A 113,985-nucleotide genomic window follows, 5' to 3' on the forward strand; every position below is an offset into this window, starting at 1 on the left:
CGATGCTCAGGGCCGGGTTGCCAACGACGATGGTTTTCAGGCCAGCCGCCTCAAAAAACGGCGGGTCCATCGGATGCAGGGCCAGCAGCAGATCGACCGATTGTGCCAGGGTCTTGGCCCGGCCCGGCCGCGCCGCCCAGACCTGGGGCCCGACATATTTGATCAGTTTGACGTGCGGCATGACCTTGCGGATCGCATTGGCTACCCGCAGGGTGAAGCCCCAGGAATCGACCAGCAGGACCACATCCGGACGCTCAGCCTGCGCATAGGCCACCGTTTCGCGGACGCGCTTCATTACCCGGCCATAGGCTTTCACGGCTTCCAGCAGGCCCAGAATGGACAGTTCGGAGATATCGAACGGGCTGGTGACGCCCTGCTCAGCCATGCGCGCGCCGCCGACACCGAAGAAGGTCAGGCCTGCATTCGGCGCCTGCCGCCGCAATTCAGCGATCAGGCCCGCACCCAGAGCGTCCCCGGAGGCCTCGGCGGCCACGACCATGATGCGTTTAGTGCTCATCGTGGCCATAAATGAAGACTCCCAGTTCGCCGGCGCGGGCGAAGACCGCCGGTTTATCGACGATCAGCAAGGCCTGGCTGCGCGCCACGATCCCGCAAAGGCCAGCGTTAGCGGCATCCTCGATGGTTTGCAGGCCGATGGTCGGCATGTCCAGACGCAGGTCCTGTATGGGCTTGGCGAGCTTGGCGAGAACCCCCTTGCGATTGGCAAGCGTTCCGCGCAGCGCGGGGTTCAGTGAGGCGATACGGCCCAACATGGCCTGTGTGCCTTCCTGCGCCTCGACCGCCAGGGTGATCCGGCCAGCCACCACGACCGCCTGACCGATATCGAGCGCGCCGATGGCCGCGGCCACCCGCATGGCTTCCTGTGCGTCTTCCATGACTTCCGGCGAGGGGTCAGGCCCGGCTTGCAGACCGGAACCGATCAGCAGGTCGGGATTGGCCTCGTGGGCGCCTTCGATGTGGTAGCCCTGGCTGGCGATCACCTTGGCCACCTGGCGCAGGAGCGAGTCATCCCCCCCCCTGCCCGCCGACTGGATGCTTTGCAGATGTCCGTCTTTCTGCATGGCATCAAAATCCGGTCGCTGAACATAGCCGCACATGGTCACGGCTTTCACCTGCTCTGTGGCCAGGATTTCGAACAGACGGGCAAAATCGCCCAGGCCGAGCGTATGGCCGGGATGGTCGTTCAGCTCGGCATCGGACAGGCCATCGATACGGATGACTGTATAGGGCCGCTGCGTGAGCTTCAGATAGCGTGCGATCTCGACCGGCAGAGCGCCGCCGCCGGAGATCAGGGCAAGTTTGGTGTTGGACATGGGCACCCTTTGTTTCGGGGTATGGGGCCTATGGCCCCATGTCTTTATTCCTTTATCTTATCCGCCAAATTGGCAGGTAAGATAAAGGAAGGAAAGGAATGTGGGGTCCCAAGAAACGATCTTTGGCCCCACACCCCATAACGAATGGCGTCAATGATCCGACGGCAGACAAATCGGCCGCGCCGCATCCTCACGAATAAAGCGAACGATCTCAACCACCTGATCGATATCGGAGAAATTCTCCAGCACATCGTCGAGGCGTTCCTGGAACGTGCCTTCCTCGGCGAACATCATGCGATAGGCCGTCCGCAGCGCCAGGATCAGCTCGCGCGAAAAGCCACGACGCTTCAGTCCGACCAGGTTCAGGCCCTCAAGACGCGCATGGTTACCCCACACCGAGCCATAGGGAATAACGTCCTTGGTCACGATGGCGCCGCCGCCGATAAAGCAATAACGCCCCAACCGGGCAAACTGATGCACCGCGCAGGACCCGCCGAGAAACACGAAATCCCCGACATGCACATGACCGCCGATCGACGCCTGATTGGCCATGATGACATTATTGCCGAGGATACAGTCGTGCGCGATACCCGATCCCGCCATGAACATGCAGTCATTGCCGGCCACCGTCACGCCGCCGCCCTTTTCGGTGCCGGTGTGCATGATGACATTCTCACGCACCAGCACCCGCTCACCGACAATCAGCTTCGTCGGCTCACCCTTGTGCGCCAGATGCTGCGGCGGACCGCCCAGGCAGGCAAACGGGTGGATGACGCCATCGGCGCCGATTTCGGTCACGCCATCGATGACGACATGCGATTTCAATACCGTCCGGTCCTTGAGCGTCACCTGCGGCCCGACAATGCAATAGGGGCCGATCTGGACGCCCTCGCCAAGCTGCGCGCCGTCATGTACGATCGCGGTCGGATGTATCGTTACAGTCATTTAGGACTCTCAACCACCATAGCGGCGAATTCGGCTTCGCAGACAATCTTGTCGTTCACGTAGGCCTCGCCGCGGAATTTGAAGATATCGCCGCGATGGCGCACGACTTCCACCGGCATACGCACCACGTCGCCCGGACGGACCGGACTGCGGAACTTTACACCATCCACCGACATAAAGAAGATGGTCTTGCCTTCAACATCTGCGTCCAAAGATTTCGACATCAGAACGGCGCCGGTCTGGCCCATCGCCTCGATCAGCAACACGCCGGGCATGACCGGATTTTCCGGGAAATGGCCGTTGAAGAACGGCTCGTTGAAGGTGACATTCTTGATGCCGACCATCGACTTGTTCTTGACCCAGTTCTCACCACGATCAATCAGCAAAAAAGGATAGCGATGCGGAATACGCTTGAGAATCTCGGCGTAGTCCACCGAAGTCTGCATATCGTTCGCATCCGGCGCATCATCAGCGGTCGTGCTCATCTAAATTCTTACCCCTTGTCCTTTGTCATCGCGTTTTTTTCCAGCCAGAGCATTTCGCGCAGGAATTGCCGCGAGGGCCTGGCCGGAAATCCGGACACCATAGTAGCGGCCGGTACATCCTTGAATACACAGGCGCCGGCGGCTATTTTAGCCCCCGCGCCAATATCAATATGATCGATTACGCCGGCGCGGCCGCCAAACATGGCGCCATCCCCGACCGTCACCGAACCCGATATGCCGCTATGGGCCGCCAGGATGCAGTTGCGTCCGATCCGGCAGTTGTGGCCGACCTGGACCATGTTGTCGATCTTCGTCGCCTCACCGATAATCGTGTCATCAAATGCGCCGCGATCGATACAGGCGCCGGAACCAATACTGACATCATCCTGAAGGATGACGCGGCCCAGTTGCGGCACATCGACCAGTCCCTTGGCGTCCCCGCTGACGCCAAATCCGGCCTCACCGATATGCGCCCCCGAAAGCACCTGAACCCGGTCGCCAATCAAAGCGCAATAGATCGTGCTGTGCGCGCCAATCCGGCAGTCACGCCCGATCCGGCAGCCAGGCCCGATCACCGCATAGGCCTCGATCCGCGTGCCCGCGCCGATTTCGGCATCCTGGCCAATGACCACGCCGATGCCGAGCGTGACACCCGCTTCCATTTTCACACTTGGATGGACGGCCTGCGCGCCCTCATGCCGGCGCAAACGATAAAGCTGCGTCGCCACGCGCGCCCACGCCGCCTGCGGACTGGCCGTTACCAGGGCGACACTCGCCGCCGGCACATGCTCGACATAATCAGCCGGCACAAAGACGAATTCCGCCTCGGTGCGGTGCAGATTGCTCAGGTAACGCCGGTCGCTGAAGAAGGCCGCTTTACCGGCCCCGCCAAATGACAAAGGGGCGCAGGCCATTATAAACCCGCTCCCCTTCTTTTCCGGCGCAACGAACCGGCTGGAGGTCAAAACCGCCACCTGATCCAGGTCTATTTTTGAACCGATATCAAAAAAACGCGGATCAGGCATAAACGGTGTATCTCTTAATTACTTCGTGGGGGCTGCTCCCGCCGCCGGCTGGTCAAGCTTGACGCGATCGAAAGACGGCAGGGTCTCGCCCGTGGCGTTCATCTTGTTCACAACGTCCGTGGTGATGTTCATCGCGGGGTTGGCGTAGAGGAAGCTCGTTTGAGTCGGCTGACCATTCGTATTCGCTGTCATGTCATAATGCAACAGGGAGTCGGCCGAGAGGACGGTGGCGCAGCCCTTGGCGGTGACGACCGCGTTGATCTGCGGGATCATCTTCTGGAAGATGGCCTGCATGACTTCCTGCTGGGTATACTGCATTTCCTGATTACGCTGCTGCACCTTGGCCTGGAACTTTTGACGCTTGCCTTCCCAGTCTTGCGCCTTGGCTTCCCAGGCGGTCTTACCGGCGGCGGTGGCGCTGCTGGTCTTTTGCGAGGCCGTCAGGGCCTTGTATTCGTCTTCGATGGCCTTGCCTTCAGCGCCGAGTTCGCTGTCGACGACGCCCTTCAGTTGCACGAGGCGGTCCGAAGCGGCCTTGCCCATGCTGGAATTCGACATGGCGGTCTGTTCGTCGAGCACGCACTGGCCGGGAACGGCGGCGCCAAAAGTCGGCGGGGCCGGCGGCGTAGCGGCAGCGGCGGCCGGCGCCGCAGCTTGCGCCATGACTTGACCTGCACCGGCCATGAGGACAACGGCGGAGGTGATGAGGAAGAGTGATGCTTTTTTCATAGTTTTGTTCATCTCTGGGTATTGGTTTAGAATTGCGTGGATTGCGAGAAGCGGAAAGATTCAACCTTGTCGTAGGATTCTTTCGACAGAACCTGACTTAGGTCGAACTGTACAGGCCCCATCGGGGATTTCCAGCGGATTGTAATACCCGCCGAAGCCCGAAGAGACATATCATCGACGATATTGGTCAGCGGCGCACCCGTCGTTGTATTGACCTTGAGGCGATCATCAACCCCACCGAGCGTACCTAAATCAACAAATAGAGCGGTTTTAAGGCCGTACTGGTCAGGCAGACCGTTCGGAATGCCCAGTTCGGTCGATAGGATGCCGTAGGTCTGGCCACCAAGCGCGTAACCCGTAGAGGTGTCGCGCGGCCCCATGCCGGCATATTCGAAGCCGCGCATCGTATCGCCGCCCTTGAAGAAGCGGTCGTTGATGCGGATGGCGTCGCCGCGCCATGGGATAATCGAACCGGCGGTGCCGGACACATGCAGGATCATGTCCTTGCGGAAGCCATGATACCAATGGCCTTCAACTTCGGAGCTGACGTATTTCACGTCGCCGCCAAGCCCGGCGAAATCCTGGCGCAGGGTGAACATCCAGCCGCGCGTCGGCTGAACATAGTCGTTACGCAGATCGAAGGCCAGCGAGTAACCGACGCTGGAGGTCACGCCGTTGCCGCAGCTATAAAGCAGGCCGTTACAGGCATCCGACGAGGTGTAGGTGATGTCGTCGCTGCGATAGTTGTAGCGCAGACGTAAGGACGAGAAGCCGTTCAGGCTGTAGCCCAGGCGCAGGCCGGCGCCGTAGGAGTCGGTCGAGTAATCGACCCCGTTATAGTGATAGGAACTCTGGAACAAGTCGAAACCGGCCGAAACGTCGCGGCCCATGAAGTGCGGTTCGGTGAACGAGAAGTCGATCGTCTTCTGGATCGACCCGGTCTGCACCCGCGCGCGCACCTGCTGACCGGTGCCGCGGAAATTCTGCTGGGCGATCGAGATATCGAGAATGAACTTCTGGATCGACGAGAAACCGGCGCCAAACGACAGTTCGCCGGTCGGTTGCTCCAGAACGGCCACTTCGATATTGGTCTTGCCCGGCACGGCCGACGGCTTTTCGGTGATCGCCACGCCGGTGTCGTCCTGCTTGAAGAAGCCGAGCCCCCGGACATACATCTTGGAGCGTTCGAGCAGCGCCTTGTTGTAGGCGTCGCCTTCGGACACCAGCATCTGACGGCGGATCACCTTGTCAAGCGTCTGGGTATTGCCGACGATATTGATCTTGTCGATATAGACGCGCGCGCCTTCATGGACGTTGAAGACCAGATTGACATTGTGCGTATTCGGATCGGCTTCTTCCGACGGACGGATATCGACGAAGGCGTAACCGGCGGCGCCCGCGGCGAAAGTCAGGGCGTCGACCGCCTTTTCCACACGGTCGCTTTCATAAAGCTGGCCCGGACGGATCGAAATGGCGTGCTGGAGGTTTTCAGCCTTCAACTTATCATTGTCGGTCTTGATGGTGATGCGGCCGAAATTGTACTTCTGCCCCTCATCCAGCGTGTAGGAGATGGCGAAGTCCTTGCGGTCCGGCGTCAGTTCGGCGACGGCCGAAATGACGCGGAAATCGTAATAACCGCGGTTGGTATAATACTTGCGCAACTGCTCACGGTCGTAATCCATCCGGTCGGGATCGTAGTTGTCGTTCGACGAGAAGAACTTCCACCACAGCGACTTCTGCGTGACGACAACCGATTTCAGGTCGTTGTCCGAAAAGGCGTGATTGCCGATGAAATTGACCGTGGAAACGCCGGTCTTGACGCCTTCAGTGATTTCAAAGATCAGGTCGACGCGCTTTTGCGGCAGTTCGACGATCTTCGGCGTGACGGTGGCCGAGATACGGCCGCCCTTGCGATAAAGCTCGATGATGCGCTGGACATCTTCCTGCACCTTGGCCTTGGTGAAGACGCCGCGCGGACGAATCTGCACTTCGTCGCGCAGCTTGTCCTTGGTCATGGCGTGGTTGCCCTCGAAAACCACCTGGTTGATGATCGGGCTTTCCACGACCGTCACGACCATTTCATTGCCATTCATGGCAATCTGGACATCGGAGAACAGGTCGGTGCGATACAGCGTCTTGACGGCGGCGTCGATCAGTTGCGCATCGACGGTGACACCCGGCTGGAACGGCAGGTAGGAAATGATCGTCTGCGAATCGATCCGCTCATTGCCCGAAATGACGATATGATCGACATAAGCGGTCTGTTCCGCCGCGGCCGGCGCCTCCTGCGGGGGCGCTTGCGTTGCCGCTTCCGGGGCCGCCGTGGCGCCTGCCGGTGCTGTCGCGGGCGCATCCTGAACAGGCGCCGGAGTCGCTTCCTGGGCGGACGCCCCCGTCGCCATAAGGCCCAGATGGGTCAGGGCCAGTACACTGACGCCGAGAGTGAGGGAGCGTGTAAGGGTCATATGGCCTCTTGTAACCGTGGTCTTTGCGGCGCGAACGGCCGGCGAGAAAGCGAAGGGGTTTGTCAGTCGTATCACGAGAACAGCCCCCCGATGAACTTGGTCAGTCCGATATTGTTAATGTCATTCCAGAAAGCGAATAGCATTAAGCCTAATACCAGCACTATAGCAATCCGGAAGGCCGCATTCTGGAATCCGGCCGAGATGGGTTTTTTGGTCACACCCTGCCACAGGATGAAGGCGAGATGCCCGCCATCCAGCGCCGGGATGGGCAGAAGATTTAGAAAACCGACCGCAATAGAGATGTAAGCCATATATTGCACGAAGGTGAAGAACAGATTGTAGGCGATCTGCCAGAGCGGAGCCTTCACCTGGGAATAGGCTACCGTCATATCGCCGGTGGCCTTGGTCATCCCGACGATTCCGCCGATCTGGTTGCCGTTTTCTTTTCCGGTGAAAATACGGCTTATATAGGTCAGGTTTGTATCAAGCGCTTTCCAGGTCTGGGCGTTGCCCGCAACCAGCGCCTGCCACGGATTCAGCGGCACGACGACCTCCGGACCATGCAGGTCCACGCCCAGTTGGCCGCGGGTCAGTTTGGGGTTCGGACCATCCGGGTCAAGCGATATCCGCCGCGGCGTCGCCGTCAAAGCCATGCGCTGGCCACCGCGCTCGATCTCGAAGCGGGTGGGCGTATCGGCGCGTAATGAAATCACCAGTATGGCGTCGTTTTCACTGCGGATGTCCCTGCCGTCAATTGAAAGCAGCAAATCGCCGGGCATAAAACCGGCTGACGCTGCCGGGCTGTCCGGCGCAACCGTCATGACCCTGGCGGGAACATAGCTGTCGCCCATCACCCAAAAAACAATCGTCAAAAGCCCAATCGCCAACACGAAATTGGCGGCAGGCCCGGCCAGGATGATCAGGAATTTCTGCCACAACGGCTTGAAGTGATAATAATCCTTCACCGCAGCAGCGCCTTCGCGCTCGGTGATGGCGATGCGCGAGGCCTCCAGGTCTTCCGCCGACGGCATCATCGAGGTGATGTTCTCATCGCCGGCGAACTTGACATAGCCGCCCAGCGGCAAGGCGCTCAGGCACCATTCAACGCCATGCTTGTCTTTTTTACGCAGGAGGATTTTACCGAAACCGACCGAAAAACGCTCTACCCGCGTTTTAAACAGGCGCGCCACGCTGAAATGTCCCAGTTCGTGAAAGGTCACGATCAGGGAGATTATGATCAGGAACGGCACGATGCCTGCGATAAAACCGAGCAAAACTGTTTCCCCTAACGCGCTGCGACCATGACCTTACGCCGACAATCTGGCGGAAGCGAAGAGTTCGCCCACCAGACGCCGGATATCTGAATCGATTTCCAGCGCGCGCATCATGGTCTCGTCGTTCGTATCACGACTTGCGTGATCTTTGGAAGGGATAGACGGCAATTGAGCCCGCATCATGGCAGATTCAACAAATTCGGCGATCTGCAAAAAGGCGATCCGCCGCTCAAGGAAAGCCTGTACGCAAACCTCGTTGGCGGCATTGAAGACCGTCGGCATCCCCTCCCCCGCTTCCAGCGCCTCACGGGCCAGCCGGAGCATCGGAAAGGCCGCCAGATCGGGGGTACTGAAGGTCAGGGCGCCGCGTGTGGCCAGGTCAAGCTTCGGCGCCTGCCAGTCCAGGCGCTCAGGCCAGTTCAGGCAGTAGGAAATCGGCACCCGCATATCTGGCGGACCAAGCTGCGCCAGGGTGGAGCCGTCCTTATATTCGACCATCGAATGGATGATCGACTGCGGATGAACCAGCACGTCAATCTGGCTGGCCGGCATGTCGAACAGATAGGCCGCCTCGATGAATTCCAGCCCCTTGTTGGCCAGGGTAGCCGAATCGATGGTGATCTTCGCGCCCATGCTCCAGTTCGGATGCTTGAGAGCCTGCTCGACCGTCACCGCCTTCAGATCCTCACGCGAGCGGCCCAAAAATGGCCCGCCGGAAGCGGTCAGGATCAGTTTGCTGACGCGCGCTTTGTCGCCCAGCACCTGGAAGATGGCGTTATGCTCGGAATCGACCGGCAGCACGGCGCCGCCATGCGCCTCGACGCGCTCGATCAGCGCCCGGCCGCAACAGACCAGCGCCTCCTTGTTGGCCAGCGCCAGAATGGCGCCCGTGCCCGCCGCCGCCCAGGTCGGCTTCAGGCCGGCGATACCGACGATAGCCGCCATGATCCAATCGGCCTTACGTCCCGCCGCTTCACAGACAGCGGCCTCCCCACAGGCAATTTCCAGACCGGCCCCGCCGATCAGCGCCTTGAAGGCCAGCCACTGCGTTTGATCGGCCAGAACCGTGATTGCCGGGCGGTATTTCAGCGCCTGTTCGGCCAGCAGCTCGACATTGCGCCCACCGACCAGCGTCTCGATAACATAATCTTCCCCGACCACCCCCGTTTCATCGAGCAGCCGCAGGGTGGACACGCCGATCGATCCGGTCGAACCGAGAATGGATATGCGTCTGGGACGAATAGAGGTCATATTTCAGTGCCTAGCATTACCAGCAAACGTATACCCCCGATGGCGACAATGGCAAACATCAGACCGTCGACACGATCAAGCAAACCACCATGACCGGGGATAAGCGTCCCGGCATCCTTGACGCCGAAGCGCCGCTTGAGCGCCGATTCCCACAGATCCCCCGCCATCGTCGCCAGCGCCACCAGCAGGCCGACGACCGAGGCCGCCGTATCATGCTTGAACAGGCCGGTGATATCCGACAGCGCGCCCGCCGTCAGCATCCCTGCGATCAGACCGCCGGCGAAGCCCGCCCAGGTCTTATTCGGTGAATAGCGCGGCCACAGCTTCGGACCGCCAAAAAACTTGCCGGCGGCAAAAGCGGCGCTATCCGCCCCCCAGGCGATCAGGAAAGCGAAAAATACCCATTCGACGCCGCGATAACTTTGATGCAGCCACATGATGACGATGGCCGGCCAGCCGATATAAAGCACGCCGTAAGCCGCATCCACCCAGCCGACATGCAGCCGGTAGGCGTAAACCCCGGCGCACAGTGAGCCGAAGCACAGCATCAGGATCGACAACAGCGGATGGCCGAGATAGCCAACGAAAAGCGCTGCGATCGCCGCCGTGGCCACCGCCACGGAAATGCGTCCGGAAATATTGGGCGCCATCATCAGCCCCCATTCGATGCACAACAGCGCGACACCAATACTGATCATGACCAGAAAAGGCCGATGATCCTTGAGCACGGTTATGCCCAGCACGACCGCTATCAGCACGAATGCCGACACGATGCGAACGGCCAGTTCGCGTCCCTTGCTCTTAGGTTTTACCGGAGGCTCGACGGCGTTATCATCAGAGGGCTGGCTTGACATGTCCCGCTTCCACAGCGCCGAACCGGCGATCACGGCCTTTGAAAATATCCAGCGCCGCCTTCAGGGGTTCGTAGCCGTAATCGGGCCACAGGATGTCCTGGAATACAAATTCGGCATAGGCCGCTTCCCACAGCAGGAAATTCGACAGGCGATGCTCACCACTGGTCCGGATCAACAGATCAAGCGGCGGCAGACCATGCGTTGACAGATAGCCGCCGAAACTTTCCGGCGTAATATCCGCAGGGTCCAGCGCGCCCGATTTGACCTGCGTGGCGATCCGCTTCACCGCTTCGATGATATCGGCCTGAGCGCCGTAATTCAGCGCCACCTGCAAGTAAAAACGCGAATTATGCCGGGTTGTTTCATGAGCCTCATTGACCATGCCGACGATATCCGCCGGCAGGCCGGCCTCTTGCCCCACGATCCGCACGCACACGCCTTTGCGGCGCAGACGCTCCAGGTCCGACTTGATGAAGGCCCGCAACAGCCCCATCAGGTCGTTGATCTCGGCCTCCGGACGCCGCCAGTTTTCGGTCGAGAAGGCAAAGACCGTCATGTGGGTGACCCCCAGATCGACCGCCGCCTTGATGGTGCGTTTCAGGGCATCCACACCGGCCTTGTGGCCCATCGTCCGGATCTGATTCTTCGCCTTCGCCCAGCGCCCGTTACCATCCATGATGACGGCGACGTGCAGCGGTTTCACGTCATGACTCTTCGCGCCCGCGTGCGGGGTCACGATGAGAGCATCCGTGGGGCCTAAAGGCATAAAGGCAACTTTCGTTTGGCACAGGCCGGGCTATAACGCGTCACAAGGCAAAGCAGGGGAACCGCTCAGAGACTGTTTTTGAAAATGCGTCAGGCTGAGTCGAAATGAAATTCGGCGTAGCCAAACGGGCTGATTACGAGAACCGGAGCGCAGCGTACTTAAGTACATGAGCACCGGAAGCGCAGAAAGTAGCTCGTTGCAGGCCAGCATCACGCATTTGCAAACAGTCTCTTAAACCTGCATGATCTCGGCTTCCTTGACCTTCAACAGGTCATCGATACGCTTGATCGCCGCGTCGGTAAAGCCCTGCACCTCGGTGCCCCCCTTCTTCTCTTCGTCCTCGCTGATCTCCGAGGCTTTTTCGGCCTTCTTGAGATCATCCATAGCTTCACGACGGACGTTACGCACGGCGATTTTCTGGGTTTCAGCATATTTACCGGCGATCTTGACCAGTTCCTTGCGGCGCTCCTCGGTCAGGGCCGGAATCGGCACGCGCAAAATGTTGCCGTCGGTGATCGGATTGAGGCCCAATCCGGAATTGCGAATGGCCTTTTCGACCGCCGTCACCAGCCCCTTGTCCCACACATTGACGCTGATCATGCGCGGCTCCGGTACACTGATAGCGGCGCATGAGGTGATGCCCATGGTCGAACCGTAGGCGTCCACGACCACCTGATCGAGCAGCGAGGCCGAGGCCCGGCCGGTGCGCAGGCCGGAGAAATCCGCCTTCAGCGCGTCGACCGACTTTTCCATGCGGTCCTTGTAATGGTTGAGTTCAGGCTTTGCCATGACAGTATCTCGCTCTGTTATTGTGTGATGACGGTGTAGATGCCCTTGCCGTGAATAACCTCATTCAGGGCGCCGGGCGTGCGGATCGAGAAGACCACGATCGGAATTTCATTTTCGCGCATCAGGCTGACTGCCGACGCATCCATTACCTTAAGATCGCGCGACAAGACCTCAAGATAGCTCAGGTTTTTGTAACGCTCGGCCGTTTTGTCCTTCTTCGGGTCGGCGGTATAGACGCCATCGACCGACGTGCCTTTGAACAGGGCGTCGCAGTTCATTTCGGCCGCGCGCAGGGCCGCTGCCGTATCGGTGGTAAAATAGGGCGCACCGGTGCCGGCGGCGAAAATGACTACCCGGCCCTTTTCGAGGTGGCGAATGGCGCGGCGGCGCACGAACGGCTCGCAAACGGCGTTCATCTGAATGGCGGATTGCACACGCGTATCGATGCCCTGTTTTTCCAGGGCATTTTGCATGGCCAGCGCATTCATGACCGTGGCCAGCATCCCCATGTAATCCGCGCTGGAGCGCTCCATATCGCCAGCCGCTTTGGACAGACCACGGAAGATATTGCCCCCGCCAATCACGAGGCACAACTCAACGCCCAAACGCGCGACGGCGGCGACTTCGGCAGCCACCGCCTTAACGGTATTCATATCGATGCCGAAGCCCTGGTCGCCCATCAGCACCTCGCCGGAAACCTTCAGCAAAATGCGCTTGTAGGCCAGGGGCGCTGTAGAGTCAGGCGCCAGCGTCTCTCGCGGTTCGATCATCATGGCAGGCTCCGGTGAATCAGTTGGGCGTCAGATATATGACGGCTTAGCGCTTTCAAGGCGCTTTGAATAGGCTTGGCGCATGTGGCAGAGCCGAACGTCCACGCCTTACTGTCATAAAAAAGAGGCGCCGGCATGTCAAATGCCAGCGCCCCGAAAAGCCCTGAAAAGCAGTACTTTTAAGTGTTTATCAGACGCCGCCCGTCATCGAGGCGACTTCGGCCGCGAAATCGTCGACCTTCTTCTCCACGCCTTCGCCGAGGGCGAGACGGGTGAAGGCCGTGATCTTCACCGGCGTACCGAGCGTCTTGGCGGTTTCTTCAACCAGTTGCTCGACGGTCTGATCCGGGTTCATGACGAAGGCTTGCTTGTGCAGCACGACTTCTTCGTAGAACTTGCGGATACGGCCTTCGATCATCTTTTCGATGACCTGCAACGGCTTGCCGGATTCCTTGGCCTGCTCGGTCAGGACGGCCTTTTCGCGTTCGACGTGTTCCTGGTTCAGGTCCTCGACGTTCAGCGACAGCGGCTGGGTGGCGGCGATGTGCATGGCGATCTTGCGGCCCATGTCTTTCAGCGCTTCCGGATCACCGGCCGATTCAATGGCGACGAGCACGGCGATGCGGCCGAGATCCTGCGCGATCGCGTTGTGGATGTACGAGGCGACGACGCCTTCGGACACGGTGTGCTTGGCGAAGCGGCGCACGACCATGTTTTCACCGATCGTGGCGATCAGGTTGGTGATGTCGTCGGAAACAGCGGCGGCGACGTCTTCGACCGTATTGGCTTCGAGACCCGCCTGACCGGCCTTGCGAGCCAGGGCCTGGAACAGATCGTTGCGGGCGACGAAATCGGTTTCGGCGTTCACTTCGACGGCAGTGGCGGTCATGCCCTTGCCTTCAACCTTCGTGGCGATGACAACCAGGCCTTCCGCGGCGACGCGATCAGCCTTTTTGGCGGCCTTGGAGAGGCCCTTGGCGCGCAGCCAGTCCAGGGATGCTTCGATGTCGCCGTCGTTTTCAGTCAGCGCCTTCTTGCAGTCCATCATGCCTACGCCCGACTTTTCGCGCAGTTCCTTAACCAGGGCAGCAGTGATTTCAGCCATGAAATCCTCCTAAGTTTAGTGTTTAAGATTTCGCAGCCTCATAGCCGCGATACATGTCAATTGAGTAACAGCCTAAAGCCGACCAAAGCGTAATATGGCGGGCTTTAAGCTGTCACAGGTCTCGTAAGGCCAACCAGACATTGGCCCCTATATAGGAAGCCTTAGGCCTCAGTGGAAGCAGCGGCAGCGATTGCATCGTCAGCAACCAGGGCCGGCTCGATCGGATCAACCGAAGCGCCGAGGTCGCGGCCCGAAGCCACCTGACCAGCGGCCAGACCGTCCAGAACCGAATCAGCGATCAGGTCGCAGTACAGTTGCAGGGCGCGGGCGGCGTCGTCGTTACCCGGAACCGGATAGGTGATGCCGTCGGGATCAGAATTGGAGTCGAGGATGGCGATCACAGGAATGTTCAGCTTGCGGGCTTCCTGGATGGCGATGCCTTCCTTGTTGGTGTCGATCACGAACATCAGGTCGGGGATGCCGCCCATGTCCTTGATGCCGCCCAGCGACAGCTCAAGCTTTTCGCGTTCACGGGTCAGGGTCAACAGTTCCTTCTTGGAACGGCCAGCCGGATTGTTGTCGAGCACGCCTTCCAGTTCACGCAGACGCGCGATCGAACCGGAAATGGTGCGCCAGTTGGTCAGGGTGCCGCCGAGCCAGCGGTGGTTGACATAATACTGGGCCGAACGCTTGGCGGCGGCAGCGACCGGGCCTTGCGCCTGGCGCTTGGTGCCGACGAACAGAACGCGGCCACCGGCGGCGGCGACTTCGCGAACCTTCAGCAGGGCCTGATGGAACAGCGGCAGGGATTGCGACAGGTCGATGATATGGATGTTGGAGCGCGAACCGAACAGGTAGCGTTCCATCTTGGGGTTCCAGCGGTGAGTCTGGTGACCGAAGTGGGCGCCGGCTTCGAGCAGGAGGCGCATGGAGATTTCTGGCATAGCCATAATGTAGTATCCTTCTTCCGATAATCCGCCGCAGATAGAAAAGCTTGGACGGGCCCGTGCCCGTTTCCGCCTCGGAACGCTACCGACCCGATTTAGGGAAGATGGCGTGCATCTGCGTGTGAGATGGCCTGCACCTATTCACAATTTCAAAAAAAATCAAGCCTTACAGACAAGAAAAGTACGAATTGTAACTAGGCTTCCTCTAATTCGAGGATGCCCGTCATATGTTTGAGCGCCCCGCGTAAGTGCGCATCAAGGTTATAGCGTTGCGGCAGCTTGAATTCGATCACCCCTTCACCGCCCAGATCGGTCAGCAGACTGATCTCCCCCCCCTTGGGTGATTTGGATGTTTCCAGCTTTTCGCTCAGTTCGGCCAGATTGATGACATTGGCCAAAACATGCACCCTCAGACCCATGTCACCGGTTTTAAGCGTTTCGGACATGGGCGCGGCGTCATCGCCGAAGAAACGTACCTCTCCGTCCTTGCCTTTACTACGCACCTTGAGCACGATCGAAGCCCCGACCTCCAGGTGATCGCGGTTTTTACGCAGAGATTCCGGCGGGAACAGCACTTCATATTCGCCGCTGGGATCGGACAGGGTGACGAAGGCAAACTTTTCACCAGAGCCTTGCGCCGCCCGTTCCTGCTTGCGGCGAATGATCCCCGCCATGCGGAAGGCCTCACGCCCTTCCGCGGCCAGAGACACCGCATCGGCATACAGGGTGACGTTGCGGCGTTTGAAGACATCCAGCATGTCCTGCAATGGGTGACCCGACAGATAGAAGCCGATCGCCGCCAGTTCCTCGTCAAGCCTGGCAGGCCCCGACACCGTAGCCACACTTGGCAGGCGCGGGCGCGAGGATTCATTCGATCCAAACAGGCTAACCTGAGACGCCGCCCGATCCGCCGCCATGCTCTGGGCGTAGGCAATAAGGATATCGGCGCCGGCCACGATCTGCGCGCGGTTAGGATGGATCGAATCGAAGGCGCCCGCCCTGGCGAGATTTTCCAGGGCGCGCTTGTTGACCGCCTTCGGATCGATCCGTTCCAGAAAGTCGAACAGGTCGGTGAACTTGCCGCCCTCCTCACGCGCCTGAACCACACTTAACATGGCTTCAAAGCCGACATTGCGAATGGCGCCCAATGCGTAAAGCACTTCACCATTTTCGACATCGAAATCGGCCATCGAACTATTAATGTCGGGCGGGCGGATGGTGACGTTGAAGCGTCGCGCATCTTGATAGAAGACCGCCAGCTTGTCGGTATTGGTGATATCGAGGCTGAACGTTGCAGCGAAGAATTCGACCGGGTGATTGGCCTTAAGATAGCCAGTCTGATACGAGATAAAGGCATAGGCGGCGGCGTGCGATTTGTTGAAACCGTAGCCGGCGAACTTATTGACCAGTTCAAAGATAAAGTCGGATTGCTTTTCGGGCACGCCCTTTTCGGCCGCGCCGGAAATAAAGCGAACCTTTTGCAGGTCCATTTCTTCCTTTTTCTTCTTACCCATAGCCCGGCGCAGCAGGTCGGCTTCACCCAGGCTGTAGCCCGACAGGACCTGGGCGATCTGCATCACCTGTTCCTGATAGATGATAACGCCGTAGGTCTCCTTCAGCACCGGCTCAAGGCTGGGGTGCAACATATCGATTTCCGCCCGGCCGAACTTCCGGTCGACATAGGTATCGATATTGTCCATAGGCCCCGGACGATAGAGCGAAATAAGCGCGGTAATTTCTTCCAGAGATCCACAGCGCAGCTTGCGCAGCGTATCGCGCATCCCCTGACTTTCAAGCTGGAACACACCAATCGCCTGCCCCGATGCCAGAAGTTCATAGGTAGGGCCGTCATCGAGCGGCAGGGTAGAATAGTTGATGTCTATACCGCGCTTTTTGAGGTAGTTTTGCGCGCGCTTGAGCGTTGTCAGCGTTTTCAGGCCGAGGAAGTCGAACTTGACCAGACCGGCGCTTTCCACCCATTTCATATTGAACTGGGTCGCCGGAATGTCCGATCGCGGGTCTCGGTACAGTGGCACCAACTCGGTCAAGGGCCGATCGCCGATAACGATACCAGCGGCGTGGGTCGACGCGTTACGATAAAGGCCCTCCAGCTTCAACGCAGTGTCCAGCAACCGTTTTACGGCATCGTCATCGTCACGCGCTTCTTTCAGTCGTGGTTCGATTTCAATGGCCTGCGCCAGGGTGGTCGGACTGGCCGGGTTGTTCGGCACCATCTTACACAGGCGATCCACCTGCCCGAGTGGCAGTTGCATCACCCGGCCCGTATCGCGCAGCACGGCCCGTGCCTGCAACGTACCAAAGGTGATAATCTGCGCCACCCGGTCGCGGCCGTACTTGCCCTGCACGTAGGAAATCACTTCTTCACGGCGTTCCTGGCAGAAGTCGATATCGAAGTCGGGCATGGATACCCGTTCAGGATTCAGGAAGCGTTCAAACAGCAGACCGAAGCGCAAGGGATCGAGATCGGTAATCAGCAACGCCCATGCCACCAGCGAACCGGCGCCAGACCCTCGCCCAGGTCCGACAGGGATGTCCTGTACCTTGGCCCATTTGATGAAGTCCGAAACGATCAGGAAGTAACCCGGAAATCCCATTTGCTGGATGATACCGATTTCCCGGTTCAGCCGTGCCCAGTAGTCTTCTTCCGGCACCGCCAGCTTGACCTGCTTAAGCCGCAGCTTCAGGCCTTCCGCCGCCTGCCACGCCAGTTCTTCGGCTTCGTTGCGGCCCGCGCCTGTATCGAAACGCGGCAAGATCGGATCGCGCTTGCTGACCAGAAAGGCGCATCGTCTGGCGATTTCCAGCGTATTGTCACAGGCCTCCGGCAGATCGGAGAACAGTTCCCGCATCAACGCCGCCGGCTTGAACCAGTGCTCTTTGGTGACCTTGCGACGATCCACCTGCCCCATATAGGCGCCATCGGAAATGCACAACAGCGCTTCGTGTGCTGAATAAAGGTCACGAGACGCAAATTGCACATCATTGGTCGCTACGAGCGCAACATCATTGGCGTAGGCGAATTCGACCAGACCGGCCTCCGCCGCCCCCCCCTTGATGCCGCCTTGCGGTGTGCCGTCGTGGCGCTGCAATTCAATATAAAAGCGGTCACCGAAAACATCCTGCATCGCGCGCAAGGCAGCCGTTGCTTCGTCTGGCTTGTTCTGACGAAACAGCACATCCACCGGGCCATCAAACCCGCCCGAAAGCAAAATCAGGCCTTCGCTGTGCGCCGCCACCTGATCCCAACGGACATGCGGCTCTTCCGTCGCATCGGCATCAACATAGGCGATGGAAGACAGCTTGGTGAGATTGAGGTAGCCCGCTTCATTCTGGACAAACAGGGCGACAGTCGGAATCTTCCCCCAACGCTCGGAGGGCACACCGCCTATACCCCGAACCGGCAGCGAACAGCCGATGATGGGCTGAACGCCGGTATCCTTGCACGCCTGGGAGAATTCGAGCGCGCCATATAAATTACATCGATCGGCAATCGCCACGGCCGGCATATTCAGTTTATGCGCCATCTTGCCCATGTCATAGGCCTTGATAGCCCCCTCCAGGAGCGAATAGGCCGACTTGACGCGCAGGTGGATAAAATCTTCGCTCACGACGCGCTCCTATGGGTAAACCCATGCCCTGCCGGTGCGACTCACGCCGCCAGCGACATCACATGGCACATGAGGAAAACAAAGCCCGTTACGGCGACAAATGACAACATATTATGCAGGGCGCTGACCATTTTTCCACATTCCTTTTGTTCTTTAGATGTTCTTCAATTCATGCTTTGTTCTATATTCTTGTTTTGTTCCACGCGCAATAGGAATTCTGTTCCGCAGGTGGAACAAAATTATAAGCTGTTGATTGATAAGTGGATTAAATGCCGGCGTGAACGTCAAAAGGCACAAGTTGGCCATCGACCAGCTTGACCACGCGGTCCATATGCTTCGCCAGTTCCAGATTGTGAGTGGCGATGATCGCCCCAACGCCCTGCGCCTTGACGATCGTTTTCAGCGCTTCAAAGACCTGCCCTGACGTTGCCGGATCGAGATTGCCCGTCGGCTCGTCAGCCAGCAATAATCGCGGCTTGTTCGCCAGCGCCCGTGCCACAGCCACACGCTGCTGTTCGCCGCCGGAAAGCTGCGCCGGCAGGTGATCCAGACGCTCACCCAGGCCCAGCGCGGTCAACAGTTCGCGTGCGCGCGCCTCGGATTCCTTTACCGGCCGGCCAAGAATACGCTGCGGCACGGCGACATTGCCCACCGCCGTATACTCAGGCAGCAGGTGATGGAACTGATAGACAAAACCGATCTTTTCCAGCCTGGCCGCCGTTCGCTTGCGCTCATCGGCAGAGTGGAAATCCTCGCCATCAATGGTCAGGCGCGCATTGGGCGCCGCCTCAAGCAGACCCACGGCGTGTAGCAGGGACGACTTGCCCGAACCCGACGGTCCAACGAGACCGACCAGTTCACCGGGCATGACATCGAGATCGACGCCTTTCAAAACGGCCAGTTTGCGACCGTCGCCCAGCGCGTAATCGCGGTGCAGACCCTTGAGCGATAAGACCGGACTACTCATAACGTAAAGCCTCGACGGGTTCGAGCTTGGAGGCCCACAGGGCCGGGAAGAAGGTGGAGATACAGGCGGCCAGCAGCGAGGCAATCACCACGAACGCCACCTCGGAGGGTTCCATCTTGGCCGGTACGGCGTCGAGATAATAGACATCGGCGGGGAATAGCTTGGTATGGAGCAGCCACTCCAGGAAGTGCTGGATCGGCCCGATAAAGGTGCAGAACATGACCCCCAGAAACAAGCCCGCAGCGGTGCCGGTGGCGCCGATGATGGTACCCGTCATGAAGAATATCCGCGAAATCGACGCCCGATCCGCGCCCATAGTCCGCAGGATGGCGACGTCACGTGTCTTGTTCTTCACCAGCATAACGATGCCGGAAATGATGTTGAGCGTAGCGATAATGACGATGAAGAAGAGGATGAATCGCATGGCTGTGCGTTCGACCTTGAGCGCGCCCCACAACGAGGCATTCTGTTCTTTCCAGTCGGAGACAAAGGCGCCCTCGCCCGCCGCCTTCGTCAGGGCTGGACGATACAGATCGATATCATAAGGTTTATCGACCTTGATCTCGACCGTATCCCATTCGTCTTCGCGGTCAAAGAACAGTTGCGCCTGAGTGATCGGCATATAGATGAAGGCCTTGTCGATATCGCTGACGCCGCTCTTGAAAATGCCGCCGACGGTATATTGCTTGCGGCGCGGCGTGGCGCCGAAAGCCGTCGAACCGCCAGGGGACACAAGCGTGACCTCATCCCCCGGATTGACGCCCAGCGCATCGGCCACACCGCTGCCGATCAGGATCACGTCGCCACCATAATCTCCCACACCGAACTGGTCCATCGAGCCGCCGGGCAGAATATTTTTATTGATGATCGGCGTGTGTTTCAGCGCGTCGGGCACCACGCCGCGTATATAGGCGAGGCCGGTCGCGCCGTGGTCATTCTGGATCAGGCCCGGTGAATCGAGATAGGGCGTCGCTTCGGTCACACCTGGTATCGTCTGGAGACGCTTGAGCATCTCATCGCGGTGAGCGAAGTCATTGAGCGGCTGGCCGGAAACATAGGCATGGCCGCTGAAGGCCAGCACGCGCGACATCAGTTCGTCGCGGAAGCCGTTCATGATCGACAGCACGCTGATCAGCGCCGTCACCGCCAGCATGATGCCGGTGAAGCTGATGATGGCGATAACGGCGATACCGCCATCCTTGCGCTTGGTGCGAAGATATTTCAGGGCGAGATCGAATTCCCATCCCTTGAAATTGAACAGCGACAGCAACGACCCCATGCGGCTAGGCTTTCGTCAGCTGGGCGAGACCGGCCTCAAACGGCACGGTCTGGCGTTCGCCAGTGGCGCGGTTCTTGATCTCGACCTGCCCTTCCGCCAGTCCCTTGGGGCCAATAATCAGTTGCCACGGCACGCCGATCAGGTCCATGGCGGCGAACTTGGCGCCGGCGCGCTCGTCTGTGTCGTGGTAAAGCACATCTCGGCCGGCCGATTGCAGCGTCTTATAGGCCTTTTCGCAAGCCGCGTCGCAGGCCTCATCGCCCTGACGCAGATTGATGATCGCCACATCGAACGGCGCAACGCTTTCCGGCCAGATGATGCCGGCTTCATCGTGCGAGGCCTCGATGATGGCGCCCAGCAGACGCGACACGCCAACGCCATACGACCCCATATGGACGGTGATTTCGCCATCCGGGCCATTGACCACGGCCTTCATCGGCTTCGAGTATTTCTCACCGAAATAGAAGATATGGCCCACCTCGATACCGCGCGCCGAAACCTGCTTGTCTTCCGGCACCTCGGCCTTGAAGCGGGCGTCGTCGTGCATTTCCTCGGTCGCGGCATAAAGCGCGGTGCGGCCCTCAAAGATGTGTTCGAGATTGTCCCAGTCGACATCATTGCCGGGCGCCGGCATGTCGATCAGGTCCTTGTGGCAGAAGACGGCGCTTTCGCCGGTATCGGCCAGGATGATGAATTCGTGCGACAGGTCGCCGCCGATCGGACCGGTATCGGCACGCATCGGCACAGCCTTGAGTCCCAGGCGCGAGAAGATGTTCAGGTAGGATGTGAACATGCGGTTATAGGATTTCCGCGCGCTAGCCTCATCCACATCGAACGAATAGGCGTCCTTCATCAGGAATTCGCGGCCGCGCATCACGCCGAAACGCGGGCGCTGCTCATCGCGGAATTTCCACTGGATATGGAAGAGATTAAGCGGCAAGTCCTTGTAGGACCGCACCGTGCCGCGGAAGATTTCCGTGATCATTTCCTCATTTGTCGGACCGTAGAGCATCTCGCGCTCATGGCGGTCCTTGATGCGCAGCATTTCCTGGCCATAGTCTTCATAGCGGCCGGATTCACGCCACAGATCAGCCAGTTGAAGGGTTGGCATCAATAGTTGAATCGAGCCGGCGCGCGCCATTTCCTCTTCAACAATCTTTTCGATTTTCTTCAGCACCTTGAAGCCCAGCGGCAACCAGGCATAGATGCCGGCGGCTTCCTGGCGGATCATGCCTGTGCGCAGCATCAGGCGGTGCGAGACGATCTGCGCCTCGGCGGGATTTTCTTTGAGCAGGGGCAGGAAAAAGCGCGACAGGCGCATATTGAGAATCCGTATGTAACTTGAGTTGCGCGCACCCTAGAGTGTCCACGTGCGGGAGTGAAGAGGTTTTGCGCGCAATTATGGCGGATTCGCGTTACGCGCCGGGAATTGTTGGCAGGGGAATATGGATTAAGAACATGAAAACGATCACGATCAGCCAGACGACCAGCGCCACCAGGCTGTTGATCTTGACCTTCTTCCACAGGTTATGGGTAATCGGCGCGCCCGGATCATTGCCCTTGATGACCTCGGTGCCCTCTTCCACCGGCGTGCGATTCCATAGCGGCAATATGGCGAAAAACGTTATCCACCAGATCATGATATAGATGGCCGCCCAGCTAATCGGGTTCATCAGCGTTTCCTGTCAGATGGCCTGGATAAGTCCCAGGCTCTCATCCACACCTAATACCAGATTGAGGTTTTGTACAGCAGCGCCGGAAGCGCCCTTGCCAAGGTTATCGAACACGGCCACCAGGTTCGCCGTCTGCTGATCCTCATTGCCGAACACATGGATAAGAAGCTGATTGGTATTGGCCAGCATGGCGCCATGCACCGCGCCGGTCTCGGCACTTTCTTCCGCCGTTGCCACGCGTACAAACTGTTCGCCGAGATAATGCGCCGTCAGCAGATTGCGCACCGCGTCGATATCCGGCTCATCCGGCAGCGCCCACAGCGGCAGCGGCACCTGGACGATCAACCCTTGCGAAAAATTGGCGACAATGGGTGTGAAGATCGGCGGCGATTCCAGACCGGAATAGAGGGTCATTTCCGGCAGATGCTTATGCGCCAGGCCTGTGGCATAGAGCCGTTCATGGCCCTTGCCGTGATCAGGGCCGCCTTCGAATTCGGCAATCATTGATTTGCCGCCGCCGCTATAGCCGGTGAGCGAGGTGGCGCTGATCGGAAAATAGGACGGGATAATGCCAGCCTCGACCAGCGGATGCGTCAGGGCAATGAAGCCCGTGGCATGGCAGCCGGGATTGCTGATGCGTTTCGAGGCAGCGATGGCAGCGCGCTGGCCGTCGTTCAGTTCCGGAAACCCGTAGGTCCAGGCAGGATCGGTGCGGAACGCCGTCGAGGCATCGATGACGCGCACGTCCGGACTTTCAATCATTGACACAGCCTCGATGGCTGCTTCATCGGGCAGGCACAGGATCACCGCGTCGGCGCTATTGAGCGCATCCTTGCGGGCGGCCGCGTCCTTGCGTTTGTCCTCGGATAGGCGGATCAGTTCGATATCGATGCGCTTTTCCAGCCGTTCGCGGATTTGCAGGCCCGTGGTGCCGGCCTCGCCGTCGATGAAAACCTTGTGGGACATCATGAACTCCTAGAAGGACGAAGGAAACAAGAACCCCACCACCACATCTCACCATCTTCGCTTCGCTCGATGGTGGTGGGGTTTCTTACTTTAAAACAGGCAAAGAAAAAAGCGCTCCGGTTGCCCGAAGCGCCAATTTCCAAACACACGAGTGTGTCGATTAACGCTTCGAGAACTGGAAGCTCTTACGGGCCTTGGCACGGCCGTACTTCTTACGCTCGACGACGCGCGAGTCGCGGGTCAGGAAGCCGGCAGCCTTCAGGGCCGGGCGCAGGCCGGGCTCATAATAGGTCAAGGCCTTCGACAGAGCGTGACGAATGGCGCCGGCCTGGCCGGAAAGGCCCGAACCGACAACCGTAACCATGACGTCGAACTGCGAGGCGCGTTCGGTCAGGTTCAGCGGCTGGGCGATCATCATGCGCAGAACGGGACGTGCGAAATACACTTCCTGCTCGCGGTCATTGATGACCCACTTGCCGGAACCCGGTTTGATCCAGACGCGGGCGATGGCGTTCTTGCGCTTGCCGGTGGCATAGGCGCGGCCGTATTTGTCGAGAATCTGGACGCGGACAGGTGCGGCTTCAGGGTTCGACGACAGGGAAGCCAGGGCTTCCATACCTTGGGCGGGAGCTTGGATATCGGACATATTTATGCGCTCCGGACGTTCTTGCGGTTCAGCGACTTGAAGTCGACGACTTCCGGCTGTTGCGCTTCATGAGGATGGGCAGCGCCCGAATACAGACGCAGGTTGGTCATCTGACCGCGGGCCAGCGGGCTTTCCTTCGGCATCATGCGCTCGACAGCCTTCATGAGCACGCGCTCAGGATACTTGCCGGCCAGCAGTTGACCGAGGGTGCGCTGCTTGACGCCGCCGGGGTGACCGGTGTGCCAGTAGAAGATTTCGTTTTCTTTCTTGCCGGTCAGGTGGACCTTGTCGGCATTGATCACGATGATATAGTCACCGGAATCGGTATGCGGCGTGTAGGTAGGCAGGTGCTTGCCGCGAAGACGCATGGCGATGTACGATGCCAGACGGCCGAGCACGGCGTCCTCAGCGTCGATCACGATCCACTTCTTCTCGACATCTGCGGGCTTCAGCGCCGCGGTCGTGGAGGTCAACATGATAAAATCCTTAGGTTTCCATCCGAAAAGGATATCCGGGTGGAGAAGAGCGCGGGGTATACGGGAGCAACCTTGCGCTGTCAACGCATAATATTTTCAAATATACCACACAACCGTTTGTTTTTATAAAGAAAAATGACAAAGGTATTAAATTACCGCAATATTTTTCACTGTCATGAAACGGTAATACGGACGTGGCAAGCCCAGAACACAGCTTTATCTGCGAGGTTCAGATGCAAATTTCCCGACGTCTTATGCTTGGTGGCGCGTTAGCCACCTCTTCCGCCTTTGCCGGCCTTGGCCGACGCGCCCAGGCGGCAATCCGTGTCGAACCCTCCGTCGATCCCGGCTATGTCAGCGAGATCGAGGCCTATGGCGCGCTCCAGCCCGATCCGAAGGGCTTTATCGAACTGCCGGCCGGCTTTTCCTACACTACCTTCTCGACCATCGGCGAAACCATGGATGACGGTTTCAAGGTGCCAGGCCTGCATGACGGCATGGCCGCCTTCCCCGGTCTCAATCCGGACCAGGTGGTGCTGGTGCGCAATCACGAGATCAAGCACAATATCACCGACATCGGCCCGCTCGGCGACCGCCACCAGTTGATCGGCAAGCTCGATCGTTCGCGCGTTTATGACCATGATGCCAACGGCGCCCCTTTAAGCGGCGGCACCACCACCCTCGTCTACAATATCAAGACCCAGCAGTTGGAAAGCCATTTCCTCTCCCTCACCGGCACATCGACCAACTGCGCCGGCGGCGCGACCCCCTGGGGATCGTGGTTGAGCTGCGAAGAAACCACGCAAGTGGCCGGCGACGGCGTGAAAAAGGATCACGGCTACGTCTTCGAAGTGCCATCCGGCTACAAAGGCCTCGCCGCGCCTGTGCCGATCAAGGCCCTGGGCCGCTTCAACCATGAAGCCGTCGCCATCGATCCGCGCACCGGTATCGTCTACATGACCGAAGATATGTCCGACGGCGCCTTCTACCGCTATCTGCCGAACGACACACGCTATCTCCACAAGGGCGGCCGCCTCCAGGCCCTCGCTTTCCGCGATGTGCCGCGCGCCGCCACCAGCAACAAATATGCCCACCTGTGGAATGTCGGCGACCGCCATGCCGTCACCTGGATCGACCTGAAGGACGTCGAAAGCCCGGACGACAGTCTGCGCACCCAGGCTTACCTGGCCGGTGCAGCTCGCTTTTCACGCGGCGAAGGCATCCATTACGGCCATAACGAGCTGTTTTTCGCCTGCACTTCCGGCGGCGCCAAGGCCTATGGCCAGCTCATGCGTTATATCCCCAGTCCCTATGAAGGCACGGATCGTGAAAAGGACCAGCCCGGCCAGATCGAACTGTTCGTCGAATCCGGCGACCTGCGTGTCATCGACTACGCCGACAACCTGACCGTGGCGCCGTGGGGGCATCTCTATGTCTGCGAGGACCGCTATTCCGACGTGCTGAACAACCATCTGCGCATCGTCACACCCGATGGCAAGATCGGCACCTTCGCGCGCAATGTCGACGCAGGCCATTCGGAATGGGCGGGCGTCACCTTCTCCCCGAACGGCTCGACCCTGTTCGCCAATATCCAGGGCAATGGCGTCACCGTGGCGATCACCGGCCCGTGGGAGAAATTCAGCGCCAGACCTATCTAGCGAAACACCCGGTCGGCGCGCGCCATCATCCAGGCCAGCACCACGGCCATGACCAGCAGGCAGACCGCCACGAACTGGTGCGTCAGGGCAAAGCCCAGCGCCACAACGGTGATCAGGGTGGTGACGCCCAGGGCCGCCTGTATCCATACAGACGTCGCCAAAACGGCCGCCAGGGTTTTCAGGTTGTCGTCATTGGCTTTGCGCGCCACCACTAGGGCAAAACCCGTGGCGAAGATGATCAGCAGATAGGCGGTCATGCGGTGCATGAACTGGACCAGCCCCTGATCGTGCAGAAAGCTGTAGCCAATCCCTTTGGCCCATTCGACCGGCGGAAAGATATGCCCGTTCATCATCGGCCAGTCATTATAGACAAGTCCGGCCCGGTTGCCGGCCACCAGCGCGCCCAGCATACATTGCGCAAACACCAGCGCCAGCAAGATGCCCGTCGCCCAGCGCCAGCCATTCGGCGCGCCACGGCCGCGTTTCTCGCCTTCCAGCGCTTCCAGTCCGGTCCATATTGAGGCGGACATCAGGAACAGGGCCAACGACAGGTGGGTCATCAGGCGCTCCGGCGCCACCTCGACTCGCCCGGCCAGCCCGCTCGAGACCATCCACCAGCCAACCGCCCCCTGCACGGCGATCAGCCCAACCAGCCCGGCACAGCGCCAGATCAGCCGCCCCGGAATCTGACGCATCACCAGAAGGCCGATGAATCCCAGCAGGTAGACCGCCCCAACCAGGCGCGCCAGCAGGCGATGCGTCCACTCCCACCAGTAGATGCCCTTGAACGCGGCCAGATCCATGTGCGGGTTGACTTGGCTGAACTGCGGTATTTTCTTGTAATTGTCGAATTCGGCGGTCCACGCTTGTTCGCTGACGGGGGGGATCACACCGGCGATCGGTTTCCATTCGGTGATGGAAAGCCCCGATTCGGTCAGCCGCGTCGCGCCGCCGACGCAGACCAGCGCCAGAACCAGAAAGGCCGCCACAAACAGCCAGACCGCCACCAGCGGTGACTTAAGGGGAAGTCGCACTATACGCGTCATTCTATATCCAACTTTTTAGTCCCGGATTTTACTGTCTGGGCGCCTGCGCAAATCCTTGCCGTTACCGTCGATTGACTGTAACTAAAGCTCTGCCGGCGCTTTTAAGTTCCGGTTTGATTTTGCCCATACCGGGGTCAGCAATTCAAGCGCTTCGCGCAGGAAAAAGGCCGAAACAAGGCCAAAGAAAGGACGCCCTCCGCCATGACGGCAGAGAACTATATCCTGGCGACGCTGGCCGGTTTCGTGGTCGGCTGGATCGCCAACGCCATGAGCAAAAGCCGTTTCAGCTTTCCAATCAATGTCTTCATCGCCATTTTCGGCGCCATTCTGCTCAATTTTTTCATCCGGAGCAGCGAAATGCTCGGCGATCACTTTTTCTCGATCTTGATGGTTTCCTTCGCCGGCAGTTCGGTATTGCTTGGCCTGTTCCACCTGACCCGCATGATTGAGCGCCGCTGATATGAACCATCTCCTGAAAAGCCTGACCCTGCCGCAGCGCCGGGCCATCACCTGCCTCGGCATTCTCGTCTGGCTGATATTTTATGTGCTGGCTGTCGTGGCACTGGGCGAATTCCTGCACGGCGGACGCCTCACCTCTTTCATATTCTATGCGCTTGCCGGCACACTCTGGGGTGTACCGATCATTCCGCTGATTTCCTGGTCGGAAAACTACAAGGGGAAACCTAAAAGATGAGTGAAGCCGCTGAAAAGCCCATCCTTCCGGCCATTGGCAAAGGCCGCCTCGAAGCCTTCAGCGATGGCGTTATCGCCATTATCATCACCATCATGGTGCTGGAACTGCATACGCCCGAAGGCGTTGATCTCCACGCCCTTCTCGATGTCGGTCATGTGTTTTTGCTTTATGCCCTGAGTTTCATCTATGTTGGCATCTACTGGAATAATCATCACCATCTGCTCCATGCCTGCCACAAGATAAACGGCGCTGCCCTGTGGGCCAATCTGCACCTGCTGTTCTGGCTGTCACTCGTGCCCTTCACCACGCGCTGGATGGGCGAAAGCGATTTCGCCACCATCCCCACCGCCGCTTATGGCGCCTCCCTGATCATGCCGTCGATCGCCTATGCCATACTGGTCAAGGTCCTGATCGCCGTTAACGGCAAGGACAGCGCCGTCGGCCGGGCCATCGGCAATGATGTGAAGGGTTATATTTCGACGGCCATCTATGTGCTGGGGATCGCCCTCACCTTCTGGAACAGCTTCGCCGGCATCACCTGCTATGCGATTGTGGCGCTGATCTGGCTGGTGCCGGACCGACGGATCGAGCATTAATCCCCGCTCGGTCAGGACGTTCTATGCTTTCGTCATGGAACAGACTGACCTGACACAGCGCCTGCGCGCCCTCGCCACCCGCCTCCTCGATGCCTATGAGGCGATTGAATTACCGACAAGCTTTGTCGAAGCGGATCGTGCCGCCAAGGCGCTGATCTCGATTGGCAAGGCGATTGCCCTGGCAGGGGATGAGCCGTCGGCGTCGAAGCCTCCCGCGCCGCCAGCAGCCGCGCCACGAAGGCCCGCCGGCGTGTCGCCGTATCTGGAGGTCGAACGTCAGGCCAGGGCGCTTATGCAGGCCGACAGGGTGCTGAGGGGCGGCGAGTTGAGCGATGAGCAAATAGACGCCCTGTTGGGGCCGCCGTAACAGACCCTCAGGCAGTTTTAGCAAAAGGCAAAGCGGTGTCGTTGCGCGACCCTTTTTGCTAGTCGGAGCGACAGGATAGACTTCGCTTCGCTCCATCGCGTCTTCATGACATGCAAGTATGTCACTCGTCGTCGAACCTTTTACGGTTCGACATCCTGGCGTTCAGAGCGTTTAAAAATTAAGGGCGCCCCCAAAGGGGACGCCCTTAATTTTTAAATGGTCGGAGCGACAGGATTCGAACCTGCGACCCCTTGACCCCCAGTCAAGTGCGCTACCAGGCTGCGCCACGCTCCGCCAAAACATAAGGAAAACAGCAAGTGTCGCCCCTAAGAGAGGCGGCTTATAGAGACGATCATCGCCCCCGGCAATCCCCAAAAGTCAGATTTCCCGGAAATTCCACCGGAATATTAATCGCGCTTCGACTTGCCGATATGCTGCGCCAGCTTGGCCTGCGCCTCTTCCAAAGTCCGGGCGATATTCAGGAAACTATCCCGCATTTCGGCCGACATGCCGGCGGACGGAATATTCTGCGCATTGCCGTAATCAAACACCGGCTGCGCCACGCCCACCGCGTTCTCGACGGCGATTTCATCCCGCGAAACCAGCCCCTGCTCCGTCGCCACGGCGTCATCGGCTGGACCGGCAAAGCGTTCGCCCGTCGGGTTCAGGATCGCCTTCTGGCCCTCGTCCTTGAAGAGCTTCTGCACGCCGCGAATGGTGAATCCGCGATCATAGAGCAGCGTCTTGACGCCCAGCAGCAGATCAACATCCTGCGGCCGGTAAAAACGGCGGCCACCGGCGCGTTTGGTCGGACGGATAAAGGTGAACTTGGTTTCCCAGAAGCGCAGGACATGCTGCGGCACGCCCAAAGCATCGGCGGTCTCGGAAATGGTCCGTAAGGCTAAGGGCCCTTTGTTCACCGGCAGGCTACCCCCTACTCGTGTGTGCCGGCATCGACGCGCGCCTTGACGATCTGCGACGCACGGAACGAAATCACCTTGCGCGGATCGATGGCGGCGGGCTTGCCGGTTTTGGGATTGCGGCCGACGCGGGCGTTTTTCTCACGCACCTGGAAGACGCCGAAGCCGGACAGTTTCACCGTATCACCGCGTTCCAGCGCTTCAACGACCAGATCGAGCGTGCGCTCGACAATGGCAGCACATTCCTGCCGCGGCAAACCGAGTTCATTATGAACGTCTTCGAAAAGTTCTGCCCGCGTCAAGGTCTGCGATTTCATGGATATCTCCGCCCGTTCTTGAATGGTTTTAACCAGTGCAAGCGGGCATGATGCCGCAATTATCACTATCCGTCAAAGGCTTATACGCTTCTTCGAAGCATTTTCTTCAGCTCAGACGCCGCATGGCTCGCCGCACGAGCGGCGGCGGGCGCTTGCCCTTGCCGAAAGCGCAACGCGCTTTCGGAGCTTCCCGACCTACAACCGGATGGCCGCAGCGCCCCAGGTCAGGCCACCGCCCAGCGCTTCGATCAGCACCAGATCACCCGGCTTCACCCGGCCGTCCTGAACACCGACATACCAGGCTAGTGGAATACTCGCCGCCGAGGTGTTGGCGTGTTGCGCCACGGTCGAGATGACCTTGCTCTCGTCAAGGCCCAGCCGTTCGGCCACGCCATTGAGGATGCGCTGATTGGCCTGATGCGGAATGAACCAGTCGATATCGGCAATTTCCAGATCGGCCTTTTCCACTGCCGCTTCAACAGCTTGCGATATCTTGTGAACCGCGTGTCTGAAGACCTGGTTGCCCTGCATCCGGATCTTGCCGATGCGATTTTCTGCTTCGAACGTGCCGCCATCGACATAGAGCAGATCGACCTTGGAGCCGTCGCAACGCAGGTCGAAACCGAGGATGCCGCGATCGGCCTTGGTGCCCTCGCCTTCGACCGGCTCGACCACAACCGCGCCGGCGCCATCGCCGAACAGGATGCAGGTGCCGCGGTCGGAATAATCGAGAAGCTGACTCATCGCCTCGGCGCCGATCACCAGCACGCATTTCGACAAGCCGCGCGCCACGAAGCCATCCGCCACGCTCAGAGCGTAGACGAAGCCCGAACAGACCGCCTGAACGTCAAACGCCGGACAGGTCGGCGCGCCAAGCTTGTTCTGCACAATCGACGCCGTGGACGGAAAAGGCATATCCGGCGTGGTGGTGGCGACAATGATAAGATCGACATCCTCCGCCGTCTTGCCTGCGGCCGCCAAAGCTACCTTGGCCGCTTCCACCGCCATGTCGGAAGTCTTCATGCCGTCATCGATCCGGTGACGCTGACGAATACCGGTGCGTTCCGCAATCCAGGCGTCGGACGTATCGACCACCTTGGCCAAATCATCGTTGGTGATCACTTGCTGGGGCAGGAATCCCCCGACCCCCGTGACCGCCGATCTTAACACACGCATGTTCTAGTTTACCTTATCGTCCGCTGTCGCCAGGATTTCCTCGGCTGACGATTCTTTTATATGTGTATTGGAGGCCATACCGGCCGCCGCATCCGCCGCCGCAATGCTTTGCGAGAACTGCGCCAGCGACTCGATGATATCACGCTCATAATCGCTGGCCGCCAGCGAGAGACCCACACCAATAGCGTTAGAGAAGGCGCGCGCATCGGCGCCGCCATGGCTCTTGATGACGATGCCTTTAAGCCCAAGGAGCGGACCGCCATTGGCCGCGCCCGGATCGATACGCCTGGACATGGCCTTCAGCGCCGAACTGGCCAGAAGGGCGCCCAGCATGGCCAGAGGACCGGACCTGAAGGCCTCTTTCAGCAAGTCCCTGATAAAGCGAGCTGTGCCTTCGGCAGTTTTCAGCGCCACATTGCCGGTAAAGCCGTCAGTGACGGTGACATCGACCGTACCGGCGCACAGATCGGTGCCTTCGACAAAGCCATGATAGTTGAGGCCGAGCGTATTTTCCCTGAGCAGCTTGTGCGCTTCGCGCACCTCCTCGTGGCCCTTGGCGTCTTCCGAACCGACATTGAGCAGGCCGATCGACGGCTTTTCGACCCCATGCACGGCGCGGTGAAAGGCCGTGCCCATCAGGGCGAATTCGATCAACTGGCGGGCGTCGGAGGTCACATTGGCGCCGACATCGAGCACCGTGCCGAAACCTTTTTTATTGGGCCACGAACAGCCGATCGCCGGACGCTCCAGGTCGTCGGTGCGCATCTTGAGGATCATTTTCGACAGCGCCATCAGCGCACCGGTATTGCCGGCCGAGATGATCGCCCGCGCCTCACCCGATTTCACCGCATGAATGGCGTTGGACAGGCTGGTATTGCGGCGGCGGATCGCCTGGGCCGGTTTTTCATCCATAGCGACACACTGATCGGTATGGATGACGATCGAACGCGCCTTCAATTTCGGTAGACGCGCCAGTTCGGCGTTGATTCGGGCCTCGTCGCCGTGAAGCTGGAAAAAGACGTCCGGGCGCTCATCGAGCAGCAGCGCCGCGCCGCACACCGTCACCGCCGGGCCGTGATCACCACCCATAGCGTCGATAGCTATAACAATTGCATCCTTGGGAGCGTCTTTTGGAGCAATATTCGACTGAGGTTCTGTTGTTGCCGACACGGACCTATCTGACCTCACCTAAGCTTTTCTCACTCAAAGCACACACATATACGCCCTGAATTGAGAGCGCGGAAATAAGTCGCGGACGATAGCGGCACTTTGCAACTATGCAAGCCCAATCATGAATTTGGCCGTTTGCCACGAGGCTATTCATCGCGTTTCAACTGCGCCAGAACGGCGAAGGGCGACGGTTCCTTCAGCGCTTCCGGCTCCTCGAAAACCGCGCCCGGCTTGCGGGCGAACGGATCATAGGCCTCGCCCAGCGCCTCGATGACATACTGGCCGAGATCGATCTGGCCGTTCTCGATCACATCCGGTTCGTCGAGATCGTCGAGCGTGAATTCGCGTGCGCCGATCTCGGCGACCTCGTTGGTGACGCGCTGCTTTTCGATGCAGTCGATCTCCAGTTCGCCCGAAATCGCGTGGGTAAAAGGCTCCAGGGTCACGCCGCATTCCTGCGTCACCTCGCCCTTTAGCGTCAGGCTGACGCGCACGATCGGCTTGTCACCGGTTGCGGAACGGGTTTCGACGTGGGCCGTCAGGCTGTTCAGCGCGATCATGCCAAACGCCTGGGCGATGGCGTTGCGGTGCGAATCATCAGCGGTCAGATCGATCTTCAGGCCCTTGCCGGCCTGATCAAAACGCACGCGATGTTCCCAAAGGCCTGCATCCGGTTGATCACTCATAGTTCTTCTCCACTGGTCACAAGGTTCGCTGAGTCTGGTTCATTTTCAAGCGCCGGAAACATCAGGCGGCCGTGCAGGGCCTCATCGATCCTGAAGCTGGCCTGTGCCGCCTGTGCATAGATGGCGAAGGCCTGGGCATGTTCAAGAACCGCCGCCGAAATCGCCTGATTCGTGGTTTCGCCGTCCGCTTCATCGTCAGCATAATCCGACCCGGCCAGAATAGTGCGCGCGGCATAGTCGGCCTGAGCGGTCAGGCTGACGTTGTCGCGCCACAGGTCGTCCCAGTGTTTCAGGCGGGTATAGATGACCTGGCCGAGCTTTTTCATCTTTTTCGGCACGCTGAGATCGCCGACGCCCTGCTCTCGCAAGGTCGAATCAAGCGCCAGCAGGAAGGAATCAAACAGCGCCTGTGCGGTTTCCTGCGCCTGGTCATGGCGCGGATCGGTGGCGGGCAAAGATTTCAGCCGCGTCACAACCAACCCGACATGGAAGGTCAGAAGCTCGAAACGCGCACCGATGGCGTCGTCCACGCCATAGTCGAGATAGAAGGCCGGCAGCCGCGATTGCGTCACGCAGGCCACATAGAGCCGGTCGCCGATCAGCTTGACAGGGCGCGGTTTGAAGACGGATTTAAGCTTGTCCAGAAGGGGGTGCATAACGTATCTTTGCTTGGGCGGGCCAGGTGAATATCCCTGATAATACAGGGATGATGTGTCGCCATTCAGGCGCTGTATCCGGCGAAAAATTTGCTGTTCATGGCCATGTTTAGGCCTTAAGCTTGCCGTAAGCCTAATTTCCCTATAGGTCAAATGCGTTCGTTTACTCAACAGGATATTCATGCGCCCCCCTTTGCCGAAAAAATGGCTCACTATTAAGACAAGCCTTGCTCTGGTCGCCGCGTCCGCCCTGGCCCTGATGGGATCGGCCTGCGCCCCTACCATGACGCATCATGGCTACCTCGCGCACGAAGCCAAGCCCTCGGTCGATATCAAGGTCGGTGACACGCAAGCCACCGTGCTCGACAAGCTGGGCGCCCCGTCGCAGACCTCGATCTACAAGCCATCGGAATGGTACTATATCGACCAGGTATCGATGAAGATGACCTACAAGCAGCCGCGCGTCACGGCGCGCTCGGTGACCGTGGTCAATTTCGACACCACCACCCAGACCGTCGCCGCCGTAAAAACCCTGTCGCTGACCGATGGCCGTGTACTCACGCCAAACCCCAACAAGACCCCGACGCGCGGCCGTTCGCTGACCGCCCTGGAACAGGTGCTTGGCACCGTCGGCCATCAACGCCTCGACAACAGTCAGGACACCAATCCCGGCAACAACCGCCGCCGCGATTAATCGCTTCGGATATTTCATTCAAAAAAGCCCGCCAGATATATGTCTGGCGGGCTTTTTTATGCAGAAAGGATATGAATCCACAGATTGCATCAGTATAGCCCCCGCCGTTTCCGGCGAGGACTGTTTACTTTAAGCGCCGTGAGCGAGTACGGCCAGCATGAGCAAGGCCACGATATTGGTGATCTTGATCATCGGATTGACCGCCGGACCCGCCGTATCCTTGTAAGGATCGCCGACCGTATCGCCGGTCACCGAGGCCTTGTGCGCTTCGGAGCCTTTGAGGTGTTTCACGCCGTCCTTGTCGACAAAGCCATCTTCAAAGGACTTCTTGGCGTTATCCCAGGCGCCGCCGCCGGAGGTCATCGACACGGCCACGAAGAAGCCGTTGACGATGACGCCGAGCAGCATGGCGCCCAACGCTTCAAACGCCGGCACCGCGCCACCGATAAAGTAGACGATGACGAACAGCGCGATCGGCGACAGTACCGGCAGCAAGGACGGGATGATCATTTCGCGGATCGCCGCCTTGGTCAGCATATCGACCGCCCGGCCATAGTTCGGCCTAGAGGTGCCCGCCATGATGCCGGGATCTTCGCGGAACTGCTTGCGCACTTCTTCCACAACGGCCTGGGCCGCGCGGCCAACCGCCGTCATGCCCATGCCGCCGAAGAGATACGGCAGCAGGCCACCGATCAGCAGGCCGATAACGACCCACGGCGACGACAGCGAGAAGGTCAGGTTGCCCAGTCCCTGGAAGATGGCCGGGGCATCCGGCAGACCAGCAAAGTACTTCAGGTCCGAGGTATAGGCGGCGAACAGCACCAAAGCGCCAAGACCAGCGGAGCCAATGGCATAGCCCTTGGTGACGGCCTTGGTGGTGTTGCCGACCGCATCGAGCGCATCCGTGGTGTGGCGCACTTCCGGCGGCAGACCAGCCATTTCGGCGATACCGCCGGCGTTGTCCGTCACCGGACCGAAGGCGTCGAGCGCCACGATCATACCGGCCAGGGCCAGCATGGTGGTGGTGGCGATGGCGATGCCGAAGAGACCCGCCAGCAGGTAACAGCCGATGATGCCAGCCACGATGATCAGCGCCGGCACCGCCGTCGCTTCCATCGAGACCGCGAGGCCCTGGATGACGTTGGTGCCGTGGCCGGTGACCGAGGCCTGTGCAATGGAGACGACCGGACGCTTGCCGGTGGCCGTGTAGTACTCGGTCACGACGATAAAGCCCGCCGTCACCGCCAGCCCGACAAGGCCGCAATAGAACAGCGTCATGCCGGTGAAGTGGAAGGTGGTGCCGGCCGAAACGTATTCGAACGGTGTATCGAAGCCGAGGCCCGGCAGATACTTGATGACCGCCGCCAGCGCGACAATCGACAGCAGTCCGGTAGCGATCAGGCCCTTGTAGAGGGCGTTCATGATGTTGTTGTCCTTGCCCAGACGGACAAAGAAGGTGCCGATGATCGAGGTGAAGATACAGACGCCGCAAATCACCAGCGGCAGCAGCATCATCATGCCGACATAGGGGGTGTCATTGAAGAAGATGGCCGCCAGAACCATGGTGGCGACCGTGGTCACCGCATAGGTCTCGAACAGATCGGCCGCCATGCCGGCGCAGTCGCCGACATTATCGCCGACGTTATCGGCGATAGTGGCGGGATTGCGGGGATCATCTTCCGGAATACCGGCCTCGACCTTGCCGACCATATCGCCGCCGACATCCGCACCCTTGGTGAAGATACCGCCGCCGAGACGGGCGAAGATGGAGATCAGCGACGCGCCGAAACCAAGCGACACCAGGGCGTTGATCAGGTCGCGGTCATGCGCGGCCAGCCCCATCGGGCCGGTCAGGAAAGCGTAATAGCCCGCCACGCCGAGCAGTGCGCCGCCGGCCACGAACATGCCGGTGATGGCGCCCGCATTAAAGGCCAGTTTCAGCCCCTTGGCGAGGCTTTCAGAGGCCGCCTGCGCCGTGCGGACGTTTGCCCGCACCGAAATCAGCATACCGGCGTAACCGGCAGCGCCCGAAAGCACCGAACCGATCAGGAAACCAACCGCCGAAAGGGGGCCGAGAAAGATAAAGGCGAGAATGAAAATGACCACGCCGACCATGGCGATGGTGGTGTACTGGCGTTTGAGGTAGGCCGCGGCCCCTTCCTGAATCGCCGCGGCGATTTCCTGCATACGCGCATTGCCCGCACTGGCCTTCATCAGGCCGAAAGCCTGGACGACGCCATACAACAGGCCAAGTATGCCAGCCGCGATGGCCAGCATCAAAGCAATATTCATAATGTAACCCCTGTGTCTTTATATTTGAGGGACGCGCAGACTCTGCCGCCCCCATTTCGGGAATCAAAAAGAAGACAAAATACAGTGCCTTATTTTTCGATTGTGGCGGAGAGTGCCAAATGTTTATCTGAGTTTCAAGGCTTGATGTCAGCGAAACCCATTATAATACAAGGGCTTTCAATCCGCGAATGCTGCAATGCGGGAGCGCGAATACTTATAGCATGTAAATTCAGGAAGTTATGACAAACGCACCGCAACACAACCTGCGGGGGATATCCGTCAGTTCGGATGACGTTTCGGGCTTTGTCTAAGAATATCGATCGATTTAATCACGCCGGGTCCGGTAATCTTCGTCCATTCGACGGTCATGACCTGTTTGAAGCGCGGTTCATCGAGCAGATAATCCTTGCCCGTCTGCGCAAACGATATCCGCGAAGCCGTCCGGACCAAGGCGTCGCGGAAATAGGGTTCCTTGTCGCGGACCCCGGCCTCGTCGGCCGTCATGGTCAGGTTGATGCGGATATTGAGAAATATGTAATTGACCAGCTTGCCGTCAACGCTGACCGGAATAGCGACCGCGCCCAACTGAACCGAGGCATTGCCGGCCTTTTTCGCCGCCGCGCCTTCACTGGCCAGGGCAGGCATGGCAGACAGGCAGAGGCAGGCGGCGGCAGCGCCCAGAAAATAACGACGATCAGGTTTCATGCGCCGATTCTGGCGCAGAATGGTTGATAACGCCTGAATGAAAAGCCCTCCGGCGTAACCGGAGGGCTTAAACTTAGCGGTTGTTGTGCTTATCTCTATGCTTGTTGCCCTTATTGCGGCCGTCGTGCCAGTGACCATCCTTGTCGCGCCAGCCATAGGGATTGTCGTTGTCGTTGCGCCAGGCGTCGCCATAGGCGTAGGGCGGCGGCGTGGCGTGGCGGTAGCGGTCATAATAGACGTGCTGATAGCGATCCTGCGGCGGGCGCTCCTTGTAATAGACGACCGTGTAGCCGCGAGGCGGCGGGGCCGGATCGTAATAGGCGCCCTGGTAGGAATAGTATTCGCCGTTGTAGCATTTGACGCTCGACTTGCCGACATTGTTGCCGATCACGCCACCGACCACCGCGCCGCCAACCGTGCCGAGGCCGCGTTCGTTCTTGGAAATCTGGCTGCCAACAAGGCCGCCAATCACCGCGCCGATAATGGTGCCGTTTGTCTGGGCTTCTTTCTTTTTGGCATAGCAATAACCGTCATAACCGCGCAGGTCACGATCCTGCGCCGCAGCAATAGCCGGAATGGCGAGGGCAGACGCCAGACCAAGCAACAGGCCTGTTTTCAAAACGGACTTCATCTCAGATTACCTCCCAGATCTCGCTGCTGCGGCCCAGTTGTGTCAGGCCGCGCGTCCAGACGAATGTCCGGCGCAGATCGATATAAATCGCTATGCCTGATATCACTTACGGACAATGTGGACAGACTGCGGAAATCGGATGGTTTTTATAAAATTTCACTAAAGAAATTCGGTAATGGCATACAGAACCTGCTTTTCCAGGCTTCCCTCGTCACAAAGGATGCGTGAACCCTTTTTTCGCCACGTCAAGGCGACGATCGTCGGCCCATAGTTCCGCGCCGGCAGGCGTGTCATCGGACAATCCCAGGCATGTGCCTATTTCGTAAAACCCCGCCATGATCAACGCCTTGGCGCCCAGTTCATCGGCGGTGCAAAGGATCTGGTAATCATCGCCGCCGGTGACCAGTTCGACCGGGTTCATGCCAGCGGCGATGGCCGAGCGCGCCGCCAGCGAGGTCGGCACCCGGTTGAGATCGAGCCGGATCATCAACTTATTGGCGCGCGCCAGGTGGTTGGCATCGGCCAGCAGGCCGTCGGAGATGTCCATGGCGCTGCGGGCATGGTCGCGGATGACGGGGATCAGGTCGGTGCGGATTTCCGGCAGGTGATAGGCGCTGATAACCTCGTTAATATCTTCGTGCGACAGGCCGAGTAGCTGCCCCTGCAGGGCTTTCAGGCCAAGATATCCCTGGCCTATATAGCCGCTTACCAGCACCTTGTCGCCGGGTTTTGCGCCCAGCCTTGAAAGCGCCTTGCCGGCGGGCACCTTGCCAAACAACGTCATCGAGACCATCAGGGGGCCGTCGGTCGAGACCGTATCGCCACCGAACAGGCTGAGGCCGAAGCGGTCCTGATCGATTTTCAATCCCCGCACGAAATCGGCCTTATTGGCATAGGATGTGCCGCGCGGCCATGCCGTGAGCAACTGATAACCGTAGGGCTTGGCCCCCTTGGCGACGATATCGGAGAGATTGACGCGCATCAGCTTGCGCGCCACCAGATCGAGCGGATCGTGTTCGAAAAAATGGACGCCGGCGACCAGGGCGTCGGTATTGACGACCAAATCATACGCGGAATCACCGGGGATAACGGCAACATCATCGATCAGGCCCCTCGCCTCACGGCTCAGGCCCGCCAGCGGTTTGAACAATTGGTCGATGATGGAGAATTCGTCGTGTTCGCTCATGTCTGGCCCTCACGCATACCGCACCGCATCATGCACGTAACCGGCTATTTTACGATAAAATTTTCCGTGAAAATTCGCCTACTTGCGTATATCCGCTGCTATGCCGTCGAGCGCACCATTGACAAAACGCGCTTCGGTTTCGCCGTAGAAGGCGCGGGCGATCTCGACATATTCATTGATGATCACCTGCAAGCCGATATCCGGACGGAATTTCAATTCCCACGTCCCGGCGCGCAGGATGGCGCGGACCGTCGAATCCAGACGCTCTATGCGCCAGCCGGACGCCAGGCGCCCCACGATCAGCGGATCGATGACCGCCTGTTCCTTGACGATGGTGCGTGCGCCCTCGGCGAAAAAGGCCTCATCGGCGGCCGCCAGCGGTTCGCCTTCGAGATCGCCGTCAAAACGGTAGTCGGAGAATTCCTTGATCACGGTTTCGACGCCGGCGCCGGTGATTTCAAGCTGATACAAGGCCTGGACCAGCACCAGACGGGCCACGGTGCGGGCGCGCTTGTCCTTGTTAGACAACGACCGGGCTTCGGTTTCCTTGGCGTTCAAATGCTCGATAACCGCCTTGAGGCTTGTCGGCTTGGGGGGGGGCTGCTCGCTCATTGGCTGCCATCCACCAGGGTCTTGTGCAGGCCGATCATAGTCAGGCACACCTTGGCGACCGTGCCGCCCTTGTCGCCTTCTGAGCGGCGCGCGCGCACCCAGGCCTGCTCTTCGTCCTCGACCGTCAGGATGCCGTAGCCGATAGCCAGGCGCTGCTTGTAGCTGAGATCCATCAGGCCGCGGGCGGATTCGTTACAGACATAATCGTAATGGGTGGTGTCGCCGCGGATGACGCAGCCGAGCGCCACATAGCCGTCATAAGCGCGGCCCATCGGACGGTGCGCGGCATCCTCGGCCATAGCGATGGCGGCGGGGATTTCAAACGCGCCCGGCACCGTCACCACATCGTATTCCGCGCCAAGCGCGGTCAGGGCGTCTTTGGCGCCGGCCAGAAGCTCATCGGCAATGTCGTCGTAAAAGCGGCTCTCGACGATCAGGATGCGGAGCGGGGTTTCAATGGTCAAAGCGAGTCGTCCTCAAAAGGCGTGAAGGCAGGTCAATACGCCCTTATGCCTTCCTGAAAAAGCAAAATCTATAAAGTTTGCCAGTCGATGATGCTCAGGCCGTAACCTTCCAGCGCCGTCGGCTTGGGACGGGTGCCGGACAGGGCGATCATGTCACGGACGCCGAGATCGAGCAGTATCTGCGCGCCGACGCCATAGTCACGCAGGCCGCGCGGGCTGGGGTCGACGGCAGCATCGGCGCCAAAACGGCTGGAGAGCACCTTCGGATCGGGATCGCGCAGCAGCACCATGACCGCCGGCCCGTTATGATCGGCCAGGATCTGCATGGCCTTTTGCACCTGATGACTGCGGAAACCGCCGCCTTTGCCGCCCAGCACATCGGAGGCGATATCGAGCTGGTGCATACGCACCAGGGTCGGTTTGCTGGGTGACGGCTGCGCCTTGACCAGGGCCAGGTGCTCGGAGTCGTCGAGCTGGTTGCGATAGATCATCAGGCGGAACTGGCCGCCCCACTCACTGTCGAATGGCCGGTCGAGCACACGCTCGACAAAGCGTTCGGTACGACGGCGATAGGCGATCAGGTCGGCGATGGTGCCGATCTTCATGCCGTGAGTCTGGGCGAACTTGATCAGGTCCGGCAGGCGGGCCATCGTGCCGTCATCATTGATGATCTCGCAGATCACGCCGGCGGGATAGAGGCCGGCCATGCGCGAGATATCAACGGCGGCCTCGGTATGGCCGGCGCGGACCAGTACGCCGCCGTCACGCGCCACCAGCGGGAAGACGTGGCCCGGCGAGACGATATCGCGCGAATCCTTGGTCGGGTCGATGGCCACGGCAATGGTGTGGGCGCGGTCCTTCGGAGAAATACCGGTCGAGATGCCATCCTTGGCTTCGATCGACACCGTGAAGGCCGTGCCGTTGCGCGCGCCGTTATCATGCACCATCGGCGGCAGGCGCAGGGTCTTGGCGCGCTCACCGGTGATTGACAGGCAGATCAGGCCGCGGGCGAACCGCGCCATGAAGTTGATGATGTCAGGTGTCGCCATCTGGGCCGGAATGACGACATCGCCCTCGTTCTCGCGATCCTCGGCATCGACCAGGATATAAGGCCGGCCATTGCGGGCGTCCTCCAGGATATCGTCGATCGAGGATATCGGGCTGTCGTAATCCGGATTGGCGCCCAAATCGGTAGTGATCTTGTTGAGAGACATTTTATTACTCTTTATTGCCCTACCGCTTCGCTGCTTGAGAGCTGTCTGTTTCAAACCAGCGAGCGGCATAGCGCGCCAGGCGGTCAACCTCAAGGTTTACGCTGTCACCGACGGTCGTTTTCGACAAGGTTGTATGCAGCCATGTGTGGGGAATGATGTTGACGCCGAAGGTGTTGCCCTCGACCTCGTTGACGGTCAGGGAGATTCCATCGAGCGCGACGGAGCCTTTCGGGGCGATAAAGCGATGCAGCGGCGCCGGGGCCTCGAAAGTCAGGCGGTAGCTGTCGCCATCCTGCTTCACGCTGACCAGTTTCGCCAAACCATCAACATGGCCGGAAACGATATGGCCGCCCAGTTCATCGCCGATCTTCAGGGCGCGCTCGATATTGACCTTCGAGCCTTCCTGCCATCGGCCGAGACTGGTCAGGCTGAGGGTTTCGTTGGAAACATCGAGATCGTAGCTGCGGCCCTGCTTGGATACCACGGTCAGGCAGCAGCCGGCATGGCTGATCGAGGCGCCAATCTCGACATCATCGAGATCGAAATCGACATGCATGGTCAGGCGCACGCCGGCGTCCGATCTGATCAGGGTTTCAACCGTCCCCATGCTGGAAATAATACCGGTAAACAACGTTCAGTCCTCAGATCAGTTCATAGGTTTCCCAGAGGTCGTCGCCGACCGACTGGACGCCCAGGCGCGTGAAACGCACCATGCGGTTGATATCGTCAATATTCAGGTGCCCGATCACCGGCCGGGCGTCTCCGCCCAAGATGGTGGCCGAGCGAAACCATTCAAGACGATCGACAAAGCCGGCGCGCAGAAAAGCCGTGGCGATCACGCCGCCGCCTTCGACGAACAGGCGCTCGATTCCCGCCGCGCTGATCGCCTCCAGCGCCGCTTCAAGATCGACACGCTGGTGCTTCGACGGCACTTTCAGCGCCCTGACCCCCAATGATTGCATTTCACCAGTGATATCGGTCGTCGTCACCACATAGGTCGGGATGACCCGCGCGGTCTGGACCAGTTTGGACGACATCGGCAGGCGCGAACGGGAATCGAGGACGATGCGGGCGGGTTGATAGCCTTCATAATTGGGCAGGCGGACAGTGAGTTCGGGATCGTCCTTCAATACCGTTTCGATCCCGACCAGCACCGCATCATGGCCGCCGCGCAGTTCGTGAACCACGCGCCGCGCTTCCTCGCCGGTGATCCACTTGCTTTGTCCGGACGCCGTGGCGATCCGGCCGTCGAGCGTGGTGGCGAGTTTGAGGGTAATTTGCGGGCGGGTCATAAGGAAGACACCCCACTACCCCGCCGTAAGAACGGCGCGGCCCCATGACTGGCGAACGCTATACGTTCGCTGGCGCCAAACCCCAGCAAGCTGGGGAGGTACGAGAAGATATGCGGGGCCTTCACAGGCCGATCACGCATCATCTGATGGCGAAATATCCTGCTCGCCCAGCCCCTGCTTGATTTCCGCCGGATCGCTCAGCACATCGTTGTTCAGCCCCTCAGCGCCGAGGAACTTGGCGAAGTCAGAGGTTTCGCGGAAATCACGATAGACCGAGGCGTAACGCACATAGGCGACGACATCGAGCGATTTCAGCGCGTCCATCACCAGTCCGCCGACCGTATCCGACGGGATATCTGTCTCGCCCATGCTTTCCAGTTGCCGAACTATTCCCGATACCATGCGGTCGATACGGTCCTGATCGACCGGCCGCTTGCGCATGGCGATGGCGACCGAGCGTTCCAGCTTTTCACGATCGAAAGGTGTGCGTCGTCCCGACCGCTTGACCACCATGAGATCGCGCAACTGCACGCGCTCGAACGTGGTGAAACGCCCGCCACATTCCGAGCACGACCGGCGGCGACGGATCGCCGCGCCGTCTTCCGACGGGCGGGAATCCTTCACCTGGGTCTCAAGGTTTCCGCAAAAGGGACAACGCATCCGGTTTCCTTATGCGTAAATAGGGAATTGCTTGGTCAGCATCAGGACCTTGGCGCGCACCTTTTCCTGAACGGCCAGATCGGGCTGGCCGCCATTGGCCGCCATGCCGTCCACCACGTCGGCGATCAGGTTGCCGATGGTGATGAATTCAGCCTCGCGGAAGCCACGGGTCGTGCCGGCCGGCGTGCCAAGACGGACGCCTGACGTAATGGTGAAGGGCTTGTCATCGAACGGAATGCCGTTCTTGTTGCAGGTGATGAAGGCCGCTTCCAGTGCGGCTTCCGTATCCTTGCCGTTCTGGCCCTTCGGACGCAGATCGACCGACATGACGTGGCTGTCAGTGCCGCCGGTGACGATGGCGAGGCCACGTTCGACCAGCGTTTGGGCCAGGGCCTGCGCATTGAGGATGACCTGTCTGGCATAGGCCTTGAATTCCGGTTGCAGCGCTTCACCGAAGGCCACGGCCTTGCCGGCGATGACGTGCATCAGGGGGCCACCTTGCAGGCCGGGGAAGACCGACGAGTTGATCTTCTTGCCGAGGGCTTCGTCGTTCGACAGGATCAGGCCGCCGCGCGGGCCGCGCAGGGTCTTGTGCGTGGTGGTGGTGACGACGTGGGCGTGCGGCAGCGGATCGGGATAGACGCCGCCAGCGACCAGACCGGCATAGTGGGCCATGTCGACGAACAGATAGGCGCCAACCGAATCGGCGATCTCGCGGAAGCGCTTGAAATCGATGTGGCGGCTGTAGTTGGAAGCGCCGGCGATGATCAGCTTCGGCTTGTGCTGCTGGGCCAGGTCGTTGACCTGCTCCATGTCGATGACATTGGTGTCACGCGTCACGCCGTAGGGCACGACGTTGAACCACTTGCCCGACTGGTTGGCGGGCGAACCGTGCGTCAGGTGACCGCCGCAGGCCAGATCCATGCCCATATAGGTATCGCCCGGCTGGAGCAGCGAGAAGAAAACGGCCTGGTTGGCCTGGGCGCCGGAGTGCGGCTGAACGTTGGCGAAGGCACAGTTGAACAGCTTTTTGGCGCGTTCGATGGCGAGGCGTTCCACGTCATCGGCGTATTCGCAGCCACCATAGTAGCGGCGGCCGGGATAGCCTTCGGCGTACTTGTTGGTGAGCACCGAGCCTTGCGCTTCGAGCACAGCCCTGGAGACAATGTTTTCCGAGGCGATCAGTTCGATCTGGTCCTGCTGGCGGTGCAGTTCGCCCTTGATCGCCGCCATGACTTCGGAGTCGGCGGTGGCGAGATCGTCGTTGAAATAACCTTGCGGAATGAAGGAGGCGGTGTTCGCGGGTGCGTTCAAGGGAGCGTTTCCTGTGCTGGAGGAAGGATAAGGGGGATATGGGGAGCGTTTACGCTTATAGCCAGCGCGAGGCAAGGTTTTTAAGCCAGTTTGCGTTAAACCAGCGTACCGCGCCCTGACGAAGGCGGTTTTTGGGTGGCGGTGAGGCCCAGCTTGTTTTTCAGCTTGAGAATGGCCAGCCGCTTGACGCCTTCCGGGTCATTGACCGGCCCCATGGCCGTGGCTTCTTCGCCGGTCGCGGCATCGATCGCCGTAACCTTCAGGTAAGCGCCCTTCCGCTGCATCTCGATATAGATTTCGGACATGGCGTGAGTTTGCCGCAACTCCGGGCCTGTGGCAAGTGAAGGTCTACCGGCAGACCGGCGCAGATTTGGACATGATCAATCTTCGTATCGCGCTCAGCCAAGTTCCTGGGCAAGTCCGATGAGAAGCCCGCCCGGTCCGCGGATGTAGCAGAGCCGGTACACACCTTGATAGTCGACGACTTCACCCTCAAGCTGCGTACCGCGCCTGTAAAGTCTTTCAAGCGTCTCATTGAGGTCGTCCACGGCGAACATAACGCGGAGGTAGCCCAGGGCGTTGACCGGGGCATTTCTGTGATCCGAGACAACAGGCGGCGTGAGGAAGCGGGAGAGTTCGAGCCGGCTGTGGCCGTCAGGCGTGCGCATCATGGCGATCTCGACATGCTGATCGCCCAGTCCGGTGACACGTCCGGCCCATTCTCCTTCGATCGTGGCCCGCCCTTCGAGTTCGAGGCCGATCTCACGAAAGAAATCAATCGTCTCTTCGAGGTCATCGACGACGATGCCTACGTTGTCCATCCGCTTGAGCGCCATGTGTCCAACCTGCTATCTGTGGTTATCCGTGGATCACGTCTCTTGCTAAAGAAAGGCCGCTTCCGGTCAGGCGACCGCCGGCAGGCGCGCCACATTGCACATGGTCCAGAGCTGATCCATGGAATCAACCAGGTGGTCCATCATCTCGTCCGTATGATCCGGCGACGGCGTGAAGCGCAGGCGCTCGGTGCCCTTCGGCACGGTCGGGTAGTTGATCGGCTGGACATAGATGCCGAAATCATTGAGCAGCATGTCCGAGACCATCTTGCAGTGGACAGCGTTGCCGACCAGCACCGGCACGATATGCGATTGCGTCGGGAAGGTGGCGATGCCGACGGCGCGCAGCTTTTTCAGCAGCGATTGCGCGCGCTCCTGATGGGCTATGCGCTTTTCGTTATGTTCTTTCAGGTACTTCACCGAAGCCGCGGCGCCGGCCATGATGGCGGGCGGCAGCGAGGTGGTGAAGATGAAGCCCGCGGCCCACAGGCGCAGCGCATCGACCATGGCCGAGGTGCCGGCGATATAGCCGCCCATCATGCCGAACGCCTTGCCAAGCGTACCTTCGATGATGTCGATCTCGCCCATGATGCCGTCGCGTTCGGCGACCCCTGCCCCGCGTTCGCCATAGAGGCCAACGGCGTGAACTTCATCGATATAGGACAGGGCGCCATATTTTTTCGCCAGGGCCACCGTGCCGCGGATATCGGAGATATCGCCGTCCATAGAATAGACGGACTCGAACGCGATCAGCTTCGGCGCATTGGCCGGCGCGGCGCGCAGCAGCTCTTCAAGGTGTTCGAGGTCGTTGTGACGGAACACATGGCGTTCGCCGCCGCCATTGCGGATGCCGGCGATCATCGAGGCATGATTCAGCGCATCCGAGAAGATGATCAGGCCCGGCAGAATCTTGTAAAGCGTCGTCAGGGTCGCTTCATTGGCGACATAGCCGGAGGTAAAGACCAGCGCGGCTTCCTTCTGGTGCAGGTCGGCCAGTTCGGCTTCGAGCTGGTTATGATAGAAGGTGGTGCCGGAGATATTGCGCGTGCCGCCCGAACCGGAACCGACCGCGTCGATGGCCTCGTGCATGGCCTGCATAACGACCGGATTTTGGCCCTGACCGAGATAATCGTTGGAGCACCAGACGGTGACGTCCTGCTCTGTGCCGTCTTCCTTTATCCATGTGGCGCGCGGAAACTGGCCGGCATGACGCTTGAGATTGGCGAACACGCGATAGCGCCCTTCGGCGCGAACAGCTTCTACAGCGGCCTCGAAAGCGGCATTATAGTTCATATCAAACTCCGACGGCGTAACCGAAAAGCCGCGTATCTGTTTGCGAAATAGCCTTTTCGCCCGGTCTATTCAAGTCTTCGGGGGGTAAAATAACCCGCCTGAGATATTCAAAATGACATTGTGGCAAATTCATTCCAAATTCCAGTGAATTTACCTGAGAGACCATGCGCAGATTGTCGCAGTTTGGAGGATGTCGTGTCGAAAGTCTGGATCTGCCTGTTTCGCGGCATCAATGTCGGCGGCAATAACAAGCTGTCGATGAAGGAACTGACCAAGGTTATGCTGGAGGCCGGTATGACCGAGGTGAAGACCTATATCGCCAGCGGCAATGTACTGTTTCGTTCCGATCTCGCGGAGGCGACACTGGAGGCCCTGATCGGCGATCTGGTAGAGACCGGCTTCGGTCTCCGTCCGTCAATTTTCCTGATCACGCTGGCCCATCTGGAAAAGGTGCTGGCGGAAAATCCGTTCCGCGACCATGAGCATAAGGGCAAGGCGCAGCACGTCTTCTTCTTCAAGGCGCCGCCGTCGAAGGTTGATCGTGACCTGCTGGATAGCTTGAAGGCCGATAGCGAAGCCTATGAAGTTACTGACGAATTGATGTATCTCTACGCACCGGAAGGCATAGGCCGCTCGAAGATGTCCGAGAAGATCGGCCGCGCCATCACGGCCGATATGACCGCCCGCAATCTCAATACGGTCGAGACTTTGAAGGATATGGCGACAGCTCTCTCCTGATTACAGACAGCCCGCCTCATCCTCCGTGCCCCAAGCCTCCAACAAACGATGTTGATCGTCAAACCGCACAACAACTTCAAAATGTACGGAACAAGGCAGTCCCTCGACGGACCGCTCATAAAATTGGCTACCCGCCGGAAACGACCTGGGCTTGCGCCAGGAAAAGCTTTTGTCTGTGTCTACCGTATATTTTGCCTTCGACAACTGACGAAGAATATCGTCATCCGCATCGCCTTTCTTGAAGGGTTTGGGTGTCAGTTCAATCGCCGCTCCCCATTCATTACTGCCGTTCCGGATCGTGCGTGTGATGGCATCATTCGGTTTGGTAATTTCAGAATAAATGACCAAACTCATCATGATTGTCGACTGCCTGAACTGCGCATTTAGCGTGAACAGCGCTATAAGTCCCATGACTACGCATATCATCAGTAGTAATATTGGACGCTTTTTCATAGTTTCCCCCCATCGATATCGCCCAGATGCCTTGTCGTTCTTTTACAGGTCGGCAAACAATTTGTCGACCTAAGTGCTGAGTTCGCTTCCTCCTCCCTACGAAGTGGGGAGGTGGCATTTGCGTAGCAAATGACGGAGGGGCGCCCCTCCGGCGCTGCGCGCCACCTCCCCATTATCATCGGGAGGAGATTCTCTTGAAGCAAACAGCTAATCGGCCTAATGCTCCGACTATACATTTGAGAATATAGTCATGACCTTCAACCCAATCCTTGCCCCCTATCCTGCCGGTCGCCCGCGGCGTTTGCGCCAGGCGCCATGGATACGCGATCTGGTGGCGGAAAACCGCCTGCATGTCTCCGATCTGATCTGGCCGATCTTCGTCCACGATCAGGACAAGGCGCGCGACGCGATCGGTTCCTTACAGGGCGTCGATCGCCTGAGTATCGCCGAGGCGGTAAAGGAAGCGCGTGAGGCTAGAGCCTTGGGAATCAATGTCATAGCGCTGTTTCCTCACCTCAATGAGAAAATCCGCACCTCTGACGCCAGGGCCGCCATCGACCCCGAAGGCCTGATCGTCCAGACCTGCCGCGCCATCAAGGCGGCCGTGCCGGATATCGGTCTGCTGGTCGATATTGCGCTCGATCCCTATACCGATCACGGCCATGACGGCCTGCTGATAGACGGCAAGATCCATAACGACGCCACCATCGAGATGCTGGTTCAGCAGTCGCTGGCGCTGACTGCCGGCGGCGCCGATATTCTGGCGCCTTCCGACATGATGGACGGCCGCATCGGCGCCATCCGCAGCGCGCTGGAAGCCGCCGGCCACCACGACACGATGATCATGTCTTACGCCGCCAAATACGCCTCGGCCTTCTACGGCCCCTACCGCGACGCCATCGGTGTGAAAGCCTTGAAGGGCGACAAGAAGACCTACCAGATGGATTCGGCCAATACAGAGGAAGCCCTGCGTGAGGTCGCCATCGATATCAGCGAGGGCGCCGATATGGTGATGGTCAAGCCCGGCCTGCCCTATCTCGATATCGTCCAGCGCGTTTCGGATACCTTCAAGGTGCCGACCTTCGTCTATCAGGTCAGCGGCGAATATGCGATGATCAAGGCAGCGGTGAATGCCGGCTATATGGATCACGACCGCGGCGTCATGGAAACCCTGCTGGCCTTCAAGCGCGCCGGCGCTTCCGGCATCCTCACCTATTTCGCCAAACACGTCGCCGAACTTTTGAAAGCCTAAATCATGACCGTATCCGGAGATACCCGCAAAGACCTGCAACAGGCCTACGACCAGGGCACCTATGTGCGTCTGGGATTGGCAGAAGGCGGCCACGAGGGTTTTGTGGTCGGCTTGAGCAAGGCTTTCGTCCTGCTCCAGGCGATCCATGAATGGCAGGACGTCGGCGCGCTGATCGTGCCGGTGGAAAATGTCGAGGAGTGCGACGTCTCGGAATTTCACGAAGATCAGTTGAAAATTCTCGACTTCAACAGCGTCAAACGCACGAAACGCTATAGCTGGGTCAAGCTCGGCAGTTACGAAGAGCTTTTCAAGTCACTGAAATTCAAGAACAAGTTCGTCGTCGTGTCGCTCGAAGAAGATGCCGATGTCGGACAGGTCGAGGCCATTCACAAGGACAGCGTTGACCTGAAAGGCGTCGATCCCGGCGGCAACTGGATCGCGGAAACGCTCGATTGCCCGTTCGATGAAATCAGCGTCATCCAGTTCGATGACAGCTACAGCCGCACCTTGCAGCGCTATGTCGAACGCGCCGCGACCTTGAACTAAGGTTTGCGGCGGGCTTCCAGACGGGCGTGGAGCGAGGAGGTATCCCAGCGTTCGCCGCCCATTGCCTGAACTTCGCTGTAGAACTGATCGACCAGCGCGGCGACGGACAGATGCGCGCCATTGGCCCGCGCCTCATCAAGCGCGATGCCGAGATCCTTGCGCATCCAGTCCACCGCAAAGCCGAAGTCATATTCGTCTTTCGCCATGGTGGCCCAGCGGTTCGACATCTGCCAGGAACCGGCCGCGCCGGCTGAAATAGCGTTGAACACCAGGTCCGGATCGAGACCGGCGCATTTAGTAAAGTGCAGGGCCTCGGCCACGCCCTGAACCGCGCCGGCGATGGCGATCTGGTTGGCCATCTTGGCCATCTGACCGGCGCCGGCCTCGCCCAGGCGGGTAATCGACTTGGTGTATGATTTGGTCAGTTCGACGACCTCGGCGTAACGCGCCTCATCGCCGCCGACCATGATCGACAACTGGCCATTGACCGCGCCCGCCTGGCCGCCGGACACCGGCGCGTCATAAAAAATGATGTGTTTTTCGGCGCATACAGCCGCCAGTTCACGCGATAGTTTCGCCGATGTGGTGGTATGGTCGATGATCAGTGAGCCCGGCTTCATATGAGAAATCGCATTCAGCACCGCCTGGCGGACATCCTCATCACGTCCCACGCACAGGATCAGGGCCTCGGCGCCCAACAGGGCCGTGCCCAACGTGGCTTCGGCGTGCATACCGTATTCTTTTGCCCAATCGAGCGCCTTTTGATGGGTACGGTTGAAGCCGGTGACCTTATAACCGGCCTTGACCAGATGGCCCGCCATCGGCGCGCCCATGATCCCCAATCCCGCGAAACAAAGCCTCATAACGCCACTCCTGTCTTATTTGCCAATCTGTCCGTACCGTCCCTTGAAGAAGGTCAGTCCCGGCTGGGCCGGATCGGTTTCGAAATGTTTGACCTCGCCGACAATGACCAGATGATCGCCGACCAGGCGTGACTCATACAGGTCACAGGCGAAATAGCCGACAACTTCCTTGAGTTTCAGGGGAGCAAGCGGGCTGGTCAGGTCTTCCGCCGGCACGATATGGGCATTTTCGCGGGCAAACCGGCGCGAAAGGGCTTCATGGTCGGCGCTGAGGATATTGATGCCAAATGTCTGCGCCTTGGCGTACAGATCGTAGCGATGGGCCTTGAGATCGAGGCACCACTGCACCAGGGGTGGATCGAGCGATACCGAGCTGAAGGAATTGGCGGTCAGGCCGACCACATGCCCATCGACATGATCGGGATCGGCGACCGTAATAACACAGACTCCGGTGGCGAAGCCCCCCATAGCGTGCCGCAATGCCTTCTTGTCCATGCCCGTCTCGGTGTGTTTCAAGTCCATGTCTATCGAGGTAAATGACACAGCGCGGCAAAGCAACTCCTGCCGGGGATTTTTCCATAAAAGTCGTCGCCGGCAGCATCTCTAAACATGCTATTAACGTTACTTCGGCTAGGCTGAAGCCAGGTTTTACGAGAGCATTCATTCATGGCCAGCCGCGACGCCCCCGTCGTCATCAAGAAAGTCAAGAAAGTCATCGGTGGCGGCCACCACGGCGGCGCCTGGAAGGTGGCCTACGCCGATTTCGTGACCGCCATGATGGCCTTTTTCCTGTTGTTGTGGCTGATCAACACCACCTCACCCGAACAAAAACGCGGCGTCGCCGATTATTTCGCGCCGGCCAATGTGTCGCAATCGACTTCCGGGTCGGGCGGCATTCTCGGCGGGCAGGCGCTTGGCAAGGACGGTGACAAGAACGAAGGCACCATGTCCTTCATCGACCAGATGGCGCCCAAGCCGCCCGAAACCCAGGATAGCGACGGCATGGCGACGGAGACCAAGGGCGCTGGCGCGACGGCGGACACCGCCCAGGAATCCGACGCCCAGCGCCGCGAACAGCAATCCTTCCAGAGCGCCGCGGAATCTCTGCGCCAGGCCTTGCAGGACATGCCGGAACTGGCCGAGCTGTCGAAGAATATTCTGGTTGATCAGACGCCGGAAGGCCTGCGCATTCAATTGATCGATCAGGAAGGCCGCTCGATGTTCAACGAAAACTCAACCCAGCCGAACGATCGCGCCAGGATCCTGCTCCGCGCCGTCGCCAGGGTGATCAGCCAATTGCCGAATCGTATCTCGATCACTGGTCATACCAGCGGTTCACTCGGACAGGGCGGGCAAAATCCGCGTGACTGGTCACTTTCCAGCGCCCGGGCCGATGCCTCGCGCGCCATTTTGCAAGGGGCCGGCGTCGACCAGGACCGGATCGCGCAGGTTTCCGGCAAAGCGGCGAAAGAGCCGCTTTATCCGGATGATCCATCCCTGGCCGGCAATCGCCGCATCGCTATTGTGCTTTTGCGGGAAGCGCCCGTACTTCCACAATAGTTTTTGGGATTTGCGCTTGCCGGTTAACGCGTTTTAGGTTCAAACTGTGACGGCGGTATCGTCCGTGCGAATACAGGCATTTGGTTACGGCGTAAGATGAGTGAGCACTTTCCAGGTCGAAAGCTCAGATATTATCTGACCATCCCCGGTCCATGCCCCTACCTGCCCGGTCAGGAGGAACGCAAGGTCTTTGTTCACCTGCCGCCGCTCGAAGCCATCAACGTCAACGACCAGCTTTCCGCTATCGGTTTCCGCCGGTCGCAAAATATCGCCTATCGCCCCGCCTGCCAGACCTGCCACGCCTGCCAAAGTGTACGCATACCGGTCAAGCGTTACAGCCTGTCAAAATCGGACCGGCGCGTGGTCAGGGCCAATACCGATCTCATCAAGGCGTTCGTCGAGGCCGAGGCCAGCCGTGAACAGTTCGACCTGTTGCAACGCTACCTGAAGGCGCGCCATCCGGACGGCGGCATGATGGATATGAGCTGGCCCGATCTGGTCGCCATGGTCGAGGATACCCTCGTCCGCACCCACATGATCGAATACCGGATAAATGAGAAGCTGGTCGCCTGCGTGCTGGTCGATGCGCTGAATGATGGCCTGTCGCTGGTTTACAGCTTCTATGATCCGGACCTGATGTCGCGCAGCCTGGGCCGCTATATCATCCTTGACCATATCGATCAGGCTGAGCGGGCCGGTTATGACTATGTCTATCTCGGTTATTGGGTCAAGGATTCGCCCAAGATGGATTACAAAGCGCGCTATCAGCCGCTGGAGAGCCTGACCGACCTGGGCTGGCAGCCGATTTTCACGGATGTGAAGGGCTGAATGCGGCATTAATGGGTTAAGCAAGAAACCGCACCACCACGCCGCAAAGGGCGGCGCAGTCTCCCCGGCAGCGGCCGCCCGGCTCCCCAGCAAGCTGGGGAGGTATAAGGGATTAAAGTCGTAGTTTGCGTAGTCCGCGCGGGGCGATCCGGCCGACAGTGGCGCGGCGGCCGATATAGTCCTTCACATCCTTGAACTCACGCGCCTTGCCGGCGCCGTCATACCAGACCGCGCCCGCCGCCATGTCGAACACCGCGATATCCTTGACGCCGCCATCCTTGTAGCCTTGCAGCTTGACGCCCTTGCCACGCGCCATTTCCGGCAATTCGCCGACCGGATAGACCAGCAGCTTGTTGTTTTCGCCCAGCACCATCACATGATCACCGGTAACGGCCAGTGCCGCGAAGGCTTCGGTGCCGTCGGCATTGAGCACCTGCTTGCCGGCGCGCTTGTTGGCGAAGGCGTCTTCCTCGTTCATCACGAAGCCGTAGCCGTTCTTCGACACCATCAGGCGCTTTTGCCCGGCCTTCATCATGAAGACGGTGACGATCTTGGCGCTTTCCTCGATATCGAGCATCAGCCGCAAGGGTTCGCCATTGCCGCGTCCCGACGGCAGCTTGTCGCAACCGAGCGACAGGAAACGGCCATCGGAGGTCAGGATCAGCAGCTTGTCGGTGGTGAAACCCGGCACCAGCCAGGCCAGTTCGTCGCCTTCCTTGAACTTCAGTTCGGACGGATCTTCGACCTTGCCCTTGCTTGCGCGAATCCAGCCGCGCGCCGACAGGATGACGGTGATCGGCTCCTTCGGCAGGTAGGACTCGATAGCCGCGATCTCGATGCCGACCGGCGCATCCATGAAGGTGGTGCGGCGCGGCGACGGCAGCTTCTTGCGGACTTCCACCAGTTGCTGGTCGATGCGCTTCCATTGCAGCTTTTCACTATCCAGCAGGGCACGGATGCCATCGCGTTCTTCCGAGAGCTTCTTGTGCTCGTCGGTAATGGTCATTTCCTCCAGCCGCGCCAACTGACGCAGACGGGTATCGAGGATATAATCGGCCTGCAATTCGGTCAGGTTGAAGCGCGCCATCAGGACGTCGCGCGGCTTCTCGTCCTCGCGGATGATGCGGATCACTTCATCGAGATTGAGGAAGGCGATCATCAGGCCGTCCAGCAGGTGGAGGCGCTTTTCGATACGATCCAGGCGCCAGTTCGACATGCGCACCAACACGACGCGGCGGTGGTCGAGGAAGGCGATCAGGCAGGGTTTCAGGCCCATGACGCGCGGTGTACCGGTGGCGTCGAGCACATTCATATTGACGCTGAACCGCGTTTCGAGATCGGAGATCTTGAACAGGCTCTCCATCAGGACTTCGGGTTCGATATTGCGTGATTTCGGCTCAAGGATCAGGCGAATTTCCTCGTCCGATTCGTCGCGCACATCACCGAGCAATGGCGCCTTCTTGTTTTCGATCAGGTCGGCCAGTTGTTCGATCAGACGCGACTTTTGCACATAATACGGGATTTCGCGCACGATGATGCGCCAGCCGCCACGGCCGGTATCCTCGACCTCGTAGCGGGCGCGGGTGCGGATCGAGCCGCGGCCGGTCTTGTAGGATTCGAGGATCGACGCCTTCGATTCGACGCAGATGCCGCCGGTCGGGAAATCCGGACCGGGGATGAACTCCATCAGTTCTTCGGTGGTGGTGTCGGGCCTGGTCAACAGCTTGCGACAGGCGTCGATCAGTTCGCCGGCATTGTGCGGCGGGATCGAGGTGGCCATGCCGACAGCGATGCCGGTGGCGCCATTAGCCAGCAGGTTGGGGAAGCCGGCCGGCAGGACCACCGGTTCTTCGTCCTGGTCGTCATAGGTGGCGCGGAAATCAACCGCATCCTCGTTGATGCCGTCCAGCAGCAGGGTGGCGGCGATGGTCAGGCGGCATTCGGTGTAGCGCATGGCGGCGGCGTTATCGCCGTCGATATTGCCGAAATTACCCTGGCCTTCGACCAGTTGGTAACGCTGGGCGAAATCCTGCGCCAGGCGAACGAGCGCGTCATAGATCGACTGGTCGCCGTGCGGGTGGAAATTACCCATGACCTCGCCGACCACCTTGGCGCATTTGCGCGCCGCCGCTTCGGGCGTCAGGCGCATATTGCTCATGGCGTACATGATGCGGCGGTGGACGGGTTTCATGCCGTCGCGCACATCGGGCAGCGCCCGGTGCATGATGGTGGACAGGGCATAGGCCAGATAACGCTTCGAGAGCGCATCGCTCATCGGCTCGTCAAGAATACGCCCGCCGTCAGGAATCACTAAATCACTCATGCCCGCAAACTAGGGCCTGTAAGGAGTCAAGACAAGACCCGCCCGGCGTCCAGATGTGATTTGTTCACGCCTAAAACAGCGCGTCGACTTCGCTTTGCAGGCTCTTGTGCGCGGGACTGCGGCCATGAATGTGCGAGTCCATTTCCACAACCAGCGCCTTCATGTCGGCCAGGCGGCCGCTGAGGTCGGCATGGGCGGCCGCATCCGCCGGATTGGAACTCATCAGGATATCTATGGAGGAATTGAAGACGGTCAGGGCGCGATCGCAGACCTCATCAAAATCACGACGGACATCGGCCGGCGCGTGATGATAGGCGGCGATGACGACATCCTTCATCTCGAAGCCGGATTTCTCGAAATGCTCAACATAGCCGCGCCGTTTCCAGTCGGCCAGTTCCTCGGCCATGTCCGGCATGTCGAGGCCCATTTCAAACAGCATGATCGCTTCGTTGAACAGGTTCAGGTAATCCGTCGCCAGTCCGGTGGCCGGATTTACATTGGCGGTTAACAGGTCCTGCTCACTGAATGGCAGCATACGCTCAATACGACTCCCTGATTCGTAACTAAGTTATGGCATATAATCCGTTACCAAACCGTTTGGTCGTTTTTAAGGACGCTTCTGAGTCGGGGCAAGGCTGGTTTTTGTGACGCGCTTTTTAATCTGAAAACCGCGTCACACTTTTCAGAAAGCGCTCAGCATGAAAGCGTTTCTTTCAACCGCAGGCGAATGTCCGGCAAGGGCTTGTTGTGCGGATGGAAGACGTGGCGCTCCAGGAAGAATCCGGTCAGCTCCAGGCCATTTACGATGTCACCTTCTGCCAGCCCGCCCTGCGATGACAGCATGAATCCTGGCAGGGCCAGCAGCTTGTCCTTGTAGGGCGCACCGGCTGTCCGACCGACCGCCCTGCCCGATTTCGGACTGACATAGAGCAGTTCGTCGCGTTCACCGGTCACGGCGCAGGCGCTGAGATCAAGTCCGAACCCCAGGGCCTCCAGCAGGCCGGCTTCGTAGCGGACATAGACCGCCGGCCAGATTTCCGCGAAGGGAAAGATGCCGATCAGCGCCGACAAGGCATGATAGGCGCCCGGCTGGCTTTCGCGCTCCGGCAGGACGGTCTGCGTCATGGCGCAGGCGCATTGCAGGCCCAGTAATCCCAGCGGATCATCAAGCAAGTCCGGTGATTGACCGGACGCTTCAAGGGTGGCGGCGCCCAGTTGGTCGGCATGGCGGGCGCGATAAGCGAAGGCGACGCTGGCACCGGCCTGCAACAAGGGCTTGATCCGCCGTGACGCCCCGCCAGCGATATGGGCGGCATAGACGCCGTGGCTTTCGGTCAGGACATGGACGATGGCCCCGGTTTCACCGTGGGATCGGGCCGAAAGAACGATGGCGTCGTCCTCAAATTCCATATCTAGGATTCATACTCCAGACCGAATTGCGCATACAGGGCGCGATCTTCGCTCCACTTTTCCTCGACCTTGACATGCAGGAACAGGTGAACCTGACGATCGAGCAGCTTGCCGAGTTCCTCGCGCGACTTCATGCCGATCCATTTCAGCGTCTGGCCGTTCTTGCCGAGCACGATCGAGCGCTGGCTGTCGCGCTCAACGAAGATCGTCTGCTCGATGCGCGCCGAGCCGTCCGGTTTGTCGGTGAAATCGGTGGTGACGACCGCCGCCGCATAGGGCAGCTCTTCGTGCACGCGCAGGAACAGCTTTTCACGGGTGATTTCGGCGGCGAGGATACGCACCGGCGCGTCGGCGGCCTGATCGGCGGGATAAAGCCACGGACTGGCCGGCATCTTCTTGACCAGCAGGCTGCGCAGATCCTTCACGCCATGACCTTTTTCCGCCGAGATCATCAGGACGTCCTCGAAGACCCCCTCCTTGTAGAGATCGTCGGCGATGGCCAGCAGGTTCTCGCTTTTCATCAGGTCGATCTTGTTGAGCGCCAGGATGGCTTTCGCCCCATTGTCCTTCAGGCCCTTGACGATCATGTCGACGTCCTCGACCGCCTTGTGATCGGCGCCAGTCGCCTTCACGTCTGCGCCGGGGTGCTTTACGGCCAGTTGCGCGGCGGCATCGACCAGCAGGACGATGCAGTCGGCGTCTTCCGCCCCGCTCCAGGCCGATTTGACCATAGCGCGATCCAGGCGCCGGCGCGGCTTGAAGATGCCCGGCGTATCGACCAGGATCATCTGGCAATCGCCATCGAGCGCAATACCACGCACCGGAAAGCGCGTCGTCTGCACCTTCTGGGTGACGATGGACACCTTGGTGCCGACAAGCTGGTTGACGAGCGTCGATTTGCCGGCATTCGGCGCGCCGATAATGGCGACAAAGCCGCAGGTCGTGTTTTCGCCGCTGGTGTTATATTCTTCGGTCAATTCAGTTTTTCTCGTTCGATAAGGCCAAGCGCGGCGGCCTTTTCGGCCTCCTGGCGGGATTTGCCGGTGGCCGATTGCGGGGGCAGGTCGTCGATGCGGACCTCGATGGTGAACACAGGCGCGTGGTCGGGGCCTTTGCGGCTGACCAGCGTATAGACCGGGGCGCCCATGCCGTGCGCCACCGCCCATTCCTGCAAAAAGGATTTCGGATTGGAGCGCGACGCATCGCCGCTCTCCTTCAGAGCCTCCAGCCACAACGGTTTGAAGGCTTTCAGCACGGCGTCGTAGCCGCCATCGATATAGACCGCCGCCATCAAGGCTTCGCAGGCGTCGCCGAGGATGGTCGGATTGGTGCGCCCGCCGCTCTTGGTTTCACCCGCCGCCAGACGGATAGCGGCGCCAAGATCAAGCCGGCGGGCGACATCGGCGCAGGTTTCGCGACTGACCAATGTATGGAAACGGCGCGAAAGCTCACCCTCGGTGGCGTCCGGCAGGGTTTCCATCAGGGTTTCGGCCGTCATCAGGCCAAGCACGCGATCGCCGAGGAATTCCAGGCGTTCATTATCGGCCATCTTGCGCGCGCCCTCGGCCACGGAGGCGTGGGTCAGGGCCAGTTCGAGCAGCGCCGGGTCACGAAAGCTGTAGCCGAGATTGGCCTGCAAGGCGTCTATGGCCTTGAGGCGCAGGTTCGACTCTTTCACTGGGGAAACACGGATGTTCATTGGCTGGCTTTACAACAAGCCATGACCAAAGGCAAAACTTAGTTCATCCACATATTCCAAACGCTTTGGCGTTTGGCAAGGGCAAGCGCCCGCCGCACGTTTGCGCGAAGCCCCGCGGCTTGAGCGCCTCTTAATGCAAAGGCTTGAAGAAGCGGTTCCAGTGGAAGTTCAGCCAGGTCCACGGCTTCCACAGCGACGAGCCTTCCTTCCACGACATCAGAACCAGCACGGCGCGGCCTTCGAGGTTTTCCTCCGGCACGAAACCGACGCCGGGTTCATAAGGATCATCCGGCGAGAAGCGGCTATCCAGCGAGTTATCGCGATTATCGCCCATCATGAAGTAATTACCCGCGGGCACAACGAATTCACCGGTATCGTCGGCGCGGCCATCCTTGACGATATCCTGCATCAGGTGGGTGCGGCCATTCGGCAGGCTTTCGCGGTAGGCGGTGGCGTAGCGCGCCTCAAAGCCCCTGGCGTCAACCGGCCCCATATCGGTGGCGGGTACGACCACGCCATTGACGTAAAGCTGGTCCTTCTTCATCTGGACCGTATCACCCGGCAGGCCAATGACACGCTTGATGTAATCGACCTTGGGGTCGCGCGGCAACTTGAACACCACGACATCGCCGCGAGTCGGCGCATGGTTCATGATGCGGCCCTTGATGAACGGCAAGGCGATCGGGAAGGAATATTTCGAGATGCCGTAATCCCACTTGGAAACGATGATATAATCACCTTCGTAGAGATTTGGCTCCATCGAGGCCGAGGGGATGGTGAACGGCTGGAAAAGAAAAGTACGCAGGATCATCACCAGGATCAGGGCGACGGCGACGACGCTGAAGATTTCCTTGGCCTCATCGACCGCGACTTGCTTGGCGTCACGCGTATCGACGACTTCTTCTTCCGGTTCGTCATTGGCGGTCACGACGGTTTCGTGGTCGATCTTTTCCGCTGCATTAGCCGCGGCGGCAATCGCCTCATTCGCCGTGTCGTCGTGCTTCGCCATAAGGATAGCCCCCAAATGCTTTAGTCTAATAAGGTGTGTCACCTAACCACAGATTATGGCAAGCACAAGGCTCTTTTGCCGGTGGACATTAAACCTTTGTTCAGACTCAAAGGGCTTCGATTATGGCGTAAGCCGCGGCGTAAGGGTCTTCATCGCTGAGACTGAGATGGATATGCGCTGTTTTGCCTTCCGGCACCAGTCCGCGCAGCACATCGGCCGCGCCGCCGTGCAGGATAACATGCGGCTTGCCGAGCGGACCGGAAATCACTTCGATATCGACGAACAAAAATCCACGCACACCGGTGCCGAACGCTTTGGCGACAGCTTCTTTAGCGGCGAAGCGCTTGGCGAAACTCAAGCCCGGCTTGGCGGCTGCGCGGGCGTGTTGCTGTTCGCCTGCGGTATAGATGCGATCGAGAAAGCGCCCATCGAAGCGCTCCATCGAGGACTCGATGCGCCTTGCATCACACAGATCGACACCGATTCCGAGGATCATTCGACAACGCCTTTGTGGTGCAGATCGATCAGGTCGCGCATCCGCCGCAGACTGGCCTCCAGGCCAATAAAGATGGCCTCGCCGATCAGAAAATGACCGATATTCAGCTCGCGGATATGCGGGATTTTGGCGATGAACGGCACAGTGTCATAATCGATGCCGTGGCCGGCATGGACCTCGATGCCGAGATCATGCGCCTGCTCAACAGCGGCGCGCAAGCGGTTCAGTTCATTGTTGAAAATGACATCTTCCTGATCCCGGAAAGCATCGCACAGCGGGCCGGTGTGAAACTCGATAACCGGCGCCCTCACCTTCGCCGCCGCTTCGATCTGCGCCGGATCGGTGGCGATGAACAGCGACGAGCGGATGCCGGCGGCATTGAATTTCGCCACGGCGGCGCCGACGTTTTCGATTTGCCCGGTAACGTCAAGCCCGCCCTCAGTGGTGCGTTCCTGACGGCGTTCCGGCACCAGGCAGGCGGCGTGCGGCTTCATCTTCAGCGCCAGAGCGACCATTTCGTCCGTCACCGCCATCTCGAAATTGAGCGGCTTGCCGAAGGTGTCGCAGACCTCCTTTAACGCGTGGATATCCTTGTCGAGGATATGGCGGCGATCCTCGCGCAGGTGCGCCGTGATGCCGTCGACTCCCGATTTCAGCGCCAGTTGCGCGGCCCGCACCGGATCGGGGGCATGACCGCCCCGTGCATTGCGCACGGTGGCGACGTGATCGACATTGAGGCCCAGGCGGATACGATCGTGCATGACTTTACGCCTTTGCGAGGCGGCGGCTGCCGGGATCCTGCACCGGAATAGCAGCCAGTTCGGGCGGCAGATTATCGGCGGGGTAAGCCGGCACTTCCAGCGAGGCCAGGGCGATCAGCGGCACGCCGACATCGGCCTTGCCGCCGGAACGATCAACAATACAGGCGGCGGCGACCACATCACCGCCGGCGGCCTTGATGGCGGCGATACATTCACGCGACGACAGGCCGGTGGTGACGATATCCTCAACCATGACGACTTTTTGGCCGGGTTCGATATGGAAGCCACGGCGCAGTTTGAACTCGCCGCCTTCGCGCTCGACATACATCGATGGCACCTTGAGGTGACGGGCGGTTTCGTAGCCGGGAATGATGCCGCCGACGGCCGGCGAAATGGCGACATCGACAGAACCTACAGCCGTCGTGATCTTTTCCGCCAGCGCCTGGCACAGGCGTTCGCAACGGTCGGCATTCATGAAGACGAGGTTCTTTTGCAGGAACATCGGGCTGTGCAGGCCGGAAGAAAGCACAAAATGGCCTTCGCGCAGGGCGTTGGCGGCGCGAAACTCGTTGATTACGTCTTCACTGGTCATGGGGCGGGAATCCTCTGCTGGCTGACGCCTTTTATAGCGTTCATCAGCAATTTGAAACCACGTTTCATGACGAATTGTGAGCTTGCCGACTCTCACTCAAACAGGGTACTTAAGCCCAATATTTCGGTATCTTCCGCAATGACCTTGAAGACGGGAATATCTCGGACATAGCTGGAAACGCGCCCCTTGTCGTGGAAACGCCGGGAGAAAACCTCGTGATCGAACAGATCACCCAACAGATCAAGCAGTTCACCGCTCAGATAGACCCCGCCTCTCGCCCCGGTTATGAGCGCATAATCAGAAGCCGTGCCCGCAAAGACCTCTGTCTGTATCCGGATCGCCGTTTTGGCGCGCTCATTATCAGCATAGGCCAGGGCCACAATTTCTTCGGCGCTGATCTCGGCAACAGTATCTTCGCCGTCCATAATTGCCAGACAGTGCCACAATTCAACCAGCCCCGGAATCGACAGCACCCGTTCGCGCGACACATGGCCATATTTCAGCATAAGGCATTTCAGAATTTCGACTTCAGCCAAGGTAGCGGCAGCAAAATCCGAGTGCCCGCCTTCGCAGTGCGAGGCCGTCCAGCGCCCCATGCCATCAGGCGCCAGCAGCGCGCCTCCAAACCCAACAGTCGGCCCCAGGATCGCCATGACCTGTTCCGGCATGGCCTCGCCACCGCAGACTTTCGTCCGGTCCTGATCGCCGAGAACAGGGAGCGCCAGCGCTTTGGCAACAAATTCGTTGACGATATTGACACGCGACACATTGAGCAGGCGTCTCAGGCCTTCGCGTTTCAGCGCGAATCCATAATGGACGAGATCGACCTCGCCGTCGACTTCCCAGCCGGATGTGGAGAACGCCGCGCCCATGAGTGTGGGATTGCCATGCCCTTCGAGAAAGTTGAAGACAGCTTCGTTGAAATCGTCCAGGCTGTTACAGGCATAACGACTGATAGTGCCGGGGCGCTCACCGGGAACCGACAGGGCCAGGCTGATATAGGTGCCGTTGCTGATATTACAGAGAAAAGCGCAGGACGTCATAGGAGCACCTCAATCGACTTGAATTAGACATCATCATTATCATCTTGCGCCGGTGGCTTGCAAAGCTGACGCTTTGACACTGGCATGGCTTACACCCGCCAGACGCGCCACAGCTACCTGACGCAGATTATCGAATCCCTGAACCATGCAGGCACCGGCAGACGCCTTCGCCGCCATACTCAGGTCTTTCAGATACTCTTCGAGAACGACCTGGCTGCGCTCAACGCCGTCGTAGGTGAGACAGACTCCGGAAAAGCCGCACTGCCGCACAGCCTGTATGGCGCGCAGTTCAGAGCCCACGTGGCCAACAACGGTCATGCAGTAAGGCTTGATCAGAGAAATAACCTCCAGAATCCGGTGCGAAGGCACGCCCGCCAGCCCCCTGATCTCGTAGAGCACCTTCATCCCCATATCCGTAGCCGCTTTTGAGACGTCCGCGATCGCCTTGTTGCGGCTACGGGCAGAGGCCATGGTGGAAAAGGCAACCGGCACCACGATGAGAATCTTCCTTTGGCCCGGCGAGCGAGATCGCAACAGTTGCAGCCCCTGTTCGATATTGGCCAGATCGACCTTTTCGCGATCTCCCCAATCCATGCCTTTCAAGGCCTTGCTGTCCAGTTGCACGTTGCCGGTGCGGTCGATCACAAACGGTTCCAGCCGGTGACCGATCATGCTGAGATTTTTAAGCTCGAAGACAGGCTCGACACCACAGGCGACGTGGAGATCCTTGCCGCCGATCATAATGATGGAGCTGGATAAAACCGGCCGGTTCATGGTCGTCATGGTGCCGACAGGCTGACTTGTCTTTACAGGCGCGCTATCCTGCCCAGAGGCTCCCAACGGCTTCACCGCGCTTTTGGGCCCGAAATCCTCATCGCGGTCAAAAAAGGTATTCAGGTCAATTTGGCGAATTTTTAGGCGATCGGCCTCCTCGACCAGAACTTCAAAAAGCGGCAGTTGGGTGTCGGATATATCACCAACAAAAAACTGGCCGGTGTCATGCCATATCTCGGCGCATTTCAAGGCCCCCTGGCGTGAACCTACGCCTATGGTGGACGCGAGCCAAAGATTATCCTGTAACTGGGCACACCAGTTGGGTTCCTGGAACTTTTGCGTAAAGCTCTTGCGCAGGTGCTCATGGACAAGGCCTTCCTTGACCTCCCATCTGGCGCCGAGCCGCACAATGATCTGATCGAGATTGACAATAAAGGCTCTGCCCCGGACATCACCCTGGGTTTCACGCAAGCGGGCAATGATCTCGATCGCCTCAGATTCCTTGAACGTGAGGGTTTCAAAGCCACTTCCCCCCGCCTGAACCACGCCGGCTGCGCGGTCCTTCATATCGACCTCCGACATGATCCCATCCTTTTTTACGCTGTACTTTTTTCACGCAGTCGTTTTTGACTCCCCACCATAGGCAGCATACACAGCCACGAGTTGAGATAGGATTAACCGCGGAGCAGCGTTATGGATGGCTAGCCACGTACCCGGTCAACGCTTTCGATCATCGGCGATGTGCGCAGGGCGGCCGAGATATTGGTGATATGGCGGGCGTCGAGCACCTCGATATCAAAATCAACATCGAGGAAATCCATCGGCTGGTTGGCGATGCTGATATTGGTGATATTGCCCTTGGCCTCGCCGATCAGGGTACAGGCCTGACCAAGCACACCCGGTTTATTCTGCATATTGACCCGCAGCCGCGCTACGGACAGCGTGTTCTTTTCGGCATTCAGCGTCCAGTGGAGGTCGATCCAACGGTCCTTTTCGCCGTCCATTTCTTCCAGCGCGGCGAGGTTTTCGCACTCGATCGAATGGACGTGAACGCCATCATCCTCGACAATGCCGATGATGCGGTCACCCGGCACCGGATAGCAGCACTTCGAGAACAGAACCGTCTGGGATTCGCGCAAGGCCGAACCACGCACAAAGGCCACCCCGCCGGCGCCATCCTTGATGCGCGTCAGGGTGTCGGTGGTCAGCATCATCGGCAGTTTCAGGCCGGGGAAGATGGCTTCGAGTATCTTGGCCGGGAAGATCTTGCCGCGCCCGCACAACTCGAACAGCTCGTCTTCGGTGGTGACGTTGAAACGCTCAAAAGCCGGCCGCCAGCTTATATCTTTCAGGGCCTTGTCGACCTGGGCGGCGGCGCGTTCGATGGCCGTGCGGCCGAGTTTGATGAAGTCGCCCGCCTCACGCTGGCGCAGATGGCGACGGATGGCCGAGCGCGCCTTGCCGGTGACGGTCAGCGAAAACCAGTCCTGATTGACACGCGAGTCCAGCCCGCTCAGGATTTCGACCTGATCACCGTTTTGCAGGACGGTGCGCAGGGGCTTATGCTCGCCGTTGATCAGGCAGCCGATCGCCGTTTCCCCGATCTGGGTATGGACGGCGAAGGCGAAATCGAGCGGCATGGCGCCGCGCGGCAGCGAAATCAGCCGGCCCTTGGGTGAGAACACGAACACCTGATCGAGATACATCTCCATCTTGGCGTGTTCGACCCAATCCTCGCTGTCGCCGCCGCTTTCAACGATATTGACGATATTACGCAAGGAATTCATCGGGTTGCGGCCGCCATCACGCGTCGCCGCTTCTTCGTCGAAACCATAGGCCTGGTTCTTGTAGCCCCAGTGCGCCGCCACGCCCTCTTCGGCGATGCGGTCCATGTCCTCGGTGCGGATTTGTAGTTCGATCCGCGTGCCCTTGTGGCCGACGACAGTGGTATGCAGGGACTTGTAATTGTTCGACTTCGGCGTCGAGATGAAGTCCTTGAAGCGCTCCTGCACGCAGGGCCAGGCGCGATGGATGATGCCCAGGGCGCGATAACATTCCTCGGAATTATTGACCACGACGCGGAAGGCGTAGATATCCGACAATTGCGCGAAGCCGACCGACTTGCGTTGCAGCTTTTTCCAGATCGAATAGGGCGACTTCTCGCGGCCCATGACCCGCGCCGAAATGCCCTGTTTTTCCAGCTTGCCGGCGACATCGCGGGCGATGGCGGCGATGGCCGAGCCTTTTTCCGTCCGCATTTCCTCAAGGCGATGGATGATCGCCTGATGCGCTAAGGGGTTGATGAAAGAAAAGGCCAGGTCTTCCAGCTCGGTGGCGAAGCGGTTGCAGCCGATCGAACGGGCCAGCGGCGCATAGACTTCCAGCGTTTCGCGGCTGATGCGTTCGCGCTTGTCCGGTGCCACGAAATGCAGGGTGCGCATATTGTGCAGGCGGTCGGCCAGCTTGACCAGCAGAACACGGATATCCTTGGAAATCGCCAGGATGAACTTGCGCAGGTTTTCCGACTGCTTGGTATATTCCGATTGCAGTTCGAGACGTGTCAGCTTGGTGACGCCCTCGACCATGTTGGCGATTTCCACACCAAACTTGGCCGATATCTCTTCATGCGTCGCCGGCGTGTCTTCTATCGTGTCGTGCAGCAGGGCGGTGGCAATGGCGGCGGCATCGAGCTTGTAATCGGTCAGGATGCCGGCCACTTCGATCGGGTGGGCAAAATACGGATCGCCGGAGGCCCTGAGCTGGGCGCCGTGCATCTTCATGGCGTAGACATAGGCGCGATTGAGCATGGCCTCATCGACCGTCGGGTCATAGGCCGCCACGCGATCGATCAGTTCCATCTGGCGCAGGAATCTCGGACGATTGACCGCTGGCGCGGGCGCTTCCGGCTGGACACCGGGCACAGGTACGGCGACAGGCGAATTCGTTTCCTGTGCGACCTTATCCAATACCCGTTCGCTTTCCGCCGACATACTTCACTTTGACTCCACAGCACTTTACGCTTTTTCGCATCTCATCTTCAATTTGTGCCAAATTGAAGTCTCGTTGCTTAGGCCCTTAATCTAAACGGATCAGGGGTTAAAAAGTTTCTCACACGTGCAAATTTACACAAGTAAAAAAGGCTCAGGGTTAACCCTGAGCCTTTTAAATAATAAGTTAGGGAGCGAAGACTAGTAGCGCTCTTCCTGGCCGCCGTCACGATCGGTTTGCAGGGCGCGGATCAGTTCGCTTTCCGACATCTGCATGTGCGACGGATCAGCCAGCAGGGCAAGGGTTTCGGCCTCTTCCTCGGCTTCGGTACGCTCATCGACGCGTTGCAGCGAAGCGATCAGGCTTTCGGTCAGCACGGTCGGCTCGATCACGCCATCGGCGATTTCGCGCAAAGACACGACCGGGTTCTTGTCGTTGTCACGATCGACCAGGATCGAAGACCCCGACGAGATGGCGCGGGCGCGATGGGCGGCCAGCAGGACGAGGTTGAAACGGTTGTCGATCTTTTCGACGCAATCTTCGACGGTAACGCGAGCCATCCGGCACCTCAAAAAATATAGTCTCCGCTTGGCCAGCACAGGATATGGCGGCCATCAGGCGAGGACAAAAGAGTCATGAACCGGTGCCATTAGCGCGTGTCGGGCGAAAAGACAAGAAATACTTCCTGCGCAACTCCAGCCTCTTACGACTCACGCCACGACTCTGATAACTCCATTCAAATTGACAGGGCTTAGCCTAAATCGTAGCCTCGGCATCCAAAACGAGCATCGAAACGGCCCACGCGAAAAACTGAATTATTGGGGATTGGGCAATGCAGCGCAGATGCGTCATTTGTGACAGCGATCAGGGGCCTCGTGTGGCCGGCATCAATATTGATGTCTGTGGCCTGGGCCACGTCACCTATGCCATGCGCTGCTGTGCGGGCTGCGGCCTGGTGTTGCAGGACCCGGCCGTGCCGCCGGAACTGATGGCGCGGCATTATGCGCACTTCGCGCCTTATAATGCCTTTGCCGCCGATGAACCGCCCCTGACCGGCACCAGCCTGCGCATGTTGACCATGATCAACGCGCAAAGCCTTGCACCGGGCCGGGTATTCGATGTCGGCGCGGCCACCGGCGGTATGCTGTTTCATTTCCGGCGCGAGGGCTGGCAGGTCGGCGGGTCTGACCTCTCGCCCGAAGCCATCCGGCAAGCCCGTGACATTAACGGGATTTCATTGACGCTTGGCAGTTGCGAAGAGGCGCTGACCGATCAGCGCGATCTCGACCTGATCACACTCAGCCACGTGCTGGAGCACATGTACACGCCCCGCCCCGCCCTGGCGGCAATACACCAGGCGCTGGCGCCGGATGGGCACTTTCTGCTGGAAACCCCCTGCCTGGCCGAACCGGAACGTTGCGCCCCCGGCATATTTTCCATGGAACACGTCAATCATTTCGAGCAGATAACCCTGACGCGACTGTTGCATACCACCGGATTCGCGCCGGTCAGCATAGAAATTGGCGGTGACAATCCCCTTTACCCGGTCATTACGGTGCTGGCGCGGAAGATGGCGACACCGCAGCCGGATACAGGCAGCGCCCGCGATAACAATCTGGCTTTTTGCGCCGCTTATACGGCACGCGACAACGCGCTCTGGCACGATGTGCAAACACGCCTGCATGACGTACTCACGCCTCGTGAGCCGGTCTATATCTGGAGCGCCGGCGTTCAGACCTCGCAGTTGCTGGCGCGCACGGACCTGATGCAACATGCGCGGATCGTCGGGCTGACCGATCGTGATCCGCGCAAACAGGGCTTCACACTCGAAAGCCTGCCGATCCTGCCCCCCGACGAGGTGATCGCCGCGCCGCACCGCATACTGATCGCTTCTTACAGCTTCGCACAAGGCATAGCGGCGGATCTCAGCGCCCGTGGCGTTACCCCGGAACGGATCGTGCACATCTACTAACCGATGGTGAATACCGTCCGGCGGCGGCTGTCATCCAGCGTCCACGCCGTATCCACCTGCGACAGCGGTACGGAGGTCGTGGCTATGCGAAAACCGGCCTTCATGGTGACCTTGAACAGATGACGAAGAACCCGGATCAGCCGGTCCGGCACGACACTGCCCAGACCGCTGCCCATTAGCGTAATGGGGATGGCGCGCAATACTTCTCCAGGCAGGCTCACAACCGGGCCGCTTACGCCACCGACGTGAACGTAGCGGATCGGCGACATCCTGTTATTGGCTTTGGCGGCGGCGATCAACAGACGTTCGGCATTCTCGCCCCACAGATAATCGATCACCACATGAACGCCCTGGGCGAACTGCGCCTGCAAGGCCTCATCAAGCGCCGCCGCATCCTGCGTCAAGGGAATGATCACATCGGCGCCGAGCGCCTTGAGTTCGCTCAGGGCTTCGGGATTTCGCCCCGTGGCGATGACCTTCCGGGCACCGAGATACTTGGCGATCTGGATGGCCAGCCGCCCTGATGTGCCGGTCGCACCACTGACCAGAACGGTCTCGCCGCGTTTGAGGCCGGCGCGTTCGGTATAGGCGGCCCAGGACGACATACCGGGATTGGCGATGGCGGCGGCGGTCACGTCATCCAGATTCTCCGGCAGGGCGATACATTGCTGCGAGCGCACCACGGCCTTTTCCGCCATGCTGCCAAAGGGCGCGCGCGGCATGATGAAATAGACCCGGCGGCCATTGTCCAGCCGCCCTGTCCCATCGATACCCGCGATAAACGGAAAGTCCTGCCCGTCGGCGCTGTAGTGCATACCCGACGCATGTCCCTTGACGACATGGCTCATCGCGGCGGCGCTGACCCGAACGCGAACCTCGCCGCGCAAAGGCGCGGGTTCGTCGAAATCTCCGTAGGCCGGCCCCCGCCCCGGTGCGCGAATAATGGCGGCTTTCATAACAATACCCTTTCCGAATGCTCCAAATGCGTGCATTGTGCACATACATTAAGACAGATGCGGCGGCAATACAAATATGCAAAATACACATATAAGCGAACAAATCCGCGCCCTGCATGGTTCGATGATCGATATCGTCAGCTTCATGAACCATTCGCAGGTTGACGAAGTGCTTATTCGAAAGGCCGGCATACGGCTCGATCGCGCTCTGTTTCCCTTGCTGGTCGGGATCGAACGTTTCGGGCCAATCGGCATTGTCGACCTCGCCGAACGCGCCGGACGCGACTACACCACGGTCAGCCGCCAGGTGGGCAAGCTGGAGGCGCAGGGACTGGTGGAACGGCGGGCACAGCCGGCGGACAAGCGCGTGCGCGAAGCCATGATCACGCCGAAGGGCAAGGTCATGACCGACGCCGTTGATGCGGCGCGCGAACAGATCGGGCGCCAGATTCTTGAAAACTGGGAACCGGCTGAGGTCGAGACGCTTATCCGGCTGATGCGCAAACTCACCGGCGCGTTGCAAGAGACGTCGCAGGACGCGTCACAGGCGCGGGAGAAGACAGCGTAGTCCTTTCCTGGCTTTCAGCGCATTGACTTGAATGGCGCATCATGACATTAAGCCCCCTATGATCATGTCCAAAGCCATTCCTGCGCTCCTTATTGGCACCCTGATCGCTTAAGTGCGGTCAGGTGTTTTCAGGCGTCTTTTTTTGGCTTTCTCCCCGTTTCGGGTTTCGATCATGCTCCTTCCTCTGCTACACATCGCGCGAATTCGCACCAGCTTGCAGGCCTGCGCCCGCCTGTGAGCCGAGCCACCGCGCGACACCCATAACGCTAATCTGAAAAATAAGGGTTTTTCACCCATGATGCTGTCCAATCCCGAAACCAAGTACCGCCCGTTTTCGCTGGGCGTCGATATGCGCGACCGTACCTGGCCCGACAAGGTGACCACAAAGGCGCCGCGCTGGCTTTCCACCGACCTGCGCGATGGCAACCAGGCGCTGGCCGATCCGATGGATGTCGATAAAAAACTGATGTTCTTCAACCTACTGGTGAAGACCGGCCTGAAGGAGATCGAGGTCGGGTTCCCTTCGGCGTCGCAGACCGAGTTCGATTTCGTGCGCAAGCTGATCGAGGAAAACCTGATCCCCGATGACGTGACGATCCAGGTGCTGACGCAATCGCGCGAAGACCTGATCAAGCGCTCGTTTGAAGCCCTGCGCGGCGCCAAAAAGGCGATCGTTCACTTGTATAACGCCACCAGCCCCCTCTTCCGCCGCGTTGTATTTGACATGGACAAGCCGGACGTGCTGGCCCTGGCGCGCAAGGGCATGGGCTTGCTGGTATCCGAAGCCGCCGCCCAACCGGCCACGCAATGGGGTTTTGAATACAGCCCGGAGACCTTTACCGCCACCGAACCAGAATTCGCGCTGGAAGTTTGCAACGCGGTGATCGAGGTCGTCCAGCCGACGCCTGAACGCCCGCTGATCCTCAACCTGCCGGCCACGGTCGAGGTCGCCGGACCGCACACCTATGCCGACCAGATCGAATGGTTCTGCCGCCACGTCACGAAGCGCGACAGCGTGGTGATTTCGCTGCATCCGCACAATGACCGCGGCACCGGCACCGCCGCCGCCGAACTGGCTTTGCTGGCCGGCGCCGACCGCATCGAAGGCTGCCTGTTCGGTAATGGCGAGCGTACCGGCAATGTCGATCTCATCACCCTGGCGCTCAATCTCTATACGCAGGGCGTTTCGCCGGAGTTGGACTTCTCCAACATGCGCGAGGTCGTCAAGACGGTCGAGCATTGCAACAATATCCCCGTGCATCCGCGCCATCCTTACGCCGGCGAACTGGTCTTCACCGCCTTCTCCGGCTCGCATCAGGACGCCATCAAGAAGGGCTTCGCGGCGCATGAGAAGCGCAATGACAGCTTCTGGGACATGCCCTACCTGCCGATCGATCCGGCTGATCTGGGGGAATCCTACGAGGCGGTTATCCGCGTCAACTCGCAATCCGGCAAGGGCGGGATCGCGTGGATACTGGAGCAGAACCAGGGCCTGAAACTGCCCCGCAAGTTCCAGGTCGATTTCTCGCGCAAGGTGCAGGACATCACCGACGCCTCGGCGAAGGAACTGAGCGGCGGCGATATCTGGGAGGCCTTCCAGCGCGCCTATTACCTGACGGGTCCGCAGGGCTATGAACTGATCGAGTACGAACACGCCGGCCCGGTGCGGTCTGACGCCAAGCGCACCTTCACCGGACGAATTATAAAAGATGGCGTCGAAACGTCCGTGGTGGGACACGGCAATGGCCTGATTTCCTCGGCAGTCCGTGGGCTAAACGCCCATTATGACCTGGGACTGGAAGTCATCGATTACGCCGAACACGCCCTGCATAAGGGCACGGAAAGCCAGGCGGTCGCCTATGTTGAATGTAAGTCGGGCGATCGGACGATTTTCGGCGTCGGCATCGATCACGATGTTGCCACCGCCAGCATAAAGGCGGTATTGTCTGCGGCCAACGCTCTCTAAGGGTCTTTCATGCACTCAGTCCGCCCGCTCGCTCTGATCATCCTGGCCTTCGGGCTGGTATCAGGTTCTGTTCGGGCGGCTGTGCCGGTCTATACGGTTGAAGTGGTCAAGACCTATCCGCACGATACCGGCGCCTTCACGGAGGGCCTGTATTACCGCAACGGCTCCCTTTACGAAAGCACGGGGCGCAATGGCCAGTCGTTCATTCGTCAGGTGGCGCTGGATACCGGCAAGGTCATCCGCCAGGCGACCCTCGACAACAAATATTTCGGCGAAGGCATTGCCCCCTGGGGCGACAGGATCATCAGCCTGACCTGGACCGGCGGTGCCGGATTCGTCTGGTCCAGCAAGGATTTCAAGGTCAGCCACAATTTCTTTTACACCGGCGAAGGCTGGGGCCTGACGGGCAATGACAAAAACCTGATCATGAGCGACGGCACCTCGACCATCCGCTTCCTCGATCCGGTATCTCTCAAGACAGTCCGCACCCTGCCGGTCACGCTCAACGGTCGCGCCATCGACCAGATCAATGAACTGGAATGGGTCGATGGCGAGATCTACGCCAATGTCTGGCGCACCCGCGACATCGTCCGCATCGATCCGCAGACCGGCAAGGTCACTGGCATTATACAATTGAATGCCCTGCCGGAGACTCAGGACACCACCCTGGATGTTGATGCGGTCGCCAATGGCATCGCCTATGACGCCAAGGCGAAACGCCTGTTCGTCACCGGCAAGCTGTGGCCGAACCTCTACGAAGTGAAACTGCTGCCGAAATAGGCCGCCGGGCGTCAGTCGCGCGATATGGACAGCCCCGCGAGAAGCGGCGCGTACGCGACGAGCCTGCGGGATACGAACTCAGTGAAAAGCCGCACGCGCTTCGTCTTGCGTGTCTCCCCTTGCGTGAGGAGCCAGAGCGTTCCGTACATGTGCAGGTCGGTGCCCGGCACCCCCACCAGCAGCGGGTCGGCATCTCCGACGAAGCATGGCAGTGTCGTGAGCCCGAGTCCTTGCCGTACAGCCACGATCTGCGCCCCGGCGTCCGTGGTCCTGAATGGCCCCCCCGTCGTGCCAACCTCACCTTCGCTGGCCCAATCCGGGATGCCGTGAGCACTTATGACGATCCACCGGATAGGGTCAGGCGCGCCCGCGCGCCATGCGGCCAGACGAGCGCGGGCCATGTAGACGCCGCCGAACACCTCCGGCCCCTTCAGGCCGTGAAGATTGAGCGGCAGGGTTTTGCGGTCGTAGACAACGCGGATCGCCACGTCGGCCTCCCGGTTGGTCAGATTCGCCAGTTCGCCGGACGACACGATTTCCATCTCGATATCCGGATGCAGACGCGCGAAATCGGCGAGGTCCGGCATGAGCAGGTGTGTCGCAAGTGTCGGCGCCAACGTCACCCGCAAGGGTCCGCGTACGGCCTGATCGCGTCCGAAGATTCGCGTCTCAAGGCGGTTCGACGACGCCTCCATCTCCTCCGCGAATTCGAGAACCTCCTCCCCCGCAGCCGTCAGGCGGTAACCCGACGGCAACTTCTCAAATATGTGCGCCCCCAGGCGTTCCTCGAACTGAGCGATGCGTCGCAGCACGGTCGAGTGATTCACCCCGAGGCGTTCGGCGGCAGCCCGCACTGAGCCGCCGCGCGCGACGGCCAGAAAATGGCGAATGTCATCCCAGTCGATCATGGTGCGATCCTGCACCGCAAGGTGCCCTTCCAAAAACCCGCATCTAACACATCGATTAACAATGCGCGCGGTTATCATAGCACTTCGACGGAGCATGGCCAAACTCCGAACGGTGGCCGCCGATCGTCGCGCACGATGCAAACGATTCAGGTGGATCGATTTCGCACCACTGATGTGCGTGATTCCGCACTCAACAACTGACGCCGACCCACCCATTTCGTGGTCCTCGGAGGCAAATCCTGCCCCGACATCACAAAAGGAAAAGTCATGGGTAAGCTTGAGGGTAAGGTCGCCGTCATCACGGGTGGATCGAGTGGCATGGCGCTGGCCAGCGCCAAGCGGTTCGTTGAAGAAGGCGCCTATGTTTTCATCACGGGCCGCCGGCAGGAAGTGCTCGATGAAGCCGTCGCACTGATCGGTCGGAACGTGACCGCCGTGCGCGGCGACGCGGCCAATCTCGACGACCTCGACCGTTTGTTCGATACGGTCAAGCGCGAAAAAGGCAAGATCGACGTTCTGTTTGCGAGCGCAGGCACGGGCGAACCTGTCCCACTAGGTGAAATTACCGAACAGCATTTTGATGCGACCTTCGGCCTGAATACGCGCGGCACGCTGTTTACCGTTCAAAAGGCGTTGCCGCTGTTCAACGATGGCGGATCGATCTTCATGACCGGCTCAGTCGCTTCGCTCAAAGGCTTTCCTGGTTACAGCGTGTATGCGGCGAGCAAGGCGGCGCTGTACGCATTCGCACGCGGATGGCTCAACGAACTCAAGGGCCGGAATATCCGGGTGAACGTGCTGCACCCCGGGCCGATCGCCACACCGATGCAGGACCAGGTTCTCAGCGCAGAGGCGAAGCAGATGTTCGAATCCCTGATCCCACGGGGAACGATGGGGCGTCCTGAGGAAATTGCCGGGGCTGCGGTCTTTCTTGCTTCAGACGATTCGAGCTTCGTGAATGGGCTGGAGTTGTCTGTCGATGGCGGCTTCTCGGCCATCTGAAAAGATCGAAAACTCAATATCAACACGGATAGGAGACATATTATGAGCTACGCAATTATAGGATTCGGTTCGGTAGGCCAGGCCCTCGCCCACGCCTTCGCCCGTAAAAACATCGAGGTCACCGTCGCCAGCCGCAGGCCGCCTGAGGCGTTGGCGGCGCAGGCCCGGGCGATTGGCCCCACGGTCGTCGCCAAGTCGCTGCGGGATGCCGTCGAGGCCGACACAATCATCCTTGCGGTCCCATTCGGGGAGCACCGCGAGGTTGCGAAGGCCCTGACGAGCTGGGAAGGCAAGACGGTCATCGACGCGATGAACGCGTTTGGCGTTCCCCCTGAGGAACTGGACAACCTCCCGTCCTCCGCCTTCGTCGCCAAGGCCTTCACCGGCGCCAGGCTCGTGAAAGGTTTCAATCACCAGATTGCGGCCACCCTGGCTGCCGATCCGGTCGTCGAGGGCGGCCACCGGGTCGTCTTTCTGTCGAGCGACGACGAGGACGCGATCGCGCCCGTGGCGGATTTGGCCAAACAACTCGGGTTCGCACCTGTCAAGCTGGGAAAGCTCAACGAGGGTGGCGCGCTGGTCAACGCGCGCGGCCGCACCTGGGGCCAGCTCATCTTCCAGGATTTGTTCAGGAAGGCGCCGTGATCGACGCACGATCACCTGAAATCATTACACGTAATCATTGGAGATCAATGGCATGAAGATCAAACTGAAGGGCCGCAAGGCGATCGTTACAGGATCCACCGCCGGCATTGGCCGGGCGACCGCGGAGGGGCTGGCCCGCGCCGGCGCTTCGGTCGTCATCAATGGCCGCAAGCGAGAGCGGATTGACGAAGCGGTGCGGCAGATGCGCCAGTCCTTCCCGCAAAGCGATATCTCAGGCATCGTCGCCGACCTCTCGACCGCCGAGGGCGCCAACGCGTTTATCGCGCAGGCGCCGGATGCCGATATCCTCGTCAACAATGTCGGAACGGCTTTCATCCGCGACTACAAAAGCGTCGAGGATATCGCTAATATCCCCGACGAGGACTGGCTTGGCTTGTTCCAACTGAATGTGATGAGCGGCGTGCGCCTGACGCGCCACTACTTACCGCGCATGGTGGCGAAGGGTTGGGGCCGCGTCGTGTTCGTGAGCAGCGAGTCCGCGGTCAACATTCCCAAGGAGATGCTCGACTACGGCATGACCAAGACGGCGCAACTCGCAGTCTCGCGTGGTTTTGCCGAGGCCGTCGCGGGCACGGGCGTCACCGTCAACGCCGTTCTGCCCGGCCCCACCCGGTCGGAGATCCTCGGCGACTTCATGGAGAAGCAGGCTGAAGCGAACGGAATCACGCAGGCGGAAGCTGAGCAAGGCTTCCTGAAGACGATGCGCCCGACCACCCTGCTCCAGCGCTTCGCTACCACCGACGAGGTGGCGAACATGATCATCTATGTCTGCTCGGCGCAGGCTTCCGCGACCAGCGGGGCGGCGCTCCGCGTCGACGGCGGCGTCGTCCGCTTCGTCGCATAGCCAGTCTTACGCCGCCTCACTCCCACTCGATGGTGCCGGGGGGCTTCGAGGTGACATCGTAAACGACCCGGTTGACGCCGCGGACCTCGTTGACGATGCGCGTGGCGCAGCGGCCGAGCACCGCCCACGGGAATTCATAGAAATCGGCCGTCATGCCGTCGGATGAGGTGACCGCGCGCAGGGCCAGCACGTCCTCATAGGTGCGGGCGTCGCCCATGACGCCAACCGTCTTGACCGGCAGCAGCACGGCGAAGGCCTGCCAGATGTCGTTATAAAGCCCGGCTTTGCGGATTTCGTCGAGGTAGATGGCGTCGGCGTCCTGAAGCGTCTTGACCTTCTCCGGCGTCACTTCGCCCGGAATGCGGATGGCCAGGCCCGGTCCGGGGAACGGATGGCGACCGACAAAGGCGGCATCGAGCCCCAGTTCACGGCCAAGCGCGCGCACTTCATCCTTGAAGAGTTCGCGCAAGGGTTCGACTAGTTTCAGCTTCATATAGTCGGGCAGGCCGCCGACATTGTGGTGCGACTTGATGACGGTCGAAGGCCCGCCATGCGGCGAAATGCTCTCGACTACGTCAGGGTAAAGCGTGCCCTGAGCGAGGAATTCGGCGCCGTCTATCTTGCCGGCTTCTTCGTCGAAGACCTCGATAAACAGCTTGCCGATGGTCTTGCGCTTCTTTTCGGGATCGGATTCGCCGGCCAGGGCGCCGAGGAACTTGTCCTGCGCCTGCACATGGATCAACGGGATATTGTAGTGGTTGCGGAACAGCGAGACGACCTGTTCGCCCTCATTCTTGCGCAGAAGGCCGGTATCGACGAAAACGCAGGTCAATTGCTCGCCGATCGCTTCGTGGATCAGGATGGCGGCGACCGAGGAATCGACCCCGCCGGACAAACCGCAGATCACCTTGCCGGTGCCGACCTGGGCGCGGATCTTGGCGACCATTTCTTCACGGAAGGCCGACATCGACCAGTCGCCCGAGAAGCCAGCGATTTCGAACAGGAAGTTGCGGATCATATCGGTGCCGCGTTTGGTGTGGACCACTTCGGGGTGGAACTGCACGGCGTAGAATTTGCGCTTTTCATCGGCGATGGCGGCATAGGGCGCGCCTTCCGAAGTGGCGATGACCTCGAAGCCTTCGGGGATGGCGGTGACGCGGTCGCCGTGGCTCATCCAGACGGTTTCGACTGGATCAAGCCCCTTGAAGATCGGCGACTGGCCCTTGACGGTGATTTCGGCGCGGCCAAACTCACGGTCGTGGCCGGCTTCGACCTTGCCGCCCAGCAGTTCGCACATCAGTTGCTCTCCGTAGCAGATGCCGAAAACCGGCACGCCCATATCGAACAGTCTGGCGTCGATCCGAGGGCCTTCATCGATAACGCTGTGCGGCGAACCCGACAGGATCACCGCCTTGGGGCGCAAGGAATCGATCTTGTCGGCGGCCTTGGTGAAAGGGTGGATTTCGCAATAGACGCCGCATTCGCGGACGCGACGGGCGATCAGTTGCGTAACTTGCGATCCGAAATCGATAATAAGAAGGGTCTCGTGGTGCGGCGAAGCCATGATTATTGGGTCCGTGTATAGGCGGCGATAAAGAAGCCGTCGGTCTGTGTCGAATGAGGTGTGAGGGATAGGCGGTGGCCGGTTTTGGCCAGTTTGGTCAGGCGCGATGCGTGATCGATAAACAGACCGCTGTGCTCCAGCAGCGTATGGATCGGCAAGGCGTCGTAATTGGGGTGCGCCGCCTCGAAGGCGTCGGCGGTCCGGGCGTTTTCATCGTCGAGCACCGAACAGGTGACATAGACGAGACGCCCGCCGATCTTGACGCATTGCGCGGCACGATCGAGGATCTGGGTTTGCAGGACGTGAAGGTCAGCCACCTTGGCTTCGTTCAGCCGGTGCGCCTCTTCCGGATGGCGACGCCAGGTGCCGGAACCGGAGCACGGCGCATCGACCAGAACCAGATCGGCGCCTTTCAGCAATTCGAGTTGTGCGGTATCGTCCGGGTCGAAAAAGTGCATGAAATGGGCGTTGGCGCCAGCGCGGGTCAGGCGCGGCTCGATGGCCTTCAGGCGTTTTTCCACCACATCGCAGGCATATATCTCGCCATTGCCGTCCATCATCTGCGCCAGAGCGAGGGTCTTGCCGCCACCGCCGGCGCAGAAATCGACCACCTTGGCCGCACCCGGTAACAAACCGGCACCGGCGATGAAGGCTGTCAGTTGCGAACCTTCATCCTGAATCTCGATCTGGCCGTTTTGATAGATATCGAGCTTGGCGAGATTGGGTGGTGGCTCGGCGCTCAGGCGGATACCGTATTTCGAGTAGGGCGTCGGTTCGGGCGACAGGCCTTCGGCCTCAAGCGCGGCGATCATCGTTTCGCGCGTTGTTTTCGTGCCATTGACGCGCAGGTCGATGGGGGCGCGTGGCAGCATCAAAGCGGTGGCCTCGGCAGCCCAATCCGTGCCGAACTGCTGTTCAAAGCGCGACACGACAAATTCCGGCAGGCCGGTGGTGACCCAGGCCGGCGCGTCGCCTTCCCCCGCCGAAAGGCGCTCGCGCTCGTGATCGGTCAGGGGCGTGGGCGCATAACCGCCACCGCTGAAAAAGGTTTCGATCTCTTCAATTGGCAGGCCGTCGATCAGCGACAGCGAAGACAGCACCAGCGCCCGTCCCTGCCCTGTCGATTTCTCATTAAGCGCCATAGCCCACAGCAGGCGCTGTTTGCCGCGCAGGCAGCGGTAGACGCGGTCGGCGATGGCGCGGCGATCTTTTGAGCCGGCGTAACGATTGGCCTGCCCCCACTGTTTCAGAACGGCCTCGGCCGTCGCACGGGTCCCCGAAAGCTGATCAAGGATATCGGCGGCGGCTTGTAGGCGGGCAGCGGGAGTCAAATCAGATCCTTAAATAAACAGAGCGAGGAGGCACATCAGAATGCCGATAAGAGACACGATCCACGCCAGCGAACGGACGCCAAAAACGCCGAACGCATAGAGCGGAATATAGAAGATACGGGCCGCCAGGTAGATATCGGCGCCCCAGCGAGACAACTCGGAAGACTTGCCGGCGAAGGCGAGCGCGACTACAATGACCGCAAAGAAAACAAAGGTTTCCTTGAAATTGGCGAAGGCGCGGTTCAGGCGCCCGGCCAACGGTCCCATGTCGAAATCACCATCACGCGGACCGGCGTTCCATTTGGCGTAGCCCTTGCGCGACATGGCCGCGACCGGCGGCGCGGCCACCTGGACAATCCCCAGAACGACCGCCCAGACCAGTATCCAAAGTTCATAAGTCATACGCTTCTCCCTTCAGGCACTGGTTCCGGTGCTATTGGCGATAATTCGGCGATTCCCGCGTGATCATCACATCATGGACATGGCTTTCGCGAAGACCCGCGCCGGTGATGCGCACGAAACGGGCGCGCTTCTGGAACTCTTCGATCGTGTGCGCCCCGACATAGCCCATAGAGGCGCGAAGCCCGCCGACAAGCTGATGGACGACCGGTGAGATCGGCCCCTTGAACGGCACCTGGCCTTCGATGCCTTCCGGCACCAGTTTCATGGTGTCACGCACTTCCTTCTGGAAATAACGGTCCGCCGAACCCGACGCCATAGCGCCCACCGAACCCATGCCGCGATAGGATTTGTAGGAACGGCCCTGATAGAGAATGACCTCGCCCGGCGCTTCTTCGGTGCCGGCGAACATCGACCCCAGCATGGCCGTTGAGGCACCGGCCGCGATGGCCTTGGCCAGGTCGCCGGAGAATTTGATGCCGCCGTCGGCGATGATCGGCACGCCTGTGCCGGCCGCGGCGCGAACGCTGTCGATAATGGCGGTCAGTTGCGGCACGCCAACACCGGCGACGATGCGCGTGGTGCAGATGGAGCCGGGACCGATACCGACCTTTACGGCGTCAGCGCCGGCGTCGATCAGGGAACGGGTGGCGTCGTAGGTGGCGACATTGCCGGCGATGATCTGAACCTTGTTGGTTTCCTTGCGCAGGCGCTCAACGGCTTGCGACACCAGGATGCTGTGACCGTGAGCCGTATCAATGACCACGACATCGGCGCCGGCCTCGACCAGCGCCATCGAGCGCTCGAAACCGGCGTCGCCGACGGTGGATGCGCCACCGACCAGCAGACGCCCGGCGGCATCCTTGGCGGCCAGCGGATAGGCCTGGCTCTTTTCCATGTCCTTGACGGTGATCAGGCCGACCGCGCGATAGGCTTCATCAACGACGATGATGCGTTCGATGCGATGCCTGGCCATCAGGCCGCGGGCCTTGTCCTGGTCGATGCCTTCGCGGACCGTGATCAGGTTTTCCGTCGTCATGACCTCGGCGGCGGTCTTTGACCCTTCGCCTTCAAAGCGGATATCGCGGTTGGTCAGGATGCCGACCAGTTTATTGGTTTCGCGCTCGACCACCGGGAAGCCGGAAATGTGCTTGCGGGCGATGATATCGCGCACCTCCGCCAGCTTCGTATCGGGGTGGATGACGATCGGATTGATCACCATGCCCGATTCAAAGCGCTTGACGGCGCGGATCTCGTCAGCCTGCTCGTCGTTGGTCAGGTTGCGATGGACAATGCCCATGCCGCCGGCCTGCGCCATGGCGACCGCCAGACGCGCCTCGGTGACCGTATCCATCGCCGAGGAGATCAACGGGATGTTCAGGCTGAGTGTGCGGGTGAATTGGGTTTTCGTATCGACCTGAGTGGGCGCCACGTCCGAGGGACCTGGCTCCAGCAAAACGTCGTCGAAGGTTAAGCCTTCGCGTATTTCCATAAGGAACTCTCCATTTTGCGGTTTGTACCTATGGGAAACCGGCCGGAACGTAAAGGGGTTTTCGCGGAAATAATTGTTTCAATCGATGACCGGTTATCACAAGCGTCAGCCGGCGGTCGCTTTCAGGCCGATAATCGAACTGAGCAGCATGACCAGAAACAGCACACGCAGCGGCGTTACGGCTTCATGGAAAAGGAAAATCCCGAGAATGGCCGCCCCCAGCGCACCGATGCCGACCCAGACCGCATAGGCCGTGCCAATAGGCAGGGTTTGCGCCGCTTTCGACAGCAGCACCATGCTCAGCGCCAGCGTAATCAGGGTGAATATGGAGGGCACAAGCCTGGTGAAACCGGCGCTGTATTTCAGGCCGATGGCCCAGCAGACTTCGAGCAGCCCGGCGACGATCAGGTAAAGCCAGGGCAAGGTGATAAATGACGGCATGGAGACGCTCCTTTGTACTAGAGACAAATAAAAGCGTCGTCTTGTCTTGACCGGGTACGGCGCGTCTCGTCCGGAGCAAACCTTATATAGGGAAGAATAATGCCCTCGGCTAGCCCTTGAAGCCCATCGCCACAATGTAGATTTCACTGGAACCGGCGCGGCTGGATTTCGGCTTGAAATGCTTGACCGTCTCGAAAGCCAGTTTGAGCCTGAGCAGCAGGTGTTCGGTTTCGCCGCCCTGGAAGGCCTTGGCCACGAAAGTGCCGCCGGTCTTCAGGTTACCGAGCGCGAAATCGCCGGCCAGTTCCAGCAGGCTCATGATTTTCAGGTGGTCCGTCTGTTTGTGACCGACCGTATTGTGCGCCAGATCGGAGAGGATCACATCAGGCTTGCCGCCCATCAGTTCCATCAGTTGCGGGCCAATGGCCGGATCGGTGAAATCGGCCTCCAGCAGGTCGGCGCCCGGCACCGGATCGACCGGCAGCAGATCGACACCAACAACGTGAGACGCGCCCTGCTTGATCGCCACCTGTACCCAACCGCCCGGTGCGCAGCCCAGGTCGATGACCTTGACGCCCTTGTGCAGCAGCTTGAAACGCTCGTCGATCTCGATCAGCTTGAAGGCGGCGCGCGACCGCCAACCTTCGGCCTTGGCCTTCTGGACATAGGGGTCGTTCAGTTGCCGCTCCAGCCATTTGGCGGAAGACTGCGTGCGGAACCGCGCCGTCTTGACCGCCGTATGGCCCTTGTGGCGGCCGGACAGATTGCCGCCCGTCGGCGCCTTCACCATCTTGCGGCGCGGTTCTTCTTTGGTGGGATCGTCAGGATTATCACTCATAACCGCCGTCTATACTGGTTTTTACCGGGGATGCGGAAACTATTTTTTCCTTACTTTCTTTGCTGCTAGGGTATGCCGCAAATCGAGGAGCCGTCATGCGCCATATCCCCGCCCTGCTCACCATCGCCCTTCTTGTTGCTGCCTGTTCGCCAGCCCCGCCAAAAGAAACGGGGGTTGCTTCTTCCGTCTCCGGTCCTGAACCGGCTCGGACCTCTATTGCAATACCTGCCGAACCCGCATCTTCCGGCGCACAGGCCGATGGCACATGCCTGTCCGAAATCGGCAAGGCGGCCTCGGACCGGTTGGTCGAGCGCTGCATCATGGTCTCGCCCGCCACGCATCCGCCCTGCAATGCCGCCAATACCTGCCAGATGATCCAGGGTGAGATCGACCGGTCCTGCGCCATGTACGGCCCCGGCGAGACAAAGCCAAAAGAGTGCGCCGCCTAGTTTTTATTTTGCAATTGTCCTGATCAGCCCCTATGTCAGGCCCACGATTTTTCCAAAGGAGACACCCATGTCCACCGATCCCGAAAACACCCTGATCCTGACGCTCGATACCGGCCCCGTCACCATAAAGTTGCGCCCTGATCTGGCGCCGAACCACGTCGCACGCATCAAGGAACTGGCGCGCGAAGGCTTCTATGACGGTATCGTTTTCCACCGCGTCATTCCCGGCTTCATGGCCCAGGGCGGTGACCCCCAGGGTCAGGGCTTTGGCGGTTCCGGCAAAAAGATCAAGGCCGAGTTCAACGCCGAGCCGCACGTCCGCGGCATTTGCTCGATGGCCCGCTCGCAAAATCCGGATTCGGCCGACAGCCAGTTCTTTATCGTTTTTGACGACGCCAAATTCCTCGACAACCAGTACACCGTCTGGGGCCAGGTGACAGAAGGCATGGAAAATGTCGACGCCCTCCCCAAGGGTGAGCCGCCGCGCACCCCCGGCAAGATCGTCACCATGAAGGTGGCCGCCGACGTGGCCTAAGGCTGCGTGGTAAAGAGGGGTTTAAGCCTGTGGTTTAAATCCATCTTAAGACCTCTGACGCAGGGTACTCAACTCTGGCGACAATATTACCGCCAAACAGTAGAGTATCCTGCAAGGGTTTTTAGTATGAGTAAGCGTTCGCGTTTTGCGGTCACGGTGGACCGCGCCAATATGATCCTGATTATCCGCTTCCATAGTGTGCGCAACGATCAGGAACCGGGTCCCGACCTGATAGACCTGCTGGCCACTGTCGAAAGTCCCTGGCTTTTCAATGCCATATTCGACTTTCGCCGCTACGAAGCCGACCTGTCGCGCGATTATCTCAAATTCCTGACCGAAAAATGGACGGCGCTCACGTGTGGTCGTGATCAGGGCCGCAGCATGGCGCTTGTCGGCGGCAATTGCGATCTCACTTTCAATCTGAAAGCCATGCTGGATGTCATGCCGCACCGCCGCATCGCAATTTGCGATACCTTTGATGAAGGCCTGGACTGGATCAATCCGGGCAATGACGCGCGCCAGGCGGCCTGATCCTGCCATATCGTCCAAGCTTCCCACTGTTTAAGTCTTGACCTGATACTCTTTTGCGGCTTGAGACAGCGACATGCTGATTTCCAATTTCGATTTCGACCTGCCCGAAGACCGCATCGCCCTGCGTCCCGCCGAACCGCGCGAGGCCGCCCGGTTGCTACGCGTCGATGCAGAAGGGGCGCTCACCGACAGCCATATCGGCGACATGGCCGATTATCTTCATGCTGGTGATCTGCTTGTGGTCAATGACACCCGCGTGTTGCCAACGCAACTCGATGGCCAGCGCATCCGCGAAGACAGCATGGTCAACATCGAGGCCACGCTGGTCAAAAGCACAGGTGCGACGCAATGGCAGGCTTTCCTGAAACCCGGCCGAAAGGTCAGGCCGGGAGATAAATTGCAATTCAAAAATGATGCAGCGAAATTGAACGCTATCGTTTCCGCCAAGGACGATAATGGCCTGTATACGCTTGATTTTCAGCATGGCCCGCAGGAACTGCTGGAGCGCCTGCATATCGTCGGCGGGATGCCGCTGCCACCCTATATCCGCTCGAAACGCCATGAGGACGAGCAGGACAAAAGCGATTACCAGACCATTTTCGCCAGGGATGAAGGCTCGGTGGCCGCTCCGACCGCCGGCCTGCACTTCACCCCGGCCCTGCTTGAAAAGCTGACAGCTAAAGGCGTCGGCATCGAACGCATTACCCTGCATGTCGGCGCAGGCACCTTCCTGCCGGTCAAGGTCGAGGACACCGACGATCATGTCATGCACGCCGAGTTCGGCGTCATCACGCCGGAAAGTGCTGAGCGGATCAATGCGGTTCGTGCGTCCGGCGGGCGGATTATCTGCGTCGGCACCACCTCATTGCGCCTGCTGGAATCCGCTTGCGATCCGCAAGGCACCATCCACCCTTTCGCCGCCGAGACCGCCATCTTCATCACACCTGGCGTCAAGGTCCGGTCCTGCGACCTGTTGATGACCAATTTCCACCTGCCGAAATCGACCCTGTTCATGTTGGTCTGCGCCCTGGCCGGCACCGACGTCATGAAAAAGGCCTACGCCCACGCCATAGACACCGGCTATCGCTTTTTCTCCTATGGCGACGCCTGTTTACTGACAAACGTATCTTGAGGCTTATGCTATGAAAAATATTCAAATCATTGATGGCGCTTCAAATTGCACCTTCAGTATTTTTCAGGCAACGCCGGAAGAATTTGAGGTGCTGTTTCCTGAGGCAGACCAGGACATTCAGTTCAGTGAAGACCTCGATAGCCTTCCTGAACAGGATAGAGTTGAGTCCGCTATGACCGCATTATACGAACGACCAGTCAAAAAGTCTGATGCCATGGGCATACACGGAACCATCTTCTACGAACTGGAACGTTATCGCAAAGTCTATCCCGGTAAAACGGAAGCCTCCGTTGATCCCTCGGCGATTAGCTACCTTCAACGACAACTATACGGCATATAAGGCTTCCTCTTTACGCCCTAAGCCTTCCCCGCTATTAGGCGCGCATGAGTACCTTCCCATTCCAGATCACCGCCTCGCAAGGCCAAGCCCGCACCGGCGTTCTCAAGACCCCGCGCGGCGATATCCCGACGCCGATCTTTATGCCGGTGGGCACGGCGGCGACGGTCAAGGCCCTGACACTCGATATGGTCAAACAGGCCAACGCCAAAATCATCCTCGGCAACACCTATCACCTGATGCTGCGCCCCACAGCCGAACGCGTGGCGCGCCTCGGCGGCCTGCATAAATTCATGGGCTGGGATGGCCCGATCCTGACCGACAGCGGCGGCTTTCAGGTGATGAGCCTGTCGAAGATTTCCAAGGTGAAAGAGGAGGCTGTCACCTTCCAGAGCCATATCGACGGCTCGAAGCATGTCCTGTCGCCGGAGCGCTCCATCGAAATTCAGGCCGACCTGCTGGAATCGGATATCGTCATGCAGCTTGACGAATGCGTCTCTTATCCCGCTGAAGAAAAGCGCGCCCGTGAGGCCTTGCAGCTTTCAGCGCGCTGGGGCCTGCGCTCCAAGACTGCTTTCGGTGCGCGCGATACGCAGGCACTGTTCGGCATCCAGCAAGGCTCCACTTTCGAACACCTGCGCCGGGAATCAAGCGAACGCCTGCTCGATATCGGTTTCGATGGTTACGCCATTGGCGGTCTGGCGGTTGGCGAAGGGCATCAGGCCATGTGCGATACGCTCGATTACTGCGCGCCGCTGTTGCCGTGGGAGCGTCCGCGTTACCTGATGGGGGTGGGCAAGCCAATCGACCTGCTGGAAGGCGTGGCACGCGGCGTCGATATGTTCGATTGCGTTCTGCCCACACGTTCAGGGCGTCATGGCCAGGTCTGGACCTGGGACGGCGCGATCAACATGAAGAACGCCCGTTTCGCCGAGGATGATACGCCGCTGGATTCGATGAGCGATTGCCCGGCCAGCCGCGATTATTCAAAGGCCTACCTGCACCATCTCGTCAAATCGGAAGAAATTCTCGGCCAGATGCTGCTGTCGTGGCACAATATCGCCTTCTTCCAGGCTCTGATGATTCGCATCCGCGCCGCCATCACCGCCGGCACGTTCGACGCCTTGCGCGCCGATTTGCTGGCGCGCTGGAAAACCAAAGAGGCTTAACGGCGCTTCGGCTTTTTCTTTGGCTTGACCGGCACATTGATGGGTTTGGGCGTCACGGTTTGCCCCGAAAAGGTTTCGGTGTAGACGCGCGGCACGAACCACGACGGCGCGGCGGGCGGCGCGCAATTCTTGTTCATGCCCACCCCCTTTAGATAGGCGCGGCGCACCTTTCCGGCCTGGATGGCGTTATCCATTTCTTTCTGGTGGCGCTGTGCGCCGGTCATCTGGCGCACCAGACCGCGGAAGGGAATAATGCTGCGCGTGGCGTTGCGGACCGACCCGCGCGCCACATCACCGGCGGCTTCACCACCCTTTTCACGCAAGGTCCGGCTGTCTTCCGGCGCCGGCGGCTCGTCGAAATCGGCGCCCAGCAGACTGTCAAGCTTGGTGACCTCGGAAGCGATGGCCTCGCAGTTATCCAGCCCCGTAAGATCATAGGGCTTGGTCGTCGCCAGGGTCAGGATTTCGGGAATTTCATGCTTGCGCAGGTTCAGATCTTCGAGCGGCGCCATGACTGCATCGCCCCAGCTATTGCTCTGGTCATCATTGGAAGACCGCACCGCCTGGGGATCTACCGGTTTGCGATGTTCTTTCTCGATGCGCGTGCCGCTGGCGTCGTAGTGAGGCTTTGACGCACAACCGGATAACAGGGTTCCCCCTGCCAGCACCACCAGGACGCACGTTCGAAGCTTGATATTCACAGCACTGGCAGCCTTCACGAGCATCCCCCTCATCACTTTCAGTCCAAAAGCGCCGTCAGCGCCTGTGTCCTGCTTAGCCTCGTTATAGCTTATTCTGCACATAAAAAAACAATACATAAGAAAAGCGTCTTTTTTCAACGCCTCGCGCTTGCGAAATTAAAAAGTCCACTCTATGAAGAGCCCCAGTTGATCCGCTCTTTTCAAAAGCGGGTCAAGTCTGACTTATCTTCATGAGCGCGTAGCTCAGCCGGCTAGAGCATCTGACTTTTAATCAGAGGGTCCTGGGTTCGAGTCCCAGCGCGCTCACCAAGTCTTTCTATGACTTGCGTGACAATTTCATGGCGATAAGCAGCAAAACACAGGCCTCATGTATCGCTTGTGCAATATGAACCGAAGCTGAACCGCTCTGGCTCCGCCCTTTTTTCCACAGATAATCTTCAGAGACAGCCCGGCCCTTCAGTTCGCCATCCGGCTTTTGGGCTTGTAGCGGCCATTTTCGAATCGCTCGAAGATCAACCGGGTCTGCGGATGGGTGAGCGGCTGGCCGGTATCATCGGCGCATAGATTCGCCTCGGAAGCATAGGCGACGTAGCAACTCTCGCCATTCGTCGCCAGCAGATGATAGAAGGGCTGGTTCTTCTGCGGGCGCACGCTTTCAGGGATCGCCTGCCACCATTCTTCCGTATTGGAGAATTCCGGATCGACATCGAAAACAACGCCGCGGAATTCAAACAGATTATGTTTGACCACCTGACCAATATCGAATTTTGCTGACCGCTGCTCTTGCATGAAACTACCTGGCCCCCACTCTGCGCCGGCATAATGGACCGAAGCCGGAGCATAACGCACTGCCCTTCTCCATTCGGTTGTTGGCCCCGGCGTATTTTCAATAACGGCGATTATGTTTTGGCAGTTTATGGGTTGGCATGACGCAAGGCAGGCCATAAAGTGGCCGGGAAAAGTTGCCTGTCAGGTTTACTTCCAAACCTGGTTTCCGACATGGTGTCGGACCGGCGACCGTCCATAAGCGGGGTATGAGCCATGCAGGCTCCCTCAAACGATCGCCGGCGGACTCCGCCCGGCGTTCCGCGTAACGCATCCGGCGGCGGCCTGACTGTCAGGGGCGAACCAGCGGTCATCTACGCGGCGATCGACCTCGGCACCAATAATTGCCGGCTGATGATCGCTACCTTCGCCAATTCGCAATTCCGCATTGTCGAAGCCTTTTCGCGCATTGTCCGCCTGGGCGAAGGCCTGGCCCATTCCGGCCGTCTGCACGAACGCGCAATGGACCGGGCGCTGAGAGCACTGAAAATCTGTGCCGAAAAGATCGAAAAACGGGGCGCGGCACGGATTCGCGCGGTGGCGACGCAGGCCTGCCGCATCGCCCATAATGGCCGCGAATTCATTGCCCGCGTCGAGCGCGAAACCGGCCTGAAACTGACCATCATCTCGCCGGAAGAAGAAGCCCATCTGTCGGTGATGGGCTGCGCCTCCCTGCTCGATGCCCGCGAGGTCAGTCCGGTGGCGCGCGCCGCCCTGGTCATGGATGTCGGCGGCGGCTCGACCGAACTGAGCTGGGTCGAACTGGCTGACGAAACGCCCGCTCCGGCCGTGTCCGTTGCGGAAGCGCAGAGCCTGGCGCAGCACAACGCCTTGAAAATCACCCGCCGAATGCCGCGCCCGCGCTACTGGATTTCCATTCCGGTCGGCGTGGTCAATCTGGCCGAACGCTTTCCCGAACCCGCCTCCGGCCATACACAGGCCTGGTTCGAGGCCATGATCGAGGATGTCAGCCAGACGGTCCGTCATTTTTCCGATCCGGAGACTCTGCGCCCGCATTTCGATAAAGGTGAGGCCTATATCGTCGGCACGTCCGGCGCGATTACCTCACTGGCTGGGATGCACCTGGGCCTTGAGCGCTATGACCGGTCCCGCGTCGATGGCCTGTGGATGAGCCACGGCCATGTGCAGTCGGTCATTACCCGCCTGCTGGAACTGGGCCATGAAGGCCGTGAATTGGAACCCTGTATCGGCAAGGATCGTGCCGACCTGGTGCTGGCCGGCGCCGCCATACTGGAAGCCATACAGCGTCTGTGGCCCTGCCAGAGATTTCGCGTGGCCGATCGCGGTCTGCGCGAAGGCCTGCTGCTCTCGATGGTGAAAAGGAAAACCCGTCGCCGCCGGCGGCGCGGCCCCAGGCCGGTGGCGACACCCGTAACGGCATAAAAAAAGCGCCGGCCTCATATCATATGATGGGGGCCAGCGCTTTTTCCTATCTTATTTACCGACCGGTGCGGCCGGTGGTGGCGTGGTCTCCGGTGGCGTGGCTTCCGCGGTGGCCGGGGCGGCATTCAGTATCTTGGCCGGCACCGTCACGTCGCAATCGGAGAAATTGTCGCCCTTGTCCTTACGCACCGCGTCAAGCACGGCCTGGAATTGCGGCGAAGCGGTATCCATGACCTCGACCTGCGGGCGCTCGGCTTCAGGGATATCGGCTAGCACGCGTACCGTGGTCATCTTGTCCGGATTGACCGGCGGCTCGCCGATCTTCAGCTTGCGCACCACGTCAAGGCCGGTGAGCACCACGCCAAAGGCCGTATATTTCTTTTCAAGCGACGCATTGGCGCCGCGCATCAGGAAAAACTGGCTGTTGGCCGAATCCGGATCAAAGCTGTGGGCCATACCGACGGCGCCCTGGCAGAACAGGCCCCAGGCATTGACCTTGCCGTCATTGGAAATCGCCATCAGTTCGTTGACCTGGCTCTGCACCGGCATGGCGCCGACAAAACCGATCACTGAACCTTTCGGACGCGTGGCGACCGTGAACGGGAAACTGGAATCATGACGCACCAGGAACTCCGCCTTGACGTTGGGCAGGGTCGAATCGCCCGTGCCGTCGCCCTTGGGATCGCCCGTCTGGGCCATGAAGTCCTCGATGACGCGGTGGAAGGTCAGGCCATCGTAAAAATGCTGGCGCGTCAGGGTGAGCATCCGCTCGACATGGTTCGGCGCCAGGGCCGGATACATTTCAATAATGACCTGCCCTTTGGTGGTATCGATCACCAGCGTATTATTCGGATCGGCCGCCCGGTAGCCCGGATCGAGCGCAAATGCAGATGTCGCCATCAAAGCCGCTATCGCCCCCGCCAGAAGCGCACTTTTTTTCACCAATGACATCATTCTTCCTGTCTAACTTTCAACCAGCGACCTTGGCCAGCAGGCGTTCCGCCACGCTGGGGGCCACAAACGGCGCGATACTGCCGCCCAATTGGGCTATTTCTTTGACCAAACGCGACGCGACGGCCTGATGGCGCGGATCGGCCATCAAAAAAACCGTCTCTATCTCGCGGTTAAGCTGCTGGTTCATCGCCGTCATCTGGAATTCGTACTCGAAATCAGCCACGGCGCGCAAGCCGCGAATGATAACGCCGGCGCCGACTTCCTGCGCGAAATGAATCAACAGGCTGTCGAAAGGCATGACCTCGACCCGATCACCGAGATGCGCCACCTGTTCGCGCATCATTTCGACGCGCTCATCGATGGTGAACATCGGCGTCTTGCCAATATTGCGCGCCACGCCGATGACCAGTTTGTCGACCAGCTTGACGGCCCGGCCAATGATATCGCTGTGACCATTGGTGATCGGGTCAAATGTTCCCGGATACAGGCCTGTTCTTTGGTCGCTTTGCATTGCCCCTCCGGCAGGTTTAGGTTTCGCCGTTCACTGCCGGAGTCTCGTCTGTCGCACCGTCATCCGCCTCATCCTCACCGGAGTCGACGACCCGTTCAACCGAGACAACCCGCTGGCCTTCCGACGTCTTGAAGATGGTCACGCCCTGAGTGTTACGGCTGGCGATACGCACTTTTGTGACATTGGTGCGGATCAGTTGGCCGCCCGATGTCACCAGCAAAATACCGTCCGTGGCGTCGATCGGGAAAGAAGCCACCAGTTCGCCGCCGCGCTTGCTGAGATCGATAGCGACGATCCCCTGCCCGCCCCGGCCCGTCCGGCGATAATCGTAAGACGAGGTTCGTTTGCCAAAGCCGGTATCGGCGACGGTCAGGATGAATTCCTCGGTCGTCTGGAGATCGGTGAAACGCTCGTCGGTCATCGGCGCTTCATCGCCGAGGTCTTCGCCGTCTTCTTCCGGCACGGCCACAACATCCTCCGCTTCGTCACCTGATGAAGCCCGCAGCGCAGCCGCCCGTTTCAGATATTCAGCGCGCTCCGCCGGCGTCGCCGCGACACGCTTCAGGATCGCCATCGAAATGACCCTGTCCTCGCCATTGAGACGGACACCACGAACCCCCGTGGAATCCCGGCCCTTGAAGACGCGCACCTCATCGACGGCAAAGCGGATCGAACGGCCGGCGGCGGTGGAAAGCAGCACGTCCTGATCATCATTGCACACCGCCACGCCGACAATGGCGTCGCCGTCTTCCAGCTTCATGGCGATCTTGCCGGCGCGGTTGACATTGACGAAATCGCTCAGCTTGTTGCGGCGGATATCGCCCGATTTCGTGGCGAAGATGATGTCCTGGCGTTCCCACGCGGCTTCATCCTCCGGCAGGGCCAGAATGTTGGTGATCGTTTCGCCGCCGCCGAGCGGCAGCAAGTTGACGAAGGCCTTGCCCTTGGATTGCGGATTGCCGAGCGGCAAACGCCAGACCTTGAGCTTGTAAACCTTGCCGGTGGAGGAGAAGAACAGCATCGGCTGGTGCGTAGTGGCCGAATAGACGCCGGTGATGGCGTCCTCGTCCTTCATCGCCATGCCGGAGCGGCCCTTGCCGCCGCGATGTTGCTCACGATAGGCGGCCAGCGCCGTGCGCTTGACATAGCCGGAGTGCGTGACCGTCACCACCATGTCCTCATGCGGGATCAGGTCTTCGTCTTCGATATCACCTTCGCCGTCGACGATCGTCGTGCGGCGCGGTACGGCGAACAGGGCCCTCACCTCGACCAGTTCTTCACGCATGATCGCCAGTATGCGTTCGCGCGAACCGAGAATTTCAAGGTAGTTGGCGATGGCGGCGGCCAGAGTCCTGATCTCATCGCCGATTTCATCGCGACCAAGGCCGGTCAGGCGCGACAGGGTGAGCGCCAGGATGGCGCGGGCCTGTTCGTCGGTCAGGCGAACCTGACGGTCTTCCAGAACGATGGAGCGCGGATCGGCGATCAGGTCGATCATCGGCGCCATGTCGCCGGAAGGCCAGGTGCGCGAGGTCAGGCGCTGGCGGGCTTCGCTCGGATCGGCCGACGAACGGATGATGTGGATGACTTCATCGATATTGGCGACGGCGATCGACAGGCCGACCAGGGTATGGCCGCGATCGCGCGCCTTGCTCAGTTCGTAGCGCGTGCGGCGGACAACCACTTCCTCGCGGAATTCGAGGAACAATTCCAGCAGCTTGCGCAGGCCCATCTGTTGCGGACGGCCATGATCCAGCGCCAGCATGTTGACGCCGAAGCTGCTTTGCAACTGGGTATAACGATAAAGCTGATTGAGGATAACCTCACCTGAGGCGTCGCGCTTGAGTTCAACGACGACGCGCATCCCCTGACGATCGCTTTCATCGCGGATATCCGAAATGCCTTCGATACGCTTTTCGCGCACCATATCGGCGATGTATTCGATCAGGGTCGCCTTGTTGACCTGATAGGGAATCTCGGTGATGACGATGCCTTCGCGGTCCTTGCGGATCGTCTCGACGCTTGCCTTGCCACGCGTGACCACCGAACCGCGGCCGGTCATCAGAGCCTGACGCGCACCGGAGCGGCCAAGAATTTCGCCGCCGGTGGGGTAATCCGGCCCCGGCACGATATCGAGCAGTTCTTCAAGCGTGACGTTCGGATTATCCAGCATGGCCAGACAGGCGTCGATCACTTCGCCGAGATTGTGCGGCGGGATATTGGTGGCCATGCCGACGGCAATGCCGCCGGCGCCATTGACCAGCAGGTTCGGAATGCGTGACGGCAGGACCGAGGGTTCATCCTCCTTGCCGTCATAGTTGGGCCGGAAATCGACCGTGTCCTTGTCGATATCTGCCAGAAGCGACATGGCCGGTTTCGACAGGCGCGATTCGGTGTAACGCATGGCGGCCGGCGCATCGCCGTCGACCGAGCCGAAATTGCCTTGCCCATCGACCAGCAGCAGGCCCATCGAGAAGGGCTGCGCCATGCGGACCAGGGAGTTGTAGATCGCCAGATCGCCGTGCGGATGGTATTTACCCATCACGTCACCGACGATACGCGAACATTTCACATAGGATTTTTCGGGCGTATGCCCTTCCTTGTGCATCGAATACATGATGCGGCGGTGGACGGGTTTCAGGCCGTCACGAGCATCCGGCAAGGCGCGCGACACGATGACGCTCATGGCGTAATCGAGATAGGAGCGCTTCAGTTCGTCTTCGATCGTGATGAAGCTGATGCCGGACGGCGGCTGACCGCCAAAGCCGTTACGGGGGTCCTCGTCTTCAGGACCCAAAACTTCGCCAGATGTCGTATCGTTCATGAATTCAATGTCTTATGTGCATCCACGCCGCCCAGGGGGGCGCGTGGATTGTTAAAATGCTTAGGGGTGCCAGTCTTGCCTAGAACGGGATTTCATCATCCAGGTCGAAATTCTGAGGCGCGCCGGCAGGGGCTGCCTTCGGACCGGAAGACGCCGGCGCGCCGCCGTAGGAATCCTCATACTGGTCATAACCGCCGCCTTGCGAGGCCCCGCCGCCACTGTCGCCGCGGCCGCCGAGAAGCGTCAGGTTTCCGTTGAAGCGTTGCAGGACGACTTCGGTCGAATACTTCTCGACGCCCTGCTGGTCGGTCCACTTGCGCGTTTGCAGGCTTCCCTCGACATAGACCGAGGAACCCTTGCGCAGATACTGCTCGGCGATCTTGGCGAGGTTGTCGTTGAAGATAACCACGCGATGCCACTCGGTTTTTTCCTTGCGCTCGCCCGTCGCCTTGTCGCGCCAGCTTTCCGAAGTGGCGATCGTCAGGTTGGCGATGCGATCGCCGGAGGGCATATTGCGGATTTCGGGATCCTTGCCGAGATTGCCGATCAGAATGACTTTATTGACACTGCCTGCCATCGTAAATTTCCTTATTGTCTGAGCGCTTGCCGCGCTCCTTTGTTCCATTGCGCGCGGGCAGAATCAGCCCTGCGCGACTATTGAGTCGAATAGTTAACACTAGAACCTTCCGCCGCTCATGGGAAGGCCTGCAAGCACTTTGCCGCCCCTGCGCGCCCGCTATTCCACAGATAGTTACTTCTTCGCATCCGACGGCATTTGCGGCAGGTCTTTCGGGATATCGACCGTCACCTGATTGCCCGTCGGGGCCTCTTCCTGAACCACCGAACCCGGCGCCACCAGGCGACCGTCAGGGGCCTTTACCAGCAACGGGAAGGCTGGCCCTTCGTAGTGCCGCGAATAACGCACCTCACGGCCGCTGGCGAAGAGGAAGGTGCCGTTATAGGCGCCGATCGTCTGCTGCCCGGCGGTTCGCGTCGCCATCATGTCCATGCGCGCATTATAGAGCCGGACCGCGCAATGTTCGAGATCAGGCTCGTTTTTCGACAGTTCGTTGAATTTCAGTCCGCCGGCCTTGGGGTAGCCGACATAATAGCAGGCGCCGGCGATATCCGGCGCCTTGACGCGTTTCTGGCAGCCGGAAAGGGCGGCGACGGCAAGTCCGCCCGCCAGGCTGATCAGCAGAAGTGTCTTGATTTTCATGGCTGTTCCTTCGCGATCCGCCTTGTTTTGTTGGCGTTATTTAACCACGATTGCCAGATAAAGACCAAACAAAATATGGAAAAGGCGGACACGCGGCCCGCCTTTTAAAATACCATATGCGCGCTTTAGCGCACCATCGGCACCGAACACCCCTGCCCCTGATCAACCAGCGGGCGGAAGCTGGCGTTGTCATCCGACTGCTCGACACGCCGCGGCACCAGACGCAAGGTCTTGCTGCCCCAGCGGCCATAGGAGGCCTGTCCGGGAGACACGCAACGCGTATCGAAAAGCAGGACGGCGCACTGGCCCAGCGTGATGTTGTCCGACAGCTTGTTCCAGGAATTGCTGCTGTAGCGCAGGCAGGCGGCGGTGGGGCCGGTTCCGGCGCGGGTATCGGGCACGATCTCGGCGCCCTGGGCGGGATCGGCCGGTTCCGCCACAGTGGCGCTGACCGGCGCGCCCGGCACAGGCACCAGCGACGCCGTGGGGGCCGCGATCTGATTGCCGTTGTCATCGATACCGACATCAAGCTGCTGGGCGGCGACGCCGTTCTTCTTGGCGCATTCGGCCAGTGTCACGTCGCCGACATAGGCGCCATTGACATAGCAACGCAGGGGTTTTTTAGTATCGAGCGAAGGCGCCGGGTCGGCGACCGTGAAGGTCAGGCCGGTTGGCTGATCGTTCATCTTCTCGTCGTCCTTGTGGCCGTGAGAGACACTCATGGCCAGTATGATACCGACAATGACAGCCACCGCCGCCCCGATGCCGATGGCGATCCAGCGCTTTTGATCCTTGGCCATAAACTCCCCTCGCCAGCGCGATCCACGCGCCTTACCAAACTTAACCATAATACAGGTGACGCGAAAAGATGGCAACCAAATGACGGCCACAGCTTTACCGCGTCAGATTTTAAGAAAAATAAAGACCCTGTTCCCGGACGCCTGTCAAGCAGTGGGTCAGGCGCCGCCTGTCAGGCGATTAAGGGCCGCCTGATAATTGGCGATCTTGTCGGTCATATATTGCGGAACCGCGCCGCCGGTCCTGCCCTTTTTGGCGGTGTCGCTGTCCTGCGGATCGCCGTAACGCAAATAGGTATAGGCCTTCTGGACGTTTTTCAGCGTTGCCTGCAAGGAGGCAAGCGCCTTGGCGATATTGGCGTCGGAATTCAGGTTAAGCGACGTATCGAATTCAAGCCCCATCGTCTTTTGCGCCGTCAGGTAGTTGCTCGATTTGACGTCCATCGTCTTGTCGGCGTCATTGGTGATCATGCCGTTGGCGAGGCCCAGCCCCGCCAGCGCATCCTTGCCCGCCGGCCCGCTGATGATTTCCATCTGGCTCGTCTTGTTGGCCGGCTTGATGTCCAGCCGGTCGATCTGCTTGCCGGTGACCTTGGTGACGTCAGCCGTCAGCCTGTAGCCCGATGCGCGGGTGATCTTTTTCGCCAGGCTTTCCAGCGTATCATTAGCCTCAATGGTGATGGCCTTCCTTACGCCGGTTTTGGGATCGACCAGATAGAACTGGTCACCGGTGCGCACGCTGGTGCCCGACGTGATCAGCTTGGAATCGGTTGTTTCAATCTTGCCAAGCGGCAGGCCAAGGCGATCAAGCACACTGCCGGAATTAGCTGAAACAGCGATGGCATTGGGCGTCACCGTCCCGTTAACGCCGGTATAGCGGGTCTGGTATTCGACCGCGCCGCTATCGATATTCAGCCGCGCCAGATAGGCGTCCTTGCCGTTGACCTTGGTCGTGCCGGCGATCTCGCCGTTGGTCTGGCCGGATATCCACGCCTTGCCATTGGCGAACTGCACCTTGGCGTCTTTTTCAACACCCGTGCCGCCATAAAAAGCCACACGGTCGGCGGTCGTCACCGACAGATCCTTGTCAACCGACAGGGCGAACGCGTCATACGAACCGGAATAGGCCGCCGTGGTCGTGCCGGTGGCGCTGAGCAGGCCGCCCGAACCGGACGAACCGCCGAGATAGACCTTGCCGTTATAGATCGACATGCCGCTGATCGTGCCGCCGCCGATGCCGCCGAGATCGCGCGACGCCGACTGCGTGGCCGTATACTTCGTCGTCGTCACGCCCTTGGCGTCGGTGACATCATACGAGCCGAGGTCAAAGGTTTTCAGAGTCGCGTTGCCCGCCTCGACGCCGGCGACATAAAGCGTATTGCCGTCCGTCTTCAGTTGCGAGACCATATCGCTCTGCGCCGTGCCGGTCTGGACGGTGAATTTATAATCCCCCGTAGCCGAAAAGCCCATGACGTAACCGTCCCAGCCGCCTTGCGCCGTGCCGCCTGCGCCCTGCATCAGCCCTTGCGTCTTGCCGCCGACATAGACCGACCCATCGTCGCCGAAAGCCACCGAGGTCGCTTCATCGGCCCCGGTCGCGCCGCGCCGTTGCGTCCATTGCTCGACGCCGCTGGAATCGTAGACAGTCACAAAGCTGTCCGTGGTCGTATTGTTGGCGCCATTGAGGCTGGTCGTGGTGGTCGAGGTGCTGGTCGCCGTGTTCTCGCCCGTGCCATAAGTCGTCGTCTTGGTGGTGGCGACATTGAGCGCGCCGGTCACCGAACCGGTCACGGCCACCTTGCCATCGGCGGAGACCGTGAGGGCCAGGCCCGAAGCCGTATCGGACGATCCCAGGGTCCGGGTAAAAACGATCTTGCCGGCCGAATCGTACTTGATCAGGGCGACATCCTGCGTGCCCTTGATGGTCTGATCGTCGGTCGTATTATCGACATTCGCCAGCACGTACAACGAGCCATCCGGCCCGGCAGCGGTTTGCAGGGCATTGGCGATGGTGTCGTCGGACGCGCCATTGCCATTCACATTGGCGATCGAATCCGGCAGCACGGTCTGGCCGGATTCACCCGCAGTCCAGTATTGCGCGCCTACCTTGGAAATGGCCTCGGCCGGCTGTTCGGCCGTGCTGGAACTGTCGGTCTGGAATTTCAGGATCTGCGACGTGACGCTGTTGGTCTCGGTTTTCGTGCCGTCGCCTGCTTTTTTGGTGGTGGTGATGTTCGGGTCGCCGGTCGTCTGCACGACATAGACCGAATCCTGCAAGGCCGGCGCGCTCATGGTCAGGGCCTCGGTCGTCACCCCCTTGATCTGCAAGCCGAATGTATCCTGTCCGGCGGACAAGGTGACGGTCTTGCCGTTGATCATGGTTGTCGTTGGGACGGCCGGCGTCCGGTTAACCACGAACTTGGTCTGAAGCCCCTGTGCTTTCAGCTTGTCATTGATGAAGCTGACCACATTCGACATGCTGCGCGTCTGCGTGCCCATTTCCGACAGGTCGATATCGACGGTGAACGGCGTGGCCGTGCCGATCTTTTTGACGCTCATCGAAAACTTGACGTCTCCCTCGAAGGCCTTGACCGCGGTGCTGGCGGAACCAGTCTGGATCGCCGGCCCGGTGTAGACCGTATCGGTCCGCGCCGTGCCCACCGTGCCCTTAAGCTCGCTTGTCAGGGTGCCTTCGGTCAGGGACAGGTGATCATAACTTGTGCCGGAAAGATAGTCGCTGACCTCCGCCATGCCGGCGGTGAACCGGCGCTGGGCCGCAGCCAGAGCCAGGGGCGATATCTTGGAATCCTGCGCCTTGGTTGCCAGGCCTTCCAGCGCATTCAGACCCTGATACAGGGTGAAGAGCTTAGTGTAATCAGGCGAGGCGCCGGTTACATTGGAGGTCACCGCATTGGGGTCGATAAACCGGCGGCCAGACAAAACCCGGCTGACCAGATCGTCTTCGGACAACATGCCGGAACTGCCCGTCCAGGGCGCGGATGGCGCCGCCGCCTGCCCCGTCGGCGAATTGGTTTTGGTGCTGCTGGCGCCGCCGGAAGACACACCTGAAGATGACGCATCCTGCGTTACAATACCCATCTTGGCATTGTAATAGTTCGTCAGCAATGAGGCGTCGAACGAGATCACGTCAGGATTCTTCCGGAGTTAACACACGTACCGCTGTGTAGTATCAGCGGATAATCCTTAAGAGTCGTAAACGTTTGGCATTAATACGCGGCAACGCCTGACAAAATAAGCCTTCCACCATCAGGAAAATGCAAAAAAAAGGTGAACCTGCGTCCGCCCTTTGAAGATATCCGGCCTGCCCGCTTATACCGCGCCCTACTTGAACAGCGACAGGATCTGCTGCGGCGACTGGTTGGCGATCGACAGCGCCTGGGTGCCAAGTTGCTGCTGGACCTGAAGGGCCTGAAGGCGTGAGCTTTCCTTTGCCATGTCGGCATCAACCAGATTGCCGATGCCGCCGGTGATCGAGTCCTGCAATTTCGACACAAAGCTCAGATGGCCCTCGATCTGCTTGGCCTGAGACCCGAGCGCGCCGAGATTGGCGTTCAGGTTGTCGATCGATGTATCGAGCTGGCCAAGAAGCGCCGAGGCCGCTGTGGCCGTAGACAGGTCCGTGCCCGCCGACAGGGTGATGATCGGGCCGCCAAGCGCAATGGTACGGACGCTCAGGGTAATGACCGAATTGGCGTCGGCATTGGCGATAAACTGGATAGAGGTCGCCAGCGACCCATCAATGATGTTCGAACCATTGAAGGCGGCATTTTCAACAACGTGGGTGATCTGACCGAGAATCGCCTTGTAATCGCTGCTCAATGCGTTGCGTGACGTGGTGTCGATGGAGGTATCCATCGCCCCGATCACCTTTTCGCGCAACTGGTTGAGAAGATCGGAGACCGATTCCCCCGCCGCCAGCGACACATCGGCGATCGACGAAGCCCGGTTGAGGCTGTCGGTGACGGCTTTCAGGCCGCCGAGGTCCGCCCGCTGCCCTTGCGCGATGGCGTAAACCGACGCGTTATCCTTGGCTGAGGAAACCGCCAGGCCCGTGCTGATTTTTTGTTGCGCATCTTCCAAACTTTTGTTGGTAGAATTCAGATTCTGCAAGGCGATCATCGCGGAGGAGTTCGTATGAACGCTCACTGTCATGGCCCAAATACCTTCTATAAAAACGCCGACTCAGCAAAGTCTTAACGTTCATGGTAAGCAAATGGTTAACGGGCGCAAACGACTTTTTCCGCGCATTGGACAATGCACGGTGGATAATTATAAATTCAGACGTTAGGAGTCTGCTCTAAACGTCTGTTTTAATGACAGAACCGGCCTTGTAACTCGCCGACTCCTTCATCTTGACAAGCGCCTGACGCGGCAGGATGCGAACCACTTCGCCGGTATAGCGATCGATGGCCTTGTAAACCCAGTCGCCGGTGTCAGGGTCCTTGTCGACCGTCAGGCGCAACAGGTAGGCTGGGGTCGGCGCCTGGCCGCTGCTTCCGGACTGATGGGAATCGTCCTGGTTCTTGGCTTGTTCGGAGCCACTGCCCGCAGCAATTTCCCTGGGCACATCCGGCGCGGGCTTGACGTGAGGCACGTCAGTCACCTGCGGAAAGCTCAAAATATTATTGATCATCTTCGTAAATCGCCCGCGCTGTTACACGTCTGGCGCCCTCCGATAGAATGGGGTTAAAAAGAAAATGGGAGACGAGCTTGCGGCCCGCCTCCCACTTTCAGAGGCTTTGGACCGATTAACGGAACAGGCTGAGAACAGTCGAGGTCGACTGGTTGGCAATGGACAGGGCCTGAATGCCGAGCTGCTGCTTCGTTTGCAGAGCCTGGAGATTGGCGCTTTCCTTAGCCAGGTCGGCATCAACAAGATTACCGATACCCGCCGTGATCGAATCCTGGAGCTTGCCAACGAAAGTGGCGTGGTTTTCCAGGGATTTCGACGCGGTGCCGAGATTGGCCAGAGCCGACGACACTGCGCTGATCGAGGTATCGAGGGTCGTCAGCAACGAACCGGCATGGGTAGCCGAGCTCAGGGCCGCGCCCAGCGAAAGCGTAATGATAGACCCGGCGCCAGTGGTCGAAAGACTCATATCCTGAGCCGTGACGGTCATAACGCTCGTGCCCTTGTCATTCGCCAGGGCGGTAATGCTCGCCTTGCTGCCATCCAGCAGATTGATGCCGTTGAAGGACGAGTTTTCGATGGTTTTGCTGATCTGGCTGACGATCGATTTGAAATCGGCGTCCAGAGCCTTGCGGCTCGTGGTGTCCAGCGAGGTGTCGGAAGCGGCCAGGGCCTTTTCCTTCAACTGGGTCAGCATGTCGGAGATGGATTCACCGGCGGAAGACGCCACATCGACGACCGAAGACGCGCGGGACAAGGAGTCCTTCACGGCATCAAGCGACGACACTGCGGAACGCTGGTTTTGGGCGATGGCCCAGGTCGCGCCGTTATCCTTGGCATTGGAAACCTTCAAACCGGTATTGATGCGGTTCTGGGTCGTTTGCAGGTCGGCGTTGGTTCTGTTGAGATTTTGCAGGGCAACCATGGCCCCGACATTGGTATTGACGCTATTCACAGGCATCGTTTCTAAACCTTCTTCTAGATAAAACCGGCGACGTTTTGTCTGCCGGCGGCATTTTGCCTAAACGGAGCGATGCAAGAAGAAGGCCGGATTAGAGATATTTGAAAAATCGCCTAATGAATTGAATTGTTTGATTTTAATATCCCGTTAAGGACATTTTTGCCGGGCACTTTTTGCCGCACGACGGTAATTTTTGCCGAGTCGGCATTTTCTGCCCACATCTGCGCGCCCTTCGCGCCTCCCACGAGACGACGGAAAAATATGCCGGGGCGGAGGCGATCCGCCCCGGCGTAAGGTTACTTGAACAGGCTGAGCACCAACTGTGGCGCCTGATTGGCAATCGAAAGGGCCTGTATCCCCAGTTGCTGCTTTGTTTGCAGTGACTGAAGCTTGGCGCTTTCCTTCGCCAGGTCGGCATCCACGAGATTGCCGATACCCGCCGTGATCGAGTCCTGTAATTTGCCAATGAAGGTTTCATGAGCCTCCAAAGCCTTAGAAGATGTCCCCATTTGCGCCAGAGACGCCGAAACATTGTTGATCGAGTCATCAATGCTGGTCAGCAGAAGACTGGCCGAAGTCGCGCTTGTGAAGCCGGATGCGGTGCTTAGCATCACGACTCCGCCGCTCAGACTCAACTTTTGAGTCGCCACGGTCATTCGGGAAATGCCGTCGGCACTTGCCAGTGCCTCCAGACCCGGCAAGGACCCATCAAGCAGGTTGATACCGTTAAACGTGGCGTTCTGGACGGTCTTGGTGATCTGATCACGCAAGGCCTGGAAATCCGTGTTCAAGGCAGTCCGGCTGGTGGTGTCCAGGGACGTGTCGGAAGCTGCGAGCGCTTTCTCCTTCATCTGGGTGAGCATATCCGAGATGCTTTCACCCGCCGACATGGCGACATCCACGGAGGAAGTCGCCCGGCTCAGCGAGTCTTTGACAGCATCCAAGGAAGCAACAGAAGCCCGCTGGCTTTGCGCAATGGCAAAGGTCGCGCCGTCGTCCTTGGCTGAAGACACTTTCAAACCGGTATTGATACGGTTCTGTGTCGTCTGCAGTTCGGAATTGGTCTTGTTCAGGTTTTGCAGCGCAACCATTGCGCCAACATTGGTGTTCACCGAAGAATTCAACATCGGATTTCCTTTCCATTCTGGTCGGGGGGATTTTAAACGGCTTTTGCCGCACAGCCATTTTAGCTTGGCCTTGTCAGAGCAAGGGCCGGGCCACGAAAAGGCTGAAAAAATTTAATTTAAGTTACTGAAATGTATTGGTATTTTTTGGTTGCCACACCCCGAATCGAAACGTGACGACACCCATCCCGGCAAAAGCTTCCGCAAATTCCCGCCGGGCGGCAATTTTAACCGCCCGTTAGCCATGTTATCGATCCACGCGGCGCAATGATCCGGGGCCGGAACACAATTTGCTCACGACAATATGACCCTGTAAATTTTACGTTTACCTAAAACGATTTTGAAACCATTTGGCAATTAGTCTAAGTCTTTCACGCCAAGCAGCGACGAGATTCGTTATCGATTTTTTATATCCCTAGGCGCAGTACGGCGGCGCGCATGGGGAGCATATACTGGTTTGTAAGCTTATGACCGCAACGCATGAAAACCCGGCTATCCTGACGCGCCGCTCTACCCTTGGCCTTATGCTGGCGGCGCTGGCGGGCAATGTCGCAGCGCCCAGCCTGATCCGGACGGTCGAAAAGGTAGCCACGCCCACCGCCCCTACAAAGAAAAAGCTGGCTCCGCCCCTGCTCGAATGGCCCACCCTGACGGCGCTTGGGCAGACAATGGTCGACAAAAAGCTGACGCCGGGCCTGAGCCTCAGCGTCATGAGCGCCGGTGTGCTGCTCTATTCAAAGGGCTTCGGCCTGGCCAATATCGAAGCCAATGCCGCCGCCACGCCACAGACCGAATTTCGCGTCGCCTCGATCACCAAGCAGTTCACCGCCGCCGCCATCCTGTTGCTCGCCGAAGGCGGCCTGTTGACGCTTGACGACACATTGGGGAAATTCCTGCCCGCCGTTCCGCGCGGAGAAAACATCACGCTTCGCCAGCTTCTCAGCCACACATCAGGCATGGGCGACTATATCAACGGTCAGGCCAGCAGCATACTGACCGAAGCACAGAACCGCGATTACACCTCGGACGAACTCATAAAGATTATCACGGCGCGCCAGCCTATGTACCGTGCCCAGCCTGGCGCCGCCTGGCTTTACAGCAACAGCGCCTTTACCCTGCTCGGCATTGTCGTCGAAAAGCTGTCCGGCATGGCGTTCGCCGACTTCTGCGCCAAACACCTGTTTGCCCCCGCCGGCCTCTCCCAGACCAATATAGACAAGACCTGCACCACCACCGCCATCTGCAATGGGTATCGGCCCAATTTCCGCGCACCGACCAAGTATGACCTGGCCCTGCCGATCTCACCCAGTTTCGCGGGCGGCGCCGGCGCCATCCGGTCAACCACTGAAGATCTGTGCCTGTGGCACTGTGCCTTACTCAGCGGCAAGGTGCTGAAACCCGAAAGTGTAGAGGCCATGCTGACCCCGACCCTGCTGAACAACGGCAAGCCGGCCTATGAACGCGGGGGCGCCGATCCGCTTGAATACGGTCTGGGCCAGGGGCTTGGCACCATGAAAAACCTGAAGCTCGCCGCGCACGGCGGCCGCCTCAACGGCTTTACCGGCCACCTGCGCAGCTTTACCGACAGCAAACTGACCGTCGCTATTCTCTATAATAGCGATGGCGGCGGCGCGCCGGGCTTTTCGGCGGCGCAAAGGGGCCTGAAAACCGAGGCCAGCCGCCTCGGCATCGTGCACCTCGGCCTCGCCTGAATCGTTTTATGAACGGCGGTAAGATTGATCACTGTCCTGATTATCCGCGTTCAGGCGCTCTTCCGAGCCATCGACATACAGATTTATTGACCCATCCGGCGCTGTTTCAACGCGATTGACGACCGCCGGTCCGCCAAAGCGATCACGCATGTTTTCATCATTGATACGATGTTCCGGTTGAGGCGTGCTCTGGAAGCGGAAGTCATTAGAAACATAGATCTCCTCGCCGGTATTGTTATCGAAAATGTGATATGTGATGGCAGTCATGTGTGTGCTCCTCTAAGAGGACCACTCTGCCACGAGATCATGTAAAGACAAGATACGGAAGTCACATTTCGGGCGTGACAAGCCAGATAACATTACCCACGTCGTCCGCCACCAGCAGCGCGCCTTTGCCATCTATTGCGACTCCGACCGGCCGGCCCCTCGCCTTCCCAGTCTTATCAAGAAAATCCGTCAGGATGTTTTCAGGCTGGCCCGAAGGCATCCCGTTGGCGAAGGGGACGAAGACGACGTCATAACCGCTGGGGGGATTACGGTTCCACGACCCATGCCGGCCAATAAAGGCGCCGCCAGTGTAATGCGCCGGGAACAGAGTGCCGCTGTAGAATGTCAGTCCAAGGGACGCCGTATGTGGCCCAAGCGCATAATCTGGTTTGATGGCGCTGGCTACTTTCTGCGGGTTTTGCGGTTTAACACGCACATCGATATTCTGGCCGTAATAGCTGTAAGGCCAGCCATAAAAGGCGCCATCCTTTACCGATGTCATGTAATCCGGCACCAGATCGCTGCCGATTTCGTCGCGTTCATTGACAACGGTCCACAAGGCGCCCGATTGTAGCTGCCAGCCCATGCCATTCGGGTTGCGCAAGCCACTGGCGAAGATGCGGCTGCGACCGCTAGCCAGGTCAATTTCCAGAATACTGGCGCGTTCCTTTTCGGCGGCCAGGCCATTTTCGCTGACATTGCTGTTGGAACCCACCGTGGCATACAGTCTTGTCCCGTCCGCACTGGCGATGATATTCTTGGTCCAGTGATGGTTGATCGTACCGGCGGGCAGGTCCGCAACCTTTATACCCGGCGCGGTGATGACGGTATCACCTGTGTGGTATGGAAATTTAACAATGGCGTCGGTATTGGCGACATAGAGCTGATCACCGACCAGGGCCATGCCGAAAGGCGACCTCAGTCCTTTGAGCAATACCGTCCGCGTTTCAGCGACGCCGTCTCCGTCAGCATCCCGGAGCAGCGTAATGCGGTCAGGGCTTTTCGGCCCCGCGCCGGCCTTCTTCATGATCATCTTCATGAAAAAGCCCTTGATGCCTTTGGCGTCATCAGGCTTTGGCGGTGCATTGGTTTCAGCCACCAGTGTATCACCATTGGGCAGGACATAGAGCCAGCGCGGATGCGCCAGTCCCGCTGCATAGGCCGAGACGGCAAATCCGGCGGCCGCTGTTGGTTTGGCGCCCGATTGCCAGCCGATCGCATCAGCGACCTTCACGGTCGGAAACAGCGTCTTGTTAGGCGCCGGCAATGACGGGTTCGGACCAATCCCGGCATCGAGGGGTAATTTGGCCGTTTCGCCGCACGCAGTCAGTGCGAGCGCCACGATGAGCAGGCCGGGTGCGGCGTGTTTCATTCGGCAGCCATAGAGGCGTGATGGCTGGCCATCCGGCTCATATCTCGACACGACTGCGCGCAACGGCGGCAGACTTCGGCGCATGTCTTCATTTCATCGCAGTCAAACGCCGCACATGACACGGCGCAGGCTTCGCAAACCTCGGCGCAGGCGGCACATTCGGCGGCATGATGGCCGGACCCGCGCACCATAAAATCGGCCGCGGTTTGGCAGGCCTGGATGCAATCGTTCATCAGCACGGCATGATCATGCGCCACATGCGCGCCGCCCTGATCGAGACAGTGGTTATAAAAGGTATCCTGGCAGGTATCGCGGCACTGCCAGCACAGTTCGATACAGACCCTGATGTCTTCGGGATGCATTCGCATGGCACGACTCCTTTTGTTTCCTTACCAAGCCGCCATTAGCTGCCTTCCATCATGAAATTGCACGGCCGAACTGACCGGCAAACATAAGAATGCCATAAGGAAAATCAGGCGGCGCGCATGAGACGGACATTTTCGCCGTCCGGATCGAGCTTCAGAGCCGGAATGCTCGTCAGCATGGGCCTGAGCTGCGCCAGCGAAGCGGGTTTGACCATATAGCCCGCCGCCCCCAATGCGTGAGCACGGGCCTGATCCTGATCGTAGGTCGATCCCGTACACATCACCACGGCGATAGGCCTCAGCGCTTCATCCTTGCGAATCTCCTCAAGCAGTTCGAAACCGTCCATCCCCGGCATATTGATATCAAGCAGCAGCAGATCAACTATCTCACCGCGCGTCACGGCCTGTTTCAGCATTTCCATCGCCTGTTTTGCCCCGTTGGCGACCTTGAGATTGAACTGCATCTTGTCACGAACTTGCAGGAAAACACGGGCCAGTTCGACATCGGCCTTACGGTCGTCGATCAGGAGCACAGTCGCCAGACGTTCAGACGGGAGAGGATCGGTCAGGGCATCGGTGCGCATTTAATCTCCTTGATCGTTTCTTTACCGGCTTTGGCTACAGGCTGCACGGGTTGGAGCGAAGCATTTTCAGATTACATGATACGTCATTCATCCAGGCTTCACCTATCATGACATACCCTACTGAAGCATGTCTTAAAGCTTAATCAACCTGAGCCGCCCAAAAGTTGATTTGGAAATCTCAAGTGTGCGTGAGACTTTTGTTTTATGGGCCTCTATTTTTCACATATAGATACACTGGTTGGCATGGCGGCGGCAGCCGTTGACGATGACGGCGCCTTGCTTGAATTCACTTTCCTGAACGGCGAAATGTCCAACCATCTGTCGCGGCCGGATCAGGCCGAACATGCGCCGCAAAAACTCGAACACGTCGCCCGGCAGGTTCATGAATTTTTCGACCGGAAACGCACGGATTTCACCCTCGATCTGAAACCACAGGGCACGCCTTTTCAGCAAAAGGTCTGGCGGGCACTGTGCGATATTCCCTTCGGCGAAACCTGGTCCTACCAGCGGATCGCGGTCGCCACCGGCGATATCAAGGCCACCCAGGCGGTCGGCGCCGCCAACGGCAAGAACCCCATCGCCTTGATCATTCCATGCCATCGTGTCATCGGCAAGAACGGCACACTGACAGGCTATGGCGGCGGTCTGCCGCTCAAGCAGAAGCTGCTCGATTTCGAGACGCCGCTCCTCTTTTGATTGAGGAGGTTTTGCCACAGTCTTGCGGCATTCGGACACCTGACCATATTTGTCGTATGTCGTTGAGGCAGGTGTGGATTATGATAACCGCCAAGGCCCGCCAAAATTCTAGTGACCGGACCGGGAACGAGGAGCCTCCGCCATGACCGCCCGTCAAATGCCTGCTCGCCTGCTGATACTTGCTTTGGCCGCGATGACTCTGCTGGCGGCCTGCAATCAGGGGCCGAGCGATTCCACGCCCAGCGAAGTGCCGGCCTCCGCCCCAGTGGACAGCAGCGCCTCCTCTTAGAGACTGTTTGCGAATGCGTGATGCTGGCCTGTAACGGGCTACTTTCTGCGCTTTCTTAAGTACGTCGGAGGGCCGCTCCGGTTCTCGAAATCAGCCCGTTTGGCTACGCCGAATTACATTTCGACTGAGCCTGACGCATTCTCAAATCAGTCTCTTAGGGTGCGACATTAATTCACTGTCGCCAAACGCCTGAATTTCGCCTAAGAGCAAGGCACATATTTCAGGGGCAATTCACATGACCAAGGCTATTTTCTTCCTTGCCATCGCCGGACTGGCGCTTGCCGGGTGCGGCCAGAAGGCCGATAACGACGACGCACCGGATGTGGCGATGGCGACGCCGCACACTTACAGCGATGCGGAAAAAGCCGCCATCCAGGCCACCTTCCCTGCGCCTTACAATACCGCCGATCTGGCGGCCGGCGAAACACAGTTCAACAAGTGCCGCAGTTGCCATACCATCGGGGCCGACAAGATGAACATGGTCGGCCCGCATCTTTATGGCGTCTTCGGCCGCAAGTCAGGTACTGAACCCGGTTATACCTTCAGCGAAGCCATGACGGCGCATGATGTGACCTGGGATTTCGACACCCTCGACGCCTATATCGCCGCGCCGCAGACCGTCGTGAAGGGCACGAAGATGAGCTATCAGGGCATCAAGGACGAGACCGACCGCCATAATCTGCTCGCCTATCTCAAGCTGGAAACGACGCCCTATGCGCCGCCGGCGGCCACTGTGGAATCGGCCTCAAGCGCGAATTAAAAAGTCTTCCACAGACTGACGACCACCGCTTTAACGGCTGGCACGTTCCGGCCCGCAAGAGTTTGCCGCAACCCCAGTTGCACACTGGTTTTCTGCTGAGGCCCAAAGCTGCGCACGACGCTCAGTTCCGTATTGGTCCAGGTGGCGCGCCCCCAGCCTTCCTTGTCGGTGCGGCCGGCGAAAACCTGCGCCATGACCATCCATTTGGGTGACGGCTTCACGCCTAGGGTGGCGTCGACGCGCCACTGGCTGGCCTCATATTGCCGCAGATGCCTGGCTGCCTGGAGATCGATGAAGGCCGGCTTTCCCATTAGCTTGAAGCTTTTACCGGCATAGGCGCGCAGATCGTAATCGGTGCCGCCTTTTGTACTCAGGTCGAAATCCGTGCGCCGGCCCTTCCCCAGGCCCTCGATGCTGGCGCCGAGCGCGAAGACGAAATCGTCGGTCCGTTTTACCGTCCAGCGGCCACCTAACTCAATCGAACTAAGACCTGAAAAGTGTTCTGAATCCGTGGTGTAATCGCGGTAGTTCACCTTGGCTGTCACGGTCAGGCGCTCGCTGACGCCACGATCGACATAGATCGAGGCCTCGTTCGTTTTCCATTTATCCAATGAAAGCGTCTTGTCGCCGTTGGCGTCGAAACCCTTGTCGGCATGGCCCGGTTCATAGCTGATGATGATCTGGGTATCGCCTGTCGCCTGCGGCCAGGCGCCCGCATGAGCCACCGCCGGAAAAAACAGACATGCCGCAAGCACGGCCAGCCTCAACCAAATTTTCATAGACGCCCCCACCAGCGAATACCAGTATCCGCCAGGCGCCATCAAATCAAATAATGGTTAATAACGCAATATGCTACTTAGAGGCGTATCAGGCCGGTCGAACGAAAACCCGGCCTTCATATATGCGCTCTATGACCACGCGATCATTGACAGCCAGCGCCATCTGGCTCGCTTCGCCCAATACCGCCGGCCATTCGACGCCATCGAACACCACGCGTCCCGTGCGTTCGCCGCCGACCACCAGTTCAAAGCCGCTCAGGACTTCGGCCTCCTTGCCGACCATGCGCCGGTGCGGATCGTTGACATCCGGGCTGTGGCTGCTGACCTTGAGAAACTTCGGCGTCAATATCCCCATCACGACGCTCAAAACAGCGAAGGTCAAGGCTTGCAGAAAAAAGCCGAACGGCAGGCCCGTCAGACAGATCACCGCCACAACGCCGGCAGCAGCGGCGGACCACAACAGCCATTGCGTGCCGAGGAATATTTCGACGCCCAACAGCAGAAGCCCGAAGATGAACCAGATCCAGAAGGCGTTCATCGACATCGGTCCCATCAAAAGAATGGAATTCAAGTCCATGATACGCTCCTAAGCTTTCTTCGCCGGCGCTTTAGGGGCATCCGAGTTGCTGACCGTCTTGATCAGTTCCGAAACCCCGCCGATCATCCCCGCCAGCGAAGACATATCGGCCGGCATGATCAGGGTCTTGGTATTGTTCGATTCGGCGAACTTGCCGAAAGCCTCGACATATTTCTGTGCCACGAAATAATTGATGGCGTTGATATCGCCCTTGGCGATGGCCTGGGAGACCATGTCCGTCGCCTTGGCTTCGGCTTCGGCGGAGCGTTCACGGGCTTCGGCGTCGCGGAAGGCGGCTTCCTTGCGCCCTTCGGATTGCAGCACGGCGGATTGCTTCTGGCCTTCGGCGCGGGCAATCGCGGCCTGCTTTTCACCATCGGCCTCGATGATCAGGGCGCGGCGTTCGCGTTCGGCCTTCATCTGGCGCGCCATCGAATCCGTTATGTCATGAGGCGGCTTCAAGTCCTTGATTTCGATACGATTTACCTTCACGCCCCACGGGCTGGTGGCGTGATCGATAACACTGAGCAGGCGGGAATTAATAGCGTCGCGTTGCGAAAGGACTTCATCCAGTTCCATCGCGCCAACGACCGTCCGCAGGTTGGTCATGGCCAGTTGAGTGATGGCGTTGTCGAGGTTATCGACACGGTAGGCGGCAAGGGCGGCATCCATTACCTGAGTGAAAACAATACCATCCACCTTTACGTTCACGTTATCCTTGGTGATGACGTCCTGCTGGGGCACGTCGAAAACGCGCTCCATGACATTGACCTTGCGGCCGATGGCTTCAACGAACGGCGTCAGGAAGGCGATGCCCGGCTTGAGCGTGCGTGTATAGCGGCCGAAATTTTCAACGGTGAACTCATAGCCCTGCGGCACGATCTTGACGATGCTGAACAACAGCATGACGCCAAGCACGATGACGACAAAGGTCACAGGTCCGAAAATGGAAATGGATTGCAGCAATTTGGGCCTCCCCAGGAACAGGATACCTCCGTGATATGGGGTATCTGATGGCCATTATACAGGGGTTCGGGCCAGGCCCTAGCCAAATCGGCGTGAAGACGCTTTAAGCCACTTCCACTTTCGCGTCCGGCTGGTCTTCTTTCAGACGCAGCAACCCGGCCACCGTGTCGATCAGCGTATCCATGATGATCGGTTTGGAAATGTGCGCATCCATGCCGGCAGCATGGCAGGCCTCGATCTGGTCGTGCATGGCGTCGGCCGTCAGGGCGACGATCGGCACATGCTGGCCTTCGGGTTCCTGCGAACGGAAGATGCGCGTGGCCTCCAGCCCGCCAAGGCGCGGCATGTTGAGATCCATCAGCACCAGGTCATAGCGCGACATATCGAGATCAAGCGCTTCCTGACCATCGACCGCCTCGGTGATGATAAAGCCGAAGGGTTCGAGGAACAGGCGCGCCACCTTGCGATTGACGGGGTGATCATCGACCAGCAGAATGTGCATTCCCGGCAGGTTAGCATTATCGTCGTGCTTCGGCATGGTCTTCATTTCCGGTTGTTCCGTCTCCTCAGTCGCCATCACTTCGCCGGCTTCAAAGGTCATGACAAAGGCCGAACCGGCGCCCTCCTCGCTGGTGACGCTCAAGGAACCGCCCATCAGTTCCGCCAGGCGGCGGCTGATATTGAGGCCGAGGCCGGTGCCGCCGTATTTACGGGCTGTCATGGCGTCAGCCTGGGTGAAGGCCTCGAACAGCTTGTCGAGCGTCGTCTTGCTCATGCCGATGCCGGTGTCACGCACCTCGACACGTACCCGGTAACCGCCCTCTTCGCGCGGTGTGGCTGAGGTGAGAATACGCACCGTGCCTTTTTCGGTAAATTTCAGGGCGTTGGAAACGAGGTTCGACAGGCATTGATAGACCCGCAGCACATCGAAGGTCATCGGTTCGCTGGCGTTTTCATTGAGTTCGTAGCGCAGCATGACGTCCTTGCCGTCCAGCAGGGAACCATAGGTATTGATGACGCGCTCGATCATGTCCTTCATGGTGGAAGGGGTCGGCGCCAGTTCGATCTTGCCGGCTTCGATGCGCGACATATCGAGCACATCATTAAGCAGCACCAGAAGGGTCTTGCCGGAATCGACGAGGATATCGACCTGCTCGCGCTGGGTCTCGCTGAGGTCGTTTTTCTTGAGCGCCTGCGCCATGCCAAGCACACCGTTGAGCGGCGTGCGCAGTTCGTGGCTCATGACCGCCAGGAAGCGCGATTTGGCGGCGTTGGCGGCTTCGGCGTGCTCGTGGGCGTCGCGCAGATGCCACTGCATACGGCGCATCCGGAAAACCCACATCGCGCCGCCGATAACAATCACCGCCAGCAGCAGCGCGATCAGGACAGCCGCGCCAAGCAGCAAATTGCGCATTTGCACCTGCTTGACCAACAGACGGCTTTCGGCGGTCTTGCTGTCGAGTTCCTTGCGCAGGGCCTTGTACATGCCCTGGACGGAATCGATACGCGCCCTGTCGTAATAGGAGGACTGAAGCCGCCCCCATTCATCCAGCGTGTCAAAAGCTTCTGCGCTCCGACCTTCGCTTTGAAGTGTGTAGGCTTCAACGCGTTTCTCAAATAGAGTGTCCCGCGGACTCATCGTCTCCGGCACTGCACGCAATTTGGCAAGATAAAAACGCGCCTTGGCACTGTTTCCTTTAGCAGCATAGGCCTTAGTTAATAACCGAAGTTTCCATACATCAAGTACATTTCCCACCATACCCTGTGTCACATACGAATCTTTCAGGCAGGTTTTTACGGCGTTATATTTTTGCGCTTGGTCCTCAATAGTAGCGCAAAGAAATTCATCCCAGGTCTTGAGGTCTTCGACATTGTATTTGCGGACGTAATCACCGTGTAACTTCTGAAACTGCTCCGCGACCGGCATGTCGTTTTCATGCGCCGCCCATAAGGCCAGATCATAGACCATATCCAGCTTCTGGGAAAAAAAGGCGTTCTTTTGCGACAACTTCGCCATAGCGAACATATTATTGGCATAGGCGTCATAGTCGCCAACGGCACCCAACGAGTAAGCGATGACCTGGTATGCCGATTCAAGCACAGGTTCGGCGTCCGGCCCCTCTGCTTTCAGACGTACAATAAGCTTATCACCTAGGTCGATGGCGTCGGCCCACTGTTCGAAATGTTGCAGGTAACGTATCCGTTCGACCATGACGATGTTTTGAAGCGCCTGATCAGGCGTCGCAAGATAGGTGGTCCATTCACGATCAGTGAAGCCATTGAAATCGCCGATCTCACTCTGATAGGCCTGATACATAAAGCGCGCCAGCAGATCGAGATCACTATCGCCTTCTTTCTGCGCCAGTTTCAAGATGCGGTCATGCCAGGCCAGCAACTTGGCCTCGTTTTGATCGGTTTTATAGGCGTATAATACGCGCCACAGAGCGTGAATACGGGCATCGCCGGACAACTTGACGGCGCGCTCACCATAGGCGTCAATTTCATTTTCGATATATGTGAAAGAATTGGCGGCCACCAGACTATAAACGGCGACCAACTTTTCATGACGGGGTGCGGCGTCCACGTCCTGTGCCTGTACCGGCATTACCAGAATCAAACAGGCAAGCAGAAGCGCGCTCCCAAAGACAAGCCAATGCCTTGTAGCCGCAATGCTCATAAATCGACCAGAGCGACTCATGTCATCTCCCGTTACCCCAGATTGCACTTATAAGACCATAAAGACCTTAGGATTCACTTAAGTCACAGGGTTACGGAGATGCAAACATGCAAAACGCCCTGCGCAAGCACAGGGCGTTAGATAGTATGAAAACGAAAGCCTATAGAAGATTTTCGTTAATTTCGACCGTGATTAACGGGCACCACCGCAGACGCAACCGAATTGCGGTTGGCAAAAGCAAGTCGGCATTTGGTGCGCGACAGCCTGGCTGACGGCGACAGCGGAACTGGCGGCAGCGATCAGAACGGCAACAGCGATTGTCAACTTCTTCATGAATTTACTCCTGAGACTCACCAAAACAACATTTGACGCAGTCTGGAGTTCCTTTTGAACGTTCGGAATTACAGCCCTGCCGCACGGTTTCAAGCGGATTAACCACTTTCATTACCGTTAACAGCCATTAACCACAAAAATTAAACTCGCACAAGACGCGAAGTTCCCGACCCTGCCTCCATACTTTGATTTTTTGCAATTAACTAGAATCCGCGACCGAAAAGTCACAGTCTTTTTAAGCGCCTCAGTGCGGTAATTATCACCGCGATTTCAACAGGACGTCGCGCATATCCGCGCTATTAATCAATGACATGGCTTCATCAAACGACATAAAGCGCGCCTCATCGGCATCATCGCCGGCGACCGGTTCCCCCGAAAGCCATTGGGCGCTATAGTCGACCAGAATGTAATGAAACTGCGGCTCTATTATCTCGTAAACGGCGAGCAATTCGCCGATTTTGGCCCTCACACTGGTTTCTTCAAACAACTCACGCAGGGCGGCGTCATGCAGCGCCTCCCCTCGCCGCACCTTGCCGCCGGGGATCGACCACTCCCCCAGACGCGGTGCGCG

119 protein-coding genes, 2 tRNA genes and 1 riboswitch (2 of these 122 running past the window's edge) are annotated in these 113,985 nt (G+C 59.2%); of the genes, 29 read left to right on the plus strand and 92 right to left on the minus strand.

Annotated elements, in window-relative coordinates; translation table 11 throughout:
* From lpxB to rplM, 23 genes are all read right to left on the minus strand, one after another.
* Positions 1-526: the 5' portion of a lipid-A-disaccharide synthase gene (lpxB, locus tag VL130_RS15075; RefSeq protein WP_325363966.1), read on the minus strand. 644 nt of this gene lie to the left of the window's left edge; only the first 526 of its 1,170 coding nucleotides appear in the window; its start codon is at positions 524-526; its stop codon lies beyond the left edge, outside the window.
* Positions 507-1,334, minus strand: a complete 828-nt coding sequence (locus tag VL130_RS15080; protein ID WP_325363968.1) for an LpxI family protein — start codon at positions 1,332-1,334, stop codon at positions 507-509. The genes lpxB and VL130_RS15080 overlap by 20 nt, the downstream gene beginning before the upstream one ends.
* Positions 1,335-1,484: 150 nt before the next feature.
* Positions 1,485-2,279: an acyl-ACP--UDP-N-acetylglucosamine O-acyltransferase gene (lpxA, locus tag VL130_RS15085; protein WP_325363970.1), complete on the minus strand. Its 795-nt coding sequence runs from the start codon at positions 2,277-2,279 to the stop codon at positions 1,485-1,487.
* Entirely contained in the window at positions 2,276-2,764 is a 489-nt protein-coding gene (gene fabZ / locus VL130_RS15090; protein ID WP_325363972.1) for a 3-hydroxyacyl-ACP dehydratase FabZ, read from the minus strand. Before fabZ ends, lpxA begins: the two co-directional genes overlap by 4 nt.
* Before the next feature lie 8 nt (positions 2,765-2,772).
* A complete protein-coding gene (gene lpxD, locus VL130_RS15095; RefSeq protein WP_325363974.1) occupies positions 2,773-3,789 on the minus strand; it encodes a UDP-3-O-(3-hydroxymyristoyl)glucosamine N-acyltransferase in 1,017 nt (338 codons plus the stop codon).
* 18 nt (positions 3,790-3,807) lie between these two features.
* Positions 3,808-4,518 (minus strand): OmpH family outer membrane protein, encoded by a 711-nt coding sequence (locus tag VL130_RS15100; RefSeq protein ID WP_325363976.1) that lies wholly within the window; start codon positions 4,516-4,518, stop codon positions 3,808-3,810.
* Between the two features lie 26 nt (positions 4,519-4,544).
* Positions 4,545-6,983, minus strand: a complete 2,439-nt coding sequence (bamA, locus tag VL130_RS15105; RefSeq protein ID WP_325363978.1) for an outer membrane protein assembly factor BamA — start codon at positions 6,981-6,983, stop codon at positions 4,545-4,547.
* Between the two features lie 71 nt (positions 6,984-7,054).
* Positions 7,055-8,257, minus strand: coding sequence for an RIP metalloprotease (locus VL130_RS15110; RefSeq protein ID WP_325363980.1), 1,203 nt, complete (start codon positions 8,255-8,257; stop codon positions 7,055-7,057).
* Positions 8,258-8,290: 33 nt separating this feature from the next.
* On the minus strand, positions 8,291-9,508 hold the full coding sequence (gene dxr, locus VL130_RS15115) for a 1-deoxy-D-xylulose-5-phosphate reductoisomerase (RefSeq protein ID WP_325363982.1): 1,218 nt from the start codon (positions 9,506-9,508) through the stop codon (positions 8,291-8,293).
* Positions 9,505-10,362, minus strand: a complete 858-nt coding sequence (locus tag VL130_RS15120) for a phosphatidate cytidylyltransferase (protein ID WP_325363984.1) — start codon at positions 10,360-10,362, stop codon at positions 9,505-9,507. The genes dxr and VL130_RS15120 overlap by 4 nt, the downstream gene beginning before the upstream one ends.
* Complete coding sequence (gene uppS, locus VL130_RS15125; RefSeq protein ID WP_325363986.1) at positions 10,343-11,128, minus strand: polyprenyl diphosphate synthase; 786 nt, start codon at positions 11,126-11,128, stop codon at positions 10,343-10,345. Before uppS ends, VL130_RS15120 begins: the two co-directional genes overlap by 20 nt.
* Positions 11,129-11,359: 231 nt before the next feature.
* Positions 11,360-11,917 (minus strand): ribosome recycling factor, encoded by a 558-nt coding sequence (gene frr / locus VL130_RS15130; protein WP_325363988.1) that lies wholly within the window; start codon positions 11,915-11,917, stop codon positions 11,360-11,362.
* Between the two features lie 17 nt (positions 11,918-11,934).
* Positions 11,935-12,690, minus strand: a complete 756-nt coding sequence (gene pyrH, locus VL130_RS15135) for a UMP kinase (RefSeq protein WP_325363990.1) — start codon at positions 12,688-12,690, stop codon at positions 11,935-11,937.
* A gap of 187 nt (positions 12,691-12,877) precedes the next feature.
* Entirely contained in the window at positions 12,878-13,792 is a 915-nt protein-coding gene (tsf, locus tag VL130_RS15140; protein WP_325363992.1) for a translation elongation factor Ts, read from the minus strand.
* A 161-nt stretch (positions 13,793-13,953) separates the two neighbouring features.
* Entirely contained in the window at positions 13,954-14,742 is a 789-nt protein-coding gene (rpsB, locus tag VL130_RS15145; protein ID WP_325363994.1) for a 30S ribosomal protein S2, read from the minus strand.
* A 191-nt stretch (positions 14,743-14,933) separates the two neighbouring features.
* Positions 14,934-18,368, minus strand: a complete 3,435-nt coding sequence (gene dnaE, locus VL130_RS15150) for a DNA polymerase III subunit alpha (protein ID WP_325363996.1) — start codon at positions 18,366-18,368, stop codon at positions 14,934-14,936.
* 265 nt (positions 18,369-18,633) lie between these two features.
* Complete coding sequence (locus VL130_RS15155; RefSeq protein ID WP_325363998.1) at positions 18,634-19,335, minus strand: ABC transporter ATP-binding protein; 702 nt, start codon at positions 19,333-19,335, stop codon at positions 18,634-18,636.
* A complete protein-coding gene (locus VL130_RS15160; protein WP_325364000.1) occupies positions 19,328-20,614 on the minus strand; it encodes a lipoprotein-releasing ABC transporter permease subunit in 1,287 nt (428 codons plus the stop codon). Before VL130_RS15160 ends, VL130_RS15155 begins: the two co-directional genes overlap by 8 nt.
* A 4-nt stretch (positions 20,615-20,618) precedes the next feature.
* Positions 20,619-21,935 (minus strand): proline--tRNA ligase, encoded by a 1,317-nt coding sequence (gene proS / locus VL130_RS15165; RefSeq protein WP_325364002.1) that lies wholly within the window; start codon positions 21,933-21,935, stop codon positions 20,619-20,621.
* A 94-nt stretch (positions 21,936-22,029) separates the two neighbouring features.
* Positions 22,030-22,287 (minus strand): DUF1467 family protein, encoded by a 258-nt coding sequence (locus VL130_RS15170; protein WP_325364004.1) that lies wholly within the window; start codon positions 22,285-22,287, stop codon positions 22,030-22,032.
* A 12-nt stretch (positions 22,288-22,299) separates the two neighbouring features.
* A complete protein-coding gene (gene argC / locus VL130_RS15175; protein ID WP_325364006.1) occupies positions 22,300-23,253 on the minus strand; it encodes an N-acetyl-gamma-glutamyl-phosphate reductase in 954 nt (317 codons plus the stop codon).
* 160 nt (positions 23,254-23,413) lie between these two features.
* Complete coding sequence (gene rpsI / locus VL130_RS15180) at positions 23,414-23,899, minus strand: 30S ribosomal protein S9 (protein ID WP_325364008.1); 486 nt, start codon at positions 23,897-23,899, stop codon at positions 23,414-23,416.
* 2 nt (positions 23,900-23,901) lie between these two features.
* The gene (rplM, locus tag VL130_RS15185; protein ID WP_325364010.1) at positions 23,902-24,375 is read right to left on the minus strand and encodes a 50S ribosomal protein L13; all 474 of its coding nucleotides are present in this window, start codon (positions 24,373-24,375) and stop codon (positions 23,902-23,904) included.
* 233 nt (positions 24,376-24,608) lie between these two features.
* Here rplM and VL130_RS15190 point away from each other — a divergent pair, with 233 nt between their 5' ends.
* Positions 24,609-26,033: an alkaline phosphatase PhoX gene (locus VL130_RS15190; RefSeq protein WP_325364012.1), complete on the plus strand. Its 1,425-nt coding sequence runs from the start codon at positions 24,609-24,611 to the stop codon at positions 26,031-26,033.
* On the opposite strand, the gene VL130_RS15195 is transcribed toward VL130_RS15190, so the two are convergent.
* Complete coding sequence (locus tag VL130_RS15195) at positions 26,030-27,079, minus strand: COX15/CtaA family protein (RefSeq protein WP_414636295.1); 1,050 nt, start codon at positions 27,077-27,079, stop codon at positions 26,030-26,032. The two genes, VL130_RS15190 and VL130_RS15195, sit on opposite strands and share 4 nt — an antisense overlap.
* Before the next feature lie 201 nt (positions 27,080-27,280).
* On the opposite strand from VL130_RS15195, the gene VL130_RS15200 reads away from it, so the two are divergent.
* From VL130_RS15200 to VL130_RS15215, 4 genes are read left to right on the plus strand one after another with little or no spacing between them, the layout of a single operon-like run.
* Positions 27,281-27,538: a transglycosylase gene (locus VL130_RS15200; protein WP_325364016.1), complete on the plus strand. Its 258-nt coding sequence runs from the start codon at positions 27,281-27,283 to the stop codon at positions 27,536-27,538.
* A gap of 1 nt (position 27,539) precedes the next feature.
* Positions 27,540-27,773 (plus strand): DUF2842 domain-containing protein, encoded by a 234-nt coding sequence (locus VL130_RS15205; RefSeq protein ID WP_325364018.1) that lies wholly within the window; start codon positions 27,540-27,542, stop codon positions 27,771-27,773.
* On the plus strand, positions 27,770-28,369 hold the full coding sequence (locus VL130_RS15210) for a TMEM175 family protein (protein WP_325364020.1): 600 nt from the start codon (positions 27,770-27,772) through the stop codon (positions 28,367-28,369). Before VL130_RS15205 ends, VL130_RS15210 begins: the two co-directional genes overlap by 4 nt.
* Before the next feature lie 34 nt (positions 28,370-28,403).
* Positions 28,404-28,736 carry a hypothetical protein gene (locus VL130_RS15215; protein WP_325364022.1) on the plus strand — a complete coding sequence of 111 codons (333 nt, stop codon included), beginning with the start codon at positions 28,404-28,406 and terminating at the stop codon, positions 28,734-28,736.
* A 217-nt stretch (positions 28,737-28,953) separates the two neighbouring features.
* Here VL130_RS15215 and VL130_RS15220 read toward each other — a convergent pair.
* From VL130_RS15220 to VL130_RS15250, 7 genes are all read right to left on the minus strand, one after another.
* Positions 28,954-29,030: transfer RNA gene (locus VL130_RS15220), tRNA-Pro, on the minus strand.
* 113 nt (positions 29,031-29,143) lie between these two features.
* On the minus strand, positions 29,144-29,656 hold the full coding sequence (locus VL130_RS15225; protein ID WP_325364024.1) for a MerR family transcriptional regulator: 513 nt from the start codon (positions 29,654-29,656) through the stop codon (positions 29,144-29,146).
* Between the two features lie 14 nt (positions 29,657-29,670).
* Positions 29,671-29,973: an integration host factor subunit alpha gene (locus tag VL130_RS15230; RefSeq protein WP_018080247.1), complete on the minus strand. Its 303-nt coding sequence runs from the start codon at positions 29,971-29,973 to the stop codon at positions 29,671-29,673.
* Between the two features lie 195 nt (positions 29,974-30,168).
* The gene (locus tag VL130_RS15235) at positions 30,169-31,149 is read right to left on the minus strand and encodes a beta-ketoacyl-ACP synthase III (protein ID WP_325364027.1); all 981 of its coding nucleotides are present in this window, start codon (positions 31,147-31,149) and stop codon (positions 30,169-30,171) included.
* A 3-nt stretch (positions 31,150-31,152) separates the two neighbouring features.
* On the minus strand, positions 31,153-32,289 hold the full coding sequence (gene plsX, locus VL130_RS15240) for a phosphate acyltransferase PlsX (RefSeq protein WP_325364253.1): 1,137 nt from the start codon (positions 32,287-32,289) through the stop codon (positions 31,153-31,155).
* 176 nt (positions 32,290-32,465) lie between these two features.
* Positions 32,466-33,005, minus strand: a complete 540-nt coding sequence (locus VL130_RS15245) for a YceD family protein (protein ID WP_325364029.1) — start codon at positions 33,003-33,005, stop codon at positions 32,466-32,468.
* Positions 33,002-33,661: a ubiquinol-cytochrome C chaperone family protein gene (locus VL130_RS15250; protein ID WP_325364031.1), complete on the minus strand. Its 660-nt coding sequence runs from the start codon at positions 33,659-33,661 to the stop codon at positions 33,002-33,004. Before VL130_RS15250 ends, VL130_RS15245 begins: the two co-directional genes overlap by 4 nt.
* Before the next feature lie 181 nt (positions 33,662-33,842).
* Between VL130_RS15250 and bamE the strand changes: the two genes are divergently transcribed.
* Positions 33,843-34,355 carry an outer membrane protein assembly factor BamE domain-containing protein gene (gene bamE / locus VL130_RS15255; protein WP_325364033.1) on the plus strand — a complete coding sequence of 171 codons (513 nt, stop codon included), beginning with the start codon at positions 33,843-33,845 and terminating at the stop codon, positions 34,353-34,355.
* Positions 34,356-34,484: 129 nt separating this feature from the next.
* On the opposite strand, the gene VL130_RS15260 is transcribed toward bamE, so the two are convergent.
* From VL130_RS15260 to hemA, 14 genes are all read right to left on the minus strand, one after another.
* Positions 34,485-36,647, minus strand: coding sequence for a sodium-translocating pyrophosphatase (locus VL130_RS15260; protein WP_325364035.1), 2,163 nt, complete (start codon positions 36,645-36,647; stop codon positions 34,485-34,487).
* Between the two features lie 279 nt (positions 36,648-36,926).
* Positions 36,927-37,352: a hypothetical protein gene (locus VL130_RS15265; RefSeq protein WP_325364037.1), complete on the minus strand. Its 426-nt coding sequence runs from the start codon at positions 37,350-37,352 to the stop codon at positions 36,927-36,929.
* A gap of 73 nt (positions 37,353-37,425) precedes the next feature.
* Entirely contained in the window at positions 37,426-37,983 is a 558-nt protein-coding gene (locus VL130_RS15270; RefSeq protein ID WP_325364039.1) for a glycine zipper 2TM domain-containing protein, read from the minus strand.
* 211 nt (positions 37,984-38,194) lie between these two features.
* On the minus strand, positions 38,195-39,169 hold the full coding sequence (gene thiL, locus VL130_RS15275) for a thiamine-phosphate kinase (protein WP_325364041.1): 975 nt from the start codon (positions 39,167-39,169) through the stop codon (positions 38,195-38,197).
* 78 nt (positions 39,170-39,247) lie between these two features.
* Positions 39,248-39,781, minus strand: a complete 534-nt coding sequence (nusB, locus tag VL130_RS15280; RefSeq protein WP_325364043.1) for a transcription antitermination factor NusB — start codon at positions 39,779-39,781, stop codon at positions 39,248-39,250.
* Positions 39,778-40,245 carry a 6,7-dimethyl-8-ribityllumazine synthase gene (locus VL130_RS15285; protein ID WP_325364045.1) on the minus strand — a complete coding sequence of 156 codons (468 nt, stop codon included), beginning with the start codon at positions 40,243-40,245 and terminating at the stop codon, positions 39,778-39,780. Before VL130_RS15285 ends, nusB begins: the two co-directional genes overlap by 4 nt.
* 68 nt (positions 40,246-40,313) lie before the next feature.
* On the minus strand, positions 40,314-41,459 hold the full coding sequence (gene ribB / locus VL130_RS15290; protein WP_325364047.1) for a 3,4-dihydroxy-2-butanone-4-phosphate synthase: 1,146 nt from the start codon (positions 41,457-41,459) through the stop codon (positions 40,314-40,316).
* A gap of 19 nt (positions 41,460-41,478) precedes the next feature.
* A complete protein-coding gene (locus tag VL130_RS15295) occupies positions 41,479-42,090 on the minus strand; it encodes a riboflavin synthase (RefSeq protein WP_325364049.1) in 612 nt (203 codons plus the stop codon).
* 10 nt (positions 42,091-42,100) lie between these two features.
* Entirely contained in the window at positions 42,101-42,751 is a 651-nt protein-coding gene (locus VL130_RS15300) for a RibD family protein (RefSeq protein ID WP_325364051.1), read from the minus strand.
* 132 nt (positions 42,752-42,883) lie between these two features.
* Entirely contained in the window at positions 42,884-43,411 is a 528-nt protein-coding gene (gene nrdR, locus VL130_RS15305) for a transcriptional regulator NrdR (RefSeq protein ID WP_325364053.1), read from the minus strand.
* Positions 43,412-43,420: 9 nt separating this feature from the next.
* A complete protein-coding gene (gene glyA / locus VL130_RS15310; protein ID WP_325364055.1) occupies positions 43,421-44,725 on the minus strand; it encodes a serine hydroxymethyltransferase in 1,305 nt (434 codons plus the stop codon).
* A gap of 95 nt (positions 44,726-44,820) precedes the next feature.
* A complete protein-coding gene (locus VL130_RS15315; RefSeq protein WP_325364057.1) occupies positions 44,821-45,030 on the minus strand; it encodes a DUF6898 family protein in 210 nt (69 codons plus the stop codon).
* 93 nt (positions 45,031-45,123) lie between these two features.
* The gene (locus tag VL130_RS15320) at positions 45,124-45,561 is read right to left on the minus strand and encodes a VOC family protein (protein ID WP_325364059.1); all 438 of its coding nucleotides are present in this window, start codon (positions 45,559-45,561) and stop codon (positions 45,124-45,126) included.
* A gap of 66 nt (positions 45,562-45,627) precedes the next feature.
* Positions 45,628-46,851, minus strand: a complete 1,224-nt coding sequence (gene hemA, locus VL130_RS15325; RefSeq protein WP_325364061.1) for a 5-aminolevulinate synthase — start codon at positions 46,849-46,851, stop codon at positions 45,628-45,630.
* A 195-nt stretch (positions 46,852-47,046) separates the two neighbouring features.
* On the opposite strand from hemA, the gene VL130_RS15330 reads away from it, so the two are divergent.
* On the plus strand, positions 47,047-47,589 hold the full coding sequence (locus VL130_RS15330) for a DUF1697 domain-containing protein (RefSeq protein WP_325364063.1): 543 nt from the start codon (positions 47,047-47,049) through the stop codon (positions 47,587-47,589).
* On the opposite strand, the gene VL130_RS15335 is transcribed toward VL130_RS15330, so the two are convergent.
* Positions 47,590-48,042 (minus strand): hypothetical protein, encoded by a 453-nt coding sequence (locus tag VL130_RS15335; RefSeq protein ID WP_325364065.1) that lies wholly within the window; start codon positions 48,040-48,042, stop codon positions 47,590-47,592.
* 250 nt (positions 48,043-48,292) lie between these two features.
* Between VL130_RS15335 and hemB the strand changes: the two genes are divergently transcribed.
* Positions 48,293-49,294 carry a porphobilinogen synthase gene (gene hemB / locus VL130_RS15340; RefSeq protein ID WP_325364067.1) on the plus strand — a complete coding sequence of 334 codons (1,002 nt, stop codon included), beginning with the start codon at positions 48,293-48,295 and terminating at the stop codon, positions 49,292-49,294.
* A gap of 3 nt (positions 49,295-49,297) precedes the next feature.
* Positions 49,298-49,840 (plus strand): hypothetical protein, encoded by a 543-nt coding sequence (locus tag VL130_RS15345; protein WP_325364069.1) that lies wholly within the window; start codon positions 49,298-49,300, stop codon positions 49,838-49,840.
* On the opposite strand, the gene VL130_RS15350 is transcribed toward VL130_RS15345, so the two are convergent.
* Both VL130_RS15350 and VL130_RS15355 read right to left on the minus strand, forming a co-directional pair.
* A complete protein-coding gene (locus tag VL130_RS15350) occupies positions 49,837-50,703 on the minus strand; it encodes an NAD(P)-dependent oxidoreductase (RefSeq protein WP_325364071.1) in 867 nt (288 codons plus the stop codon). The two genes, VL130_RS15345 and VL130_RS15350, sit on opposite strands and share 4 nt — an antisense overlap.
* A gap of 15 nt (positions 50,704-50,718) precedes the next feature.
* Complete coding sequence (locus VL130_RS15355; protein WP_325364073.1) at positions 50,719-51,219, minus strand: flavin reductase family protein; 501 nt, start codon at positions 51,217-51,219, stop codon at positions 50,719-50,721.
* Positions 51,220-51,369: 150 nt separating this feature from the next.
* Between VL130_RS15355 and VL130_RS15360 the strand changes: the two genes are divergently transcribed.
* A complete protein-coding gene (locus tag VL130_RS15360; protein WP_325364075.1) occupies positions 51,370-52,263 on the plus strand; it encodes a flagellar motor protein MotB in 894 nt (297 codons plus the stop codon).
* Between the two features lie 96 nt (positions 52,264-52,359).
* Complete coding sequence (locus VL130_RS15365; protein ID WP_325364077.1) at positions 52,360-53,091, plus strand: arginyltransferase; 732 nt, start codon at positions 52,360-52,362, stop codon at positions 53,089-53,091.
* Positions 53,092-53,203: 112 nt separating this feature from the next.
* Here the strand turns inward: VL130_RS15365 and parC are convergent, their stop codons facing one another.
* The 13 genes from parC to rpoZ all read right to left on the minus strand — a co-directional run bounded on the left by parC (position 53,204) and on the right by rpoZ (position 66,746).
* Positions 53,204-55,414 (minus strand): DNA topoisomerase IV subunit A, encoded by a 2,211-nt coding sequence (gene parC, locus VL130_RS15370; protein ID WP_325364079.1) that lies wholly within the window; start codon positions 55,412-55,414, stop codon positions 53,204-53,206.
* Positions 55,415-55,484: 70 nt separating this feature from the next.
* On the minus strand, positions 55,485-55,949 hold the full coding sequence (locus tag VL130_RS15375; protein WP_325364081.1) for a hypothetical protein: 465 nt from the start codon (positions 55,947-55,949) through the stop codon (positions 55,485-55,487).
* Between the two features lie 158 nt (positions 55,950-56,107).
* Positions 56,108-56,824: a DNA repair protein RecO gene (recO, locus tag VL130_RS15380; protein WP_325364083.1), complete on the minus strand. Its 717-nt coding sequence runs from the start codon at positions 56,822-56,824 to the stop codon at positions 56,108-56,110.
* A 2-nt stretch (positions 56,825-56,826) separates the two neighbouring features.
* Positions 56,827-57,801 carry a GTPase Era gene (era, locus tag VL130_RS15385; RefSeq protein ID WP_325364085.1) on the minus strand — a complete coding sequence of 325 codons (975 nt, stop codon included), beginning with the start codon at positions 57,799-57,801 and terminating at the stop codon, positions 56,827-56,829.
* Positions 57,798-58,523 (minus strand): ribonuclease III, encoded by a 726-nt coding sequence (gene rnc / locus VL130_RS15390; protein ID WP_325364087.1) that lies wholly within the window; start codon positions 58,521-58,523, stop codon positions 57,798-57,800. Before rnc ends, era begins: the two co-directional genes overlap by 4 nt.
* A gap of 130 nt (positions 58,524-58,653) precedes the next feature.
* Positions 58,654-59,532, minus strand: a complete 879-nt coding sequence (gene lepB, locus VL130_RS15395) for a signal peptidase I (RefSeq protein WP_325364089.1) — start codon at positions 59,530-59,532, stop codon at positions 58,654-58,656.
* 106 nt (positions 59,533-59,638) lie between these two features.
* The gene (acpS, locus tag VL130_RS15400; protein WP_325364091.1) at positions 59,639-60,028 is read right to left on the minus strand and encodes a holo-ACP synthase; all 390 of its coding nucleotides are present in this window, start codon (positions 60,026-60,028) and stop codon (positions 59,639-59,641) included.
* Positions 60,025-60,789, minus strand: a complete 765-nt coding sequence (locus VL130_RS15405) for a pyridoxine 5'-phosphate synthase (protein WP_325364093.1) — start codon at positions 60,787-60,789, stop codon at positions 60,025-60,027. Before VL130_RS15405 ends, acpS begins: the two co-directional genes overlap by 4 nt.
* A gap of 4 nt (positions 60,790-60,793) precedes the next feature.
* Positions 60,794-61,381 carry an orotate phosphoribosyltransferase gene (pyrE, locus tag VL130_RS15410; RefSeq protein WP_325364095.1) on the minus strand — a complete coding sequence of 196 codons (588 nt, stop codon included), beginning with the start codon at positions 61,379-61,381 and terminating at the stop codon, positions 60,794-60,796.
* Positions 61,382-61,473: 92 nt separating this feature from the next.
* Complete coding sequence (locus VL130_RS15415) at positions 61,474-62,424, minus strand: glucokinase (protein WP_325364097.1); 951 nt, start codon at positions 62,422-62,424, stop codon at positions 61,474-61,476.
* A 39-nt stretch (positions 62,425-62,463) separates the two neighbouring features.
* Positions 62,464-63,780, minus strand: a complete 1,317-nt coding sequence (locus VL130_RS15420; RefSeq protein WP_325364099.1) for a hypothetical protein — start codon at positions 63,778-63,780, stop codon at positions 62,464-62,466.
* A 119-nt stretch (positions 63,781-63,899) separates the two neighbouring features.
* Entirely contained in the window at positions 63,900-66,188 is a 2,289-nt protein-coding gene (locus tag VL130_RS15425) for a bifunctional (p)ppGpp synthetase/guanosine-3',5'-bis(diphosphate) 3'-pyrophosphohydrolase (protein WP_325364101.1), read from the minus strand.
* Positions 66,189-66,386: 198 nt separating this feature from the next.
* Positions 66,387-66,746 (minus strand): DNA-directed RNA polymerase subunit omega, encoded by a 360-nt coding sequence (gene rpoZ, locus VL130_RS15430; RefSeq protein ID WP_325364103.1) that lies wholly within the window; start codon positions 66,744-66,746, stop codon positions 66,387-66,389.
* A gap of 272 nt (positions 66,747-67,018) precedes the next feature.
* Between rpoZ and VL130_RS15435 the strand changes: the two genes are divergently transcribed.
* Complete coding sequence (locus VL130_RS15435) at positions 67,019-68,158, plus strand: class I SAM-dependent methyltransferase (protein ID WP_325364105.1); 1,140 nt, start codon at positions 67,019-67,021, stop codon at positions 68,156-68,158.
* Here the strand turns inward: VL130_RS15435 and VL130_RS15440 are convergent.
* The gene (locus tag VL130_RS15440) at positions 68,155-69,114 is read right to left on the minus strand and encodes a zinc-binding alcohol dehydrogenase family protein (protein WP_325364107.1); all 960 of its coding nucleotides are present in this window, start codon (positions 69,112-69,114) and stop codon (positions 68,155-68,157) included. The two genes, VL130_RS15435 and VL130_RS15440, sit on opposite strands and share 4 nt — an antisense overlap.
* 76 nt (positions 69,115-69,190) lie before the next feature.
* Here VL130_RS15440 and VL130_RS15445 point away from each other — a divergent pair, with 76 nt between their 5' ends.
* The 3 genes from VL130_RS15445 (at position 69,191) to VL130_RS15455 (ending at position 72,428) form a co-directional block, all read left to right on the plus strand.
* A complete protein-coding gene (locus tag VL130_RS15445) occupies positions 69,191-69,682 on the plus strand; it encodes a MarR family winged helix-turn-helix transcriptional regulator (protein ID WP_325364109.1) in 492 nt (163 codons plus the stop codon).
* Positions 69,683-69,977: 295 nt separating this feature from the next.
* Positions 69,978-71,648, plus strand: a complete 1,671-nt coding sequence (gene leuA / locus VL130_RS15450; RefSeq protein WP_325364111.1) for a 2-isopropylmalate synthase — start codon at positions 69,978-69,980, stop codon at positions 71,646-71,648.
* A gap of 9 nt (positions 71,649-71,657) precedes the next feature.
* Positions 71,658-72,428, plus strand: a complete 771-nt coding sequence (locus VL130_RS15455) for a glutaminyl-peptide cyclotransferase (RefSeq protein WP_325364113.1) — start codon at positions 71,658-71,660, stop codon at positions 72,426-72,428.
* A gap of 11 nt (positions 72,429-72,439) precedes the next feature.
* On the opposite strand, the gene VL130_RS15460 is transcribed toward VL130_RS15455, so the two are convergent.
* Entirely contained in the window at positions 72,440-73,336 is an 897-nt protein-coding gene (locus VL130_RS15460) for a LysR family transcriptional regulator (RefSeq protein WP_325364115.1), read from the minus strand.
* Between the two features lie 267 nt (positions 73,337-73,603).
* Here VL130_RS15460 and VL130_RS15465 point away from each other — a divergent pair, with 267 nt between their 5' ends.
* From VL130_RS15465 to VL130_RS15475, 3 genes are read left to right on the plus strand one after another with little or no spacing between them, the layout of a single operon-like run.
* Positions 73,604-74,338 carry an SDR family NAD(P)-dependent oxidoreductase gene (locus VL130_RS15465; RefSeq protein WP_325364117.1) on the plus strand — a complete coding sequence of 245 codons (735 nt, stop codon included), beginning with the start codon at positions 73,604-73,606 and terminating at the stop codon, positions 74,336-74,338.
* 42 nt (positions 74,339-74,380) lie between these two features.
* Positions 74,381-74,983: an NADPH-dependent F420 reductase gene (locus tag VL130_RS15470; protein WP_325364119.1), complete on the plus strand. Its 603-nt coding sequence runs from the start codon at positions 74,381-74,383 to the stop codon at positions 74,981-74,983.
* 52 nt (positions 74,984-75,035) lie between these two features.
* Positions 75,036-75,848, plus strand: coding sequence for an SDR family NAD(P)-dependent oxidoreductase (locus VL130_RS15475; RefSeq protein WP_325364121.1), 813 nt, complete (start codon positions 75,036-75,038; stop codon positions 75,846-75,848).
* A 16-nt stretch (positions 75,849-75,864) separates the two neighbouring features.
* Here VL130_RS15475 and guaA read toward each other — a convergent pair whose 3' ends face one another.
* The 6 genes from guaA to VL130_RS15505 all read right to left on the minus strand — a co-directional run bounded on the left by guaA (position 75,865) and on the right by VL130_RS15505 (position 81,913).
* Positions 75,865-77,412, minus strand: a complete 1,548-nt coding sequence (guaA, locus tag VL130_RS15480; protein ID WP_325364123.1) for a glutamine-hydrolyzing GMP synthase — start codon at positions 77,410-77,412, stop codon at positions 75,865-75,867.
* 2 nt (positions 77,413-77,414) lie between these two features.
* A complete protein-coding gene (locus VL130_RS15485; protein ID WP_325364125.1) occupies positions 77,415-78,743 on the minus strand; it encodes an RsmB/NOP family class I SAM-dependent RNA methyltransferase in 1,329 nt (442 codons plus the stop codon).
* 9 nt (positions 78,744-78,752) lie between these two features.
* Complete coding sequence (locus VL130_RS15490) at positions 78,753-79,145, minus strand: MAPEG family protein (protein ID WP_325364127.1); 393 nt, start codon at positions 79,143-79,145, stop codon at positions 78,753-78,755.
* 31 nt (positions 79,146-79,176) lie between these two features.
* Complete coding sequence (gene guaB, locus VL130_RS15495; RefSeq protein WP_325364129.1) at positions 79,177-80,634, minus strand: IMP dehydrogenase; 1,458 nt, start codon at positions 80,632-80,634, stop codon at positions 79,177-79,179.
* A gap of 105 nt (positions 80,635-80,739) precedes the next feature.
* Positions 80,740-81,057, minus strand: coding sequence for a DMT family transporter (locus tag VL130_RS15500; protein WP_349255490.1), 318 nt, complete (start codon positions 81,055-81,057; stop codon positions 80,740-80,742).
* Positions 81,058-81,105: 48 nt separating this feature from the next.
* Positions 81,106-81,171: riboswitch (guanidine-III (ykkC-III) riboswitch) on the minus strand.
* Positions 81,172-81,184: 13 nt separating this feature from the next.
* Positions 81,185-81,913: an RlmE family RNA methyltransferase gene (locus VL130_RS15505; protein WP_325364133.1), complete on the minus strand. Its 729-nt coding sequence runs from the start codon at positions 81,911-81,913 to the stop codon at positions 81,185-81,187.
* A 95-nt stretch (positions 81,914-82,008) separates the two neighbouring features.
* On the opposite strand from VL130_RS15505, the gene VL130_RS15510 reads away from it, so the two are divergent.
* The 6 genes from VL130_RS15510 (at position 82,009) to tgt (ending at position 86,066) form a co-directional block, all read left to right on the plus strand.
* Entirely contained in the window at positions 82,009-82,362 is a 354-nt protein-coding gene (locus tag VL130_RS15510) for a hypothetical protein (protein ID WP_325364135.1), read from the plus strand.
* 67 nt (positions 82,363-82,429) lie between these two features.
* Positions 82,430-82,897: a peptidylprolyl isomerase gene (locus tag VL130_RS15515; RefSeq protein WP_325364137.1), complete on the plus strand. Its 468-nt coding sequence runs from the start codon at positions 82,430-82,432 to the stop codon at positions 82,895-82,897.
* A 126-nt stretch (positions 82,898-83,023) separates the two neighbouring features.
* The gene (locus tag VL130_RS15520) at positions 83,024-83,428 is read left to right on the plus strand and encodes a hypothetical protein (protein WP_325364139.1); all 405 of its coding nucleotides are present in this window, start codon (positions 83,024-83,026) and stop codon (positions 83,426-83,428) included.
* A 73-nt stretch (positions 83,429-83,501) separates the two neighbouring features.
* Positions 83,502-84,560 (plus strand): tRNA preQ1(34) S-adenosylmethionine ribosyltransferase-isomerase QueA, encoded by a 1,059-nt coding sequence (gene queA / locus VL130_RS15525; RefSeq protein WP_325364141.1) that lies wholly within the window; start codon positions 83,502-83,504, stop codon positions 84,558-84,560.
* 10 nt (positions 84,561-84,570) lie between these two features.
* Positions 84,571-84,900, plus strand: coding sequence for a hypothetical protein (locus VL130_RS15530; RefSeq protein ID WP_325364143.1), 330 nt, complete (start codon positions 84,571-84,573; stop codon positions 84,898-84,900).
* A 44-nt stretch (positions 84,901-84,944) separates the two neighbouring features.
* Positions 84,945-86,066 carry a tRNA guanosine(34) transglycosylase Tgt gene (gene tgt / locus VL130_RS15535; protein ID WP_325364145.1) on the plus strand — a complete coding sequence of 374 codons (1,122 nt, stop codon included), beginning with the start codon at positions 84,945-84,947 and terminating at the stop codon, positions 86,064-86,066.
* On the opposite strand, the gene VL130_RS15540 is transcribed toward tgt, so the two are convergent.
* Positions 86,063-86,785: a hypothetical protein gene (locus tag VL130_RS15540; protein ID WP_325364147.1), complete on the minus strand. Its 723-nt coding sequence runs from the start codon at positions 86,783-86,785 to the stop codon at positions 86,063-86,065. The genes tgt and VL130_RS15540 overlap by 4 nt on opposite strands.
* Before the next feature lie 214 nt (positions 86,786-86,999).
* Here VL130_RS15540 and VL130_RS15545 point away from each other — a divergent pair.
* Positions 87,000-87,076: transfer RNA gene (locus VL130_RS15545), tRNA-Lys, on the plus strand.
* Positions 87,077-87,223: 147 nt separating this feature from the next.
* On the opposite strand, the gene hspQ is transcribed toward VL130_RS15545, so the two are convergent.
* Complete coding sequence (gene hspQ / locus VL130_RS15550) at positions 87,224-87,556, minus strand: heat shock protein HspQ (protein ID WP_325364255.1); 333 nt, start codon at positions 87,554-87,556, stop codon at positions 87,224-87,226.
* A gap of 252 nt (positions 87,557-87,808) precedes the next feature.
* Here hspQ and VL130_RS15555 point away from each other — a divergent pair, with 252 nt between their 5' ends.
* Positions 87,809-88,996, plus strand: a complete 1,188-nt coding sequence (locus VL130_RS15555) for a Ppx/GppA phosphatase family protein (RefSeq protein WP_414636301.1) — start codon at positions 87,809-87,811, stop codon at positions 88,994-88,996.
* A 51-nt stretch (positions 88,997-89,047) separates the two neighbouring features.
* Here VL130_RS15555 and VL130_RS15560 read toward each other — a convergent pair whose 3' ends face one another.
* From VL130_RS15560 to VL130_RS15610, 11 genes are all read right to left on the minus strand, one after another.
* Positions 89,048-89,947 carry a peptidylprolyl isomerase gene (locus tag VL130_RS15560; protein ID WP_325364149.1) on the minus strand — a complete coding sequence of 300 codons (900 nt, stop codon included), beginning with the start codon at positions 89,945-89,947 and terminating at the stop codon, positions 89,048-89,050.
* Between the two features lie 19 nt (positions 89,948-89,966).
* A complete protein-coding gene (gene coaD, locus VL130_RS15565) occupies positions 89,967-90,461 on the minus strand; it encodes a pantetheine-phosphate adenylyltransferase (RefSeq protein ID WP_325364151.1) in 495 nt (164 codons plus the stop codon).
* Positions 90,462-90,477: 16 nt separating this feature from the next.
* The gene (gene gyrA, locus VL130_RS15570) at positions 90,478-93,285 is read right to left on the minus strand and encodes a DNA gyrase subunit A (protein WP_325364153.1); all 2,808 of its coding nucleotides are present in this window, start codon (positions 93,283-93,285) and stop codon (positions 90,478-90,480) included.
* A gap of 79 nt (positions 93,286-93,364) precedes the next feature.
* The gene (gene ssb / locus VL130_RS15575; protein ID WP_325364155.1) at positions 93,365-93,862 is read right to left on the minus strand and encodes a single-stranded DNA-binding protein; all 498 of its coding nucleotides are present in this window, start codon (positions 93,860-93,862) and stop codon (positions 93,365-93,367) included.
* Between the two features lie 174 nt (positions 93,863-94,036).
* Positions 94,037-94,504: a hypothetical protein gene (locus VL130_RS15580; RefSeq protein WP_325364157.1), complete on the minus strand. Its 468-nt coding sequence runs from the start codon at positions 94,502-94,504 to the stop codon at positions 94,037-94,039.
* 125 nt (positions 94,505-94,629) lie between these two features.
* On the minus strand, positions 94,630-95,304 hold the full coding sequence (locus VL130_RS15585; RefSeq protein WP_325364159.1) for a hypothetical protein: 675 nt from the start codon (positions 95,302-95,304) through the stop codon (positions 94,630-94,632).
* A gap of 156 nt (positions 95,305-95,460) precedes the next feature.
* The gene (locus VL130_RS15590) at positions 95,461-98,448 is read right to left on the minus strand and encodes a transcriptional regulator (RefSeq protein ID WP_325364161.1); all 2,988 of its coding nucleotides are present in this window, start codon (positions 98,446-98,448) and stop codon (positions 95,461-95,463) included.
* A gap of 195 nt (positions 98,449-98,643) precedes the next feature.
* Positions 98,644-99,474, minus strand: a complete 831-nt coding sequence (locus VL130_RS15595) for a flagellin (RefSeq protein ID WP_325364163.1) — start codon at positions 99,472-99,474, stop codon at positions 98,644-98,646.
* A gap of 145 nt (positions 99,475-99,619) precedes the next feature.
* Positions 99,620-99,955 carry a flagellar biosynthesis protein FlaG gene (locus VL130_RS15600; RefSeq protein WP_325364165.1) on the minus strand — a complete coding sequence of 112 codons (336 nt, stop codon included), beginning with the start codon at positions 99,953-99,955 and terminating at the stop codon, positions 99,620-99,622.
* A 115-nt stretch (positions 99,956-100,070) separates the two neighbouring features.
* Positions 100,071-100,913 (minus strand): flagellin, encoded by an 843-nt coding sequence (locus tag VL130_RS15605; protein ID WP_325364167.1) that lies wholly within the window; start codon positions 100,911-100,913, stop codon positions 100,071-100,073.
* Positions 100,914-101,209: 296 nt separating this feature from the next.
* The gene (locus VL130_RS15610; protein ID WP_325364168.1) at positions 101,210-102,040 is read right to left on the minus strand and encodes a flagellin; all 831 of its coding nucleotides are present in this window, start codon (positions 102,038-102,040) and stop codon (positions 101,210-101,212) included.
* A 464-nt stretch (positions 102,041-102,504) separates the two neighbouring features.
* On the opposite strand from VL130_RS15610, the gene VL130_RS15615 reads away from it, so the two are divergent.
* Positions 102,505-103,749 (plus strand): serine hydrolase domain-containing protein, encoded by a 1,245-nt coding sequence (locus VL130_RS15615; protein WP_325364170.1) that lies wholly within the window; start codon positions 102,505-102,507, stop codon positions 103,747-103,749.
* Positions 103,750-103,755: 6 nt separating this feature from the next.
* On the opposite strand, the gene VL130_RS15620 is transcribed toward VL130_RS15615, so the two are convergent.
* The 4 genes from VL130_RS15620 to VL130_RS15635 form a co-directional block, all read right to left on the minus strand.
* Entirely contained in the window at positions 103,756-104,016 is a 261-nt protein-coding gene (locus VL130_RS15620) for a hypothetical protein (protein ID WP_325364173.1), read from the minus strand.
* 61 nt (positions 104,017-104,077) lie between these two features.
* Positions 104,078-105,388: a sorbosone dehydrogenase family protein gene (locus VL130_RS15625; protein WP_325364175.1), complete on the minus strand. Its 1,311-nt coding sequence runs from the start codon at positions 105,386-105,388 to the stop codon at positions 104,078-104,080.
* Entirely contained in the window at positions 105,385-105,756 is a 372-nt protein-coding gene (locus VL130_RS15630; protein ID WP_325364177.1) for a four-helix bundle copper-binding protein, read from the minus strand. Before VL130_RS15630 ends, VL130_RS15625 begins: the two co-directional genes overlap by 4 nt.
* A gap of 104 nt (positions 105,757-105,860) precedes the next feature.
* On the minus strand, positions 105,861-106,337 hold the full coding sequence (locus tag VL130_RS15635) for a response regulator (protein WP_325364179.1): 477 nt from the start codon (positions 106,335-106,337) through the stop codon (positions 105,861-105,863).
* A gap of 204 nt (positions 106,338-106,541) precedes the next feature.
* Here VL130_RS15635 and VL130_RS15640 point away from each other — a divergent pair, with 204 nt between their 5' ends.
* Positions 106,542-107,033 (plus strand): methylated-DNA--[protein]-cysteine S-methyltransferase, encoded by a 492-nt coding sequence (locus tag VL130_RS15640; protein ID WP_325364181.1) that lies wholly within the window; start codon positions 106,542-106,544, stop codon positions 107,031-107,033.
* A gap of 524 nt (positions 107,034-107,557) precedes the next feature.
* Positions 107,558-108,082 (plus strand): cytochrome c family protein, encoded by a 525-nt coding sequence (locus VL130_RS15645; RefSeq protein WP_325364183.1) that lies wholly within the window; start codon positions 107,558-107,560, stop codon positions 108,080-108,082.
* Here the strand turns inward: VL130_RS15645 and VL130_RS15650 are convergent.
* The 6 genes from VL130_RS15650 to VL130_RS15675 form a co-directional block, all read right to left on the minus strand.
* The gene (locus VL130_RS15650) at positions 108,079-108,861 is read right to left on the minus strand and encodes a hypothetical protein (protein WP_325364185.1); all 783 of its coding nucleotides are present in this window, start codon (positions 108,859-108,861) and stop codon (positions 108,079-108,081) included. The genes VL130_RS15645 and VL130_RS15650 overlap by 4 nt on opposite strands.
* Positions 108,862-108,949: 88 nt before the next feature.
* Positions 108,950-109,438: an NfeD family protein gene (locus VL130_RS15655; protein WP_325364186.1), complete on the minus strand. Its 489-nt coding sequence runs from the start codon at positions 109,436-109,438 to the stop codon at positions 108,950-108,952.
* A 9-nt stretch (positions 109,439-109,447) separates the two neighbouring features.
* Entirely contained in the window at positions 109,448-110,344 is an 897-nt protein-coding gene (locus VL130_RS15660; RefSeq protein WP_325364260.1) for an SPFH domain-containing protein, read from the minus strand.
* Between the two features lie 163 nt (positions 110,345-110,507).
* A complete protein-coding gene (locus tag VL130_RS15665; RefSeq protein ID WP_325364188.1) occupies positions 110,508-112,988 on the minus strand; it encodes an ATP-binding protein in 2,481 nt (826 codons plus the stop codon).
* A 285-nt stretch (positions 112,989-113,273) separates the two neighbouring features.
* Positions 113,274-113,414, minus strand: a complete 141-nt coding sequence (locus tag VL130_RS15670) for a hypothetical protein (RefSeq protein WP_325364190.1) — start codon at positions 113,412-113,414, stop codon at positions 113,274-113,276.
* Positions 113,415-113,673: 259 nt separating this feature from the next.
* Positions 113,674-113,985, minus strand: the 3' portion of a protein-coding gene (locus VL130_RS15675) for an NUDIX hydrolase (protein WP_325364192.1). The gene runs 108 nt beyond the window's last position; 312 of the gene's 420 nt are visible here — the last part of the coding sequence; its start codon lies off the right edge, out of view — the gene reads right to left on this strand; it ends in the stop codon at positions 113,674-113,676.

The sequence above is a fragment of the Asticcacaulis sp. genome (genome assembly GCF_035497195.1).
Taxonomy (GTDB): Bacteria; Pseudomonadota; Alphaproteobacteria; order Caulobacterales; family Caulobacteraceae; genus Asticcacaulis.

Coding starts and splice junctions, on each gene's coding strand:
- VL130_RS15080 (WP_325363968.1), bottom strand. CDS start 1,334: ATGTCCAACACCAAACTTGCCCTGATCTCCGGCGGCGGCGCTCTGCCG.
- lpxA (WP_325363970.1), bottom strand. CDS start 2,279: ATGACTGTAACGATACATCCGACCGCGATCGTACATGACGGCGCGCAG.
- fabZ (WP_325363972.1), bottom strand. CDS start 2,764: ATGAGCACGACCGCTGATGATGCGCCGGATGCGAACGATATGCAGACT.
- lpxD (WP_325363974.1), bottom strand. CDS start 3,789: ATGCCTGATCCGCGTTTTTTTGATATCGGTTCAAAAATAGACCTGGAT.
- VL130_RS15100 (WP_325363976.1), bottom strand. CDS start 4,518: ATGAAAAAAGCATCACTCTTCCTCATCACCTCCGCCGTTGTCCTCATG.
- bamA (WP_325363978.1), bottom strand. CDS start 6,983: ATGACCCTTACACGCTCCCTCACTCTCGGCGTCAGTGTACTGGCCCTG.
- dxr (WP_325363982.1), bottom strand. CDS start 9,508: ATGACCTCTATTCGTCCCAGACGCATATCCATTCTCGGTTCGACCGGA.
- VL130_RS15120 (WP_325363984.1), bottom strand. CDS start 10,362: ATGTCAAGCCAGCCCTCTGATGATAACGCCGTCGAGCCTCCGGTAAAA.
- uppS (WP_325363986.1), bottom strand. CDS start 11,128: ATGCCTTTAGGCCCCACGGATGCTCTCATCGTGACCCCGCACGCGGGC.
- frr (WP_325363988.1), bottom strand. CDS start 11,917: ATGGCAAAGCCTGAACTCAACCATTACAAGGACCGCATGGAAAAGTCG.
- pyrH (WP_325363990.1), bottom strand. CDS start 12,690: ATGATGATCGAACCGCGAGAGACGCTGGCGCCTGACTCTACAGCGCCC.
- tsf (WP_325363992.1), bottom strand. CDS start 13,792: ATGGCTGAAATCACTGCTGCCCTGGTTAAGGAACTGCGCGAAAAGTCG.
- rpsB (WP_325363994.1), bottom strand. CDS start 14,742: ATGGCTATGCCAGAAATCTCCATGCGCCTCCTGCTCGAAGCCGGCGCC.
- VL130_RS15155 (WP_325363998.1), bottom strand. CDS start 19,335: ATGAGTAGTCCGGTCTTATCGCTCAAGGGTCTGCACCGCGATTACGCG.
- VL130_RS15160 (WP_325364000.1), bottom strand. CDS start 20,614: ATGGGGTCGTTGCTGTCGCTGTTCAATTTCAAGGGATGGGAATTCGAT.
- proS (WP_325364002.1), bottom strand. CDS start 21,935: ATGCGCCTGTCGCGCTTTTTCCTGCCCCTGCTCAAAGAAAATCCCGCC.
- VL130_RS15170 (WP_325364004.1), bottom strand. CDS start 22,287: ATGAACCCGATTAGCTGGGCGGCCATCTATATCATGATCTGGTGGATA.
- argC (WP_325364006.1), bottom strand. CDS start 23,253: ATGTCCCACAAGGTTTTCATCGACGGCGAGGCCGGCACCACGGGCCTG.
- rpsI (WP_325364008.1), bottom strand. CDS start 23,899: ATGTCCGATATCCAAGCTCCCGCCCAAGGTATGGAAGCCCTGGCTTCC.
- rplM (WP_325364010.1), bottom strand. CDS start 24,375: ATGTTGACCTCCACGACCGCGGCGCTGAAGCCCGCAGATGTCGAGAAG.
- VL130_RS15190 (WP_325364012.1), top strand. CDS start 24,609: ATGCAAATTTCCCGACGTCTTATGCTTGGTGGCGCGTTAGCCACCTCT.
- VL130_RS15195 (WP_414636295.1), bottom strand. CDS start 27,079: ATGACGCGTATAGTGCGACTTCCCCTTAAGTCACCGCTGGTGGCGGTC.
- VL130_RS15200 (WP_325364016.1), top strand. CDS start 27,281: ATGACGGCAGAGAACTATATCCTGGCGACGCTGGCCGGTTTCGTGGTC.
- VL130_RS15205 (WP_325364018.1), top strand. CDS start 27,540: ATGAACCATCTCCTGAAAAGCCTGACCCTGCCGCAGCGCCGGGCCATC.
- VL130_RS15210 (WP_325364020.1), top strand. CDS start 27,770: ATGAGTGAAGCCGCTGAAAAGCCCATCCTTCCGGCCATTGGCAAAGGC.
- VL130_RS15215 (WP_325364022.1), top strand. CDS start 28,404: ATGGAACAGACTGACCTGACACAGCGCCTGCGCGCCCTCGCCACCCGC.
- VL130_RS15230 (WP_018080247.1), bottom strand. CDS start 29,973: ATGAAATCGCAGACCTTGACGCGGGCAGAACTTTTCGAAGACGTTCAT.
- VL130_RS15235 (WP_325364027.1), bottom strand. CDS start 31,149: ATGCGTGTGTTAAGATCGGCGGTCACGGGGGTCGGGGGATTCCTGCCC.
- VL130_RS15245 (WP_325364029.1), bottom strand. CDS start 33,005: ATGAGTGATCAACCGGATGCAGGCCTTTGGGAACATCGCGTGCGTTTT.
- VL130_RS15250 (WP_325364031.1), bottom strand. CDS start 33,661: ATGCACCCCCTTCTGGACAAGCTTAAATCCGTCTTCAAACCGCGCCCT.
- bamE (WP_325364033.1), top strand. CDS start 33,843: ATGCGCCCCCCTTTGCCGAAAAAATGGCTCACTATTAAGACAAGCCTT.
- VL130_RS15260 (WP_325364035.1), bottom strand. CDS start 36,647: ATGAATATTGCTTTGATGCTGGCCATCGCGGCTGGCATACTTGGCCTG.
- VL130_RS15265 (WP_325364037.1), bottom strand. CDS start 37,352: ATGAAACCTGATCGTCGTTATTTTCTGGGCGCTGCCGCCGCCTGCCTC.
- VL130_RS15270 (WP_325364039.1), bottom strand. CDS start 37,983: ATGAAGTCCGTTTTGAAAACAGGCCTGTTGCTTGGTCTGGCGTCTGCC.
- thiL (WP_325364041.1), bottom strand. CDS start 39,169: ATGAGCGAACACGACGAATTCTCCATCATCGACCAATTGTTCAAACCG.
- nusB (WP_325364043.1), bottom strand. CDS start 39,781: ATGAGCGAGCAGCCCCCCCCCAAGCCGACAAGCCTCAAGGCGGTTATC.
- ribB (WP_325364047.1), bottom strand. CDS start 41,459: ATGTCTCTCAACAAGATCACTACCGATTTGGGCGCCAATCCGGATTAC.
- VL130_RS15300 (WP_325364051.1), bottom strand. CDS start 42,751: ATGACCCGCCCGCAAATTACCCTCAAACTCGCCACCACGCTCGACGGC.
- nrdR (WP_325364053.1), bottom strand. CDS start 43,411: ATGCGTTGTCCCTTTTGCGGAAACCTTGAGACCCAGGTGAAGGATTCC.
- VL130_RS15315 (WP_325364057.1), bottom strand. CDS start 45,030: ATGTCCGAAATCTATATCGAGATGCAGCGGAAGGGCGCTTACCTGAAG.
- VL130_RS15320 (WP_325364059.1), bottom strand. CDS start 45,561: ATGGCGCTCAAGCGGATGGACAACGTAGGCATCGTCGTCGATGACCTC.
- hemA (WP_325364061.1), bottom strand. CDS start 46,851: ATGAACTATAATGCCGCTTTCGAGGCCGCTGTAGAAGCTGTTCGCGCC.
- VL130_RS15335 (WP_325364065.1), bottom strand. CDS start 48,042: ATGAAAAAGCGTCCAATATTACTACTGATGATATGCGTAGTCATGGGA.
- hemB (WP_325364067.1), top strand. CDS start 48,293: ATGACCTTCAACCCAATCCTTGCCCCCTATCCTGCCGGTCGCCCGCGG.
- VL130_RS15345 (WP_325364069.1), top strand. CDS start 49,298: ATGACCGTATCCGGAGATACCCGCAAAGACCTGCAACAGGCCTACGAC.
- VL130_RS15350 (WP_325364071.1), bottom strand. CDS start 50,703: ATGAGGCTTTGTTTCGCGGGATTGGGGATCATGGGCGCGCCGATGGCG.
- VL130_RS15360 (WP_325364075.1), top strand. CDS start 51,370: ATGGCCAGCCGCGACGCCCCCGTCGTCATCAAGAAAGTCAAGAAAGTC.
- VL130_RS15365 (WP_325364077.1), top strand. CDS start 52,360: ATGAGTGAGCACTTTCCAGGTCGAAAGCTCAGATATTATCTGACCATC.
- parC (WP_325364079.1), bottom strand. CDS start 55,414: ATGAGTGATTTAGTGATTCCTGACGGCGGGCGTATTCTTGACGAGCCG.
- VL130_RS15375 (WP_325364081.1), bottom strand. CDS start 55,949: ATGCTGCCATTCAGTGAGCAGGACCTGTTAACCGCCAATGTAAATCCG.
- recO (WP_325364083.1), bottom strand. CDS start 56,824: ATGGAATTTGAGGACGACGCCATCGTTCTTTCGGCCCGATCCCACGGT.
- rnc (WP_325364087.1), bottom strand. CDS start 58,523: ATGAACATCCGTGTTTCCCCAGTGAAAGAGTCGAACCTGCGCCTCAAG.
- lepB (WP_325364089.1), bottom strand. CDS start 59,532: ATGGCGAAGCACGACGACACGGCGAATGAGGCGATTGCCGCCGCGGCT.
- acpS (WP_325364091.1), bottom strand. CDS start 60,028: ATGATCCTCGGAATCGGTGTCGATCTGTGTGATGCAAGGCGCATCGAG.
- VL130_RS15405 (WP_325364093.1), bottom strand. CDS start 60,789: ATGCACGATCGTATCCGCCTGGGCCTCAATGTCGATCACGTCGCCACC.
- pyrE (WP_325364095.1), bottom strand. CDS start 61,381: ATGACCAGTGAAGACGTAATCAACGAGTTTCGCGCCGCCAACGCCCTG.
- VL130_RS15415 (WP_325364097.1), bottom strand. CDS start 62,424: ATGACGTCCTGCGCTTTTCTCTGTAATATCAGCAACGGCACCTATATC.
- VL130_RS15420 (WP_325364099.1), bottom strand. CDS start 63,780: ATGTCGGAGGTCGATATGAAGGACCGCGCAGCCGGCGTGGTTCAGGCG.
- VL130_RS15425 (WP_325364101.1), bottom strand. CDS start 66,188: ATGTCGGCGGAAAGCGAACGGGTATTGGATAAGGTCGCACAGGAAACG.
- rpoZ (WP_325364103.1), bottom strand. CDS start 66,746: ATGGCTCGCGTTACCGTCGAAGATTGCGTCGAAAAGATCGACAACCGT.
- VL130_RS15435 (WP_325364105.1), top strand. CDS start 67,019: ATGCAGCGCAGATGCGTCATTTGTGACAGCGATCAGGGGCCTCGTGTG.
- VL130_RS15440 (WP_325364107.1), bottom strand. CDS start 69,114: ATGAAAGCCGCCATTATTCGCGCACCGGGGCGGGGGCCGGCCTACGGA.
- VL130_RS15445 (WP_325364109.1), top strand. CDS start 69,191: ATGCAAAATACACATATAAGCGAACAAATCCGCGCCCTGCATGGTTCG.
- leuA (WP_325364111.1), top strand. CDS start 69,978: ATGATGCTGTCCAATCCCGAAACCAAGTACCGCCCGTTTTCGCTGGGC.
- VL130_RS15455 (WP_325364113.1), top strand. CDS start 71,658: ATGCACTCAGTCCGCCCGCTCGCTCTGATCATCCTGGCCTTCGGGCTG.
- VL130_RS15460 (WP_325364115.1), bottom strand. CDS start 73,336: ATGATCGACTGGGATGACATTCGCCATTTTCTGGCCGTCGCGCGCGGC.
- VL130_RS15465 (WP_325364117.1), top strand. CDS start 73,604: ATGGGTAAGCTTGAGGGTAAGGTCGCCGTCATCACGGGTGGATCGAGT.
- VL130_RS15470 (WP_325364119.1), top strand. CDS start 74,381: ATGAGCTACGCAATTATAGGATTCGGTTCGGTAGGCCAGGCCCTCGCC.
- VL130_RS15475 (WP_325364121.1), top strand. CDS start 75,036: ATGAAGATCAAACTGAAGGGCCGCAAGGCGATCGTTACAGGATCCACC.
- guaA (WP_325364123.1), bottom strand. CDS start 77,412: ATGGCTTCGCCGCACCACGAGACCCTTCTTATTATCGATTTCGGATCG.
- VL130_RS15490 (WP_325364127.1), bottom strand. CDS start 79,145: ATGACTTATGAACTTTGGATACTGGTCTGGGCGGTCGTTCTGGGGATT.
- guaB (WP_325364129.1), bottom strand. CDS start 80,634: ATGGAAATACGCGAAGGCTTAACCTTCGACGACGTTTTGCTGGAGCCA.
- VL130_RS15505 (WP_325364133.1), bottom strand. CDS start 81,913: ATGAGTGATAATCCTGACGATCCCACCAAAGAAGAACCGCGCCGCAAG.
- VL130_RS15510 (WP_325364135.1), top strand. CDS start 82,009: ATGCGCCATATCCCCGCCCTGCTCACCATCGCCCTTCTTGTTGCTGCC.
- VL130_RS15515 (WP_325364137.1), top strand. CDS start 82,430: ATGTCCACCGATCCCGAAAACACCCTGATCCTGACGCTCGATACCGGC.
- VL130_RS15520 (WP_325364139.1), top strand. CDS start 83,024: ATGAGTAAGCGTTCGCGTTTTGCGGTCACGGTGGACCGCGCCAATATG.
- queA (WP_325364141.1), top strand. CDS start 83,502: ATGCTGATTTCCAATTTCGATTTCGACCTGCCCGAAGACCGCATCGCC.
- VL130_RS15530 (WP_325364143.1), top strand. CDS start 84,571: ATGAAAAATATTCAAATCATTGATGGCGCTTCAAATTGCACCTTCAGT.
- tgt (WP_325364145.1), top strand. CDS start 84,945: ATGAGTACCTTCCCATTCCAGATCACCGCCTCGCAAGGCCAAGCCCGC.
- hspQ (WP_325364255.1), bottom strand. CDS start 87,556: ATGCAAGAGCAGCGGTCAGCAAAATTCGATATTGGTCAGGTGGTCAAA.
- VL130_RS15555 (WP_414636301.1), top strand. CDS start 87,809: ATGCAGGCTCCCTCAAACGATCGCCGGCGGACTCCGCCCGGCGTTCCG.
- VL130_RS15560 (WP_325364149.1), bottom strand. CDS start 89,947: ATGTCATTGGTGAAAAAAAGTGCGCTTCTGGCGGGGGCGATAGCGGCT.
- coaD (WP_325364151.1), bottom strand. CDS start 90,461: ATGCAAAGCGACCAAAGAACAGGCCTGTATCCGGGAACATTTGACCCG.
- gyrA (WP_325364153.1), bottom strand. CDS start 93,285: ATGAACGATACGACATCTGGCGAAGTTTTGGGTCCTGAAGACGAGGAC.
- ssb (WP_325364155.1), bottom strand. CDS start 93,862: ATGGCAGGCAGTGTCAATAAAGTCATTCTGATCGGCAATCTCGGCAAG.
- VL130_RS15580 (WP_325364157.1), bottom strand. CDS start 94,504: ATGAAAATCAAGACACTTCTGCTGATCAGCCTGGCGGGCGGACTTGCC.
- VL130_RS15585 (WP_325364159.1), bottom strand. CDS start 95,304: ATGGCCAAGGATCAAAAGCGCTGGATCGCCATCGGCATCGGGGCGGCG.
- VL130_RS15595 (WP_325364163.1), bottom strand. CDS start 99,474: ATGACAGTGAGCGTTCATACGAACTCCTCCGCGATGATCGCCTTGCAG.
- VL130_RS15600 (WP_325364165.1), bottom strand. CDS start 99,955: ATGATCAATAATATTTTGAGCTTTCCGCAGGTGACTGACGTGCCTCAC.
- VL130_RS15605 (WP_325364167.1), bottom strand. CDS start 100,913: ATGCCTGTGAATAGCGTCAATACCAATGTCGGGGCCATGGTTGCCCTG.
- VL130_RS15610 (WP_325364168.1), bottom strand. CDS start 102,040: ATGTTGAATTCTTCGGTGAACACCAATGTTGGCGCAATGGTTGCGCTG.
- VL130_RS15615 (WP_325364170.1), top strand. CDS start 102,505: ATGACCGCAACGCATGAAAACCCGGCTATCCTGACGCGCCGCTCTACC.
- VL130_RS15620 (WP_325364173.1), bottom strand. CDS start 104,016: ATGACTGCCATCACATATCACATTTTCGATAACAATACCGGCGAGGAG.
- VL130_RS15625 (WP_325364175.1), bottom strand. CDS start 105,388: ATGAAACACGCCGCACCCGGCCTGCTCATCGTGGCGCTCGCACTGACT.
- VL130_RS15630 (WP_325364177.1), bottom strand. CDS start 105,756: ATGCGAATGCATCCCGAAGACATCAGGGTCTGTATCGAACTGTGCTGG.
- VL130_RS15635 (WP_325364179.1), bottom strand. CDS start 106,337: ATGCGCACCGATGCCCTGACCGATCCTCTCCCGTCTGAACGTCTGGCG.
- VL130_RS15640 (WP_325364181.1), top strand. CDS start 106,542: ATGGGCCTCTATTTTTCACATATAGATACACTGGTTGGCATGGCGGCG.
- VL130_RS15645 (WP_325364183.1), top strand. CDS start 107,558: ATGACCAAGGCTATTTTCTTCCTTGCCATCGCCGGACTGGCGCTTGCC.
- VL130_RS15650 (WP_325364185.1), bottom strand. CDS start 108,861: ATGAAAATTTGGTTGAGGCTGGCCGTGCTTGCGGCATGTCTGTTTTTT.
- VL130_RS15655 (WP_325364186.1), bottom strand. CDS start 109,438: ATGGACTTGAATTCCATTCTTTTGATGGGACCGATGTCGATGAACGCC.
- VL130_RS15660 (WP_325364260.1), bottom strand. CDS start 110,344: ATGCTGTTGTTCAGCATCGTCAAGATCGTGCCGCAGGGCTATGAGTTC.
- VL130_RS15670 (WP_325364190.1), bottom strand. CDS start 113,414: ATGAAGAAGTTGACAATCGCTGTTGCCGTTCTGATCGCTGCCGCCAGT.